Below are 115343 nucleotides of genomic sequence, written 5' to 3' on the forward strand. Positions count from 1 at the left end.
GCCATCAGCTTTAGATAATAGACCGCTCACTTTTGATGAGTTTGAAGAGAAAACGAATCAAGTTATTTACGTTTCAGCAACGCCAGGACCGTATGAATTAGAGCAGTCGCCAGAAGTAATAGAACAAATTATTCGTCCAACAGGGCTTTTAGATCCGCCAATTGATATACGACCAATTGAAGGGCAAATTGACGATTTATTAGGAGAAATTCAAGATCGCATTGCAAAAAATGAACGTGTATTAATTACGACTTTAACGAAGAAGATGTCAGAGGATTTAACAGACTACTTAAAAGATGTAGGAATTAAGGTGAATTACCTGCATTCTGAAGTGAAAACGTTAGAACGTATTGAAATTATACGAGATCTTCGCCTTGGTAAGTTTGATGTTCTCGTTGGTATTAACTTATTGCGAGAAGGATTAGATATTCCAGAAGTATCCCTTGTAGCGATTTTAGATGCTGATAAGGAAGGATTCTTGCGTTCAGAACGTTCATTAATTCAAACAATTGGCCGTGCAGCACGTAATGAAAACGGCCGCGTTATTATGTACGCAGATCGTATAACGAGATCGATGGGAATTGCGATTGAAGAAACGAAGCGTCGTCGTAGTATACAAGAAGCTTACAATGAAGAGCATGGTATTACGCCGAAAACGATTCAAAAAGGTGTGCGTGATGTAATCCGTGCAACGACAGCTGCTGAAGAGCCGGAAACATATGAAGCAACGCCAGCTAAGAAGATGACGAAAAAAGAGCGTGAAAAGACAATTGCGAAGATGGAAGCAGAAATGAAAGAAGCAGCAAAAGCGTTAGACTTCGAGCGTGCAGCTGAATTAAGAGATTTACTATTAGAATTAAAAGCGGAAGGGTGAAAAGAGTGAGTAAGAGCAAGGATTTTATTGTTGTAAAAGGTGCTAGAGCACATAACTTAAAAAATATTGATGTAACCATTCCGAGAAATCAGCTTGTCGTTGTAACGGGATTGTCTGGTTCGGGGAAATCATCATTAGCATTTGATACGATTTATGCAGAAGGGCAGCGCAGATACGTAGAATCGTTATCTGCGTATGCACGCCAATTTTTAGGGCAAATGGATAAACCGGATGTAGATACGATTGAAGGATTGTCACCAGCAATTTCAATTGATCAAAAAACGACGAGTCGTAATCCGCGTTCAACTGTTGGAACGGTAACGGAGATTTATGATTATTTACGTTTATTATTTGCGCGAATTGGTACACCGATTTGTCCGAATCATGGCATTGAAATTACGTCACAAACAGTAGAGCAGATGGTAGACCGTGTACTTGAATATCCTGAACGTACGAAATTACAAGTGCTAGCTCCTATCGTTTCTGGTCGTAAAGGTGCACATGTGAAAGTGCTTGAAGATATTAAGAAGCAAGGATATGTTCGTGTACGTGTTGATGGTGAAATGCTTGATGTGTCTGAAGATATTGCGTTAGATAAAAATAAGAAGCATTCCATTGAAGTTGTAATAGACCGTATTGTTGTAAAAGAAGGGATCGCAAGCCGTCTTGCAGATTCTCTTGAAAGTGCATTAAAGCTTGGCGGGGGACGAGTGCTAATCGATGTTATGGGAGAAGAGGAACTTCTATTTAGTGAACATCATGCTTGTCCGCATTGTGGTTTTTCAATTGGAGAATTAGAACCGCGTATGTTCTCATTCAATAGTCCTTTCGGGGCATGTCCTTCTTGTGATGGGCTTGGTTCAAAGTTAGAGGTAGATTTAGAACTTGTTATTCCGAACTGGGATTTATCATTAAATGAACATGCGATTGCGCCTTGGGAGCCGACAAGTTCACAATATTACCCACAACTTTTACAATCTGTATGTAATCATTACGGCGTTGATATGGATGTGCCTGTGAAAGATATACCGAAAGATTTGTTTGATAAAGTGTTGTACGGAAGCGGAGAAGAGAAAGTTTATTTCCGTTATGTGAATGAATTTGGTCAAGTAAAGGAAAATGAGATTTTATTTGAAGGTGTTATTCCAAATATTGAACGTCGTTATCGTGAAACGAGTTCGGATTACGTTCGTGAGCAAATGGAAAAGTATATGGCAGAGCAAGCTTGTCCGAAGTGTAAAGGTGGACGTTTAAAGCCTGAGAGTTTAGCTGTTTTCGTTGGCGGAAAAACGATTGCTGATGTAACGAAATATTCTGTTCAAGAAGTACAGGAATTCTTCTCAAGTGTGGAGCTAACAGAGAAACAACAAAAAATTGCTCATTTAATTTTAAGAGAAATTCAGGAGCGCGTTGGGTTCTTAGTGAACGTCGGTTTAGATTATTTAACGTTAAGTCGTGCCGCAGGAACTTTATCAGGTGGTGAGGCGCAACGTATTCGTTTAGCAACGCAAATTGGTTCTCGTCTTACTGGCGTACTTTACATTCTTGATGAGCCTTCTATCGGTTTGCATCAGCGCGATAACGATCGTCTTATTCGTACATTGCAAGAAATGCGTGATTTAGGTAATACGTTAATTGTTGTTGAGCATGATGAAGATACGATGATGGCAGCTGATTATTTACTTGATATCGGGCCTGGCGCAGGTATTCACGGTGGACAAGTCGTATCAGCAGGTACACCAGCTGAAGTGATGCAAGACGAGAATTCGCTAACCGGTAAGTATTTAAGCGGTAAAGAGTTTATTCCAGTTCCACTTGAAAGACGTAAAGGTGACGGACGAAAAGTGGAAATCGTCGGTGCAAAGGAGAATAACTTAAAGAACGCGAAAATGTCATTCCCGCTTGGTACGTTTGTAGCGGTAACGGGTGTATCTGGTTCTGGTAAAAGTACGATGATTAATGAAGTACTATATAAATCGTTAGCGCAAAAGTTATATAAAGCGAAAGCGAAGCCGGGTACTCATAAAGAAATTAAAGGTCTTGAGCATTTAGATAAAGTAATCGATATTGATCAATCGCCAATTGGACGTACACCACGTTCTAACCCAGCGACTTATACAGGTGTGTTTGATGATATTCGTGATGTGTTTGCTCAAACGAATGAAGCGAAAGTACGCGGATATCAAAAAGGACGTTTCAGCTTTAATGTAAAAGGTGGACGTTGTGAAGCGTGCCGTGGTGATGGAATTATAAAAATCGAAATGCACTTCTTACCAGACGTATATGTGCCGTGTGAAGTTTGTCATGGTAAACGTTACAACCGTGAAACGTTAGAAGTGAAATATAAAGATAAAAATATTTCTGAAGTGTTGGGGATGACGATTGAAGACGGAGTAGAGTTCTTCGCTAATATCCCAAAAATTAAGCGTAAACTTCAAACGCTTGTAGATGTTGGACTTGGTTATATGAAATTAGGGCAACCAGCTACGACGTTATCTGGTGGTGAAGCACAGCGTGTGAAATTAGCTTCTGAATTGCATCGTCGTTCTACAGGACGTACACTATACATTTTAGACGAGCCAACGACTGGTTTACATGCTCATGATATTGCACGTCTTCTAGAAGTGTTGCAACGTCTTGTTGAGAGTGGTGAGACGGTTCTTGTAATTGAACATAATTTAGATGTGATAAAAACAGCGGATTATATCGTTGACCTTGGACCGGAGGGCGGAGACAAAGGTGGACAAATCGTTGCTTCCGGAACGCCAGAGCAAGTAGTGAAAGAAGAGCGCTCGTATACGGGTAAGTATTTAAAAGAGATTTTAAATCGTGATAAAGCAAGAATGAAAGAGAAGATAAAAGAAGTAGAACTATCACAATAAGGTATTATGAAAAACCGAGTGGCAATGACACTCGGTTTTTCGTTCATAGGGGGAGAACATGGAGTTTATAGATGTTTTAAGAAAGAAAAATATGAAGGTGAGAGAGTTTCAAAGTTGAGGTGTATGTTTTCGCAAGCGCTGGGAGGATAACTTTGAAAATCATGTAAGTGATGAGGAAAAAGAAGTGTTTAGAGGGAGAAGAAGCGGAAAACGCGTTTCATAATGAAGTGAAAAAGGAGTGCTACATCTTCTATCAACACTGTGATGATGTACTACTAATAAAAGATGCAAGTTTATTAAGTATGGATGATATGTATAAAGGCGATATTTACATTGTAGATAGAGAGTTCACTTGGACTTTTGTAAAAACGCATGAACATAGATGGTGTGGGCCTTATTTCGCAAAGAAGTGCTAGTAGGTATACAAGCATGAAGAGTAGAATAAGTTGATATAAGTGTCCGTATCATACTTGCGTTTATTGTCTATTAGCGTATGATGAAAGATATATGTTTAAAAGGATGTGTAAGAAAATGAGATGGATTGTATCACTTCTTGTAAATAGCGTTGTGTTAATCGCTGTATCGGGACTTTTAAAAGGGATTGCACCAGACGCGTTTTACGTAGCAAATATACAAACTGCAATTATTGCGAGTATTATTTTGGCTGTTTTAAATGTGTTCGTAAAACCGTTTTTAATTTTAATTACGCTACCAATTACTGTTGTAACTTTCGGTTTCTTCTTAATTGTTATTAATGCGATTACGTTAAAAATAGCAGATTCATTATTAGGAGACGCATTTAATATATCAGGTTTCGGTGTAGCGATCGTTGCGGCAATTTGTATTTCAATTTTTAATATGATTATTGAAAAGGCAATTGTGGAACCTTTATATGAAAAAAAGAGAAAATGACAAAAAGAAAAACATTTCATGATATGTATGAAATGTTTTTTTCTATTTATTAGAAACCGTATTTCTTGTTTCCAGAAAAAAATGGTACAATATCCGATAGAATGGAATTTTACATCAAATGAGACTGAACCCGCAGCGGAGTGGAGGTTTATACATATGCCGAAAGTAAGGACAAAAGATTTAATTGAACAATTTCAATTGGAGTTAATAAGTGGTGAAGAAGGAATTCATCGTCCGATTGATACAAGTGATTTATCAAGACCTGGAATTGAAATGGCAGGATTTTTTACATATTATCCAGCTGATCGCGTGCAGCTTCTTGGAAAGACGGAGCTGACGTTCTTTGACACGTTAACGTCAGAGCAAAAACAAGAGAGAATGAAAGCGCTTTGTACTGAGGAGACGCCATGTATTATTGTAACTCGTAATCAAGATGTACCAGATGAGTTGCTGCAAGCATCGCGTGAATCGGGCATGCCTTTATTACGCTCTTCTCAAACGACAACGAGATTATCAAGTCGTTTAACAAATTATTTAGAAGGTAAGTTAGCACCAACAACAGCTGTTCATGGTGTGTTAGTAGATATTTACGGCGTTGGTGTTTTAATTACAGGACAAAGTGGTGTCGGTAAAAGTGAGACAGCTCTTGAGCTTGTAAAACGTGGTCATCGCCTTGTTGCGGATGATAGTGTAGAAATTCGCCAAGAAGATGAAGACATGTTAGTCGGAAGCTCACCAGATTTAATTGAGCATTTATTAGAAATTCGTGGTCTAGGCATTATTAACGTTATGACGTTATTCGGTGCAGGCGCAGTGCGAAATTATAAGCGTATTACACTTGTTATTAATCTTGAAATTTGGGATCAAAAGAAAAATTATGATCGCTTAGGTCTTGATGAAGAGAAGATGAAGATTATTGATACAGAACTTACGAAGATTACACTTCCAGTTCGTCCTGGTCGAAACTTAGCTGTTATTATTGAAGTGGCAGCGATGAACTTCCGTTTAAAACGTATGGGAGTCAATGCAGCACAGCAGTTCTCAGAACGATTAATGAGTGCGATTGAGTTAGGAAATCAGGAGTAAACATTGGAGAGGGAGGTCATACATATGCTGTTAGGTTCTGTACCACAGCTTGACCGCGTAGCTATCCAACTTGGACCGTTTCCTGTTTATTGGTACGGGATTATTATCGGTACAGGTGTGCTATTAGGTCTTTGGCTAGCAACTCGCGAAGGAGAAAGGCTAGGTATTCCCAAAGATACATTTGTTGACCTTGTATTAATTGCAGTACCGATCGCTATTCTATTTGCGAGAATGTACTATGTTATTTTTGAATGGGAATATTACGCGCAAAACCCGAGTCAAATTATTAATATTCGTCAAGGTGGCTTGGCGATTCATGGTGGCTTAATCGGGGCTGTTATTACAGGGATTCTTTTTGCGAAACGTCGCGGAGTTTCATTCTGGAAGTTGGCGGATATTGCTGCACCAAGTATTTTACTAGGACAAGCAATTGGCCGATGGGGAAACTTTATGAACCAAGAGGCACATGGTGATGAGGTAACGAGACAGTTTTTAGAAGGCCTTCATTTACCGGATTTCATTATTAATCAAATGTATATTGATGGTGTTTACTATCACCCGACGTTTTTATATGAATCATTATGGAATTTTGCAGGTGTCATTTTATTACTCGCATTACGAAAAGTGAACTTGCGCCGTGGGGAATTATTCTTCACATATTTAATTTGGTATTCAATAGGACGCTTCTTCGTAGAAGGTTTACGTACAGATAGTTTAATGCTAGGGCCACTTCGTATTGCACAAGTAATGTCAATTGGACTTGTTGTTATTTCTATTATTTTCATTATTGTGAGACGAAAAATGGGGCAAGCTGATAAAAGATATTTAGAAAATTAGAGAAAAGTAGCATCTTATTATAAGATGCTGCTTCTTTCATATTCAGGAAAGAGAAAGGACTAAGGCAATGAAAATAAATACAGTGTTATTTGATTTAGATGGAACGTTAATTAATACAAATGAATTTATTATTTCTTCTTTTTTACATACTTTACATACATATTATCCAAATCAATATAAGCGTGAGGATGTATTGCCATTTATCGGTCCATCTTTACATGACACTTTCAGCAAGATTGATGAAAGTAAGGTTGAAGAGTTAATTACGAGCTATCGTCAATTTAACCATGATCATCATGATGAATTAGTAGAAGAATATGAAACTGTATATGAAACAGTTCAAGAGTTGAAGAAGCAAGGTTATAAAGTTGGTATTGTTACAACGAAAGCACGACAAACTGTTGAGATGGGATTAAAGTTATCGAAGCTTGATGAGTTTTTTGATGTTGTTGTGACAATTGATGATGTCGAGCATGTGAGACCACATCCAGAGCCACTTCAAAAAGCGCTTCAGTTATTAGATGCGAAACCGGAAGAAGCATTGATGGTTGGGGATAATCATCATGATATTGTTGGCGGACAAAATGCGGGTACGAAAACAGCTGCGGTTTCATGGACATTGAAAGGTAGAGCGTATTTAGAGGCTTACAAGCCAGACTTTATGCTAGATAAAATGAGTGATTTATTGCCGATTTTGTCCGACATGAATCGTTCGTAAAGATAAGTAGAGGAGCGAGTGAAGTGCGACGGACAACGCGCTATCCTGTTTCAGGAGAAAATTCATTATGGAACGTGTATAAAACAGTGTCTTTTTGGAAGGTAATGAAAAACTTTATGATTATCCAAATTGCACGTTATACACCTTTTTTATCGGTCAAGAATTGGTTATACCGCACCTTTTTGCGGATGAAAGTAGGAAAGAAAACATCGTTTGCGCTTATGGTAATGCCGGATATTATGTTCCCGGAAAAGATAACTGTGGGAGATAATTCGATTATTGGCTATAACACGACGCTTTTAGCGCACGAATATTTAATTCGCGAATATCGACTTGGGGAAATCGTTATTGGAAACGAAGTGATGATCGGGGCAAATACGACTATATTACCAGGTGTGAAAATTGGGGATGGCGCGATTGTTTCAGCTGGCACACTTGTTCATAAAGATGTGCCAGGCGGTGCTTTCGTGGGTGGGAATCCAATGCGTGTTATTTATACGAAAGAGCAAATGGAGGCTAGAGAAGGTTCATACTAGAAATGTAACATTTCTCTTCTTTTTTAATGAATAAAAAGGAAATAATTGAGTATAATATACTGTTTTGTTTTTTACGGAATCGTTTATACTTATAGATAGAAGAATGTGTGAACGAAGAAAACAAAAAACTGGAGGATATATGGGGAAAAATCAAAGAATATATAAGGAGAACGGACAAGTTATCTCTTTTAATCAATTAGCGGACTTCTTTTATAAAAAAGGGATGAGGGCTTACAAAGGACAAAAATTGCAAGATGCAATTAAATATTTTCGAAGAGCGGCACAAAGCGAGAAGGAGCCGTTTATTTTATGTCAATTAGCAACAGTATTATCTGAGGCTGGTGAATATCAAGAGTCGAATCAAACCTTCTTTAAGCTTGTTAGATCTAATCCAGAACTTGAACAGTGTTATTATTTTATTGCAAATAATTATGCGTATATGGGTCTATTTCAGCAGGCGAAGAAGTATGCGGATCGCTATTTAGAAGTTGCAGAAGAGAAGGAATTTGTTGAAGATACATTAGAATTACTTGAAATTATGGAAGAAGAAGCGATGGGTGCGGAAGAGATTGAGGATGAAGATGATTTAATTGTTATGCAGGAAGAAGCCAATCGTTATATTCGTAACGGACAATTGGAAGAAGCAATTGCTACATTAGAAATTGTTACGAAAGACTATCCGGAATTTTGGTCGGGGCATAATAATTTAGCTATTGCGCATTTTCAATCTGGTAATGTAGATAAGGCGCTGAAATTAACGGAAATGATTTTAGAGAAAAATCCTGGTAATATACATGCGCTTTGTAATACACTTATTTTTCTATATTCAATTGGAGAGCATAAACAAGTAGAGGTGTTAGCTGCTCAGTTAGTTTCGGTATATCCGATTTCGTTTGAACATCGTTTGAAACTTGGGACGACACTTGCAACAATTGGTCATTTCGAGCCTGCATATAAATGGTTCAAATTATTAAAGCGTCAAGGATACGAAGGAGACGTTAGTTTCTATTATTGGTTTGCATATTCTGCGTATATGGTGAAAGATCAGCAAGTAGCTGAAAAAATGTGGCAACATGTTGTAGAATTGCACCCTGATAAAAAGGGAAAAGAACCGTGGAATGCATTGAATTTAGCGGATGAAGGACAAAATGTGTTATTTGAAGAATTACGAAAATCATTCCAGCAAAGTGCGACGCTAGAGGAACAAATGCTAGCTTTATATTTAATGAATGAATTATCAACGCCGGAGAAGGTTGGATTCTTCTTTGATGTAACGCAGGCGAAGAATGGTGTTCCAATCGTATCGCAACTTGCAAAGTATTTCTTTTTACTGAATAGCCATAAGAGTATTCCAGCTGATTTACAGCAATTTGAACAGTGCGCGCGAATCGCGGATGCTTTATACAATTATACGAAAAAAGATGATGAATTAATCGAAGAGTGTTTACAATTTTGGTTTTGTACGTTTATACGTTTATATACATCTGGGGCAGTTTTTACAAATGTATACGGCTGGTCAGCTGCGGTTGAATATATCGTACGCAGTGAACAAGGAAATAAGATGACACAGTCGGAGCTCGGAGATGTGTATAATGTATCTGTAGCGACTGTTCGAAAGTATGTGCAAGCTGTTAAGCGTACGCACACATAGATAAGCAAATCATTGGGAAAAAAATGATGCGAACAGTATAATGAGGGTAACTTAATTGTGTAGGAATGGATAGGAGTGAATAGTGTGTCAGAAGAAAAAATTTATGATGTCATTATTATTGGTGCAGGACCAGCTGGTATGACAGCTGCAGTATATACATCTCGTGCGAATTTAAGCACATTAATGCTTGAGCGTGGTATTCCAGGCGGGCAAATGGCAAATACAGAAGATGTAGAAAACTACCCAGGTTATGAGTCTATTTTAGGACCAGACTTATCAAATAAAATGTTCGAGCATGCGAAGAAATTTGGTGCTGAATATGCATACGGTGATGTGAAAGAAGTCATCGATGGTAAAGAATACAAAACAATTATTGCTGGTAAAAAAGAATATAAAGCACGTGCAATTATCGTTGCAAGTGGTGCAGAGTATAAAAAAATTGGTGTACCAGGTGAAACAGAACTTGGCGGCCGCGGTGTATCATATTGTGCGGTATGTGATGGCGCATTCTTTAAAGGGAAAGAACTTGTAGTTATTGGCGGCGGAGATTCTGCTGTTGAAGAGGGTGTGTTCTTAACACGCTTCGCATCAAAAGTAACGATCGTTCACCGTCGTGACACGCTTCGCGCACAGAAAATTTTACAAGATCGTGCTTTCCAAAACGAAAAAGTAGACTTTATTTGGAACCACACGATAAAAGAAATTAACGAAGCAAATGGTAAAGTAGGAAGTGTAACACTTGTAGATGTAAACAGTGGAGAAGAGAAAGAAGTCAAAACTGACGGCGTATTCGTATACATCGGTATGTTACCACTATCAAAACCATTTGTTGAACTAGGTATTACAAATGAAAATGGTTACCTTGAAACAAACGAGCGTATGGAAACGAAAGTTCCTGGTATTTTCGCAGCTGGTGATGTTCGTGAAAAAATGCTACGTCAAATTGTAACTGCAACAGGTGATGGTAGTATTGCAGCACAAAGTGCACAACATTACGTAGAAGAATTATTAGAAGAACTAAAAACTGTATCAGAAAAATAAGGGATAATATACCTTTTGAGAAGAAAGCTACCGATAGGAGCTTTCTTCTTTTTTTGTGTGAAAATGTCAAAGTTTTGTCAAAAAATATTGGGATTATAAGCTTTCTTATTGATATACTGGACTTTACGGAAAAAATCACTATAAGAAATGAGGAATTTATTCAGTATGGAATGGCGTAATATATATCGTGGATTTTGTATGGGCGTTAGTGATTTAATTCCTGGTGTGAGCGGCGGTACAATCGCTGTTGTGTTAGGGATTTATGAACAATTGCTTGCGGCAATTAGCGGATTCTTTAGTCGTGAATGGAAAAAACATTTAGGATTTTTAATTCCACTTGCAGCTGGTGTGGCAGCAGCATTTTTAACGTTAAGTCACATTATTAAATATTTACTTGCAAATCATTATGAACCGACTCAATTTTTCTTCCTCGGTTTAATTATTAGTATATTACCGATGTTAATGAGAGAAGCTGATGCAAAGTCGTCGTTTAAAGGTAAGCACATTGTTTTATTAATCGTTGCAGCAATTCTTGTTGCCATCACAGCTTTCTTTAAACCAGATAAGACAGCAGATCCAATTACGACGTTAACAATTTTAAATGCAATTGGTTTATTTTTCGCAGGATGGATGGCTAGTATGGCGATGTTACTTCCTGGAATTAGCGGATCGTTTATTTTATTAATTATTGGTGTATATCCGACAGCAATTAATGCTTTAACTACACTCAACTTACCTTTAATTGCAGTTATTGGTGCTGGCGTTATGGTAGGGTTCGTTGTAAGTAGTAAAGGAATTAGTTTCTTATTAGATCGATATAAAAGTATGACATTTGCGGCAATTATTGGACTAGTTATCGGTTCGATTGTAATTGTGTTCCCTGGTATTCCAACTGGAGGATTTTCAATTATAAGTTCAATTATTACCTTTATTTTAGGATTTGCGATTGTTACTTATTTCGGTAAGAAATAAGGGCTGGAGTCCCCTTGGCGATAAAAGTCGTTAAGGGGATTTTTCATGCTATATATTGAAAGTCCAGGCATTTACATTGCTTGTTATAAAAAGCTTTTTTAAAATTGTTGAGTAGCAGTGTTTAGCGAAAGGGGGACTGGCTCCTTCGTTGTAGCAAACTGTTTTTGATAGTATAATGAAATGAGTATGCAGTGAGAAATTTGCTGCAAGTAGCTGAGGTGAAGAAACATGCAAAGAGTGACAAACTGTGTGTTAATTAGAGATAATGAAGTACTCTTACTCCAAAAACCTCGCCGGAATTGGTGGGTTGCACCAGGCGGGAAAATGGAGCGTGGTGAGACTGTAAGAGATTCCGTTGTTCGCGAGTATCGTGAAGAAACAGGTATTTATTTAAAGAACCCAGCGTTAAAGGGGGTCTTCACCTTTGTCATCCAAGAAGGTGATAAAGTTGTTTCTGAATGGATGATGTTCTCCTTTTTAGCGACAGATTTTGCAGGAGAAAACAAACTAGAGAGCGAAGAAGGCATCATTGGTTGGCATACATTTGATAAAATTGATGATTTAGCAATGGCACCAGGAGATTATCACATTATTGATTATTTAATTAAAGGAAATGGCATAATCTACGGTACATTTGTATATACCCCAGATTTTGAGTTGCTTTCATATCGATTAGATCCGAGTTAAACCGTCAAGGAGAGGATACGATGACAGAGAATAATGATATAAAAATGGTAATTATTACAGGAATGTCTGGAGCTGGAAAGACAGTAGCTTTACAAAGTTTTGAAGATTTAGGATATTTCTGTGTAGATAATTTACCACCGATGTTATTGCCAAAGTTTATTGAGCTTATGGCGGATTCAAAAGGAAAAATGAATAAAGTAGCACTTGGTATTGATTTACGTGGCCGAGAGTTTTTCGAACATTTATGGGAAGCGCTTGATGATTTATCAGAACGTACATGGATTATTCCTCATATTTTATTCTTAGATGCGAAAGATAGCACACTTGTAACTCGTTATAAAGAAACGAGACGCTCGCATCCACTTGCACCAACTGGTCTGCCGTTAAAGGGAATCGAAGCAGAGCGTAATTTATTAACAGATATGAAGGCACGCGCGAATATTGTGCTTGATACATCTGATTTAAAACCGAAAGAATTACGTGAAAAAATTGTTCACCTATTTTCAACTGAAACTGAGCAAGCATTTCGTGTAAATGTTATGTCATTTGGGTTTAAGTACGGTATTCCAATTGATGCAGATTTAGTATTTGATGTTCGTTTTTTACCAAATCCATATTACATTCCACATATGAAGCCATTAACAGGACTAGATGAGGAAGTTTCATCGTATGTGCTGAAATTTAATGAGACGCATAAGTTTTTAGAGAAATTGACTGATCTTATCACTTTCATGCTGCCTCATTATAAAAGAGAAGGCAAGAGTCAACTTGTAATTGCAATTGGATGTACAGGTGGACAGCATCGTTCTGTTACGCTTACAGAATACCTTGGGAAACATTTGAAACCAGAGTATAGTGTTCATGTATCTCATCGTGATGTGGAGAAGAGAAAGGGCCATTAAGGGATGAAAAAAGAGAGAAAACCTAAAATTGTCATCATGGGAGGCGGAACTGGACTTTCTGTTTTATTACGAGGATTAAAACAATATCCGGTTGATATTACAGCAGTTGTTACAATCGCTGATGATGGTGGCAGTTCAGGTAGATTACGTGATGAGCTAGAAATTCCACCCCCAGGTGACATTCGTAACGTACTTGTTGCGTTATCAGATGTAGAGCCACTGGTGGAAGCTTTATTCCAGCATCGTTTCACAACGGGAGATGGGCTGAAAGGTCATGCGTTAGGAAATTTATTATTGGCAGGTATGACCTCGATTACAGGAGACTTCTTCCATGCTATTACAGAAACGAGTAAAGTTTTAAATGTTAGAGGGCGTGTATTACCAGCAGCGAATCAAAGTGCAGTACTACATGCGGAACTAGAAGACGGAGAAATTGTAACAGGTGAATCAAAGATTCCTTATTTCGGAAAGAAAATTAACCGTGTCTTTTTAACTCCAGAAGATGTAGAGCCGTTACATGAAACGTTGACTGAAATTAAACGAGCTGATTTACTTGTTTTCGGTCCAGGAAGTTTGTATACGAGTATATTACCGAATTTAGTTGTTAACAAAATTGGGGACGCTGTTCTTGCTGCAAAAGCAAAGAAGGTATATGTGTGTAATGTTATGACGCAAGCTGGTGAAACGATGGGATATACTGCGTTTGATCATGTGCAGGCGTTACATGATCATTTAGGTGAACCATTTATCGATACTGCAATTGTAAATAACCGTGATATTCCTTGTGAATTACGTCAGTTATATGAGGAAGAAATGTCAGCACCAGTTGTAGTAGATGAAGAGCGTTTTACTGAAAATAATATTAATGTGATTCAAGATCAATTAGCGAAGTATGATGACCGTGTTGTAAGACACGATACATTAAAACTAGCTTCTATTTTATATTCACTGTTGTAGATGTGCGTTGCCTCGTTTGAGGTAACGCTCCTCATTTCATATAGGACAAGATTTTTGTTCCACAATAATCGTATAAGGAGGTGTTGACTGTGTCATTTGCATCAGAAACAAAGAAAGAGTTGACGAATCTGGAGATGAAGGAATGCTGTGAGAAAGCAGAATTATCAGCGTTACTTCGCATGAACGGATCGCTTTCTTTTTCAAACCGTCGTCTATCAATCGATATTCAAACGGAAAATGCGGCAATTGCAAGAAGGATTTATACGCTTTTGAAAAAAGGATATGACGTGACGGTAGAATTACTTGTTCGTAAAAAAATGCGATTGAAGAAAAACAATGTATATATCGTAAGGCTTGTTGAGAAGTCACGCGAAATATTAGCTGATCTTCATATCGTTCGAGACGACTTTTCATTTATTCGAAATATATCACAAGAATTAATTGAGAAGAAATGTTGTAAACGATCGTATTTACGCGGTGCATTTTTAGCAGGTGGTTCAGTAAATAACCCAGAAACATCATCTTATCATTTAGAGATCTTTTCGTTATATAAGGAACATAATGATGCTATATGTGAACTGATGAACGGATTTGATTTAAATAGTAAGACGTTGGAAAGAAGAAAAGGGTACATTACGTATTTGAAAGAAGCAGAAAAGATTACAGAGTTTTTAAATATTATAGGTGCTCATAATGCACTTTTAAGATTTGAAGACATTCGAATCGTACGTGATATGCGTAATTCTGTAAATCGCTTAGTGAACTGCGAAACAGCTAATTTAAATAAAACAATTGGTGCAGCGCTAAGGCAGATTGAAAATATCCGTTATATTGATGAGACAGTTGGTCTTGATATATTGCCGGATAAATTACGAGAAATTGCGCAATTACGAAGAGATTATCAAGATGTAACATTGAAAGAGTTAGGTGAGATGGTATCCGGGGGGAAAATTAGTAAATCGGGTATTAATCATCGTTTGCGTAAAATTGATGATATTGCAGAGAAATTACGCGCGGGGGAAACGGTAGCAAAAAAATAAGAGGTTAAAGGGGAAATGGAGCTGTGGTTCAAAAAAGAGTTCAGGTTTCATTAAAAAACGGTTTACAAGCACGTCCGGCTGCGTTGTTTGTACAAGAGGCCAATCGCTTTCATGCAGATATTTTCATCGAAAAAGATGGGAAGACAGTAAATGCAAAGAGCATAATGGGGATTATGAGCTTAGCAATTGGAACTGGTAGCATGATAACAATTACAACAGAAGGTTCAGATGCAGAAGAGGCTTTAGAGGCATTAGCTGCATATGTACAATAAGAAGCTATCGCGCATGTGCGATAGCTTTTTTGTTGTTTGGGGCTTGTTGGTGGGGGTATGTGGGATGTGTGTTCTTGTCGAGAATTGTCGGTAAGTCGATAAGTTGTGTCGAAACGTCGATATATTAAAATAATCGCCGATATAATTGGAGTTACGGTCGATATATTTGAAAAATCGCCGATATATTTAGAGGGATACTGAGTGGGGTATGTTCGTGCGGAGATTTAACTATAAAAAAGCGCCCTGTAATAGGCGCTTTTTTATGTATCCAGCTCCAGCGACTCTAAATAAGCCGCTTCCGCTTTAAATATCTATTAACGATTTGTAAAGATCTTATCGATTAAACCGTATTCTAAAGCTTTTTCTGCTGTCATGAAGTTGTCGCGGTCTGTGTCGCGTTGTAGCACTTCAAGTGGTTGACCTGTGCGGTCAGCAAGAATTTGGTTTAGTTTTTCACGTAAGAATAGAATACGTTTAGCAGCGATTTCGATTTCAGTCGCTTGACCTTGTGCACCACCAAGTGGTTGGTGAATCATTACTTCACTGTTTGGAAGTGCATAACGTTTTCCTTTTTCACCTGCTGCAAGTAAGAATGCACCCATAGATGCAGCCATACCGATACAGATTGTTGATACTTGCGGTTTAATAAACTGCATTGTATCGTAAATTGCCATACCTGCTGTGATAGAACCACCAGGGCTGTTGATGTAGATGTGAATATCTTTTTCTGGATCTTGAGATTCCAAGAATAAAAGCTGGGAAACGATTGAGTTAGCTACGTTGTCATCAATTGCGCTACCAAGCATAATGATGCGGTCTTTTAATAGTCGAGAGTAAATATCGTAAGCGCGTTCTCCACGATTTGTTTGTTCAATTACTGTAGGAATTAAATTCATCTGTTATTTCCTCCTTATAAAGCTTTCTTAGTCTTATAATACAATTATGGTCAATAAAGGTCAAACGAAACCACTTTAAATCAAAAAAATATGTAGTTGTACCATGAAATATTCGCTATGTTTTTGAAATTCCCTGCTTATGTATCTTCAACATCATAACCGAATTACATAAATTTAAACGTTATAAAAACTGTAGAAAAAAAGAAAAGAACGCCTTTTGACTGAAGCGTTCTTTCGATATCTATTCTTTTAAAAGATAGGTTACTTTATTTAAAATCTTTTCGATTTGTTTCGCGTTTTTACTATACATTTCGCTCGCTGATTTCGACTTTGTTTCTAAGGAAAATAGTTCAAGATCAGCATGACATTTTTTTAATGATGCTAATAATAAAGGTTTGTTTTGAGGAGAAGGCATTTGTAGTTTGTCATTATAAATGTCGATAGTCAGTTGTCCGTATGAATCAACTTGACCGAGAAAGACATTTTCGATAACAACACCGAGCTTTTCTAGTTCAGCATGTAGCCAAGCGCGGTTATGTCCACTTGCGGATAGCGGTTCATCTAAGACATTGCCATCCATAATAACAGTTTGTGGTTCTTTTTCGTTTGCTACTTTTAAACCGATGTCTTTTGCTGTGAGTGGTTGGCGATCTTTCTTTAATAATACATTTAATTCTCCGCTCGGTTCTAGTACAGCAAATTCAACATCAGCTACGCTGAAAGCATCTTTTCCACGGAGAAGTTCCAGTAATTCGTCACTTGTATATTTTTCTTTCTTTAAGTTGTCTTCGAGTATCTTTCCGTCTTTTATTAATACGGTAGATTTCCCTTCAAAGAAGTCCCGAGCTGTTTTGTTCTTTAAAGAGAGGATTCCTGTTAAAAAAGGTACCACAGCGAAAATGAGTATCGCAAAGACGCCGTGGAAAAATTTTGAATCGAGCCCTGTAGATACTTGGGCAGCGATGTCACCGATTGTCATTCCGGCTATGTATTCAAAAAAGGAGAGCTGAGAGATTTGTCTTTTCCCTAACCATTTCGTAATAGCGAATAAAATAATTAATATGAATACAGAGCGAAGAATGACAAGTGTCCATTCCGGCAGGTGAGACATAGTCATTTCCTCCAGTCTACTTAAAACCCTTTATATTGAGGTTCTTCACGTTCTAATACTGAAACTCTATTCTGTAAATCAGCGATGATGCTGTCCATTTCTAACATACATTCATGAAATACACGTTTTGATTCTTCATCTTGTGAATTTAAAGAAAGGGAGCTTAAACTTGCTTGAGCCCCCCTTACACTAGCAAGGCAGGTTTTAACACTAGCAATAACTGTCATACAAACACCTTATCCTTTCGGTTTGAATAGCAATGCTCCGATGAAGCCGAAAATAATAGCTGCGGATACACCGGCGCTTGTTACTTTAAACATGCCGGTAATAACGCCAACGATGCCATGTTTTGCGGCTTCTTCCATTGCGCCGTGAACGAGGGCATTACCAAAGCTTGTAATAGGTACGGTTGCCCCAGCTCCAGCGAAGTCAATTAATGGTTCATACAAATTGAATCCATCTAATATAGCTCCAGCAACAACGAGTGTTGCCATTGTATGAGCGGGTGTTAGTTTGCCGACATCAAACATAAGTTGGCCAATTACACATATGAGTCCGCCAATGACGAAAGCCCAGAAAAAAATCATTGCGTTGCACCTCCGAATTCAATTGAAACGGCGTGAGCGATGCACGGAATCGTTTCTTCTTGTTGGAATGTAAGTGGAGATAGTAAAGCGCCTGTCGCAACGACAAGTATTTTTTTGAACTCTCCTCTTTTCATTCTGTTTAATAAATGACCGTACACGACTGTTGCGGAACATCCTGGTCCACTAGCCCCAGCTATGACAGGTTGCCCTTCTCTATAAATGAGCAGCCCGCAATCTTGAAACTGTTCGCTCGTTACTTTCGTTCCGTGTTTATGTAATAAGTCATAAGCAATTTCGCGGCCGACATGTCCGAGGTCACCGGTTACGATTAAATCGTAGTAAGAGGCGTCGATTTGGCGTTCGCGTAGGTGGGCCTCAATTGTATCGACGGCGGCTGGAGCCATTGCGCCTCCCATATTAAACGGATCTGTTAATCCCATATCAACCACTTTTCCGATTGTGGCTGATGTTACCCTAGGGCCGTTTCCAGTATCACTTAAAATAGCGGCTCCTGCTCCAGTTACTGTCCACTGTGCAGTAGGTGGCTTTTGTCCGCCGTATTCGGTAGGATAGCGGAATTGTTTTTCTACAGCTGTATTATGACTGGATGCACCAGTTAATAAATATTTTGCGCCTTTTGCATTTACGATACTCGCCCCAAGTGCTAAACCTTCCATAGAAGTAGAACAAGCGCCGAATAGTCCGAGATAAGGAGTACCCAGTGTACGGCAAGCAAAGCTTGTAGGGGTAATTTGATTAATTAAATCTCCTGCGAGTACAAATTGGATATCGTCTTTACGAAGTTCTGCTTTTTCAGTGGCGCGGCTACAAGCTTCTTCGAACAAAATTTTATGTGCTTTTTCATAGGAATCTTGTCCGAGCCATAAATCTTCATGAAGGATATCGAAGTCTTCGGGGATTTTTCCTTTTGCTTCAAACGGCCCGCCGACGACTCCTGTCGAAATAATAACTGGTTTGTTTTCAAATACCCACGTTCGGTGTCCTTGTAACATTTATAGCCCTCCCCATTGAACGAGAATCGTTTTAATAAGTGCGATGACGAAAGCTGAAAATACACCAAATAAAATAACGGAGCCGGCTAATTTAAACATGTTACCGCCAACGCCAAGGACAAACCCTTCCGTCCGGTGCTCGATACATGCGGCGACAACAGAGTTACCAAATCCAGTGACAGGTACAGCTGTCCCAGCACCTGCAAATTGACCGAGACGATCATATACGCCGAATCCAGTTAGTAACATCGAGATGAAAATAAGAGTTGCTACTGTTGGATTCCCTGCTGAGCGTTCAGTGAAATCGAAATACGTAATATAAAAAGTAGAAATGAGTTGCCCAATTAGGCAAATGAAACCACCAACGAAAAAGGCTTTTATACAGTTTTTTAAGACAGGACGCTTCGGTTCGCGTTCTTGCTCGAATTTTTTATATTCCTGTTGCACAGGGGTTAAGTTTTTATCTTTACTAGACATTGCAAACCTTCCTTTTCTTTTAAAAAGCGTTAAGTGTTAGACTCCATTTTTTTACCAATGAATTTTAATTGTTTATTAATTTCATCTTTAGATACTTTCTTTTCCTTAATTTTTCTTTCAAGCTTTTCAAGTAACACAAAGATTTTTTTATCTGTACTTACACGAACATCGAAAGTGGGGTGCTCATCACTTAGCTGCTTTTGGAGCTTCTTACGGAGAGGTTTTAATCCAAATCTTTCGTGATGCTCAGGTGTAACTGCTATGTAGAGATCTAAATTTGAATTTACTGCTGTACTTTTTATAATTTCATCCATAGTGAGAGCTCTTTTCTTGGCTCCTTGTGATATAGATTGATTAAAGGATTCCATACTCGTTTTTGTTAACTTTGGACCTTTCTCTTTCTCCGTTCGTTTTGCTTCTTCTTTCACTTTTTTATCTAAAGGACTATTATCACATCCGGTAAAAGAGCTAAATAGAAGGGCAAATAATACGGTTATGAGTCCGAGTTTTTGCATATTTATCATTCCATTTCTATTGCAATATGTAATGTGATAGAAAAAGGATGACTGCATATCATCCTTTTTCTATTTCACAGCAAGACTGATTCGTTATTGCTGTGAGTATTGTGGTTCTTCTTGTTGGACTTCTTCAACGCGTGGGTTTAAAGAATCGATAATCGTTTGTGTTTGCTGTGCAGCTGTTTGGAAAAGTTGCTTAGCTTGTTGATTATCCGTATCAAGAGCGAATCCCTCTAAGCTAGCTTGTGCACTTTTTAATCCAGAAACAGTTTGTTTTAATTTCGTAATTACAGTCATTGAATGAAGCCCCCTTTGGAATATCAATTCAAAGATTATAATTTGTGAGTTGGGGTGAATTTATGATTGGAAAATTTAGGGGTGGGTGCTTTGTTAATATACTCATAACTAAGCGTCATAAAGGATTACGGGGATATTTTTATTGATTTAGATGGATTTTATTGCTATTATTATGAGAAGAAAATGAAGTGTTTTCTATTATCATGCGCCCATAGCTCAGTCGGATAGAGCGGTGGTTTCCGGTACCACGTCTGCCGGGGGTTCGAATCCCTCTGGGCGCGTCAAAAAGTCCTAACTTACGTTTTGTAGGTTAGGACTTTTTTTATTTCCCTCTTGTTATATCTAATAATAAGATTTACTATTAGTACTTGGTTATAAAATGATTCCGTTATTATTTTCTTTCAATATTATTCAAATTTCGGTTGTAAGTTGTAAATCTCATTAATACATATAAATTAATAATATTTTGGAATGGGTGTCTGTGATAGCATTCTCCTTTTACCAAACTTATTGTACAATAGAAACAAGGGGGAGATTAGTTTGAAGGCAAGTCTTTTACAAGAACAAAGCTTACGTTTGGCAATGACACAAGAGTTAAGGCAAGCGATTACAATGCTCCAGTATAATGTACAAGAATTATCGGAGTTTTTGTATGAGCAATCGTTAGAGAATCCCCTTATTGAGTTAGGTGGTTTTGAGAGGGAGAAGAAAAAGAGCTCTAACAACAGTAAAAGTACCAGCAAACAAGTCGAGAATCAGATGGAAATCTACAGTGTGGATTCTACAACGATTCAGCAACATTTATTAAATCAAATACAGTATTATAAAATAGAGGAAGAAGAGCGAAAAGTAGCTTCTTTCATTATTATGAACATGGATGGAAATGGGTATTTACAAGAAACGAATGAAGAGTTAGCAAATCTTCTTTCCGTACCACTTCATGTAGTCGACCGCTCTGTAGAGCTTGTCCAATCACTGGAGCCAGCAGGGGTAGGAGCGCGTAATATTCAGGAATGTCTAACCTTGCAATTGAAGCGCTTACAAAGGCGGAATGGATTAGCAGAAGAGGTTGTAGAAGACCATTTCGCTTATTTCGTGAAGAAAGATTGGCGAAAGCTCGTTCAAGTGTTGAAGTGTAGTAATGAGGAATTGCAATCGGCGGTGAACTGTATTACGTCATTACAGCCGAAACCAGGTCTTGCGTTTTCTTCTGATAAACCACTTTATATTGTGCCTGATATGGCGGTGAAAAAAGATGGTGATCGTCTCGTTTTACAAATGAATGAGAGAAATATGCCGAGAATTGAAATTCATTCTGAATATAGTGCGCTTCTTAATAATAGTGAAAGTGAAGTAGCATCTTACGTTTCAGAAAAGTATCAGCATGTGCAGTGGATTATGCGTAGTTTGAAACAGAGAAAACAAACGCTTTTGCAAGTAATGACCATTATTATGGAAAAACAACGTGATTTCTTCTGGAAAGGTCCGGAGTATTTAAAGCCACTTGCTTTAAAAGAAGTAGCTGAAGAGTTAAGTGTGCATGAATCGACAATTAGTCGCGCAACGCGAAATAAATATGTGCAAACACCACACGGTTTATTTGAGATGAAATCGTTCTTTAGTAATGCCGTTTCGACTACTGAAGATGAAGCAGTCTCTACAAAGCGTGTAAAACAATTTATTCAAACGCTTGTTGAGGCAGAGAATAAGAAAAAGCCACTTTCAGATCAAAAGATTTCAAAATTGTTAGAAGAAGAGCATGAAATCGTTATTTCTCGAAGAACAGTGGCGAAGTATAGAGAGCAAATGCACATCCCAGCGTCGTCATTACGAAAAACGATCGGATAGGTGAAGAAGATGAAAGTTGTACTGTATACAAAAAATGATTGTGGCCTTTGCGTGAAGGCGAAACAAGTTTTACAGGAAGTACAATGTGAATATTCTTTTCAAATTGAGGAAATAGATATATATGAAGATAATGACCTTTTAGAAAAATATCATCTAATGATTCCGGTTGTAGAAATAGACGGAAAACAAGTAGAATATGGTAACATTCACAAAGGTGTCATAATAAACTATATAAAGAATGCAGTTAAGAGTTGAATAAGTTTCTATCTCCTGTTACAATAATACACGTAGCAGGGATTATTTTTTTAACCTATGTGGGACACAAAATGTCACTACGGGACGTAAAGTGACCATGAGGGAAAATGAACCGATGTAGTGAGGAGAAAAGATATGCGCTCATGGATTCAGAACACAAAAAAATTATTACCTGATCTGCTACCTGTTATGCAAACGAGAATGCAAATTCTTCAATACATTAGGCTTATGCAGCCGATTGGAAGAAGAAATTTATCAGCAAGTCTCGGTATGACAGAACGAGTATTGCGAAGTGAAGTTCAAGTTTTGAAAGAACAAAACTTAGTTCACGTCGCTTCTTCTGGAATGACTTTGACAGAAGAAGGAACAGCTTTAGTTCTTGCTTTGGAAGACTTTATGAAAGAAATTTCCGGGTTAAAGGTTTTAGAAAAGCAACTTAAGGAAACATTAGACTTGGATGAAGTTTTCGTTGTCCCTGGTGATAGTGATGAATCACCTTGGGTCAAACTGGAGATGGGCCGTGCTTGTGTGACTTGTATAAAAGACCGTCTGACAGCGAATAATATCGTTGCTGTGGCTGGAGGAACTACGCTAGCTGCTGTTGCGGACATGATGCAGCTTGATTGCAAAGATTTACATATGCTATTTGTCCCAGCACGTGGTGGAATTGGAGAAGGCGTCGAGTTAGAAGCCAATACCATTTGTGCCAAAATGGCGCAAAATACGATGAGTAATTATCGCTTATTGTATGTTCCAGACCATGTTAGCAGCGAAGCATATGCGTCTATTGTGACAGAGCCTTCCGTGAAAGAAGTTCTTGAGTTGATTCGATCTTCCAATATCGTCATTCATGGAATAGGTGATGCGTTAACAATGGCACGTCGCAGAAATACTTCAGAAGCAGATTGGTTAAAGATTCAGGCAAGCGAAGCAGTTGGCGAAGCTTTCGGTTACTACTTTAATGAACAAGGAAATGTTGTTCATAAAGTAAGAACAGTTGGTATGCAACTAGAGGATTTACAAAATGTATCTCACGTTGTTGCAGTCGCTGGAGGTTCTTCAAAGGCAAAGGCAATACAGGCTGTAATTAAACAAGGGCACACTTCAATTCTAATTACAGATGAAGGTGCAGCAAAACAGTTAACAAAGGGTATTACCCTTTAATATAATCCCCCAAGGAGGAAATTCAAATGACTAAAATTGGTATTAATGGATTTGGACGTATCGGACGTAACGTATTCCGCGCAGCACTTAACAACCCAGAGGTAGAAGTAGTAGCAATCAACGACTTAACAGATGCTAAAACTTTAGCTCACCTTTTAAAATATGACACAGTTCACGGAACTTTAAACGCAGAAGTATCTGCTAACGAAAGCAGCATCGTTGTTAACGGTAAAGAAATTAAAGTTATCGCTGAGCGTGACCCAGCACAATTACCATGGAGCGACTACGGAGTAGAAATCGTAGTAGAATCTACTGGCCGTTTCACTAAAAAAGCAGACGCTGAAAAACACTTAGGTGGATCAGTTAAAAAAGTTATCATCTCAGCTCCAGCTTCTGACGAAGATATCACTGTAGTTATGGGTGTTAACCACGAACAATACGATGCAGCTAGCCACAACGTAGTATCTAACGCTTCTTGTACTACAAACTGCTTAGCTCCATTCGCTAAAGTATTAAACGAAAAATTCGGCGTAAAACGCGGAATGATGACAACAATTCACTCTTACACTAACGACCAACAAATCTTAGACTTACCACACAAAGATTTACGTCGTGCTCGTGCAGCAGCTGAAAACATGATCCCAACATCTACTGGTGCAGCTAAAGCAGTAGCATTAGTATTACCAGAACTTAAAGGTAAATTAAACGGTGGCGCTGTACGTGTTCCAACTGCTAACGTTTCTCTAGTTGACCTAGTTGTTGAACTTGACAAAGAAGTAACAGTTGAAGAAGTAAATGCAGCATTCAAAGCAGCAGCTGAAGGCGAATTAAAAGGTATCCTTGGATACAGCGAAGAGCCATTAGTATCTATCGACTATAACGGATGTACAGCTTCTTCTACAATCGATGCATTATCTACAATGGTAATGGAAGGTAACATGGTTAAAGTACTTTCTTGGTACGATAACGAAACTGGTTACTCTAACCGCGTAGTAGACCTAGCAGCTTACATGACTTCAAAAGGTCTTTAATTCTTAATTATATAAGTTATCAATGACAAAACGAGGGAGAGGGTTTGTTCCCTCTCTCTCTTCTTTCGTTTTAAAAGCAAATGTGTTAAGCTTTTGAGTGGGTTTTGTCAATCCTAACTAGTAGTCGGAGGGAAATCCAATGAACAAAAAATCAATTCGTGACGTAGATTTAAAAGGTAAGCGTGTATTTTGCCGCGTTGACTTCAACGTACCTATGAAAGAAGGCAAAATTACAGATGAAACTCGTATCCGTGCAGCTCTTCCTACAATTCAATATTTAGTAGAGCAAGGTGCGAAAGTTATTTTAGCAAGCCACTTAGGCCGTCCAAAAGGTCAAGTAGTAGAAGAATTACGTCTTACTCCAGTAGCAGCACGTTTAGGCGAGCTTCTTGGTAAAGATGTTAAAAAAGCAGACGAAGCATTCGGACCAGTTGCACAAGAAATGGTTGCAGCAATGAACGAAGGCGACGTATTAGTTCTTGAAAACGTACGTTTCTATGCGGGCGAAGAAAAGAACGATGCAGAACTTGCGAAAGAATTTGCAGCTCTTGCTGACATCTTCGTAAACGATGCATTCGGTGCAGCTCACCGTGCTCACGCTTCTACAGCAGGTATCGCGGACTACCTATCAGCAGTATCTGGTTTACTAATGGAAAAAGAGTTAGATGTTCTTGGAAAAGCACTTTCTAACCCAGATCGTCCATTCACAGCTATCATCGGTGGGGCGAAAGTAAAAGATAAAATCGGTGTAATTCGTCATCTATTAGACAAAGTAGATAACTTAATCATCGGTGGCGGACTTGCTTACACATTCGTTAAAGCTTTAGGTCATGAAATTGGTCTATCTCTATGTGAAGACGACAAGATCGAACTAGCAAAAGAATTTATGCAACTTGCAAAAGAAAAAGGCGTAAACTTCTACATGCCAGTTGATGTTGTAATCACTGAGGAATTCTCTGAAACTGCAACAACTAAAATCGTTGGTATCGACTCTATCCCTTCTAACTGGGAAGGCGTGGACATCGGTCCTAAAACACGTGAAATTTATGCAGATGTAATTAAAAACTCTAAGCTTGTTGTATGGAATGGACCAATGGGTGTATTCGAAATGACTCCATTCTCACAAGGTACAAAAGCAGTAGGACAAGCATTAGCAGATGCAGAAGGTACATACTCTGTTATCGGCGGTGGTGACTCTGCAGCAGCTGTTGAAAAATTCGGTATGGCTGATAAAATGAGCCACATTTCTACTGGCGGCGGTGCGTCATTAGAATTCATGGAAGGTAAAGAGCTTCCAGGTGTAGTTTGTCTTAACGACAAATAAGTAGCAGCCAAAGAAAAAGGACGGTGCAAAGCATGCGTAAACCAATTATCGCAGGTAACTGGAAAATGAATAAAACTCTATCTGAAGCAGTTAGCTTCGTAGAGGAAGTTAAAGGTCAAATCCCAGCAGCTTCAGCTGTTGATGCAGTAGTTTGCTCTCCAGCTCTATTCTTAGAGCGCCTTGTAGCAGCGACTGAAGGAACTGATTTACAAGTAGGTGCACAAAACATGCACTTCGAAAAAAATGGTGCATTCACTGGTGAAATTAGCCCAGTAGCACTTAGCGACTTAAAAGTAGGCTACGTAGTACTTGGCCACTCTGAGCGTCGTGAAATGTTTGCTGAAACAGATGAGTCAGTAAACAAAAAGACTATCGCAGCATTTGAACATGGTTTAACACCAATCGTATGTTGTGGTGAGACTTTAGAAGAGCGCGAAAGCGGAAAAACATTTGATCTAGTAGCAGGTCAAGTGACAAAAGCACTTGCAGGTTTAACTGAAGAGCAAGTTAAAGCAACTGTTATCGCTTATGAGCCAATCTGGGCTATCGGTACAGGTAAATCTTCTTCTTCTGCAGATGCAAACGAAGTATGTGCGCACATCCGTAAAGTTGTTGCAGAAGCTGTTTCTCCAGCTGCTGCAGAAGCTGTTCGTATTCAATACGGCGGTAGCGTAAAACCAGAAAACATTAAAGAGTACATGGCACAATCTGACATCGACGGCGCTTTAGTTGGCGGTGCTAGCTTAGAGCCTGCTTCGTTCTTAGGTCTTCTGGAGGCGGTAAAATGAGAAAGCCAACAGCTCTAATTATTCTTGACGGTTTCGGACTTCGTGAAGAAACTTACGGGAATGCTGTAGCACAAGCTAAGAAACCTAATTTTGATGGTTACTGGAACAAATTCCCTCACACAACGCTTACAGCTTGTGGCGAGGCAGTAGGTCTTCCAGAAGGTCAAATGGGTAACTCTGAGGTTGGTCACTTAAATATCGGTGCTGGCCGCATTGTATATCAAAGCTTAACACGCGTAAACGTTGCAATTCGTGAAGGTGAGTTCGATAAGAACGAAACGTTCCAAAGTGCAATTAAAAGCGTAAAAGAAAAAGGTACTGCACTTCATTTATTCGGTTTACTTTCTGACGGTGGTGTGCACAGTCACATGAACCACATGTTTGCTCTTCTTCGCTTAGCAGCTAAAGAAGGCGTTGAGAAAGTATACATTCATGCATTCTTAGATGGCCGCGATGTTGGACCAAAAACAGCACAAAGCTATATCGATGCAACAAATGAAGTAATTAAAGAAACAGGAGTAGGACAATTCGCGACTATCTCTGGTCGTTATTACTCCATGGACCGTGACAAGCGTTGGGATCGCGTAGAAAAATGTTACCGTGCTATGGTGAATGGTGAAGGACCTACTTATAAATCAGCAGAAGAGTGTGTAGAAGACTCTTATGCAAATGGTATCTACGATGAATTCGTATTGCCGTCTGTAATTGTTAACGAAGATAACACGCCAGTTGCAACAATCAATGATGATGATGCAGTTATCTTCTATAACTTCCGTCCAGACCGTGCAATTCAAATTGCTCGTGTATTTACAAACGAAGACTTCCGTGAGTTCGATCGTGGTGAAAAAGTACCTCACATTCCAGAATTCGTATGTATGACACACTTTAGTGAAACAGTAGATGGTTACGTGGCATTCAAGCCAATGAACCTTGATAACACTTTAGGTGAAGTTGTTGCGCAAGCGGGATTAAAGCAACTTCGCATCGCGGAAACTGAAAAGTATCCGCACGTTACATTCTTCTTTAGCGGTGGTCGTGAGGCTGAATTCCCAGGAGAAGAGCGTATCTTAATTAACTCACCGAAGGTTGCAACGTATGACTTGAAACCTGAAATGAGCATTTACGAAGTAACGGACGCTTTAGTAAATGAAATCGAAAATGATAAACATGATGTTATCATTCTTAACTTTGCGAACTGTGATATGGTTGGCCATTCTGGGATGATGGAACCAACAATTAAAGCAGTAGAAGCAACTGACGAATGTTTAGGAAAAGTTGTAGAAGCGATTCTTGCAAAAGATGGTGTAGCACTTATTACTGCTGACCATGGTAATGCTGACGAAGAATTAACTTCTGACGGAGAGCCAATGACAGCTCATACAACTAACCCGGTTCCTTTCATTGTTACTAAGAACGACGTAGAATTACGTGAAGGTGGTATCTTAGGTGATATCGCTCCAACTATGCTTACACTTCTTGGTGTTGAGCAACCGAAAGAAATGACAGGTAAAACAATTATTAAATAATTTGCTTATATAAAAAGGAGAGAATTTATTATGTCAACAATTATTGATGTTTATGCTCGCGAAGTCCTTGACTCTCGTGGTAACCCAACTGTAGAAGTAGAAGTTTACACAGAAAGCGGCGCTTTCGGACGCGCTATCGTACCAAGTGGTGCATCTACTGGTGAACACGAAGCAGTAGAATTACGTGACGGTGACAAATCTCGTTACCTTGGTAAAGGTGTTGTTAACGCAGTAAACAACGTTAACGAAATTATCGCTCCAGAAATCGTTGGTTTCGACGTAACTGACCAAGCTGGTATCGACCGTGCTATGATCGAATTAGATGGCACTCCAAACAAAGGTAAACTAGGCGCTAACGCTATCCTTGGTGTATCTATGGCAGTAGCTCACGCAGCAGCTGACTTCGTAGGTCTTCCATTATACCGTTACCTTGGTGGATTCAATGCAAAACAATTACCAACTCCAATGATGAACATCATCAACGGTGGTTCTCACGCTGATAACAACGTAGACTTCCAAGAGTTCATGATCTTACCAGTTGGTGCTCCAACATTCAAAGAATCAATCCGTATGGGTGCTGAAGTATTCCATGCACTTAAAGCTGTATTACATGACAAAGGTCTTAACACTGCAGTAGGTGACGAAGGTGGATTCGCTCCAAACCTTGGTTCTAACCGTGAAGCATTAGAAGTAATCATCGAAGCTATCGAAAAAGCTGGTTACAAAGCTGGCGAGAACGTATTCTTAGGAATGGACGTTGCTTCTTCTGAGTTCTACAACAAAGAAACTGGTAAATATGACCTTGCAGGCGAAGGCCGTACTGGCTTAACTTCTGCAGAAATGGTTGATTTCTACGAAGAGCTTTGCAAAGACTTCCCAATCATCTCTATCGAAGATGGTTTAGACGAAAACGACTGGGATGGTCACAAATTATTAACTGAGCGTCTTGGAAGCAAAGTACAATTAGTTGGTGACGATTTATTCGTAACTAACACTCAAAAACTTGCTGAAGGTATCGAAAAAGGTATCTCTAACTCAATCTTAATTAAAGTTAACCAAATCGGTACTTTAACTGAGACTTTCGAAGCTATCGAAATGGCTAAACGTGCTGGTTACACAGCAGTTGTATCTCACCGTTCTGGTGAAACTGAAGATGCTACAATCGCTGACATCGCAGTTGCAACTAACGCTGGCCAAATCAAAACTGGTTCTATGAGCCGTACTGACCGTATTGCTAAGTACAACCAATTATTACGCATCGAAGACGAACTAGGCGAAATCGCTGTTTACGATGGTATCAAATCTTTCTACAACATCAAACGATAATTGTAGAAAATAACGACAGACCGTGAGAAATCACGGTCTGTTTTTTTATGCTAAAATTGTTCCCCCGTCATAAGTGACATGAAATGTTTAAAGAAACTGTTATAATCAAAATCAATTGCAATTTGATGACCCGGCCAATCAATAAATGGCTTTTGGTTCACTAAAGAACGAAATTCCCCTATGCTTGCTCCTTGTGCAGAGGATTCTGTCATGACAACGATAGGGGATTTGTGATACGTAAACATAGAGTTATCAAGTAAAGCGAGTATTGGCATTGTGTCATGGAAGGGGCTACCCTTTAAATGTGGTAGAGCATTTTTATAATAGCCGTAGTAATAATGATCGAATAACGGTTTGACGAGTGGGGCTTTTCCTTTTGCTTCAATATATTCAGCCATTTCTGGTGTAATGATGGAATATTGGGTGACGTTTAATGGATAGATGTACATGTTAGGTGAGGATTGAAGGACTATATTAGCGGCAGTAGGGTCACCATAAAAGTTTGCTTCAGAAATAGGGGTGACATTACCAGGATGTAAAAAGGCACCGCCCATTACGTAGTAAGATTTAATTTGTTTCATTAACTGTTTGCACATGATAAATAAAATTGCTAGAGAGGTAAGTCTTCCTAAACTTACAATAATTAATTCATCTTTATACTGTTCAATAAGAGGAATCACTTCAAAGAAATTCTCCATTTCTCCGTTAGTCACATTCCCATTTGGAATAATTGGCCCAAGTCCTTGTTTCCCGTGTACATCTGTAAAAAAAGCAGGCGGGGCACCAGTAAGAGGGCGTTCTGAACCACCGAATATCTTAATATTTCTATTCCTTGTTTCATTCTTAAGAAAATGAGCATTTTGTACGGCCATCTCTTTTGGAACATTGCCGTAATCAGCAACAATACCGATGATTTCTATTTCATCGATAAAGAATGCTAGGAGGAGAGCCATCGTATCATCAATGCCAGGATCACAAAAAATAAGAACTTTTTTGGGCATATGTTCACCACCTATCTTGTTTATATATATGTAAGCTTAAGGATAAAAAGATTATTTTATTGAAATAACAACCTTTAAAATTCAGAAAATAAAAACTTCTTATATTAGGTCAAGGTTTTTGACTTAATTTTCTTTTAGAAATGTAGTCATATCAAGGTTGTAAGCGTATAACATAGGCGTTTTTTGATGTCAAGTTGATAAATTGCAGCTTTTTACAATTTATACTATGATAAAGATATTAACAGAAGATCGTATAAACAAGAGGGATGATGAACATGAAATTTACAAAGATTCTTGTCCAAATTGCTGCTCTTTACGTTTTTTATATGGTTGGAACTTGGGTACAAGAAATGTTAAATATTCCGATTCCAGGAAGTTTGATTGGAATGTTCCTCTTACTTGTTTTACTTAGCCTAAAAGTTCTTCCAGTGAAATGGTTCGATTTAGGAGCAGAAACACTCGTTGCTATTATGCCGTTTTTATTAATTCCGCCAACGCTTGGCCTAATGAATTACGGTGCTTTTTTTATGAGTAAAGGAATTTCTCTTTTCATTACAGTTGTAGCGAGTACATTTTTAATCATTATTGTCGCAGGACATACAGGACAATATCTTGCGAATAGAAAGGAAAGAGAGTCGCGATGAGTCAAATATTAATCGGGATCGGTTGGGTTCTTTTTACGGTGCTATTATATCAATTATCTAAAAAAATCTATAAATTATTTCCAACACCATTCACCATTCCAATGCTTGTAGCAACAGGATTAATGGCTTTCCTATTTATCGTGCTTGATATACCATATCAACATTATATGGAAAGTGGTGGCGGCTGGATTGCAAAGCTACTTGGACCCGGTGTTGTAGCATTTGCAATTCCTCTTTATAAACAACGTCACGTTCTGCAAAAGTATGTTGTACCGATTGCCGGTGGTGTATTAGTAGGTACAACAGTTGCCATTGCAAGTGACTTTGCTATTGCGTCACTTATGGGAACAGATAAAAGCTTAATTTTATCTTCTTTACCAAAATCGGTGACAATGCCAGTTGCGATGAGTGTTTCGGAGCAAGTTGGTGGTGTACCGTCATTAACAGCAGCTTTCGTTGTTATTGCAGGTATTACGGGAACAATTACCGGCCCGCTTTTATTAAAATGGAGCCGCGTTACAAACTCAGTTGGTAAAGGTATCGGATTTGGATGTGCTTCTCATATTATGGGCGTGATGAGAGCGATGAAAAATAATGAACATGAAGGTGTTATTGGATCGGTAACAATGACATTAACAGCCATTTTAACATGTTTGCTCGGACCGTTATTTGCAATGATGTTTATGTAAGGGAAGAAAAGCGAGAGCGCCTCTATAGCTCTCGCTTTTCTATAGAATTTATGCTACAGTTACAATAACTGAATCTTTGTAGGAGGTACGCCAAGTGCATACGTTATTATCCGTTTTACTTATTATTGTATCGATTTTAATGATTGTTATGGTACTTATGCAGTCTAGTAATAGCTCAGGCCTTTCAGGTGCAATTTCAGGCGGTGCAGAGCAATTATTTGGTAAGCAAAAAGCACGTGGAATTGAAGCGGTATTAAACCGTATTACAATTGTTTTAGCTGTATTGTTCTTCGCATTAACAATTGGTGTTACGTACTTAAACTTATAGAATTGAAAGAAGAAGCGTTAGTAGGATGTACTAATGGTTCTTCTTTTTTTGTTTTGCCATTTGAAAGATGTTTCTAATTAGATTATAGAAATATAAATATGGTACACTAGATATAGAAAGAATACGACTAGATTACAGAAGAGAAAGAGGAGAAGTACATGATGAAATTAGCATCTCCGAAACCATTTACATTTGAGGGTGGAGACCGCGCTGTTTTATTACTACATGGATTCACAGGAAACTCAGCTGATGTACGTATGTTAGGGCGTTTCTTAGAAAAGAAAGGCTACACTTGTCATGCGCCAATTTATAAAGGGCACGGAGTACCGCCAGAAGAGCTTGTTCATACAGGTCCTGAAGATTGGTGGCAAGATGTAACGGAGGCATATCAGCTTTTAAAAGATAAAGGATTTGAGAAAATTGCTGTCGTTGGATTGTCACTTGGCGGAGTATTTTCACTAAAATTAGGTTATACAGTACCGGTTTTAGGTGTAGTACCAATGTGTGCACCAATGTATATTAAGAGTGAAGAAACGATGTACCAAGGTATATTGGCATATGCCCGCGAATATAAAAAGCGTGAGCAAAAATCACCAGAGCAAATCGAACAAGAAATGTTGGAATTCCAAAAGACACCGATGAATACATTAAAAGCATTACAACAATTAATTGCTGACGTACGTAACAATGTGGACATGATTTATGCACCAACATTTGTTGTACAAGCGCGTCATGATGAAATGATTAATACAGATAGTGCGAACATTATTTATAACGGTGTAGAATCAACGTTAAAAGACATTAAATGGTATGAAGACTCTACGCATGTCATTACACTTGATAAGCAGCGTGACGAGCTACATGAGGATGTATATAACTTCTTGGAGCAACTAGATTGGTAAGATCTAGTTGCCTCTTTTTTTCATAAGGAATTTTTTGTGAAAACTGTAAAAATCATAAGGGGAGTATTGAAGTTTCGCTTTATACATCCCCTATCTTTCGGATACACTAAATAATATAAGGTTTTAAAGGAGGTATTTTTGCTTGGAAGAAATCATACAAGAACATATTGATAAGTTATTATTATTTATGAGAGAAGAAGCGTATAAACCGCTAACGATACAAGAGTTAGAAGAGGCATTTGGGATTGAAGGTTCTGAGGGCTTTAAAGATTTTGTAAAGGCGCTTGTAACGATGGAAGAAAAGGGACTCGTTATTCGTACTCGTAGCAACCGTTACGGTCTTCCTGAAAAGATGAATTTAATACGTGGTAAGTTAATTGGACATGCGCGTGGTTTTGCATTTGTTGTACCAGACGAGAAGAAAACAGGAGACGATGATCTTTTCATCCCGCCTACAGAATTAAACGGTGCACTTCACGGCGATACAGTATTAGCACGCCTTAGTTCCCAATCGAGTGGTTCGCGTCAAGAAGGTTCCATTGTACGCATCTTAGAACGCGGAACAAAAGAGTTAGTTGGTACATATACAGAATCGAAAAACTTTGGGTTTGTTATACCTGACAATAAACGCTGGACAAGTGATATTTTTGTATTGAAAAGCGCATCAATGGGCGCTGTAGAAGGTCATAAAGTAGTTGTGAAAATTACGAGCTATCCAGAGAATCGTTTAAGTGCAGAAGGTGAAGTTATTCAAATTCTAGGTCATAAAAATGATCCAGGAGTAGATATTTTATCTGTTATCCATAAACATCATTTGCCTTTAGCATTCCCTGAAGAAGTGATGGAGCACGCAAACAGTGTACCAGAAACGATTTCAGAAGAAGATTTAAAAGATCGCCGTGACCTGCGTGACCAAATGATCGTAACGATTGACGGTGCAGACGCGAAAGATTTAGATGACGCTGTTACAGTAACGAAACTTGAGAACGGTAACTACAAGCTTGGTGTTCACATTGCGGACGTAAGTCATTACGTTCAAGAAGGTTCTCCGATTGATGTAGAAGCAGCGGAAAGAGCGACGAGTGTATATCTTGTTGACCGTGTAATTCCGATGATTCCGCATCGTCTATCTAACGGTATTTGTTCATTAAATCCGAAAGTAGACCGTCTGACGTTATCTTGTGAAATGGAAATCAATAATTTAGGTGACGTTGTTAAACACGAGATTTTCCAAAGTGTAATTAAAACGACAGAGCGTATGACGTATGCTGACGTAAGAAGCATTTTAGAAGATGAGGACGAAGAATTAATTAAACGCTATGAGCCGCTCGTACCGATGTTTAAAGAGATGGGCCAATTGGCACAAATTTTACGTGAAAAACGTATGCGCCGCGGGGCAATCGACTTTGACTTTAAAGAAGCGAAAGTATTAGTAGATGAAGAAGGAAAACCGACAGACGTTGTTATGCGTGATCGTTCTGTATCAGAGAAGTTAATTGAAGAATTTATGCTTGTTGCAAACGAAACAGTAGCAGAGCATTTCCACTGGATGAACGTACCATTTATGTACCGTGTCCATGAAGATCCGAAAGAAGATAAGTTAGAGCGCTTCTTCGAGTTTGTAACGAACTTCGGATATGCAGTAAAAGGACGTGCAAATGAAGTACACCCTCGTGCGCTACAACAAATTCTTGAAATGGTTCAAGGGCAGCCTGAAGAAGTAGTCATTTCAACAGTTATGCTTCGTTCTATGAAGCAAGCGCGTTACGATGCAGAAAGTTTAGGTCACTTTGGTTTATCAACTGAGTTCTACACACATTTCACATCACCAATTCGTCGTTACCCAGATACGATTGTTCATCGATTAATTCGTGAATACATCATTAACGGTAAAGTCGACAATGAAACACAAGCAAAATGGCGTGAAAAATTACCTGAGATTGCAGAGCACTCTTCTAATATGGAGCGTCGTGCAGTTGAAGCAGAACGTGAAACAGACGAGCTGAAAAAAGCAGAATATATGCTTGATAAGATCGGCGAAGAGTATGACGGTATGATTAGCTCTGTAACAAACTTCGGTTTATTCGTAGAGCTTCCAAATACAATTGAAGGTCTTGTACACGTTAGCTACTTAACGGATGATTACTATCGTTATGATGAGCAGCATTTCGCAATGATCGGAGAACGTACAGGTAACGTATTCCGCATCGGTGACGAAATTACAATTCGCGTTATTAACGTAAACAAAGACGAGCGAGCAATCGACTTTGAAATCGTTGGCATGAAAGGTACGCCTCGTCGTAAGTTCAAAGATCGTCCAGTCGTGATTGAACAGCCAAGAACAGGCAGAAAGAAACGCGGCGGACGTAGCGAACGCAGTAATGAGCGCGGCGGAGAACGTGGCACAGGTAGAAAATTTGACCGTGGTGGCAAAGGTAAAGGAAGAGGATCTGCATCCGCGTCCGCTAGCCAACCAGGGAAAAAAGATGGTAACGGCAAGAAGAAAAAAGCATTCTTCGAAAACGTACCAGGATTCAAGAAGAAGAAGAAAAAGCGTAAGTAAGAAAAGGATGGCTTCGCTTTGATAAAAAGCGGGGCTTTTTCTTTTTTCTTAGTGGCTGGAGAACGAGCCACTTTCGCTTTTTATGGAATCCAGCTACAGTGGCTAGAATCTGTTGGCCATTTCACTCCCTCGGACGAAGCAAAAAGCGCTTCTCTGTCGGGAGTTCCAATGTCCAAAGATTCTAAGCGAGCCACTTTCGCTTTTTGTTTACATTTGTTACAATAGTAAAAATAGAGGAGGGACGTTATATGCCAAAAGGTTCAGGTAAGGTTATTGCACAAAATAAAAAAGCTTTTCATGATTATTTCATCGAAGAAACATACGAAGCAGGGCTTGTCCTTCAAGGAACGGAAATTAAGTCAATTCGCGCTGGACGAGTGAACTTGAAAGATGCGTTTGCACGTGTACATAATGGTGAAGTATGGGTTCATAATATGCATATTAGTACGTACGAACAAGGAAATCGTTTCAACCACGATCCGCTTCGTACGAGAAAGTTACTTCTGCATAAAAAAGAAATTGATAAATTAGCAGGAGCTGCAAAAGAAACGGGTTACGCACTAGTTCCACTTAGAATCTATTTGAAAAATGGATTTGCGAAAATGGCACTTGGTTTAGCAAAAGGTAAGAAACAATATGATAAGCGTCACGATTTAAAAGAGAAAGAAGCAAAACGTGAAATTGCACGCGCGTTCCGTGATCGTCAAAAGATGTAATACAGATATTTACATTTGTAAAACGGCGCGCGTATGTTATAATAACTTATGTAAGGTTGTTGCACATTGAAAAACAGCTCTTAGTAGCTATCACGAAATTTTCTTCGTATGCTCCATTTTTATCATGGGGACGTTACGGATTCGACAGGGATAGTTCGAGCTTAGGTTGCGAGTCGAGGGGATCGGCCTCGTTAAAACGTCAAAGCCTATAATTGGCAAACAAAACAATCTTTCTTTAGCTGCTTAATTGCACTAAAGGTTCCTCCCTCCATCGTCCATGTGGTAGGGTAAGGGACTCAAACTAAGTGGACTACGCCGGAGTTCGCCGTCTGAGGACAAAGGAAGAGAACAACCAGACTAGCAACTTGGAAGCCTGTCGATAGGCTGAAGAGTTCGCGAAATGCTAATATATCGACTACACTCGTAGAAGCTTAAGTGCCGATATTTTTGGACGTGGGTTCGACTCCCACCGTCTCCACCAATACATATTTGGTGGTTTTTTATTTTGTATGATATGAACCATAATCTTGCCAGGTTGGTGAGGTTATGGTTCTTTTTGTTTGTGGTAAACTAATGCTTCCAAAAAATAAAAGGAGTAGCTCTTATTTAATAAGAGCTACTCCTTTTATTTTTTTTTGATAATCATCTGTTATTTTATACCTAATTTCTCTTTTGTTTTTGCAGGTAAATCTGATTTCTGTACTTCTTCATAAGATTTAACTTCTGTGTTTGGTATATCTGTTTTCTTTTCATCCTCTTGTTTAATGTAAAGGCGTAAAAATGCATTTTCTTTAAGTTTTTTATCATTTTCTCTCTTTTGGCTACTAAATGTAACTGTTTTTTCATTTCCGTTTTCATCGTAAGTAGGTAAAGTATAAAGGCGTTGATTATCTTCCATTTTACCCTCACCTTGGATTTGAACGTAGTATTCCTTTGAACCCATTTTGATTGGGGAAGATAAATCACAACCAACCGCAAAGCTAGCGAATAGTGCAAAAGTAGCGCATGAAGCAAGTAATTTTTTCATATGAAAACTCCTCTATAAGTTATTTGTGTGTTTAAATTGGACTAACTAGTTATTAGTTTACAAGGAATAAATGTTTGCAAACATCGATGTATCTAACTGGAAACTTACATTTTTGTAAGGAACCCTTATTTTGAAATCTATCTATATAAAAAGTGATTTTTAGTCATCTTGAATGATTTTAAAGTTAAAGTAGTAATGAAGAAATATTACATGAAAAGTTGTTGAGCGATTTTAATAACAGCAGCAACACCAGTTAGTAAAACAAAACCGCCTAAGCAAGAAACAGTAATGATTTGGTTGAATAATAAGTTTTGGTTTTCTTTCATGAGAATTCGCTCCTTTAATTAATTTAGTAATGTATGATTGCAATGAAAGTAAAAGTGTATATTACATGAAAAGTTGTTGAGCGATTTTAGTAATAGCCGCAACACCAGTTAGTAAAACGAAGCCGCCTAAGCAAGAAACAGTAACAATTTGGTTGAATAATAAGTTTTGGTTTTCTTTCATGAGAATTCGCTCCTTTAAAAGTGTTTTTATTGTTGATTGATTATCTACTTTTAGTTTATATGAAATGTAAGATTGGAAACATCGAAGTAACTAACGATTGGCTTACAGTATTGTAAGGAATCTTACAGAAGTATGAAAAAAGGCTATTCTATTGAAAGAATAGCCGAGGCCTGAGATAGATGCTTTTATGGAGTTCTATCATCTAACTTCATGTTTTTTATAAATTGTTTCGTTTCTGGATTCATAAGGAGAAGTAAGCGGAATGATGTCCCACCGTAATAGACACATTTCTTGATTTTAGTGACTATTTTTTGTTTTTGTGTAGGAGAAAGAAGATCGATATCATTTTCTTCTAACAAATAGATAACTTCTAGCATGTTTTTTTCTGCTTTTTGGGCGATATGATTAGATTTAAACTTTATATACATAAAATTAATGGTTGCACCAACTGTATAAGGTAATAAGGCTAATTGAGCTTTCTTTTCTAAATTCGTTTCTCCGCCATTTAGTACAGAAATATCTTGAATAAAAATAACTAGTAATAATAGCGTTGTAGCAATCAGTGAATTGGATATAAAAAAAGCATTTTCTGTACGACTTAGCTGATAAGGAGGGCGTATCCATACAATTCCCATTTGAACAATAATGCCAATGAAAATTGTTAAAATGATGGAAAAGTTATTTAAAAGGTCAAAATGAGTTAAATTGCCTATTGTTGATAATAAACCAGTACTTATTATCGCTCCAGTGATAACAGAAGAGAGTATTAATAGTATTGTCATTAATATATTTGTCCATTGTAGTGCAAGATAAAGGCTGGTTACTGTCACTGCACTTAGAAGTAAAATCATATGCATCACATTAGAGACTAGGTCTGAAATAGACGGTGAGATGGATGCATTAATTTGTAATAAGCTATTGAAGCTCGATGCAGCGATAAGTAAGCTATACAATATTTTTGTATAGCACTTGTAAATATATCTTCGATAAGGTAAATCTTTATTGGAGTCAAAGAGAGAAAAGAAGGTTAGCTCTTTCACTTTTTGATGCTCTTGTTTCATTTCGAAGTAAATATTTTTAGCGAAATATAGATAGAGTGACATGCTTATAAGCCAGCCGATATTAAAGAGCCCTACTCCGTAAGATGTCTTAAGATTAAAGAGTACGGAAATAATTTTGGTTCCTAAATACATATAAATAGCGATACGAATAAATGTATTTGTTTTTTTTCTTAAGTTATAGGTTAGAAACTTTTCAATTTGTTTGCTGAAGAAAAAATATAGAAAATTTCTCAGTAGTTGTTTCACATGTTGCAATAACATAGCTCCTTTCATTTATTCAACTCAGGTGTTGAAAATTAAAAATAGAATCAAGTACATATATTAGCATAGTAGATGGATGATGGATATAGGATATAAAAAAGCTGATGACAGCATGTCACCAGCTTTTTTATTATCTTTCTTTCGGAAGTACAATACCTTTGTACAATTGAACTGTAATTAAGTAGTAAATAGTATAGATCACCGCAAAAATTACGAGTGGAACCCAAATGCGGAAGTATGGATCAATCAAAATGAAAGAGAACATATTCATACCAACAATTACATGGGAGATACCAATGGTAGCTGGGAATAAGAATACTAACAATAACTCTTTATAGATTGATCTTGCTAATAGCTCACGACGAACTCCTATTTTACGTAACATTTGATAGCGCTTTGTATCTTTCGTTGCACCAGATAGGATTTTGAACATTAAGCAACTTGCCATCATAGCTAAGAAAGCAATTCCTAAGAAAAAGCCCATAAAGACTGTACCACTTGTGAAAGTGTACATAATTTCGTAAAAGCTAAATTTACTATTTAATTGATCTTTAGTTATATGTTTATATTTTGCTAATTGTAATTGATCAAGTTCTTTCCATTCTTTCTTATACGCTGCGAAATCATTTGTTTTTCCAATTATAACATTTTGTTCCTTTGTTGTTATTTGATTGTACATTTTTTGGTCTACAATTTTTATATGTTGTTGTTTGTATAAGTATTCAGGTTGTATTTCTTTGAATGCATTCTTCCATTCTTCAGAAAGAGCAAGACCACCAATTGTATCATTTGCACCTTTCTTTACAATTGCTCCGACTGGAAGTTCATTTGCAGTTCGTTCTACTTGACCGACTTTCTTTTGCCCGAAACCATTTTGAACAAGAGGGCGATTTTTTTCTAAGTCTTCTTTCAAGTAATAAACGAATTTTTGATCTACTTTGTAGCGATAGTTCGCTTTTTCTTCAAATTTGATCTTGTTTAATATTTTTTTCTCATCTGCTGTTGGATTATGAACTGATACGTCGTATAGGCTAGCAATATCAGTAGTTAGGCTAATATTGTTTTTAAAAGCCATTCCGCCAGCAATTGCTCCAACTGCAAGTGCAATTAACATTGCTACAGTTGCTAATACCTTTGTTAAATCATTTACGCGGAAGCTTAATTGAGAAAAAGTAAATGAGTTTAATCCTTTTTCATTTAATGGTTTAATTTTTTTCAGTAATCTAATAGTTAGCGGTAATAAAGAGATGAAAATAAGATATGTTCCTAATGTCGTTGCTACTGTAGCGATAGGAAATCCAGCTAATGATAAAGCCTTTATATTTATTAATGCTGCATATCCAATTGCTAATGAACCAGCACCAATTACTGCTACAAAGAATGTTTTAATCCCTTTTACGGAAGGCTTGTCTATTTTCATCTCAGAATGAACGAGTTGTAATATTGTAATGCGAGATAGTTTCGCTATATTCATAATGGCAGCTAAGAAAAACAGGATGAAGAAAAATATTACTGTTACACGAATAGATGGAATATAAAGAGCGTGGTATCCATCGGAAGCAAATTCTAATTCTTTCATAAGAAGTTGTCCAATTCCTTTAGAAAGTCCGATACCGATTCCAATCCCAATAATAAGTGAAGTGATCCCGATAGCTAAAGTTTCCATAAACATGAGTAGCGTAATTTTATATTTTTTCGCACCTAACATCATATACATACCGAACTCTTTTTGTCTTAATGACAGTAAAAATGAATTGGCATATAGGATATAGAAAAACGTGATAGTTGCCAATAAAAATGAACCAACTTGGAAGATGATCCCAATAGAGCTAATCATCGAATTTGCTTTAATAAATGAATCATTCATTGCTAGTGTTTGGAACATGTAAAAGATTGAAATGGACATAACAAGCCCAATTAATAAGACAATGTAGTCTCTTATTTTACTTTTTAGTCCTGACATGGAAAGTTTGAGTAACATGTTGTAAATTCCTTTCTTATGCTTTTTGTGTACCCAAATCAGCAAGTACATTTAAAATTTCTTTATAAAACATTTCACGGTTTGTTGTACGATGTAGTTCCTTATACAGCTCTCCATCCTGAATGAACAAAATACGCTGGCAGTAACTTGCGCTAAATGGATCGTGGGTAACCATCATAATTGAAACATTTTGCTCTTCATTAAGACTTTTCATTGCATCTAAAAGGCTAGTTGCATTTTTAGAATCAAGTGCTCCTGTTGGTTCATCTCCTAAAATAATCGCTGGTTCATGAACGAGTGCACGTGCAGCAGCAGAACGTTGCTTTTGTCCACCAGATACTTCTGAAGGATACTTTTGAAGTAATGATGAAATCCCTAACATCTCTGCTACTTTCGTTACTTTTGGCCCAATCTTTCGAGAAGGAACACCTTGCAAGGAAAGTGGCAATGCAATATTTTCATAGATTGATAAATTTTCTAAAAGGTTAAAGTCTTGAAAAATAAATCCTAATTTTTTGGAGCGGAAATCAGAGAGTGCGCCTTGCTTCATTTTTGTAATATCAGTTCCAGCAATTTCAACTTTTCCGTCCGTTGCATTATCTAATGTAGAAATTACATTTAGTAATGTTGTTTTTCCAGATCCAGATGGTCCCATGATACCGACAAATTCACCTTCTCGGATTGAAAATGATACACCTTTTAAGGCATATGATTGATTTCACCTTTTTTACCATATACTTTCTGAACATTTTTTACGTCTACAACAGGTCTTTGCATTTTTATAGCCTCCTATATGTTATTTCTTACTATTATTTTTTTCGGATAGGCACTAAGTTCCAATAAGTTAAGCAGCGCCAAATCCATTCTATAGGTCCAAAACTAAAATATTTTAGCCAAACGTTGCTAAGCACGATTTGGAGAATCCATGTTAGGAAACACACACTCACCATAGCGAATGCTGATGAAAATACGTTTAGGAATAGTGGTAAAATAAACATCCCCATAATAGTCTGGCCCAAATAATTACTCATTCCCATTCTTCCGTAAGCTTGTAATGGTTTTAACACAGTGCTCCCTATCGTACTCTTCAGTAGAGCTACAAGGATTAAAGTGTAAAGTAATGCCAGAAGAGGTTGTAAAATAATTTTTAGGATAAAATATGCTTTTGCACTAGGTGTTAGAAACTGTATAGCTACTCCAACGATACAAATGCTACTAAGAATCATAATGAGTGCTGTATGAAGCTTAGGACTCTTCTTTAATTTCTTTAGAGCATCAATCTGCATTAATGAGAAACCTTCTATAAAGTATATTAAAGGTGCAAATAATGAGAGAATGAGTTGAAGAATATTGAGTAAAGGTGGCATGTTGGGATGCCCGCCTAGTAAATAATCATAGGATAATGTATTAACGACAATTCCCATTACATGTAAACTTAAAGAAATTCCTAACAACCATTTACCTGGTAATTTATGAAGAGCCAATAATAACAGGCCAATGATTGCATACGAACGTAGTATATCTCCGCCCCAAACATTAGCATGTAATAAACCGATGAGGACTAGTACAACCATGCGGCGTATATATACCAAATATGGTTGACCTTTTGTTTTTGCTCGGGTGAGGAATAGAGATACCCCTGCACCAAATAACAAAGAGAAAATTGCGTAAAATTTGGCATCAACAAGAATGTCAATCCACTTGGCACCAGGTAATCCTTTATTGGAGACACCTGCTTCGGTAAAAAACATATTTATATTCACTAAGAAAATGCCAATTAAGGCAAAACCTCGTATGACATCTAAATCAACAATTCGATTTTTTTGAGGTAAGCTTTGTTTTATTACATTCATAATCTACCTATCCTTTCTATAATGATTTTTAGTGCATGTATTAAATTTGCGATGACAGCAGATTAATGTCGAAGTGTTGCTTGGTTAACTATTGTTAGTGTACAAGTGATTAAATGTTGCAAACATCGATGTATCTAACTGGAATCTTACATTTTTGTAAGGAACCTTCATGTAGATGTTTTTTTGCATACATGAAAAGACCCTAAAGAATTACTGGTAAGTAGTAGTTCTTTAGAGTCCTTTTGATGAGTAATAAGTTAACTTGAAAACTAAATGAATTGAATGAAAAAACAAATAAAACTGAAAATGGAATAAAAAGAAAAATTTGTTATAATAGCGAATGTTGTATATTTTGGAGGTGAAGAACTTGGGTGCTTATTTATTCCCAATTAAAACGGCGATTATTACATTTCCAATCGCTGGTTTTATTTTATTAATTCCTTTTTTAATTTGGCAGTATCGCAAACATGGGTATATTAATTATTTACGTATGCTTGTTTTGTACTCTTTATTATTATTTTCAATGGCGGCCTATTATTTAATTATTTTACCGTTTCCGGCAACGTTTGATACGTGTAGCATGCAACGTCCAGGAACACAGCATTATCAAATAACGCCTTTTACTTCAATTATGGACATCTTGAGAGAAACAAAGGTGAATTTTGCGAACCCGATGTCATACATTGGTATCTTGAAAGAGCGTGCATTTTTACAGGTAGCATTTAATTTTCTTTTATTGTTACCATTAGGCGTTTATTTACGATATTATTTCCGTCGTAATCTGTTACAAACTGTTATTATTACATTCTTTGTTTCCTTATTCTTCGAAGTTACACAATTAACTGGGTTATATGGACTATATAATTGTCCATATCGTTTATTTGATGTTGATGATTTATTCTTAAATACGCTTGGTGGATTTGCTGGATATATGATTGCACCAATATTTACTTATTTCCTACCAGATGTACATGCGATGGATGAAAAAGTTGATTTTGAAAATAAACCAGTTCGTATGACACGACGTTTCCTTGCTCTTTGGATGGATTGGTTTGTTATTGGGATTGTGACTTCTTTAATATTCAATGTGAAAGTTTCCATAGCATTTATATTTAACCCTGCTGAAAAATTGGACGAGCTTTTACTTGGCTTCGTTTGGATATTCGTTTATTTTATTGTTGTTCCTTATTTCACAAATGGGAAAACAATTGGGAAATGGATTCTTCATTTTAGAGTAAAAGGGCAAGGAGAGAGAATTACTTTCATTGAATTATGTAAACGCTATGGCCTGTTATATTACGGGATTGGTGGTATCAATTATATTTTAATTGCTTCTAGAATATTGAATGAGCAATTAGAGATAATTTTCCTTTTATTATTCTTTATTTTCAATGGTTTAATTTTATTGCATTTTGTATTGCATATTTTCAAACGAGATAAGCGTTTATTCTATGAGAAAATGAGTAAAACGTATAATGTGATAACTTTTAAAAAGAACAAATAAATAAAAAAGCATCTGTTGAGATGCTTTTTTATTTATTCACGATATTATTATAGGATTTTACTGTCAGTATATAGTAAGCAAAATAAATCAATGTATAGGCAACTATGGTAGTTAAAACTGGAATGAAAATATCTATGCCAAGTGTATTAGAAAGTGCCTTTAAAACGACAATACTATGCAAGCTACCGACAGTAAGTGGCAAAATGAATATAAAGGCAATTTGTTTTGCAATCGATTTAAAAATGGTTTGCTTACTTACACCTAATTTACGTAAAATGATATATTTGTCTTGATCTATAGTTGCTTCTGTTAATTGTTTAAAGTAAATGATGCTTCCAGTTGCAGCTAAAAAGACGAGTCCTAAAAATACACCAGCGAAGATGACTAATCCTGTGGCTTCCACAGCACTTTTATAAGCACCGTATTTGGATATTAAATTGATATCTTTAAGGAGTATTTGAATTGCTTTCGTTAACTTTTCTGTATTTTTGTCATCGGATACTTTATATGCTTGTAGCATATAAGGTTTTTGTTGTTTGCTCATATCATAAAAAATTTGGTCGGGCACGACGATAGTGAATTCGTGTAATGAATCATTTAGGATGTTGTCTTGAATTTTTCCTACAAATTGCAATGAATAATCATTATTTGAAAGATGCAGGTCTACTTTGCCGTTTTTATATTCAGTTTGAAACGTATGACTTTTATTTGCATCGAGAGCAACCACTTCTGTATTTTGAAGGGATACTTTTATATCCTTATTAGTCTTATCGGCTAGCATATTGAATGTACTCTCAGATAATAAATTTAACTCATTAGGATTTTTTTCAAAATTAATTGGCATGAGACCATTCACCTGTAAATCCGCTTTTACTTTTATTAAAGGAATAGTAATCTTCTCTTTTATTGTATGATTAGAATTTTTTATTGTATTTTCAATTTGTTGATCTACTTGTGAATCTGTTTTTACATACATAAAACTAAACGGTTCTGTTTTATCAATCATTACTTTATTTTTATAATACATACTATAAGAAGCACCGATTCCACACAGTGTGACTGTGCTTAATAGCGCAATGGCAGTTAGTGTTTTTGCGTTTGCTTGAATGCGTGCTAATAGTTGAGATACACTAACCACATTAATCCCACGGTAATAGCGTGTTTTATTCTTCTGTAAGCCAAGTAATAAAAAAACGGTAAAAGAACGAAATATGAAATATGTACCGATTATAGAACCACCTAAAATAATACACATATTCCGTATCTTATGGTCCAGCCATAGAGAAGAGAAAATAGGTTGAAGTGCGAACCAGTAAGAAGAGATAACTAAAATAATTCCTAATAAAGCGGTCCATATGGATCCTTTTGGAATGAGCTCGCCTTGTCTTTCAGCTTGAAGTAATTCAATCAATTTGAACTTGTAAATGATGCTATAACCGTGAAAAGATGTTATTAAAATAATAATGGTAAATACAAGCGTGGTATGTATTATTGCTTCTAAAGAAAAAGAAAATGAAATAGTGGTTGATAATTGCATTACTTTTAAAAGTAACATGGAAAATACCTTTGAGAGTAAAGCCCCGATGCTCATTCCTATAATGAGTGCAATAATTCCTATGATGAGATTTTCATAAAATAACATGGTACCAATTTGCCGTTTTGGAACACCTAGTAAGGAATATAGTGCAATTTCCTTTTTTCTTTTCTTTGTGAAAAATGAGTTTGAATACCAGATGAATATTGCTACAAAAATGATTAGAATAACAGAAGAAGCTTGAAAAACATCTGCAATTCCTTTGGCTGTATTTGTTTGTTCTACGATATAATCGTTATATTGTAAGGATACAAAAATGAAATAAATGACAATACTAAGTATCATAGATGCAAAGTATAGTACATAATTTTTAAGATTTCTTTGTAAGTTTTTTTTGATGATACTAAATGGTGTCATGCCCGCTACCTCCAAGAGCAGAAAGAATATGTAATAGTTTTTGGGAGAATTCTTCTTGTGGCATCTCGCCCTTTACAAGTTCTGTGAAGAGTTTTCCATCTTTAATAAAGAGGATGCGTTTGCAATAACTTGCTACAAAGGGATCATGCGTAACCATCAAAATGGTGGCAAGTTGTTTTTTATTTAACGCTTGTAGGCTGTGTAGTAAATCAGCTGCTGATTTAGAGTCTAGTGCACCTGTAGGTTCATCAGCTAAAATTAATTTCGGTTTTCCTATAATAGCTCTCGCTGCCGCAGTACGCTGTTGTTGTCCACCAGAAATTTGATACGGATATTTATTTAGCAGTTCTTGAATGCCAAACATTGTTGCAACTTCATCTACGCGTGCATCAATTTCTTGTGCATTTATATTTCTTAAAGCAAGTGGTAAAAGTATATTATCCTTTATCGTTAATGTATCAAGTAAATTGTAGTCCTGAAAAATAAAGCCTAATGTGTCAATACGAAATGCAGTAAGTTGTTCATCTTTCATTTTTATAACATCTTTTCCATCAACAATAATTTCTCCAGTGGTTGGTATATCAATTGTCGATAATATATTTAATAAAGTAGATTTTCCAGATCCAGATGGACCCATTATGCCAACGAATTCACCTTCAAAAATTGTTAGATCAATATCATGGAGGGCAGTAAATATGTTACCTCTATTACTAAAGACCTTCCTTACGTGTTTTGCCTGTAATACGGGGTTCAATATGGATCCTCCTCTATTGTATGATAAGCTTATTGTATGGTAATTTTATACCCTAAACCATAGGACAACCTTACAAATTATAATTCAAACCTTACAAACTTGTAAGGTTAAAATAGTGCTAGGAGGCAAACTTTTTATGAAAGTTTTATTAGTTGAAGATGAACCAACCATTCGTGAAACGGTTGCCGATGAGTTAGAGAAATGGGGATTTAAAGTATGGACGAGTACAAACTTTGAACATATTTTAAACGATTTTTTGGCGCAATCTCCGCAACTTGTTTTACTTGATATTAATCTTCCTTATTTTGATGGATTTTATTGGTGTAGAAAAATTCGTGAAGTATCGAAAGTACCAATTATTTTCTTGTCATCTCGTGATAACCCTATGGATATGGTAATGGCTATGAATATGGGGGGAGATGATTTTATGCAGAAACCATTTTATACAGATGTTTTAGTTGCTAAAATTCAGGCTCTCATGAGACGTACATATTCTTATACACAAGCTGAAACTAATGTTGTTGAATATGAAGGTGTCGTATTAAATTTACAGAGCGGGGAAGTAACCTATCATAATCAAATATTGGAATTAACAAAAAATGAGTTTAAAATTTTACAGATATTAATGCAGAATATAGGATCGATTGTAAGTCGAGATAATATTATGCGTAAACTTTGGGAAAATGAAAGTTTTGTTGATGATAATACATTAACAGTAAACGTCGCTCGTGTAAGGAAGAAGCTTGCTGAACTTGGAAAAGAGGAATTTATCCATACGAAGAAAGGGCAAGGTTACATTATTACATGAGTATTTTTCGTTACATAAAAGAACGCCGGTATTTTATGCTTCTTTACTTTTTGATTATGTTATTTATTTCTACCATGATTTATTTAAGTGAGGGATTAAGTAATACAAAAGCAAACCTTATATATATCAATGTTGTAAGTGCAATTTTTATTCTTATCTATCTTATAATCGGGTATTTTTATCATAAAAGATTTTATAAAGAACTTCATATTGCTCTTCATTTAGAGCAGGATACAGTTATTGCAATTCCAAATCCACACACATATGAACAGGAAATGTATACAGATATATTAAAAAAACTGTATTTAGAGCAACAAGAGAAAATGTACGTATTGCATGAGGAAAAGAAAGAATATCATGATTTTATTATGTCTTGGATTCATGAAGTTAAGATACCGATTGCTGCTAGTCAACTATTGATGCGTAGCAACAAACCAGCGGATATTTTAATTGATAAATTAGAAGATGAGTTAGGAAAAATAGATCACTTTGTTGAACAAGCTTTGTATTATTCACGGCTTGATTCCTTCTCAAAAGATTATTTCATTCAAGAAGTTTCTCTAGAGGCGATTACGGGTGCTAGTATGAAGAAATATGCTAAGACATTTATTTCAAAACGCATTCAATTTGAACGCACAAACTTGCAACTTTTAGTAGAGAGTGATACAAAATGGTTATCTTTTATTGTCGATCAGATTGTGGCAAATGCATTGAAGTATACTGATTCGCATGGAGAAATTAAGTTTATTGGGGAAGAAGACAAAGCAGAAAAGCGACTCATTATTCAAGATAATGGAATTGGTATTAAGCTTGAAGATATTGGGCGTGTATTTGAGCGTGGTTTTACAGGAGCGAACGGGAGAGTCCATACGAAGTCAACGGGATTAGGGTTATATTTAGCGAAACGTTTATCTCATAAATTAGGGCATGATATTTCTATCGAATCGAAGGAGAATGAATATACAAAAGTGACTATACATTTCCCTAAAGGAAATCAATATCATACAATCGCGAAAACATAACAAAAGCACTTATTCTATGGATAAGTGCTTTTGTTATATTTTCTTTTATCCTATTATCTGCCGAGATGCCTGTAAAAGTCCGATTGAGATGAATTGAAAATTCATTTTATTCAAATCTTAATATGTTTTGTGTTTCTATCTATACCTATTGTAAGATTATATAGAGTTCTCCTAATAAGCTGTTTTAATGGATTTTTTAGGGGTTTAATATTTATAAATCTTAAATAATTTTTATGTAACTAAGTTATATTGAAGTAGAGGTGAACCATCGGTGAGGCAGGTGTTAGTAATTAAAAATGAACGGTCTTTAGCAAAGAAAATCGTAAGCGGTTTAACGGAAGAAGGCCATTTCATTTTAAAACTTCACAATGAAAACGAAGGTTTAAATATAGCATATGAACAAGATTGGGATATTATTATATTAGATTGGGATTCATTAAGTATATCTGGACCAGAAATTTGCAGGAAAATACGACTTGTTAAAATGACACCCATCATTATTGTGACCGACAATATTTCTAGCAAGGATTGCGTAGCAGGGTTACAAGCTGGAGCTGATGATTATATAAGAAAACCATTTGCGAAAGAAGAATTAGTAGCAAGGGTGCAAGCTATTTTAAGGAGAAGTAACTGTAACCAGCAAAATGAGATAACCTTTTATCAGTTTAAAGATCTCTTTGTTGATGCATCTAGCAATGTTGTGAAAAAAGGTGGTAAAAATCTCTCGCTTACGAAGCGTGAGTACGATTTACTTGTATTTTTAATCAAGAATAAAAATACAATATTGAGCCGTGAAATGCTTTTGAACCAAGTTTGGGGACATAACGTAGTCGTAAATCCAAATGTAGTAGACTTATATATTGGGTATGTAAGAAAAAAGTTAAAGTGTGAGAAGAAAAATAGATATATTCAAACAATACATGGCAGAGGCTATTCAATGGTTGAATGATAAAAATAAGATCATAAAGTAGTTTCTGTGAAATATGAAAAGACAGAAACTATAAAAAGAAGATTGCTATCAGGAAATAGTCATTTTTTTGCAGTAAAAACCATGTTTTATAAGGTGTGGGGGATGGATCTGCTGCGCATTAGTTGAGACCGTATCAAATTTATTTTTAATTTTATTAACTCACACCATTCACAAGATTTTCACATAATTAATGACTATACTTATTTACAGGATATTCAAATGAAAATGATTATCAATATTGATTTAGGTGAATAGCAGTTATTATCTAATTCAATCTTTGGAAGTCATCATTTTCGAAATAAATTACATAATAAGGAGTATACGTATGAAAAAAACTATGCTTTTAAAATTAGTAAGTATTCTAGCAATTTTCACTTTAATGTTAGTAGCTTGCTCAGATTCAAGTAAAGAAACTTCGAAGGCTACTAAAGATAATGGTAGTGATAAGCCAAAAACGGTTGAAATCACTGATGCGCATGGAAAAGTTACTGTTCCTGTAAATCCAAAGAATGTAGTTGCTTTAGATAATAGAACGTTTGAAACTTTAGCTGATTGGGGAATTAAATTAGCGGCTGCTCCAAAGGATATCATGCCTGCTGATTCAGCATATAAAAAGGATGAAAAAGTTCAAAATATTGGGAATCACCGTGAACCAAATCTTGAAATTATTGCCGCTGCAAACCCTGACCTTGTAATTGTTGGTCAAAGATTTGCTAGCCATTACGAAGAAATCAAAAAATTAGTACCAAATGCAGCAGTTATTGATCTTAATGTTGATGTTTCTGAGAAGGCTACTAAGCCTGGAGAAAACTTATTAAAAGGACTTAAAGATTCTACTGTTACTTTAGGAAAAATCTTTGATAAAGAGAAAGAAGCTAAAAAATTAGTAGCTGATTTTGATAAATCTATTGAAAATGCAAAATCTGCTTATAACGGAAAAGATAAAGTTATGAGTGTTATCGTTACTGGTGGTAATATCGGTTTTGCTGCGCCGCACTCTGGCCGTGTTTGGGGACCAATGTATGAAATTTTCGGTTGGACTCCAGCATTAGAAGTTTCTAATTCTACTGCAGGTCATAAAGGTGACGACGTTTCTGTTGAAGCTATTGCACAAACAAATCCTGATTGGCTGTTCGTATTAGATCGTGATGCTGCAACATCTGATGCAGCTAAGTCAGCTCCTGCTCAGGATGTTATTTCTAAATCACCAGCTCTTCAAAACACAACTGCTGTTTCTAAAAAACAAGTTATTTATGCACCAGCAGATACTTACACAAATGAATCAATTCAAACTTATATAGAGTTATTTGGAAATCTTGCAAAAACTTTAGCTAAGTAGTGTAAAGGAGTACGAAGCAGTGTCAAAAAATATAATTTCTAGGGTTGAGAATATTTCTCAACCCCAGTTTTATAATCACAATAAATTATGGACAAAATCTTTTATAATAGCGATTATAGTTGTTATAATTTTAGGGATTATATCACTGTTTACTGGCGTTTATGATATACGTGGACAAGAGGACGGAATGGAGATGTTTTTCATCACTCGTGTTCCGAGAACAGTTGCATTAATGCTTACTGGAGCTGCAATGGCGATGGCAGGGCTCGTCATGCAACTTATTACACAAAATCGATTTGTTGAACCTACTACAACGGGGACTATTGAATGGTCAGGCTTAGGCCTGCTTTTTGTGTATTTACTATTTCCTGCCCCAACTTTAGTTCAAAGAATGACTGGTGCAATCATTTTTTCTTTTATAGGAACTATGATTTTCTTTCTATTTTTAAGAAGAGTTAAGCTCCGTTCGTCTTTAATTGTCCCGATTATTGGATTGATGCTTGGAGCAGTTATTTCTGCAGTGTCTACTTTTTTAGGACTCCTTTTTCAAATGACGCAAAGTATTGAAACTTGGTTTGTAGGTTCATTTGCTAACATTCAGGTGGGAAGATACGAATATTTATGGCTGATTGTTATCGTTACTTTGCTTATTTTTATGTATGCGAATAGATTGACTTTAGCTGGACTAGGAGAAGATGTTGCAACAAGCCTTGGAGTTAATTACAACCGAATTGTTCTTTTTGGAACGGCCCTTATTTCTTTTGCCGTTGGAATTGTTGCAGCTGTTATTGGAAATTTACCTTTCTTAGGGTTAATTGTTCCAAATATTGTTTCCATGTTTAGAGGTGATGATCTTAGAAGTAATTTACCTTGGGTGTGTCTGATCGGAATGGGGACAATAACTGCCTGTGATATCATTTCTCGAACAATTATAAAACCTTTTGAATTACCTGTTTCTTTAATACTTGCATCAGTAGGAGCAGTCGTGTTTATTACTATTTTATTGAGAAAAAGAAAACCAAGGAGGCTACGATGATCACATTAGATTATAGAAATAAAGAAAATGTCGAAGTCGATTCTAGCCTTCATAATGAAAGTAGATCAGCTAGCGCTTTTCGTTCTAAGAAGGAAGCAAGACGTTATTGGATTGTACTGATAACATTGATTGCTTTAGGCCTCCTTTCTTCATATGGACTTTTAGTGTATAACAATCCAGTTCCGATAGATTCACCTTCTTTTATCCCAGTTGTTAAGAGAAGGATTGTAGCTATTGTTGCAATGATTATTGCAGCTGTTTGCCATAGCTTGTCGACAGTTGCTTTCCAATCCATTACGAATAATAAGATTATTACTCCTTCGCTTTTAGGTTTCGAATCACTTTATTCAGCAATTCACACGAGCACAATATTCTTCTTTGGTGCTAGTGCATTGATCAATTTTAATGGAATTGGATCATTTTTATTTCAAGTCGTTGTTATGGTCCTCATGAGTTTGATACTTTATGGATGGCTACTTTCCGGTAAATACGGGAATTTACAACTTATGCTTTTAGTCGGGATTATCATTGGCACTGGACTAAATTCTATGTCAACTTTCATGAGAAAACTACTTGCGCCTTCAGAGTTTGATATTTTGCAAGCGAAATTATTTGGCTCTGTTAATCATGCAGATCCTGCCTATTTTCCTATTGTAATTCCGATGATCATAATTGTAGCAGTATTAATTTTTGCTCATTCTAAGAATTTGAATGTTTTGTCGCTAGGAAAGGATGTTGCTACTTCTTTTGGAGTTAAATATCAACCTAGTGTAATTTATACGCTTGTATTAGTAGCTATTTTAATGTCTATTTCAACAGCTCTAATTGGGCCACTTACTTTCTATGGATTTTTAGTAGCAACTTTGAGTTATCAGGCGGCATCGACGTATGATCACAGATATATTTTCCCAATGGCTTTTGCAATCGGATTTTTAATAATGACGAGCGCATACTTTTTAATGTATCATGTATTCCATGCTCAAGGTGTAGTTTCAGTTATTATTGAATTATTTGGTGGAATTATATTCTTAACTATAGTTTTAAGGAAGAGGGCTTTATGATAAAAATTGATAATGTTAAAAAGTTCTATACGGATAAGGTAAAAATAGGACCTTTAGATATTGAAATACCAAAAGCAGGCTTTACTTCTTTAATCGGACCAAATGGCGCTGGAAAGTCAACGACACTTTTGATGATAGGAAGACTTTTAGATATGGATGAAGGTCAAATCCAAGTAGCAAATATGGATGTTTCTGAATCCAAATCAAAAGACTTAGCAAAAGTTTTGACTATATTGCGACAAGAAAATCATTTTGTAACGAGGCTTACTGTTAGACAATTAGTTGGATTTGGGCGCTTTCCTTATTCAAAGGGAAGATTAACGAAAGAGGATGAAGTTATTATTTCTAAATATATCGACTTCCTAGATTTAACGAATTTAGAGAATAGATATTTAGATGAGCTTTCTGGTGGACAAAGACAAAGGGCATATGTAGCGATGGTATTGTGCCAAGAGACTGAATATGTACTTTTGGACGAGCCGCTAAATAACCTTGATGTTGCTCGTTCTGTTCAAATGATGGAGCATTTGAGACGTGCGGCTAATGAATTTGGAAGAACAATTTTGACTGTTATGCATGACATAAATTTTGCAGCTAAATACTCTGATAAAATTTGTGCGATGAAAGATGGACAAATTGCTGCTTTTGGAACAGTAGAAGAAGTTATGGACTCAACACTTTTGACAGATATTTTTGAAACAAGAATAGAAATTATTAATGGTCCTTATGGGCCGATCGCTGTTTATTAGTTATAAAATGTATACTGTAGCTGCTGTCTATATTTTGTAGGCAGCAGTTTTTTTATCTGAAGAATTAACAAATTTTTTATCAGCGCTTCAAAAACTAACGAAGGTAATTGAAGAGCTGTAGTGGTTGTTACATGTAAAAAGAAGCATAAGCTGACCGTTTTGGTCAGCTTATGCTTCTTCATGTTCTAAATATCAAATATAGATTTTTAATCAAACAAATTAAAAACTAAATTGTGGTTTCATATCACCTGTATAAGGTTCATGTTCAACAAATACAGTGATGTCTTTCCCTGCTTGGTCTTTACCAGTTCTTTTATAAGTAAATTTCTTATTATTTAGTTCAGTAAGTTCAAGAGCCGCACCATATTTATTATTTCCAAGTGAAACATGAGCTCTTATTTTATTTTCGTGCAACACATCGAAGTAGCCATAGTCACCGCGGCTTTGGCCTGTTTCGCTATTGAAGAACTCATATTTATTAGACTTGTCATCGAATTTTGCTAGACTTATAAAATTCGAATTAAACTGTGTCACATCATTACCAGCTTCATCTAATACTTTTGTTCCGTGCCAAAGGGTTCCGCCTAAAATCTTATCTCCATCAACGTTTTTAACGATATCGCCTGTAGTTGTGTTCAGCTGCTTGTCCGGATCAGTGAAAGAAAGCTCTTTTTCTTTATATGGAACATGTTCAACGAAAACTTCTACATCTTTACCGTTAGCATCTTTCCCCATTCGTTTATAAGTAAATATATTCTTATTTAGCTTTGTCATATCAACAACAGCTTGATATTTCATTGATTCTGAAATTAATATTCTCTTCTTCCCATCATTTGTGATAAAGAAAGTTCCTTTATCGCCACGACTTGCACCTGTTTTAGCATCAAAAAATTCATATCTTCCAGACTTTGCATCATATTTTGCAAGACCAATGAAGTTTGCATTTTCTTTTGTTAAGTCATTTTTATCTTTATCTAATACTCGTGTACCTTGCCAATTTGTGTCGCTAAGAATGTTAGCCATTTTTTGGCCTTTCGTTAACTTGTTTTCCTTTTTTGTTTCTTTAGCAGCTTGTTCTTGTTTCGGCTTACTATGATTTTCTTCGGCTTTAGTACCAACGCACCCTGTTAGTGCGATTGTGAGTCCGAGCAATATAGATGATAGTGCTTTCGTTTTTTTATTCATTTTTATCGTCTCCTCATTTTATAAATGTAAGTTGTACGGTTTGTGATTATAGTAATAGTTACTATGTTTATTATGTTAATATTCGAGTATAAACTGCCTCTAAATAAAACATTAAAAAAAGATAAACTAATTCCTAAAAAATTTTCATATTTATAAAAAAATCTTTTACATGAGGTGAATGTAAATCTCTCATTTTGAAAACGACGTAATTAAATGGGCGGATTCATATTATGCTTACAGTGCGATTTTAGATGTGATGCTATACTGTGTATAGGATTTTATGTGTGTATGTTGTGTCGTTTTTTGTCGGTAAGTCGATATTCTATGTCGAATCGTCGATATAATGAAAAAATCGTTGATATATTGTGAGTTATCGTCGATATATTTGAAAAATCGTCGATATATTTTGGGGAGGGCTAAAGATGATTGTGAAAGAACGGCAAATGCCGATTTATTTACGGCAATTAGAAGCGTTATTTAGGCGATTACCAGCTCATCATCCGAAACGAGATATGATTGTAGAAAGTTTAGCGAAGCATAAGGCTGGTTATAAAGGTGAACAAGCTATTAATTATCCGCTAAGTTTTCTCTCGGAGGAAAAATATCGTATTTTGCACGATATAAGGTTGTTTGATCAAAATTACCATTTTCAAATTGATACGATTATCATTTCAGCATATTTTCTTCTTTTCCTCGAAATAAAAAATATAGCAGGTACGTTACTATTTGATTCAAAGTTTAATCAACTTATTAGAATATCAGAGGGAAATTCAGAAGGCTTTCCAGATCCAATTCTACAAGTGAAAAGACAAGAGGAACAGCTTAGGAAATGGTTAAGTCTAAATGGATTTTCTCGTTTTCCAATTGAATCACTTGTTGTGATTAGTAACCCCCGAACTATTATTAAAGCTTCAGATGATAATCTCCTTAATACAATTATCCACAGTGCAAATTTACCTAATAAAATCAAATGGTTTGAGAGTAAATATAAGAAAAAAGCTATAAAAAATGTAGATATTCTTATTCGTCAAATAGTAGCCAACCATGCTCCATTACGGCAAAATATTCTTGAACAATTTAAAATTAAAAAAGAAGAGTTGTTACACGGTGTACAATGTGAGGTATGTTCTGTACTACCAATGTTTAAATTGAAAAAAGGCTGGTATTGTTCGAACTGTAAAGCTATCTCTAAAGTGGCGCATGAATTTGCTTTAAAAGATTACGTACTTCTTATTGGTGACACTTGTACAAATATGCAGTTGAAGAAATTTCTTAACGTTCAATCGAGTGCGACTGTCAAAAGACTCCTCCAAACAATGAACATCCCACACACCGGCACCAACAAAGGACGAACCTATGATTTAACCCACCTCCAATTATAATTTTGCTATAATAAATAAGTACTTATACGAAGGGGAGTTTAATGAGAAAATGAAATTTAATATCGATCATTTTATCGCGAGTGTTTTACAGTGGATATTAAATATAGCACTAATTATATTATCCATTGTCTTATCTATTTTTTTAATTAACGAGACGATTACTTTTATTCAATACATATTTTCAGCGAAGAAGTATACGTCATATAAATTAGTTGAAAGTATCATCGTCTATTTCTTATACTTTGAGTTCATTGCATTAATCATTAAGTATTTTAAATCGAATTATCATTTCCCGTTACGTTATTTCATTTATATCGGAATCACGGCGTTAATTCGATTGATTATTGTGTCTCATGAGGAACCGATGGAGACGTTATTATACGCAGGAGCGATTCTTGTTTTAGTTATTGCTTTATACATATCAAATATGAGAGATTTGAGAAAAGAGTAGTAGTGCAGACATAAGTTTGCACTACTTTTTTACATCTTGACCTTCAAGTTACTTAAAGGTTTACAATAAAATTAGGGCGTTTGAAATTGAAAAAAATTGAGAAATTAAGTGAAGAGGTTTCTTTTATTTGGAGGTTATAGAAATGAATCAGGAATTGAAATTGCGTCCATTAGAGCGAGAAGATTTAAAGTTTGTACATGAACTTAATAATAATGCACATATTATGTCGTATTGGTTTGAAGAACCGTATGAGGCATTTGTGGAGCTACAAGACTTATACGATAAACATATACATGATCAAAGTGAACGCCGATTTATCGTTGAAAAAGACAATGAAATGGTTGGATTAGTCGAATTAGTGGAAATCGATTATATTCACCGTAGAACAGAATTTCAAATTATTATTGATCCAAATTATCAAGGATATGGTTATGCAGCGGAAGCGACGCGTTTAGCGATGGATTATGCTTTTTCTGTATTAAATATGCATAAACTCTATTTAGTTGTTGATAAAGAGAATGAAAAAGCTGTACATGTTTATAAAAAGGTTGGATTTATGGTGGAAGGTGAACTGTTAGACGAGTTTTTCGTTGACGGTAACTATCATAATGCGATAAGAATGTGTATGTTCCAAAAGGCATACTTTGGCACAAAATAACCATTTGGAAGAGCTATAGTAGGGAACTCGTTAATTGGAATGAAACACTCATCATGAAATAGAAACATACGATATGGAAGAAAAATAATAAGTGAGTTGAATCATGATGAATCATTATTTTTATAGTGGTAGACAAGTGGGAGCAGCTATTACGCTCGCTGGGGCGCAGGAGACCATTCATGCTATGAATCAAGCGATTCAAATGCAGCAACAAGCATATTTGGCACAAATGATGCAAGGACAGTATATGCCATACTCACAATTTCCGATGCAAAGTGTGAATTATGATGTGTATCCAGCTAGTTTCTTTTCCATTCCATATGGTGGGACTTATTTCTTATGAAAGAAAGCGACTGATAAGAGTCGCTTTCTTTTTTATATTCCGCCTAGCTGCATTCCAAGGAATGCGAAGAGGATACCAACTATGTAAGTAGCGCTTAAATATAAAAGGAATGTGCTAAAGCTTTTACGATTGAGAAGCTGAACAGATTCTAGTTTAAACGTCGAGAATGTCGTGAAGGCACCCATAAATCCAGTACCTAATAATAATTGCCAACCTGTAGTGACTCCGCTGCCAATTATATATCCGAGTAAAAAGGCTCCTGTTATATTAATGAGAAATGTAGCAATTGGAAAGGAAGTTTTATTTCTTTTTTTAAACCAATTGCTAATTGTAAATCGCGTAATCGCACCGAAAAATCCCCCTGTTGCGACTAATAAAGCTTCCATCATAAGTGATCACCTTCCGTAAGATGTTTCTTAAGTAAGAAATTACCTAGTGTATAGCCAAGTCCAGACATAATGAGGCCACCAAGTATGCTGCATGATACATATAAGAAGGCTATGCTCCACTCAGAACGATTGATCAATTGAATAGTTTCTACACTAAATGTTGAAAACGTCGTAAAAGAACCAATGAATCCTGTCCCGATGCCTGTGATTATATCTGAAGATAAGATGTTGAGCTTAGCGATATACGTAGTCAGCCACGCTAATAAGAAGCAGCCGACTAAGTTAATCAGTAATGTAGCTAGTGGAAATGTATAATGCCAAGATTCATGAATAGTAAGACCTAAATAATAACGAGAAAGGGCCCCTAATATACCGGCAATGCCGACGATAATATAAATCAATTTTCTCACCTCTTTGAATAGCTTGCTCAAAAAAATAGACTCCTACCAGTAGTGATACTGGTAGGAGTCATTAGCTAAGCAGCGTTTATGGCGAACTCCATCGCCTATGATTATTACATATAGTGTACTAAACATTGCGCTTGATTTCCAGTGAAGGAGTTAGGGGATTTTGTATTTTTGATAATGTAAGAGCAAGAGTTATTGTTTATAAACTAAATATAGTGATATAAGGTTTTTGATATGATAAAATATTTCTTATGTCTGTCATTCAGTTTTAGTTAACTGAAAATAAAGATAATTAAGTTATGTGTTTTAGAAAAGGGGCGTTTATTTGAAGAAATTATTAAAAATAGCACTTATATGTATTTTAGTAGCATTGGGAGTTGTAGGTGTTTTTTTAGGGTATATGACACTTACTAAAGAACAGCCTGCGGATATTGTAAGTTTGAAGGTGGAAAATAATAAAGAGCGCGTATTAGCGACAGGAAATGAATTTAAAGTTACAACATTTAATATTGGATATGGTGGATTAGATAAGGAGCAAGATTTCTTTATGGATGGGGGAAAGGGATCTGGTTCAAGTAGTAAAGAGCAAACGGAAGTTAACCTAAAGAATATGCTTTCGTTTTTACAAAATGAGAATAGTGATTTTGCGCTACTACAAGAAGTTGATATAAAATCACTTCGATCATTTGATGTGAATGAACATGAATTTTTGAAAAAAGGATTGCCTGATTATGTTTCGTCATTTGGCAAGAACTACGATACGAAATGGGTTCCAGTGCCAATAACAAATCCAATGGGATATGCGGAGGCTGGATTAAGTACGTTTTCTAAATACACTGTTCAAGAAGCGAAGAGATTCCAGCTTCCTGGAATGGAGCCTTGGCCGAAGCGTTTATTTGATTTAGATCGGGCGATTGTTGAACATACAATCCCTGTTAATAATGGAAAGCATGTTAGACTTGTAAACTTACATTTGTCTGCGTACGATGAAGGCGGGAAAATTAGAAAACAGCAAGTAGAGTTTTTAAAAGAATATATGAACAAGCATTATAAAAATGGTGATTACGTAATAATGGGCGGAGATTGGAATCAATTAGTTTCTGATGTTCAATTAAGTGATCCGAAGTTTGTGAAGGAGCGTCCTGAGTGGTTAGTAGAGTTACCGAAGGACTTTACTGATGGTGGCTTTAAATGGGCTGTAGACCCGTCTGTTATGACAGTGAGAGACGATGTGAAGAAATATGTAGAAGGTGAAAACTTCGTCACGATTATTGATGGCTTTATCGTTTCACCGAATGTTGAGATTGTAAATGTGCAAGGAAAAGATTTAAAGTTTGAAAATAGTGATCATAACCCAGTGAGTGCGGTATTTAAGCTGAAGTAATTAAGTGCAGAAGGTGGGACTATATATGGAATGGTTAAAGAAAACTTGTTTTTCTAACCTTGAGAAAGAATCACAGAAAAATCATTTATTGCTGTTTATTACGATTTGTAGTTTCTTCCTTGGAATCATCGCAATTGGGTATTACGGATATATTTTTACAGAGAGAGCAATCGCGTTTTGGGTTTGTGGCATTTCTGTCGTTGTATTTGGAACACTTCTTACTTTTATAAAAAGCATGGAAACGACGTATAAATATATCATGACATTTATGTTGCTTATGATGTCTTTCATTATGGTACAAGCTTTTAATGAAAGCCCAGCTGTATTTCAAATGGTCTATTTTACACTAGCAGTTTCACTTATTTATTTAAGTGAACGTCTCGTTGTAATTCTAGGCGGAGTGGCAGTTGTAATCACATTTATTCTTTGTAGTTATTGGCCAGAGAAATTTTTTGCTTATACAGCTGCATCTGAAGCTGCAAACTTCGCAAGTTTGTTAGCGATTGTTACGATTGCAATGTGGGGCGTCACGAAGATTGGCTCTAACTTGCTGGCTCGTTTAAGTGATGAGAAGCAAGAAGTAATGAGAAAAGCTCAGGAATTAGAAGAAACGCAAAGACTTATTGAGGAAACGGTTGTGAAACTAGATCGTAATTTCAATTATTTAAGACAAAATATGAATACATCGATGGAGTCGATGAGTGAAATCAATTTTGCTTTTGAAGAGGTAGCAGTTGGCACTCAATCACAATCAGAGATGATGTATCGTTCGGTAGAAGTATTGAATGATATGGAGGGAAATATTGAACAAATCATTTCTCAAGTAAGAAATGCATCGATTCGTATTGATGAAAGCTTAGAAATTTCAAAGGGTAGTGTACATACTTTAAGAAACTTTGAAGTAAATATGAAAAGTTTAAATGATGTTGTTTCACAATCAGGAGTTATATTTAGAGATTTAATGATGCAGTCGAAGCAAATTAATGAGATTGTAGATGTAATAACGAATATTTCAAGTCAGACGAGTTTACTAGCTTTAAATGCAAATATTGAAGCTGCAAGAGCAGGTGAGCATGGGAAAGGATTTGCGATTGTAGCGAATGAAGTATTAAAGCTTGCAGAAGAATCGAATCGTTCTGCGGGAAGAATTCAAGGGATTTTGAAGGATTTTAGTAATCAAGCAAGTAAGGTAGAAGTGCAAGTAGAGAAATCAGAAAGAGTACAAGAAGAATGTAATGAAATGCTAGTAAGTGTTTTAACAAATGTAACGGATTTAGGGAAATTTATTGATGAAATTAATGATGTAATGAGAGAAATCGTCGGTCATCAAGAAAGTTTCCAAGTTAAAACGACGAATATCGTAAAGGATGTTACACATGCTTCCAATGTAATCCAGCAAACTTCTGCGGCTACAGAAGAAGTGTTAGCAAGTGTGGAAGAAGAAAAACATCGAAATGATACATCTGTGAAGACATTACATACTGTTAGCGAGCAAGTGAAATTGTTAGAAGATATTTTAGAAAAGTAATATCACTTAAAAAGGGCACAACGTTTGTGCCCTTTTTTCATTTAAACGAAGACTTGCTCGGATTTTAATTGCTTTTCTGCTCGTTTTCTGCCAAGCTTAAGAAGATGAAATTCAGCTAATAGCGGAATTAAAATACTTCAAAGAAAGAATTAAATAGGTGACGTATATGATCGAAGTTAAGACTTCTGAACTTAGTGATGGAGAATTTAATAGAGGTGTATTTGCAACTCGTGATATTAAAAAAGGTGAGTTGATACACGCAGCGCCAGTTATCTCTTATCCGAATGAACAGCATGAACACATTGAGAAAACATTACTTGCTGACTACGCATTTGAGTATGGGATTAATCATACAGCAATCCTTTTAGGATACGGCATGTTATTCAATCATTCATATACACCGAATGCGACGTATGATATTGTCTTTGAGAATCATACATTTAACTTCTATGCTTATAAAGATATAAAAGCAGGAGAAGAAATCTTAATCAATTATAATGGTGAAGTGGATAACGATGAACTGTTATGGTTTGATAAAGAAAAAGAAGAGAACGAAAAGTAATTTAAAATAAGTAATGAAAAAGATGCCTTTACCTATGTAAAAGCATCTTTTTTGTTGATGAAAATAAAGTAAAGATTACAAAAAAATACCACTTTATTTTCGTGTGGTATAGTAAGATACTGAAGGGTAGTGTTTTGAAAAAGTAATATATTTTACAAATTGTTGTCTTTCTGATGACATGTCAAGTTTAGTAGCCCATTTGGGTTGCTTTATTATGCAATATATATTTTAATATGAGTGGCACCTCTTATAAATTAAGAGGTTAATAGGTGTCTCGAATTGATTTTGGGTACACTGTATCCACCACTTTAAGTTCGTTCATGTATGTGGGGATATTATGGGCCCGTATAACGGGATAAAAAGAATATAGAAATAGAGGAATCGTAAAATGAATATGCAAGAGGTTTATGAATATTTAAGTACGGTATTGCCTGAAGGTCATGTGAAACAAGATGAAATGTTAAAGAATCATACGCATATTAAAGTTGGTGGAAAAGCAGATGTGTTCGTTGCGCCGACAAATTATGATGAAATTCAAGAAGTTATTAAATATGCGAACAAATATAATATTCCAGTTACGTTTTTAGGAAATGGATCGAATGTTATTATTAAAGATGGTGGAATTCGCGGGATTACAGTAAGTTTAATTCATATTACAGGTGTTACTGTAACAGGAACGACGATTGTAGCACAGTGCGGTGCAGCAATTATTGATGTATCACGTATTGCATTAGAACATAACTTAACAGGGCTTGAGTTTGCTTGTGGTATTCCAGGTTCAGTTGGCGGAGCATTATATATGAATGCAGGTGCATACGGCGGTGAAATTTCGTATGTATTAACAGAAGCTGTCGTAATGACAGGTGATGGAGAGCTACGTACTTTGACGAAAGAAGCATTTGAATTTGGATATCGTAAGAGTGTATTTGCGAACAACCATTACATTATTCTTGAAGCGAGATTTGAACTTGAAGAAGGTGTACATGAAGAAATTAAAGCAAAAATGGATGATTTAACGTTTAAACGTGAGTCAAAACAGCCTCTAGAATATCCTTCATGTGGTAGTGTATTTAAACGCCCACCAAATAACTTTGCTGGTAAATTGATTCAAGACTCAGGGTTACAAGGTAAGCGAATTGGTGGAGTGGAAGTTTCTCTAAAACATGCTGGATTTATGGTGAATGTTGATAACGGAACAGCACAAGATTACATCGATTTAATTCACTTCGTACAAAAAACAGTTGAAGAGAAATTTGGCGTGAAGTTAGAGCGTGAAGTAAGGATTATTGGAGAAGATAAAGAATAACATATACGTATGAAACTGCGAATTATTTTAAAATAATATTTGGGTATTGTTGACAATTTGTTTTCAATTCAATATAATGGCTAATAATTTAACAAATAACATACGTTGAAAGAGCCCAGTAGCAGTTTGTCACTGTTAATGAGAGAGCTAGGGGATGCTGGAACCTAGCACAAACAAATTTGCGAATTACACTCTGGAGTATCTTAGGTAATGCTAAGCGGATTGGCAATCGATATTATTGCTAAGAGTGGTATGAGTAGCTATGCTATTTATACAAACTGGGTGGTAACACGGTGAATCATCGTCCCTATGTCATAGACATAGGGATTTTTTGTTTTTAAAAAATAAAGGGGATGACAAAAGATGAACATTATTGATGAATTAGAATGGCGCGGTGCCATTAATCAACAGACTGACGAAGAAGGGTTACGTAAGCTAGTAGAAGAGAAAAAGATTTCGCTATACTGCGGAGTTGATCCGACTGGTGATAGTATGCATATCGGACATTTGATTCCGTTTATGATGATGAAAAGATTCCAGTTAGCTGGCCATCATCCAGTTATTTTAATTGGCGGAGCAACAGGAACAATTGGTGATCCGAGTGGGCGTCAATCAGAGCGCCAACTTCAAACGTTAGAAGTAGTTCAACATAATGTGGATGCGTTAACAGCGCAAATGAAAAAGCTATTTGATTTTGGCGGAAATAGCGAAGTGAAGATGGTAAATAACTACGACTGGACACATGAAATAAATATTATTGAATTTTTACGTGATTACGGGAAAAACTTTAGCATTAATAGCATGTTAGCAAAGGACATCGTAGCAAGTCGTTTAGATACAGGAATTTCTTTCACAGAATTTACGTACCAAATTTTGCAAGCGATGGACTTCCATCATTTATACACGAAAGAAGATGTTCAACTGCAAATTGGCGGTAGTGACCAATGGGGAAATATTACGAGTGGCTTAGATTTAATTCGTAAGTTAGAAGGGCACGAAGCAAAAGTATTTGGATTGACGATTCCGTTATTATTGAAATCAGATGGTACGAAGTTTGGTAAATCAGCAGGTGGTGCAGTTTGGCTTGATCCTGAAAAAACAACACCATTTGAATTTTACCAGTTCTGGGTGAATACAGATGACCGCGATGTCGTTAAATACTTGAAATACTTTACATTCTTAACGAAAGAGCGCATCGATGAATTGGCAGTGAAGGTAGAAACAGAGCCTCATAAACGTGAAGCGCAAAAAGTATTAGCGGAAGAAATGACGAAATTCGTTCATGGAGAAGAAGCATTCCTACAAGCTGTGAAAATTACAGCAGCGTTATTTAGCGGAGATATTAAATCGTTAACAGCCGATGAAATTGAACAAGGTTTTAAAGAAATGCCAACATTCCAGTCTTCAAAAGAGACGAAAAACATCGTAGAATGGCTAGTTGATTTAGGAATTGAACCATCTAGACGACAAGCGCGTGAAGATATTAATAACGGAGCTATTTCTATGAATGGCGAAAAAGTAACGGATGTAGATACGGATGTTACGGTAGAGAATTCCTTTGATGGACGATTTATTATTATTCGTAAAGGGAAGAAGAACTACAGCCTTGTGAAGTTAGGATAATGAAGAAGGTTTAAAAATTATATCGGCGATTTTTTGAATATATCGACCGTAACTCGAAACATATCGGCGATTTTCGAAATATATCAGCGATTTCTCCGATATATCGATTTACCGACAAAAAGCGACAATAAGAGCTGTTCCGAACGGGACAGCTTTCATTATAAAGAGTCAGTATATTTAGATAAATTTAAAGGGTATATAATTTTTTTGCCGAATAAATAAGTTAGAGAAAATTACGGATAAAGTGAAACTTTAATCAGTGGGGGTTTTCCTCATCCCCACTGATTATTAGTTGAACCAATCGGACTTTTATGGGCAGTTGATCCCCCACCTAACTGCTTTGCTTTCGCTGAATTTTGAGGTGGGGGTCTTACTGCCCATTAAAGTGGGATAAAAATAGCCCGAACCATGCAGGGCATGATTCGGGCTTATATTCAGATTAGTAAGCTAAGCTGAATAGACCTTTAATGTGTGATAAGTAACGAACGTTACTTGCTTCTTTCATTAATGATGCTGGTAAGCCTTTAAGTGGAGTATTGCTTGCTCCGATTGTAGCAACAGCATCTTTACGTCCTAGACTAGCAAGTGTTCCAGAGTTTACAGGTGCGAACTCTTCGAATGCTTTGCCTTCTAGTGCTGCGTATAAGTTGTATCCAATTAGCTCACCCATTTGCCAAGCGATTTGTGCAGTTGGTGGGTATGGACGTCCGTCTGGAGCGAAGACAACAGCGCTGTCTCCAGCAACGAATACGTTTTTGTGAGAAGTAGATTGTAGGTATGCATCAACTGTTGCACGACCACGGTTTACTTCAAGACCTGATTCACCGATTAGTGGGTTACCTTGAACGCCGCCCGTCCAAACGAATGTGTTAGCAACAAGTTTTTGACCGTCTTTTAAGTCGATTTCATTGCCAGCAACGTTTGTTACAGGAAGACCAGTTAAGAATGTAACGCCGCGTGCTTCTAGGCTAGTAGTTGCACGTTCGATTAAGTGGTCTGGTAATACTGGAAGGATTTTTGGACCTGCTTCAACAAGAAGAAGTTTAACTTCTTTTGGATTTACGCCGTGGCTTTTTGCAAGTTTAGGCATAATGTCAGCAAGCTCACCAACTAGCTCAACGCCAGTTAATCCGCCACCACCGATTACGATTGTAGCATCAGCTTCGTTTTTCGTTTTCGCGTATTCACGAATACGATCTTCAACGTGTTTGTAGATTTTGTTTGCATCAGCAGCAGATTTTAATACCATGCTGTTTTCTTCTAGTCCTGGAATACCGAAGTAAGCAGTTTTACTTCCTAAAGCAACTACAAGTGCATCGTAAGATAAAGTAGTGCCGCCAGCTAGTTTGATTTCTTTGCTATCAACTGAGAATGACTCAACTGTTGCGATTTTTAGATCGATATCTTTACCTTTGAAAAGCTTTGTAAGTGGCATTGCAACTGCTTGCTCAGACACGTTACCAGCTGCAAGGCGGTGTAGTTCAGTGATGATTTGGTGTGTTGGGTATTGGTTAATCACTGTAACTTGTGCTTCTGATTTGCTGTAATATTTACGTACGTTTAAAGCGGCAAGAAGACCGCCATAACCAGCGCCTAAGATGACAATTTGTTTTGACATAGTATGATATCCCCCGTCTTTACTAATTGTTGTTATAAGTTAACTTATTTATTGTTACGTTCTGCACTAATTTGAAGATATGCGTTCACAAAGCGGAACATTTTTTGTGCTTGTGGATCTTTTAGTAATTTTAAAAGACCGAATAGGCCGATAACTTCGTTGCTTTCGTCAGCACGATCTTTCGCTTCGATTGCAGTAGCAGCCATGCTTTTCACTGTATCTTTTACAGGTTCTACAAGCTCTGTGATTGCACCAACAGTGTCGCTTTTTAATACTTCATCAGTAGCAACAGTTTGAGCGAAGTCATAAGACTTAGTTAAAATGTTAACAAGCTCAGTTAATTTTGGAAGCTGTTCTACTAGTGTTGTTAATGATTCTTGTACCTCAGGTTTTAACAACTGATCAAGTACATCAAGTTGTCCTTGGCTAGCAGAAATTTGTACAGTTTCTTGTTCTGGCTTTGTTTGAGTCATAGTTTCTGGCATCTCCAATTCTCCTTTACGATAGCAATACTCTTATTTTTGATAAGTAAGATAGTAAACGGTTACGAAACTTTATACAAAGTTTCACAAAACACAATAAAATGCCTTTAAATTTATGGCAGCAATTAAGCTGCAAACATAAATCTAAAACCATAACGTCTTACTTATTATTTATGAACTGTCCGATATATGGCTTGTCCGCATAATGGAAAAGCTCCGTTACCGGAAAGTGTATATAATATATATCCTATATTATATACTATATACACCTATGTTAACATAAAAATGATTCCTAATTATTTCATATCGAGCGTATAACGTAGTACTGACAAGGTATGAAAGCGTATAAAATATTTTGTTTCAGTTAGAAATGTACATATATAATAAGAAAAAAAGGAAAAAATGAACAAATTCATGTTCGTTTTTTCCTTTTTCCTATTATTCACCTTCCGCAATTAGCATCGATGTCTTACCTTCTTTTTCAAGATGGCATTCGCCCCAAGAACAAAGAGAATCAAGAATGGATTCTAAAGACCAACCGTAATCAGTAAGAGAATATTCTACTTTTGGCGGGACTTGGTTGTATACTTTTCTTTGAATAACGCCGTCGTCTTCTAATTCACGTAATTGTTGTGTTAACATTTTTTGTGTAATACCAGGCATTGAGCGTTTTAATTCACTCGTTCTCTTTGTACCTTTCGTTAAGTGACAAAGGATAACAACTTTCCATTTGCCGCCGATAACTTCTAAAGTTGCCTCTACAGGAATATTGTATTGCTTCATATGAAACCCTCCCATTGTGAGTAAAATAAGTTAAATCATACAAATGTTACTTTTTAGTACCTATAGCACTTTAAAGTACGTACTTTTTATCATGTTAAATATGTTTCATAATAGCACATGTAAGAGGCAAATGAGTAGTACGGTACTGAAAAGTGACTATGTTACTTTTTGGTGCCTATCGTACTTTAAAGTGCGTTCTTCAAAAAAAGAATGAAACCATTCATAATAGCATTTGTAGAGATTAAATATATTTTTTAGAAGATAAAAGGGCCTTTTTATCGCACTATTATGATTGGATTTCTTGTAATAAGGAGGAATTCAATTGAGTTCATATACAGTACCATCTTCGGAAGTTCAGACGAATCGAAGAAGTATGTTTGCTTTATTAGCACTAGCAATTAGTGCGTTCGGGATTGGTACGACCGAGTTTATTAGTGTCGGTTTATTACCATCTATTTCAAAAGATTTAAATGTTTCTGTTACAACAGCTGGTTTAACTGTTTCCCTATATGCGTTAGGAGCGGCAGTAGGGGCTCCTGTTTTAACAGCGCTAACGGCTAGTATGTCGAGAAAGACATTATTAATGTGGATTATGGTTATTTTCATTATTGGTAATGGGATCGCGGCAGTAGCAACAAGTTTCACTATATTAATTATCGCAAGGGTTGTATCTGCGTTTGCACATGGTGTGTTTATGTCGATAGGATCTACAATTGCGGCCGCAATCGTCCCAGAGAATAAACGTGCTAGCGCCATTGCGATTATGTTTACTGGATTAACAGTTGCGACTATTACAGGTGTACCAATTGGAACGTTTATCGGTCAACAATTTGGCTGGAGAGCGTCATTTATGGCGATTGTCGTAATTGGAATTATTGCTTTTATCGCAAACAGTATACTCGTCCCATCTAATTTAAAAAATGGTGTACCTGTATCGTTTCGTGATCAATTCAAATTAATTAAAAATGGAAGACTGTTACTTGTTTTCATTATTACTGCACTTGGATACGGCGGTACATTCGTAACATTTACGTATTTATCACCCCTATTACAAGAAGTAACAGGATTTGAAGCGAGTACCGTTACGATCATTTTATTAGTGTATGGAATTGCAATTGCGATAGGGAATATGGTTGGCGGAAAATTATCGAATCATAATCCGATTCGAGCGCTATTTTACATGTTCTTAATTCAAGCGATTATATTATTTGTTTTAACATTTACAGCGCCATTTAAAGTAGCTGGATTAATCACAATTATTTTCATGGGACTATTCGCATTTATGAATGTTCCGGGGCTACAAGTATATGTAGTTATATTGGCAGAGCGCTTTGTTCCGAGTGCGGTTGATGTTGCTTCAGCAATTAATATTGCCGCATTTAACGGAGGAATCGCTTTAGGTTCTTATATAGGTGGCCTTGTAACGAATTCGTTAGGATTAATCCATACTGCTTGGGTAGGCGGTCTTATGGTAGTAGCCGCTGTGATTTTAACAGCGTGGAGCATGACATTAGAAAAAAGAGATCAAGTAAAATAAAAGGAGAGAAAATAAAATGAAAAACTTACAAAGTAAAGCAGTATTAAATAACGGTGTAGAAATGCCTTGGTTCGGTTTAGGTGTATTTAAAGTAGAAGAAGGACCAGAACTTGTAGAAGCTGTAAAATCAGCGATTAAAGCAGGATACCGCAGCATCGATACAGCTGCAATTTACGGAAATGAAAAAGCTGTAGGTGAAGGAATCCGTGCAGGTATCGAAGCAACTGGTATTTCAAGAGAAGATTTATTCATCACTTCAAAAGTGTGGAACGCAGACCAAGGATATGAAACAACAATCGCTGCATACGAAGAGAGTCTAAAAAAATTAGGACTAGATTATTTAGATTTATATCTTGTTCACTGGCCTTCAGAAGGAAAATATAAAGATACGTGGAGAGCGTTAGAAACACTTTATAAAGAAAAGCGCGTACGTGCAATTGGTGTAAGTAACTTCCAAATCCATCACTTACAAGATGTAATGAAAGATGCAGAAATTAAACCAATGATTAACCAAGTAGAATACCACCCTCGTTTAACACAAAAAGAACTACAAGCTTTCTGTAAAGAACAAGGTATTCAAATGGAAGCATGGTCACCATTAATGCAAGGTCAATTATTAGATAACGAAACATTACAAGAGATTGCTGAGAAACACGGCAAAACAACAGCGCAAGTTATTTTACGTTGGGATCTTCAAAATGGAGTAATTACAATTCCAAAATCAACGAAAGAACACCGTATCATTGCAAATGCTGATGTATTTAACTTTGAATTAACGAAAGAAGATATGGAAAAAATCGATGCGTTAAACCAAAATCACCGCGTTGGTCCAGATCCTGATAACTTCGATTTCTAAGATTAGGGTAAGAAAGAAGAGTGCGTAAAAGCACTCTTTTTTTTTTGCATAAAAATAGTTTCTAAATAAATACTACTTAGTATCAAGTTTGTTATAAGGGGCTGTAAACATGAATATAAAGCAATCGTTCAAACTTTTAGTTATGTTTTTAAGTGTTTTATTTGTGTTATTCCCGCTTCAAAAAGCATTCGCAGAAGTCATGGACCATACAAAGTATCAAATGGATTGGAGTTACAGTAAGTCTAAGAAGAAACCAATCCGAACAGAGCTTATTAAAACGGCAGATGGCAAAATTGCTTTTTGCTTAAATGTAGATTTAAAATCTCCAAGCGGTCAAGATTTACCGGAAATGGGGAAAGTGGATATTAACGTATACCGTGTATTATTAAATGGATATCCACAAAAGAGCCCGCAAGAATTAGGTGTTTCTGATTGGAGAGAAGCTCATTATGCAACGCAGCTTGCAGTATGGAATGCGTTAAAACAAATCGATATTAATGATTTAGATTTCCGCAATAAAAATGTAGAAAAGGTAACGAAAGATATCGTTGCAAAAGCAAGTGCTAGTGAAGAGTTACAAGAAATTACAATGAGTGTAACTCCTACAGAAGAACAAGAAGCAGTATTGAAAAATGATTTCTTTGAAACAGGCTTATATACAGTAGAAACAAATGCAAAAAGTGGAACGTATAAAGTGCAAGCAACAGGTGCACCAGCGGGAGCGAAATTTGTAAATGAAAAAGGCGAAGCAAAAACGGAATTTAATGTAGGAGAAAAGTTCCGCATTTTAGTTCCGAAACAAACACCAGCTGGTGGATTTAGCTTTAAAGTAATCGGGAAATTAACGAAGCTACAAGGCATTGCGCATAAAGGTACACCAACAATTCAAAATGCAGTTGTATTACTTGAGCGCAGTGAAGAAGAAACAAGTCCGGAGTTATCAGTGAGTTGGAAAAAAGGAAATGGTCATGATAATAATAAACCACATACTCCAAACGAACCGCATAAACCAAATCAATATAAAAGGTAAGATAAAAAGCATTGGTTAACACCAATGCTTTTTATCTATGAAACATGAAATTATATTAAGATAATTATTAACCAAATAAAACATTGTTTTTATGTTGTGAAAGATATTCAAATATAATAAAATCCGAACGTTAAGATTAACTGATTAAATTCACAAAATTGTAACATTATTCTAATTGAAAAGGCTATCAAACAAAGTAGAAAGCATGTACAATTCAGTTGGAAAAACTACCTATAGATGGTCATATATGAAGAAAATGTAAGATTCTATTGCTATTTTTATTTTTAGATGTATAGATGACAATACTATAATGATATCTTTTGCTATTCTCTTTTTATGTACGAATAGAACTCATCACAAATAGAGAGAAGTGAGGAGGACATATTACATAAAAATTTTACAAAGTAAGAAAGCGAATACATGGAGGGAAATGCGGTAGTAATAGATACAGGTGCGCGAGGTATTCGTCTATTTATTACATGTTTTTATAAAAATAATAGGATTTTTCATTAAATAAATATATAGGATGGTTTTTCTAAATAAAGGAACAGGGGACACAGATTATGTCGAAGAAGAAAAAGAGTAGGGTATTAGTAGCTGGTATTTGTTTAGCTACGTTGTTAACGCCATATGGACTTGAATTACCTAAGGTGTATGCAGAGATGGCAGTTGAAGACAAGGAGAAACAGCAAGAAGAGCGAGTGTACCAATTGCTGCCAAAAGGTGATGTAGAAGGGATGCGTGAGTTGCATCAGCGGGGAATGAGTTTTTCTCCTTATGAACCAACGGGCATTTATGTAAAGCCAGATGAAGAAGTAGTTATTCAAGTAGAAGGGACTCAACAGATTAAAGCTTATATTGGTACATATTCTTATGAAAAGGAAGAACCTAAACAATTCAATTTACATCCTGGTGAGAATAAAATTTCTTCTTCAAATGGGGGACTATTATACTTTTACAATTATCACAACACAGGAGAAGTAGTCGCTAAAGTGAAAAAAGGTGGTACACCAAATCCTTTATTTATTTTAGGAAAGCATACGACAAAAGATTGGAAGCGTATGTTGGCAGAAAACCCTGATCCATATGCAATAGAAATGAAGGGAGAAAATAGTTTATTAACTATGCATCCTGAAACTGTGGCGGAACATTTGAAGCAAGAAGATCCAGCTGCGCTATTAAAGAAGCACGATGAAATAATTAATATAGAACATAAGATATCAGGTTTATCAAAAGATGGTGCGGGTGTTGCGAATCAAGGTAAACATTCCATTCATTTTGTTGAAGACTGGTATACAGACGATTATATGTATGCGACTTATTATCGAACAGCTTATAGTAAAGGCAATTTAGGGTCAGTACTAAATCTAGAAGAGTTAACTAATGATGGATGGGGGCCTTGGCATGAAGTTGGACATCAACATCAACAAGAAACTTGGTTATGGGATGGACTTGGAGAAGTAACCGTTAATATTTATTCTTTGGCAGTTCAAACTACATTCGGGCATAAAACAAGGTTAGAGCAAGAGGGGCGCTATGAAGCTGCATTTGCTTATTTAGGTAAACCGGATGCACAAGAAAAGATGAATGAATTTGAGAAATTAGTTATGTTTTGGCAGTTGCATTTAGCCTATGGGGATCAATTCTATCCGAATTTACATCAAATGTATCGTTTGTTACATGATACGGAACGGCCTAAATCGGATGAAGAGAAAAAGCAGATGTTTATTTATATGACGTCAAAAGTGGCAGGACAAAATTTAATTCCTTTCTTTGATAAATGGGGATTAAGTGCAAATGATGCTACAAGAGAAAAAATTGCAAAATTAAATTTACCAAAATTAGAAAAAGAAATTTGGTTATCTACAGATAGTAATCCAATTCGTGAAAAACAAATTGAGTTATACGAAGCTCCATATGGCGAGCCAAATAATGAAAAAATACAAAATATAGTAATCGGTACTACATATGATGAGGAAAAAGCAAAGGAACTTGTACAGAATTTAGGAGAAGGTGTAAAGACAACAGGTGTGATTATGCAAGATAAGCCTGAAGTTGGAGAAAAAACTGTAAAAGTAGAAATTGTAGATGGAAAAGGAAATAAGAATTTCATTCCAGTTGTAGTGAATGTTGGATATGGGGATAGCCTACTTGTATATGGATTGAACTATACCTGGGGGGGAGACTTGAAGTCAACTGTAACTCTACATCATGGTACGAAAACATTTAGTGCAACAGATACAAAAAATTTAATTCACGATTACTTTAAAGATGAAAAGTATTTTGAGTTCACGCTGTACGATAAAGAAGGAAGAGAGAAGAAAAATGTAGCGGTAAAAGGCTTGGAGAATACAGAAGCTTTTGCCAAGGAATTAAATGGGCTAGCATTTGAATATGGTGATGTGGTGAAAGTATATCATGCAGAGTCTTCACGTTTACATTGGTATCAAAAAGGTTTATATGTGGGAGAAGGGAAAAATAAAGAAATAAAAGAATTATTCTTCAAAATTACTGAAAATGGATTTGAAAGAGTAAAATCATTGCAAGAAGTAACAGCAAAGCCACAAACAGTAGTAGTCGGAACAGAAGTAGAAAAGCTAGAAGCGAAAAACTTTGTTGAAGTGAAAGACGGAGAAGTAATTGGCTTTGTAGAAGAACCAACTACATCAAAAGTCGGAAAACAAAAAGTAAAAGTAGAAACGAAAGATCGTTTTGGAAATAAGCAAGTAACAGAAGTAACATTAGACGTGGTTTATGGAGATAGTATTGCATATGCAGGATATGGAGATGATATTGCTTCAATCGTAACTTTAAAGCACGAAGAGAATAAATTCCATGCAACTGATATGGATAGCGAGATTCATGAGTATTTTAATAAAGAGCTATACATGGGGATCACGTTATACGATGGAGCAGGAAAAGAGAAAAAACATGTAACGGCAGAAGGGCAAGAAACTTCAAAGAACTTTGCGAAGCAAGTGAATGGCATGCATTTCGAGTATGGAGATGTAGTGAAAGTATTTCATGCGGAACCAGATCGTTTGAAATGGTATCAAAATAACAATCTTACTGGTCAAGGTGAGAAAAAAGGGACAAAAGAACTATTCTTCAAAGTGACAGAAAAAGGCTTTGAGAAAATGGATATGTTGCAAGAAGTAATAACAGTACCACAAAAAGTAGTAATTGGAACAGCTGTTGAAAAATTAAATGCAAAAAACTTTGTTCAAGTGAAAGATGGAGAAGTAATTGGCTTTGTAGAAAAACCAACTACATCAAAAGTCGGAAAACAAACAGTAAAAGTAGAAACGAAAGATCGTTTTGGAAATAAGCAAGTAACAGAAGTGCCAGTAGAAGTGGTTTATGGAGATAGTATCGCATATGTGGGATATAACAATGACATTGCTTCAATCGTAACTTTAAAGCATGATGATAAGAAATTCCATGCGACTGATATGGATAGTCAAATCCATAAATATTTTAATAAAGAGCTATACATGGGAATGACGTTATACGATGGAGAAGGAAAAGAGAAAAAACATGTAACGGCAGAAGGGCAAGAAACTTCAAAGAACTTTGCGAAGCAAGTGAATGGTATGCAGTTCGAGTATGGAGATGTAGTGAAAGTATTCCACGCAGAACCAGACCGTTTGAAATGGTATCAAAATAACAATCTTACTGGTCAAGGTGAGAAAAAAGGGGCAAAAGAACTATTCTTCAAAGTGAGAGAAACAGGCTTTGAGAGAATGGATATGTTGCAAGAAGTAACAGCGAAACCGCAACAAGTAGTAGTCGGAACAGCTGTTGAAAAGTTAGATCCAAAAGCTTTTGTTGAAGTGAAAGATGGAGAAGTAATTGGCTTTGTAGAGAAACCAAATACAACAAAAATCGGTGAACAAAAAGTAAAAGTAGAAACGAAAGATCGTTTTGGAAATAAGAAAGTGACAGAAGTTCCTGTGGAAGTGATTTACGGAGATAGCATTATGTTCTTCGGTACATGGCACGACGGAACGAATATTAAATCGATTGTTACATTAAATCATGAAGAAAAGAAATTCAGTACAACAGATTCAGAAGGTCCAATGCATACTTCATTTAAAGATGAAAAGTATATGGCGATGGCTGTATATGATAAAGATGGGCAAGAGAAAAAAGAAATAACAGTAAAAGCATCTGAAAATACAAAAGAATTTGCAGCGCAATTCAATGGTATGGCTTTTGAATATGGTGATATAGTAAAAATTTATCAAAAAGAATTTGATCGTTTTAAAGTGTATAAAAAGAATGAATTCATTGATGCGAAGTATGGTGTTAACGAAGTGTTCTTTAAAGTGACAACGCAAGGTTTTGAACAAATGGGAGCGCAGCAAGAAGTAAAAGCGTTGCCACAAAAAGTGGTAATCGGAACAAACAGTGAAACATTAGATGCGAAGAAGTTTGTTGAAGTAAAAGGTGGAGAAGTAGTCGGTTTTGTAGAAAAACTGGATACGGCAAAAATCGGTGAACAAAAAGTAAAAGTAGAAACGAAAGATCGCTTTGGAAATAAGAAAGTGACAGAAGTTCCTGTAGAAGTTACATATGGAGATAGTATAGTATATCAAGGTGTGTCCAATGTAACGCGTTCGATTGTTACGTTAAATCATGATGAAAAGAAATTACATGCAACATTTACAAATGATACAATTCATTATCGTTTTGTAAATGAACAGTATATAGGTCTTACGATTTATGATGGAAATGGAAACGAGAAAAAACATGTAACAGCAGAAGGGCAAGAAACTTCAAAGAATTTTGCTGAGCAAGTAAACGGTACGCCATTCCAGTATGGGGATACGATAAAAGTGTATCATGCAGAATCTGATCGTTTAAGTTGGTATAAAACTGGTGAGTTACTTGGAAAAGGAGATGCGAAGAAATTTAAAGAGATTTCCTTCAAGATTACTCCAAATGGTTTAGAACAAGTACAATAATAAAAAGCTCGTAAAACACTATGTTTTACGAGCTTTTCTTTATTATTCAGCTTCAGAAACAACTGTGAAGCGTTCGTTTACGTGTTTTGGATTTTCGATTTCATCAAGTGCTGCTACTGCGAAGTCTTCGTAACTTACGTAGCTATCACCTTTTGCGTTCACAAGAAGATTGTCTTTGCCAGCTGTATAAGAACCAGTGCGTTTTCCTAATGCGAATAGTGCAGAAGGGCTGATGAATGTCCAAGTAATATCGTTAGTTTGTTGCAGAATTTCTAAGTTTTTACCTTGGTTTTGAGCTGTTGCAAGGTATTCTTTCGGGAAACCTGGCGTTTCAAATACACGTGTTGTTTTCTCTTCGTCTACAAATAAGCTTCCAGCGCCGCCAACTACAAGTAATTTTGTATTTGGTGCACCTTTCATAGCTTCAATAAGTACGTTTCCTGCATCTACGTGAAGGTGTTCTTCGCCTGCTGGAGCGCCGAATGCATTGACAACTACATCGAATGCCTCTAGGTCGTTAGATGTAAGAGAGAATACATCTTTCTCTAAAACTTTTACATTGTCTTCTGTAATTTTTGCAGCGTTTCTTACGATTGCAGTTACTTCATGTCCGCGATCCAATGCTTCTTTTAAAATACGACTTCCTGCTTTACCAGTTGCTCCGATAATTCCGATTTTCATAATAAATCCCTCCAAAGTGTTTTGTTAAAGTGTATATCTGAAAGTGAATGAATGTATTGTAATTAGTTTTGTTACAACCTGTTGTAATCATTATAGTTACAGGTTGGTATTTTTGTCAATGGGTTGTTTAGGAATTTGTTTTTTGTTTTAGTATGTACATTTGCTAAAAAGAGGAGTCATGAAACCTCTAATATTTGGAAATCGAAAATTGTCGAAAAATTTTGATTTTTAAATATTTTTTAAATATAATTCGTTTTATGGAGAAAAGGAGGGGTTAATTGTATGAATATTTTGGAACAATTCGTTTCATCGACGAATACAATTCTTTGGTCGTATATTCTTATTGCAATGTTAATTGGTTTAGGTCTTTATTTTTCTATTAAATTGAAATTCGTACAAATTACTCATTTAGGGGAAATGATTCGATTAATGAGTGATGGATTAACTGGAAAGACGCGTAAAAAAGGTAGTGTATCTTCTTTCCAAGCATTTTGTATGAGTTCAGCAGCCCGTATTGGTATCGGTAACTTAGCTGGGGTAGCTTTAGCGATTTCTATGGGAGGACCTGGAGCAGTATTTTGGATGTGGGTTATTGCGATTATTGGGGCGTCTTCAAGTTTTGTAGAAAGTACGCTTGCCCAAATTTATAAAGTAAAAGACGGCAGTGGCTTCCGTGGTGGTCCTGCTTATTATATGGAAAAAGGTTTAAATAAACGTTGGATGGGAATTTGGTTTTCTATCCTTATTACAGTTAGTTACGGTTTAATTTTCAACTCAGTACAAGCAAATACAGTTACATTAGCGTTTAAAAATGCATTTGGTTTAGAACGTTATATTGTTGGGATTGTATTAGCTGTATTAGTTGCAGTTATTATTTTTGGTGGTGTAAAAAGTATCGCACGTATGTCGGAAATGATTGTTCCGCCAATGGCGCTTATTTATATTGCGGTAGCTATTTTCGTGGTCATTAAAAACTTCTATTTAATACCAGATGTGTTTACAGAAATCTTTAAAGGTGCATTCGGTTTAGATTCAGCTGTAGGTGGCGGTATCGGTGCTGCGATGAAATATGGTATTCAGCGCGGATTATTTGCGAACGAAGCAGGTATGGGTAGTGCGCCGAACGCGGCAGCAACAGCTGATGTAACGCATCCAGCAAAACAAGGTTTTATTCAAACAATTGGCGTATTAGTAGATACATTCTTAGTATGTACATCAACAGCATTTATCGTACTATGTTCTGGTGCATATAAAGCAACGAATTTAGAAGGTATTGAACTAACACAAAATGCATTAAGTTCACAAATTGGCCCATGGGCAAGTAGCTTCTTAGCGATTATTATTTTCTTATTTGCGTTTAGTTCACTTTTAGGAAACTACTATTATGGTGAAACGAATATTGAATTCATTAAACAAAGTAAAACTTGGTTAACAATTTACCGTATTGCGGTAGTGGGAATGGTATTATTCGGTTCTGTTGCGACGCTTCAAGTTGTTTGGAATATGGCAGACTTATTTATGGGTCTAATGGTAATCACAAACTTAATTGCGATTACACTTCTTGGCCGATTTGCGTATGCGGCATTGGCAGACTATGTAAGGCAAAAGAAACAAGGAAAAGATCCAGTCTTCCGTGCAGATTCTATTTCTGGTTTAACGAATACAGAGTGTTGGGATAAGTCAGCGGTAACGGATAAAGAAAAAGCAGTGTAAATGAAAAGGCGAGCATCGAGTTGAATTCGATGCTCGCCTTTTTTGTTGTAGTAAAGGATGAAAAGGGTGAGAGGTAATTGTTAATATAATTTTTGTTTGTTCATTTCTCATATTATTTGTAGGGAACGTACTGTCTTAAAGGTATGGCTGGTCGCATAGGATGAGTGATTTAGTATTGGATAAATGTGCGTACTAGTTATAATTTTGCGTAAAAAAACACATGTGTTAAGTAAGTTAACCTACTTATGTTAGAAAACCTAACATAAAGTTCTTGATTACTAAGAGTTTTTAGAATATAATTTTCTTATTGTTAGGAAGAGGGGGCAATGCAATTATGGATTTTTTAGCTAAGGTAATTGGGGATATAAATAATGTCCTTTGGTCATATATCATTATTGCGATGTTAATTGGGTTAGGACTTTACTTTTCATTTCGTGTGAAATTTGTCCAAGTTCGTTACTTCGGTGAAATGATTCGATTGCTTGGGGATGGGGCGAGTTCGAAAACGAGGAAAGCACAAAAAGAGAAGAGTGGTGTATCATCATTCCAGGCTTTTTGTATGAGTACAGCTTCTCGTGTAGGTACTGGTAACTTAGCTGGTGTAGCTATTGCAATTTCAGCAGGTGGTCCAGGAGCAGTATTTTGGATGTGGTTAATCGCGGTAATTGGGGGTGCTTCTGCATTTGTCGAGAGCACATTAGCGCAAATTTATAAAGTGAAAGATGGGAATACGTTCCGTGGTGGCCCAGCGTATTATATGGAAAAGGGTTTAAATAAGCGCTGGCTTGGAGCTATTTTCTCTGTATTAATAACAGTAAGTTTCGGATTAATTTTTAACGCTGTACAATCTAATACTGTAGCAGCTGCTTTTGATGGGGCATTCAAAACAGATAGTAGATTAGTAGGTCTTGTAATGGCTGGTTTACTTGCAGTTATTATTTTTGGCGGAGTAAAGCGAATTGCACGCGCGGTTGAAATGATTGTTCCAGTAATGGCGATTATTTATGTAGCAGTAGCATTATTCGTTGTTGTAACAAACATTACGGCAATTCCGTATGTATTTAAAGAAATTTTCTTACATGCTTTCGGAATTAAAGAAGTAGTAGGCGGGGGATTAGGTGCTGCGATTTTATTAGGGGTAAAACGCGGATTATTCTCAAATGAAGCAGGTATGGGTAGTGCGCCGAACGCGGCTGCGACTGCAAACGTAACGCACCCAGTTAAACAAGGTTTCATTCAAACTTTAGGGGTATTTACAGATACATTATTAATTTGTAGTTGTACAGCATTTATCATTCTTTTATCAGATGTGCATAATGCAGCTGATTTAAATGGTATTCAATTAACGCAACAAGCGTTAAGTCAACATATCGGTCCATGGGCTTCTATATTTGTAGCAGTTGCAATCTTCTTGTTTGCATTTAGTTCATTAGTAGGTAACTACTACTATGGTGAAACGAATATTGAATTCTTAAATGGAAGTAAAGTGCTATTAACAGCTTACCGCATTGCTGTACTTGGTATGGTTATGTTAGGTTCTGTAGCAACAATTCAAATCGTTTGGGATTTAGCAGATTTATTCATGGGTATTATGGCTGTTATTAACTTAGTGGCAATCGTATTCCTTTCTAAGTACGCTTTTGCGGCATTATCAGATTATGTAAAGCAAAAGAAACAAGGAAAAGATCCAGTCTTCTATGCGAATTCAATTCCAGGTTTGAAAAATACAGAGTGCTGGGAAGAGCAAGTAGCAGATAAAGAAAAAGCGGTATAATGAGGTGAGCATCAAGTGAAACTTGATGCTCATTTTTTGTTTTATCCAGATATTTGTCGGTAGTAAAAGACGAACATTAATGAGTGTTTTATAATAAAATGTAATTTTTTAAAGAAAAGTGCGGATATGAGTTGTGATTTATGTTAGAATGGAAAATGCCTTTGAAACAAGAGGTTTTATGATTTTTCCTATCTGATTGAAGATTTTGGAGGGGAAATGGAAAGTTCGGGTTATTTCTTGTTTTAGTGGTCAGACGTTCAACGTTAATGAAGAGTTAAATGGAGGATTTTATTAATGAAGTTTGTTATGTTTCTTGTAGGATTACTCGTTGTATTTGTACTCGGTTTTCTTATAAGCTCCGATCGAAAGAAGATTAAGTATAAACCAATCGCAATTATGCTTATTATTCAGCTAGCATTATCTTATTTCTTATTAAATACACAAGTTGGTTATATTTTAGTAAAAGGAATTTCAGATGGATTTGGCGCGCTTCTTGGATATGCAGAAGCTGGAATCGTTTTCGTATTTGGTGGCCTTGTTAATAAAGGAGAGGTTTCATTCTTCTTAACAGCGTTATTACCAATCGTATTCTTTGCCGTTTTAATTGGAATTCTGCAACACTTTAAAATTTTACCGATATTTATTCGTGCTATTGGTACGTTGTTAAGTAAAGTAAATGGTCTAGGAAAATTAGAATCATATAACGCAGTAGCAGCTGCCATTGTTGGGCAAGCGGAAGTATTTATTACAGTAAAAGATCAATTAAGTAAAATCCCAAAACACCGTTTATATACATTATGTGCATCTTCTATGTCGACAGTATCGATGTCAATCGTCGGTTCTTACATGAAAATGATCGAACCAAAATATGTAGTAACAGCACTTGTATTAAATTTATTTAGTGGTTTCATTATTATTCATATTATTAACCCGTACGATATTACAGAAGAAGAAGATACACTGAAATTAGAAAATAAGAAAAAACAGTCATTCTTTGAAATGCTAAGCGAATATATTATGCTTGGTTTCACAATCGCGATTACGGTAGCAGCGATGTTACTTGGTTTCGTAGCATTAATTACAGCAATCAATAGCTTGTTTGATTCTATGTTCGGTATTACATTCCAAGCTATTTTAGGATACATTTTCTCACCATTAGCATTCGTAATAGGTATTCCGCAAGCAGAGATGGTAACAGCGGGACAAATTATGGCAACGAAATTAGTATCAAACGAATTTGTTGCGATGCTTGATCTTGGAAAAGTAGCTGGTGATTTATCGGCTCGTACAGTTGGTATTCTTTCTGTATTCCTTGTATCATTTGCGAACTTCTCATCAATCGGAATTATCGCAGGTGCAACGAAAGGTATCGATGAAAATCAATCAAATGTTGTATCATCATTCGGTCTACGCCTTGTGTACGGTGCGACATTAGTAAGTATTTTATCAGCGATTATCGTTGGTGTTATGTTATAAAAAAGATGGTCCTAGCTCATAGCTAGGGCTATTTTTTTATGGTAAATTTGCATAGAAAAACCAATTAATTAGGAATATATTAACATATAAAAATCTTTTTAAATTTATATTGCTTTTCAGTTAGATAACGCTTACAATTTGATTTGTAGGTGGTATCAATTTCAGACTTTCAAGTATGGTAGGAGAGAAGAGGCTACCTTTAATAAATTGCAATTTATGTAAACGCTTACTGATTTTAGATAACAGTTGAATAGTATTTAGAGGTTTTAAATTTTTTAACATCAATGGTCAGACGTCATTCGTTATACGTTATACGTTATACGACCAATAACTCGTGGGAGAAGTGGAGGATTCACATATGAAAATAGTAATGTTTCTAGTCGGTTTACTTGTAGTATTTGTACTAGGGTTCCTTATCAGTTCAGATCGCAAGAAAATTAAATATAAACCAATTGCACTTATGCTTGTCATTCAATTGGTACTTGCATATTTCTTACTGAATACAAAAGTCGGATTTGTATTAGTAAAAGGGATTGCAGATGGGTTTGGCGCTATTTTAAAATTTGCGGAAGCAGGGGTTAATTTCGTATTTGGTGGTCTAGCAAATGATGGACAAGCACCATTCTTCTTAACGGTATTATTACCAATCATTTTCTTAGCAGTATTAATTGGGATCTTACAACATATTAAAATTTTACCGATTATCATTCGTGCAGTCGGTTTCCTATTAAGTAAAGTGAACGGTTTAGGAAAACTAGAATCATATAATGCAGTAGCAGCTGCGATTGTTGGTCAAGGGGAAGTATTCATTACAGTAAAAGATCAATTAAGCAAATTACCGAAAAATCGTTTATACACACTTTGTGCATCTTCCATGTCTACAGTATCGATGTCAATTGTCGGTTCTTATATGAAAATGATTGATCCAAAATATGTAGTAACGGCACTTGTATTAAACTTATTTAGTGGATTCATTATCGTTCATATTATTAATCCATATGACGTGAAAGAAGAAGACGACATTTTAGAATTACAAGAAGATAAAAAGCAAACATTCTTTGAAATGTTAGGCGAATATATTATGCTTGGTTTCTCTATCGCTGTAACAGTAGCGGCGATGTTAATTGGTTTCGTAGCATTAATTACAGCAATTAATGGTGTGTTCGATTCAATTTTCGGAATCACATTCCAAAGCATTTTAGGATACATTTTCTCACCATTAGCATTCGTAATGGGTATCCCAACATCAGAGATGCTAACAGCAGGACAAATTATGGCAACGAAATTAGTAACGAACGAATTCGTTGCAATGCTTGACCTTGGAAAAGTAGCTGGTGATTTATCAGCTCGTACAGTAGGTATTTTATCTATCTTCCTTGTATCATTTGCGAACTTCTCATCAATCGGAATTATCGCAGGTGCAACGAAGAGTATCGATGGCAAACAAGCAAACGTTGTATCATCATTCGGATTAAAACTTGTATACGGTGCAACGTTAGTAAGTATATTATCAGCGGTTATCGTTGGGGTTATGCTTTAATAAATAGTAAAGAGGTCGTTTATCTCTCGCCTAGAGGGATGAACGGCTTTTTTATTTTGGTATGATAAATAGTGTGGAGAGGGGGAATTAGGGTGAAAGAACAGAATAGTTTAAAGGAATTTGATGAGGTTATAGATAACATTAATCGTTTAACTGGAGAAGATGCTAGAGCGTTTTTGAAATTGATACATGGATATTTGAGCATAGTAGAAGAAGGAGATGGAACTTTTACTCATAGTGACTTTGTTGAAAAGGTTTCTGGGCTCTATAAAAAGGATGTGGCGAGGGTTATTCAACTTAGAGAAGAAATAAAAAAATCACCTTAATCCATTCATTAAGGTGATTGAAATACTACTCAGCTGGAGGCGTAAATGTACGTTTCTCTAATTCAGCATCTAGCATAAATAATGCGTTTGAATCGCTTGTAATACGTTTTAATTTTTGGATGATGCTATCGAATGAAGCTTCTTCTTCTACTTGCTCATCGACGAACCATTTTAAGAATGTAATTGTTGCGTGTTCACGCTCATCCCAGGCGATATCAGATAGGTTGTAAATACGTTTCGTTACTTCACGCTCGTGCTCAAGTGCCACTTCAAAAGCGTTCAGTACAGAGTCATATTCGTTATTTGGATTATCAAATCCAGTAATAATAGCGCGCTCACCGCGGTCATTAATGTAGTTGTAAAGCTTCATTGCGTGGAAACGTTCTTCTTCAGCTTGTACAAGGAAAAAGTTAGCGAATCCATCATAGCTCTCCGCCGTACAGTAAGCAGCCATTGCCATATAAGCGTGGGCAGAGTAAAATTCAAAGTTCATTTGATCGTTTAGTGCGTCGTGCAATTTTTTTGATAACATAAAATCCCCCTTAGTATTGTGACAAGAATATTATACCATAATTGATAATATTCTCATTTAGATGTCTCGAACCTTTTCGAAAGCTTTGTGACGTGTGCGTCCATAATGTCTTGTAAGTCCAAATCATATTTTTGCGAAAGAATAATAAGATTAGATAGTACATCACCAAGTTCTTCTTTTAGTTCTTGTTTTAGCTCTTCTTCTGTTTTCACGTTTTCATCAGGACGATCCCGACCGATTTCGATTGCGCGAACAACGCGTGAAACTTCCCCAACTTCCTCTGTTAAGAAATTTAACCGAATAAAGGCATTATACTGTGACCAGCTTCGTTTTTCGTAAAATTCCTCAACCCATCTTTCAAATGCGACAATATCCATTTCTTTCTCATCCCCTCAATATGTTGTACAATGTTCATTGTATCATAACAATATATAGTTTTGGGGTGTAAGGATGAGAAAGATTTGTGTGTTTGCAGGTTCCAATTTAGGGGAGAGACCAGAGTTCAAAGAGCAGGCAATTGAATTAGGTAAAATGTTTGTTGAGAATGATTATGAGCTTGTATACGGTGGTTCTTGCGTCGGATTAATGGGAGAAGTAGCAAACGAAGTTCTTCGCTTAGGTGGTCGTGTAACAGGTGTTATGCCGCGCGGTCTATTCCGAGGAGAGATCGTTCATACAGGGTTAACAGAATTAATTGAAGTAGAAACGATGCATGAACGTAAAGCGAAAATGGCAGAGCTTGCGGATGCTTTTATTGCACTACCAGGCGGATATGGAACGTTTGAAGAGCTATTTGAAGCAGTATGTTGGTCACAAATTGGTATACATAATAAGCCAGTTGGTTTATTGAACATAAAAGATTTTTATGGACCAATTCTGCAAATGGTTGAACGTGCAGCAGAAGAAGGATTCATGAATCCATCAAATAAAGAGTTAATCGTTTCAGCTGAGACAGCCGATAAATTAATTCATGAAATACAGAATTACGAGCGTCCTGTTTTAGGAACGAAGTGGAAGCAATTATTATAATACAATTGTATAGAGATTTTTGGAAACACATGTCATTTTATCTTCAAAAGACATGTGTTTTTAATTTGGTTAAATATGTTAATGTTAAGGTGTAATGTTTTGGGAAAAGGAGAAATAGATGGAAGAATTCGTGTTTTTAAGGCCGGTTTTTAAATGTATTTTAGCAGCATCTATTCTTGTTATGCTAATTGTTTCAATACAGAAGAAAGAACTGATTAATGCGTTTTCGCTTTGGTTTATTTCGATATTGTGTGTTGGTGTTTCGGCGATCACGTTGTTTATGTCTGGGTTTATTGTTGATGAGTATAATTTAGGTGGAGATTCGGTGTCGTTTGATATGTTTATTGGGATAGTTTGTATTAGCGGTTTGAATTTCATTATTTATTATAGGTGGAAATAAAAAGGAGGCATTCCGTATTACTTTGGAATGCCTTTATCATTTTGATTACTTTGTTTTTTATACAAGTACCAGCCACCCCAGCCGCCACCAATTGCTACTACAACGAGGAAAGCGTAGTCTTTCACCTCGATACGTATGTTGAAAATATTAGCTATAAGTAAGACAATCCCAACTGTTATTAATGCAAAAAATGCTCTAATTAAGTAGTCTTTCAACTGAACCACTCCCGCCATTTAAGTAGTAAATGATGAATATGGAAAAGCTTTTTTTGAATCTATGTTACTATATTTTAACATAAAAGAGATTGTAATATATTGATGAAAGTAGGGGATAGGGAGGTGCTAATATTGTCGTGATTTGTCGGTAAGTCGATATCCTATGTCGAATCGTCGATATAATGAAAAAATCGTTGATATATTTGAAAAATCGTCGATATATAGAGAAAATCGTTGATATAAATTTCATGTACCAGCACGCGCGACCATTCCATAGAAAAAAGCGACTCTGAACGAGCCGCTTCCGCTTTTAAGTAATATCCAGCTCCAGCAGCTAGAATCTCCGGTCATTTCGCTCTCTTGCTCGAAGCAAAAAGCGCTTCAAGCAAGAGAGCTTGAAGTGCCCTGCGATTCTGAGCAAGCCGCTTCCGCTTTAAAGTCTATTACTGATTCAAGAACGCACGTAGCATCCAAGCGTGTTTTTCTAGTTCTGTGTAGATGCCTAGTAGTAGGTCAGATGTCATTTCGTCGTCAGAGTTTTGAGCGATTTCCATGCCTTTTTTCAGTTCGACTAGCATCATTTCGTAGTCTTTCATGATTGCTTCGACCATCCCTTCTGCAGTTTCTCCGTATGCTGCTTCTTGAATAGAAGATATTTCTAGGTACTCTTTCATTGTTGCTACTGGTTTGCCACCAATTGCTAAAATACGTTCTGCAATTTCATCGATGTGAGTAGCTGATTCTGTGTAAAGTTCTTCGAATTTCTCATGTAATGTGAAGAATTGAGGTCCTTTTACGTACCAATGGAAGTTGTGTAGTTTTGTGAATAAAACGCTCCAGTCTGCTACTTGTTTGTTTAATACTTCGATTACTTGTTTGTTCATTATGATCAATCTCCTTTTGAGTTGTTATGTGATATCAATTACTAATTTATAATTATTATAATCTAGTAATTCGTATAAATCAACCCTTTTGCTGGAATTAATTTGAACAAATTATGAACTGTGTAAATAAAAATCCCTATTACTGTAGAGTAATAGGGATTTTGTTTGATATATAGCTCTTGTTCTGAACGAGCCGCTTCACCGTTTAGTTGTTATACAGCTTTTTTATTCTCTTCTACATCCTGTCCATCCCAGCACTCTGTATTTTGTAAGCCAGGGATAGAGCTTGCAACGAAAACAGGATCTTTTCCTTGTTTCTTTTGCTTCATATAGTCTACTAATGCTGCGTAGGCGAATTTGCTTAGGAATGAGATGGCAATTAAGTTTGTCAATACCATTAGTCCCATGAATAAATCAGCTAAGCTCCAAACTGTTTGAAGGGCAGCGATTGATCCGAAGAATACCATTCCGACAACTGCAACGCGATAAATCATTAACCAAGTTTTGCTTTCTTTAATAAATGCGATGTTTGTTTCACCATAATAGTAGTTTCCTAGTAAAGAACTGAACGCGAATAGGAAAATAATAATTGCTAAGAAAGTGCTTGCCCATGGTCCGATTTGTGAACTTAATGCATTTTGTGTTAATTCAATACCCTGTAAATTTGTTCCTTTGTAAAGTCCAGAGCATAATACGATAAATGCTGTTGATGTACATACTAAGAATGTGTCTACGAAAACACCTAACGCTTGAACAAGTCCTTGTTTGACAGGGTGAGATACATCTGATGTTGCGGCTGCGTTAGGGGAGCTACCCATACCTGCTTCTGTTGCGAATAGACCGCGCTGAATTCCGAATTTAATTGCTGCTCCAATACCACCAGCGATGGCTTGGTCTAAACCGAATGCGCCATTAAATATTTCCATAAAAATGCTTGGTAACATAGTAAAGTTGTTAATAACAACAAAAATAGCCACACCAATATAAATGATTGCCATTGGAGGAACAATCATTTCCGTAATACGTGAAATGCTCTTAATACCACCGAAAATAATAACTGCAACTAATAAAGCTAATAGAGCTCCTACGATCGTTCGCTCTAGTCCAAAAGCATTTTCAAATGCTATTGTTACTGTGTTTGCTTGTACAGAGTTGAAAATTAATCCGTACGCAACTGTAATAAGAAGTGAGAACCAAACACCCATCCAGCGTTTGTTTAATCCTTTTTCCATATAATATGCTGGGCCACCACGGAATCTGCTTCCATCTTTTACTTTATAAATTTGCGCGAGCGTACATTCTACGAAACTAGTAGCTGCTCCAAGGATAGCGATAAACCACATCCAAAATACTGCGCCAGGTCCGCCCATTGAGATAGCTAATGCTACACCAGCTAAGTTTCCGATACCGATACGTGCAGCTGCACTTAAGCAAAATGCTTGGAACGGGGAGATGCTATCTTTCTTTTTTTCTTTTCGATTAAATCCTTTACTAATTAAACCGACCATCTCACCGAAATGAGTAATTTGGACAAATTTTAATTTAAAAGAGAAATAAAGACCGAAGCCGATTAGCATTGCAATAAGAATATATGACCATAAAATATTATTCGTTACCTCAAGGAATCTGCTAAAGATATCAACCATATAATACACTTCCTTTTTTCCGTAATAAGAAAATTATATGCAAAAAATATACGAGAATCAATTTTTCTAAAAAATCATGTTACTTAAATCTATTTTGTGTTATGATTATGTTACATGATAATATTTTTAGAATTATTTACATTTTAAAAAACTAAATGTAAAGCGAGAAAGAGGGGATGATTTGAAAGAAGAATCTTTATGGAAAGTAAGCCTTGAGAGTTTGAAAATGAGAAGTAATATATGTTTTATCATTACATCTTTTAGTATCTTTTTAGGAGCCACTTATTATTACAATAAAAGATTTCCAAATCACAGGTATCCTGAATGGTTAGAATTTCTAAAATGGATTGGATGAACAAAAGATAGAAAAACAGAAAATTTAAATAAAATTCGAGGAGGAGCTAAAGATGAATATTAGAGAAAGTGAACTTCCGGGTATTGGCTATAAATTTCAAATCGTTACGAAAGGTAATGAAAAGATGGTAATTGTTATTCATGATGACGGACGTAGAGAAATGTATCATTTTGATTCAGACCATGAAGAAAGTATCTCAAGTATTTCATTACGCGACTCAGAGGCAAGACAAATTGCAGCAATATTAGGTGGAATGGTGTATAAACCTAGAGCATTAGAAAATGTTGAAATGGTCTTTGAAGGTTTAGCGATTGAGTGGTTTAAAGTAGAGAATGCTGCGCCAGCAATCGGAAAAACAATCGGCGATCTGGAAATAAGAAAAACATATAGCGTAACGATTATTGCAGTTATGAAAAAGAATATGAAAAAGCTATTTAATCCAGGACCAGACACGGTAATTGAAGAAGGCGATATGCTTGTAGTTTCAGGCGAGAGAGAAGAAATTAAAAAAATTATTAATGAGTTACTTTCGAATAGGGGGACTGACTAGATGGATACGTTAATTTTTGAAGTTGGTACAGCGTTAGTATTAGTTGCAATTGCGGCAGTAATTGCTGGAAAGTTTAAATTCTCAGTCATTCCGTTTCTAATTGTTCTTGGGATGCTAGTGGGACCACATGCGCCGACAATAGGTGTGATCGATTTCAAATTTATTGAAAGTGCAAATGTAATTTCGTTTCTTGGACGGATTGGCGTTCTGTTTCTTCTGTTCTATCTAGGACTAGAGTTTTCAATGAAAAAACTAATTAAATCTGGACGTTCTATTGCGATTGGTGGAACGATCTATATTTTAATTAACTTTTCACTTGGGTTATTATACGGATTTATAATGGGATTCCCTTTACTAGAAATCTTAATTATTGCGGGGATTATTACGATTTCTTCTAGTGCTATCGTTGCAAAGGTGTTAGTGGATTTAAGAAGAACTGGTAATAATGAGACCGAATTAATTTTAGGAATTATCATGTTCGAAGATATATTCCTGGCTGTATATTTATCAGTCGTTTCTGGATTAGTTCTAGGGGATCACGCTTCATTCTTAGGTGCCCTTACTTCAATCGGAATTGCTTTAGGATATATGCTTCTATTCTTTATTGTAGCTAGAAAGGCGACGCCGTTATTAAATAAATTGCTCAATATTAGTTCAGATGAAATTTTCATTATTGTAGTATTTGCTTCATTATTCTTTATTGCAGGATTCTCGGAAACAATTCACGTTGCTGAAGCAATTGGAGCACTTCTTTTAGGGTTAGTTTTCTCTGAGACAGAGCATAGTGACAGAATTGAACATCTCGTTGTTCCATTTAGAGACTTTTTCGGAGCTATTTTCTTCTTCAGTTTCGGATTAAGCATTGATCCGTTCTCACTGGGCGGAGCGATATGGTTAACGTTAGGTGCTGTCCTTCTTACAATCATCGGAAACTTTATAGCAGGGATGATTGCTGGGAGACAAGCTGGATTATCTCATAAAGCATCAACAAATATTGGATTAACAATCGTTTCAAGAGGAGAATTCTCCATCATTATGGCCAATATTGGTATCGCGGGTGGTTTAATGTCAGTCTTGAAGCCATTTTCAGCACTATACGTGCTTATACTATCTATCTTAGGTCCACTTCTGACGAAAGAGTCAAAGAATGTATATAAATTTTTAAATAAAGTCTTTAAGTGGGATACGAAGACTAACTAAATTAAAAAAATGAAAGTAAAAGATATGTATGAAAAATTGATTGCGGAAAAGGAATCTATGTCGATATAGATTCCTTTTTGATTGGCATTTTTTCAAGGATGAAAGAATACGTTTAATATTTACCATATTGTGGCATACATATAGAAAAAGGATGCTTGGAAAGGGGAATAAAGAGAAATGGAACTCCAGTTTCAAAATGTATATCAACAGGTGGAGAATTGGTATGTGTTGGATTCGGAGCTTCCTTGGGATGTCAAAAGGCTTAGAGACGATTTATTTTCACTGATTGAAGTATGTAAAACACCGGTTATTTTTTGTGATACGTGTGATGCGAATCATGTCCTTTTATCATTAGGAGAAGAAGAAGAGGAATTTTTATTCCCGGTAGGTGGTTTTTATCATAAAGAAAAACAATTAATTTTTGTTTGTATGTGGGAAGAGTATGAGCAAGTCCTTAAAACACTACTGCATGAATTTCGTCATGCAATGCAGCATAAGAGCGAAGTATTATATGTGGGAAGTGAATTGTACGAAGATAGATGGATTGAGAAAGATGCGAGAAAGTTCGCGGAGAGGAAGTTAGATGAATATAAAAATAGAAAGTTAATGTAAAGCATAGTGGAGAAATGACGCTGTGCTTTCTTTGTTTCTTACTAAAAATAAGTAATTGACTTTTATAAAGTTTAGTTCTAAACTAATGGTATGAAACGAGCGAGGTGATGAAATGAAAACAGAAGATAGACTAGGTTTACTCCTATGGTTTCGTTTATCACGTTTTTATAACAAAAGTATTCGTGAGACGAATCAGCATTTGAAAGAATGGAATGTATCTGCCGCTCAGTTTGATGTACTAGCTCAAGTTGGAGGGCATGATCGTTTAACGCAGCAAGAGCTTGGAAATAAGCTATTTGTTACGAAGGGAAATATTACGCAGCTTTTAAATAAAATGGAGCAGCTCGAGTGGATTCGTCGTGAACAAGAAGGTACTACAAAATATATTTCATTAACAGAAAAGGGAAGAGCTTTATATGAAGAAATCGTCCCGCCTCAAGAAACATTCCAAGCGGAGCAGTTTCAAAATTTAAATGTAGAAGAACAACATCAATTATTACAATTACTAAAAAAGTTACAGTGAGAAAAATTTTAAAATAAATCTTGAATTCGAGATAATATGAGGTGAACGGTATGTTTAGAAAAGTTGATCATAAAAATATGGGAAGAGCAAATCACGGTTGGTTAAATACACATTTTCATTTTTCCTTTGCCAATTACTATAATCCTAATAACATGAACTTTGGTGCATTACGTGTAATTAATGATGACTTAGTAGCACCGCAAACTGGTTTTGATATGCATCCACACCGCGATATGGAAATCATTTCGTACGTTGTAGACGGTGCTTTAACACATGAAGATAGCATGGGGAACCGCGGAACAATTGAGCGTGGACATGTTCAATATATGAGTGCTGGCACAGGTGTATTTCATAGTGAGCATAATTTAGGAAATGAAACATTACGTTTATTACAAATTTGGATTTTACCAGACCGTGAGGATCATAAGCCAAACTATGGTGAGTTTAAATTTGATTGGAGCAAGCGTGAAAATGAATGGTTTCATATGGTATCTCAAGTAGAAGGCGGGGCACCAATTCAAATTCATCAAGATGCGAATTTATATTCTTTATCGTTAGAAGCAGGAAAAGAAATTCATTTTCCAGTGAAAGAAGGCCGTCAATTGTATGTTGTACAAATTGAAGGTAGTAGTGTAATCAATGGTGAGACACTTGTTATGCGTGATGCAGCAGAAGCGATTGAAGAAGATATTCATATTGAAGCGAAAGAGCAATCACACTATTTAGCAATTGAATTGAAAAAGCAATAAAATGTTTATAAAAAAGAGGACGTCCGATGGGATATCCTCTTTTTTTGAGTGGAATTGTCAGAAAAAACTTTCTCAAATTTTAGGTAAAGGTATCCGCTTGAAAACCAAGAACTGTATAAAAGTGTCAAAAATCTTTAGGGAATGGGGAATGTTATAGTGAAAAAGCAAGTCATTTCATCAGCATTAGCGTTAACTGTTATCGCCGGGGGATTTGGAACATTTGGAGCAACGACAACGAAAGCGGAAGAACAAAAAATTCAATACCATCAAGAATTTAAAACGCCTGCATACATAGGTGAAGAATGGAAAGCACCGGAAGGACTAGATAAAAAAGAAACGGTCTTTCAATATTTAGAGAGTAAGAAAGATATGTTCAAATTAGCAGGAAATATTGATAAACACTTTAATGTCGTTGGGGAAGAAAAAGATGCTGAATCCGGTACAACACACGTGAAGCTAGTTGAGAAACATAATAACATTCCTGTGTACGGTTCAGATCAAACAGTTACACTAGATAAAGAGAATAATGTAAAAGCATTCTTCGGACAAGTTATTCCGAATTTAGAGGATAAAAATATTCCTGCATTTGCAAAGATTAGTGCGGAGCAAGCAGAAACAATTGCAAAGGCAGATATTGAAAAAGAAGTTGGTAAAGTAAAGAATTATGACGGTGTGAAAAAAGATTTATATGTGTATGAAAAAGATGGGAATTACTATCTTGCATACTTAGTGAAAGCGTCGATTTCAAAGCCAGCTCCAGGGTATTGGCATTACTTTGTTGATGCAACGAATGGAAATGTGATTGAGAAATATAACGCTGTAGATCACATTACAGGATTTGGTTACGGAGTACTAGGAGCTAGACAATCATTTGAAATTGCTCAAGATGAGAAAACAGGACAATTCAACTTGTTTGATGGTAAACGAGGACAAGGTATCCATACGTTTGATGCAGAAAATATGGATGAAAACTTGTTTAATTTATTCTCACAATGGCTTGGATATACAGGAGAAGAAGTTGAAAGTAAATCTAAGTTCTTCGAAGATAAAGCTGCAGTTGATGCGCATGTAAACGCAGGAAAAGTATATGATTACTACAAAAAGACATTTAATCGTAACTCTTTCGATGATAAAGGCGCGAAGCTTATTTCGACTGTTCACGTTGGAGAAAGCTGGAATAACGCAGCTTGGAATGGTGTACAAATGATGTATGGTGATGGCGATGGAAAAACATTCATTCCATTATCTGCTGGACTAGATGTTATCGGTCACGAATTAACGCATGCTGTAACGGAACATACAGCAAATCTTGTTTATAAAAATGAGTCAGGTGCGTTAAATGAATCGTTATCTGATATTATGGGTGTCATGGTTGAGAAGAAGAGCTGGGATTTAGGTGCTGACATTTATACACCTGGAAAACCTGGTGATGCACTTCGTTCTCTAAAAGATCCAGCGTCTATTCCAAATCCATTAAAACCAGGTGAAGGTTACCCAGATCATTATAATAAACGCTACACTGGAACAGCTGATAACGGCGGCGTTCATATTAACAGTAGTATTAACAATAAAGCTGCATACTTAGTATCTGAAGGCGGGGAGCATTACGGCGTGAAAGTAACAGGAGTAGGCCGTGAAGCGACAGAAAAAATTTATTACCGTGCTCTTACGAAATATTTAACTGCAAACTCTGACTTTAAGATGATGCGCCAAGCAGCACTTCAGTCAGCTGAAGATTTATATGGTAAAAACTCTAAAGCTGTACAAGCTGTAACGAAAGCTTATGATGCAGTAGGCGTAAAATAATAAGAGAAAAAGACCTGACTAGGATGTCAGGTCTTTCTGTATTTAGTCGCGAATACCTAATGCGATTTTCGCCATACGTGACATACGTTCTTTAGACCAGGGCGGATTCCATACGACATTTACTTCTATTTCATTGACTTCAGGTACGTTCGTTGATAATACTTTTTTTACGTCTGATACAATTTGCCCAGCCATTGGACAACCGATAGAAGTCATAGTCATCGTAATGACAGCATTATTATTTTCATCTGCTGTAACGTCATAAACTAATCCAAGATTAATAATATCAACACCGAGTTCAGGGTCAATAACAGCTTCTAAGTTTGCATATAGCTTTTCTTCAAATGCTTGTTGTGACATGTGTAGCACCCCCTACATATTAATGATATCGATTCTCATTATAACGGATATATGTATAAAGTGCAGGAAATGAGCTCAAAAAAATATTCCTCTTGGAAGAGGAATATCTTTGGAATGGCTATTCAGTTTTAAAATGTGATACGAGTTGATCTAATTCTTCAACTGTTTGTTTCATTTGTTTAGCTGTTTGTGTCATCTCATTCATCGTAACGACTTTTTTCTCAGCAGATTGTGCTGTTGCCGCTGTTTCACTAGATACTTCAGTCGAAATAGAAGCGATGTTATTCAGTGAAGCGTTCATTTCTTCAGCACTTGCAGCCATTTCTTCAGCAGTTGCTGAGATGTCTTGCATTTGAGTAGATACTTTGTTTACTTGTTCTACAATTGTTGTGAAGGAATTTCCAGCTTCACGAATGACATGAATGCCTTCAGATGCTTCCGAACGGCCTTGTGACATCATAGAGCTCGCAGTTTCAGTGTCTTGTTGAATTTGATGTAGTAATTGGTTAATATCTGTTGCAGCAGTTTTAGATTGTTCAGCAAGTTTTCTAACTTCGTCAGCTACGACAGCGAAGCCTTTTCCTTGTTCGCCAGCACGAGCTGCTTCGATAGATGCATTTAAAGCAAGTAAGTTTGTTTGTTCCGCGATATTAGAAATAGATTGTACAGCTGTATCAATATACTTCGTGTGGGTGATTAGACGTTCGACCACTTCTGACGTAGCATTTACAGCGTCGTGTATCGTTGTCATTTGTGAAACAGATTTTTGAATAACAGTATTTCCATCGTTAGCTTGTTCAGATGTAGCTACAGCAAGTTCAGTTACAGATGTGGCAGATTCAGCAATGCGCTGAACACTTACTGCCATATCGTCCATTGCAGTTGAGCTTTCTTCCATGCTAGCGGCTTGTGATTGAATACTCTCATTTAAGTTGGACATTGTGCTTTGAACTTTTATCGTTGCCTCGCGTGATATATTCGTCTTTTCTAGCATGTTTTCAGAAGCGTTTTGTACTTCTACAGATGTTTTTTGAACACGATTAATGATATGTTGTAGGTTTTCTAACATTTTATTAAATGATGTTGCGATCGTACCAATTTCATCATTACTGTTTACTTGTAGGCGGGCTGTTAAGTCACCTTCTTGAGATGATAATTCTTTTAGTTTACTATCAATTTGTTGAATTGGTTTTACAAGTTTACCAGAGAACCACCATGCAAGAGTAATAGCTACGATAATGCAAATAATAAGTGATAAGAAGACAACATATTCAATTTGTAGTGAAGATTGATCAATTTTTTTAATAGATTGATCACGTAATTTAGCCTGTTCATTACTGTAATTTGTGAAGTCACCAATTACTTTATATACAGTATTATTTTCTGCATAAGCTACTTGTAGTGCCTCTTCCCACTTTTGTTCTTTTGCAAGAGGGAAAACTTTCTCTTCAATGAATTTTCTCCAAGTGGATCCTGATTCCATTGTATTTTTTACAGATTCAGAAAGGTTAGGATTTGAAAGAAGTTGCTCTTTCTTATCTTCAAGAAGTTTACTCATCGAGTTAAATTTGTCTAATTCGACCTGATCATGTTGTAATAAATAACCTCTTAAAGCAGAGAGCTGTACTTGATAAGCATCTCCGCGCTCTTTTAATTGTGTTGCAAGAGGAGAGATTTCTTTTTGTAATGCTTCAGTTTGACGAGATTGATCCATGGTAAAAAATAAAATAAAATAAAAGCTAAGGCGATGCCAAATAAAGCGCAAATCGTTCCCATCATAAACATTAGTTTTTTTCGAATGCTAATAAAATTCATATGATAAAAAGCCTCCTTTGTGAAATCTTAGTATTAGAATTAATAAATTTAAAAAATTGAAAGAAAGCTTTACTCCAGATGGAACAAAGCTTTCTTCTTTCCTTTAGGAATTATAGCAGACGGAATGGGAGATAGAAAGAAATATTTTAAAGTGAAAAAGAGAGACTGTAAATCTCTCTTTTTAAAACCTTGGAGCTCATAGAAGTATAAATGAAAATTTTGCTTTAAACGTTTGTCTTGAAATGAGAAACGAGAACTTCAAGTTCTTGCACAGTCGTTTTCATTTCAGATGCTTTTTTAGCGACGACACTCATTTTGTTTACTTGGTCACCAGCTGAAGTTGCTGTTTGTGATGTTTCGGCGGCAACCTCATTTGAAATAGAAGCGATGTTATTTAAAGCTGCGTTCATTTCTTCAGAACTTGCGGCCATTTCTTCAGCAGTTGCAGACACCTCCTGCATTTGTGTAGAAACTTTGTTAATGTGGTTAACAATTTCTGAGAATGAAGATCCAGCAGTACGAATGACTGTAATGCCTTCAGAAGCCTCTGATTGACCTTGCGTCATCATTTCATTTGCTATTTTTGTATCTGCTTGAATTTGATGAAGTAAATGGTTAATATCAGTTGCTGCTAGCTGAGATTGTTCAGCAAGTTTTCGAACTTCATCGGCAACAACAGCGAAGCCTTTTCCATGTTCACCAGCACGTGCGGCTTCAATAGAAGCATTTAAAGCGAGTAAATTCGTTTGTTCTGCGATATTAGAAATGGATTGAAGAGCAGTATCAATATGATTTGTATGTGTAATGAGTCGCTCTACTACTTGCGATGTAGCGTTAACAGCTTCGTTAATGGTATGCATTTGTGTAATAGATTTCTCAATGACTTTATTCCCACTATCTGCTTTTTCTGATGTTGTAACAGCTAGGCTAGCAACAGAAGAGGCGGATTCTGCAATACGCTGAACACTCGTTGCCATATCGTCCATTGCAGTTGAACTTTCTTCGATGCTGGAAACTTGTGAACGAATATTATGCTCAAGAGCATTCATAGTCTCTTCAGTCTTGGCGGTATTTTCCATAGAAGCAGTTGTTTCGATAAACACATTTTCAGATGCTTCTTTTACACTTGTTGATGTTTGTTGCACTTGTTTTATTATACGTTGTAAATTAGCGAGCATTTGATTAAAGGAATTGGCGATATCACCGATTTCATCTTTACTCGTTACATGCAATCTAGCAGTTAAATCACCATCTTGCGAAGCTAATTCTTTTAATTTCTCATCAATTTGTCGTATCGGTTTAACGAGCTTACCAGAGAACCACCATGCTAATAAAATAGATGTTATTGTACATGTAATAAGTGAGAAGAAAATAATATATTGAATAAGAGATGAAGAAGATTCTACGTCAGCAATTAATGCGTCACGTTTATCATTTTCTTCATTTGCATATTTCGTAAAACGACTTAAAAGGTCGTTTACGTAATCAGTTTGAGCTAAAGCGATTTTAGATGCTTCGTCCCATTTTCCTTCGCGAGCGAGAGGGAGGACTTCATTATCTATGACGCTTCGCCATTTTCCGCCCATTAAAATGGCTTCTTTCATTCCTTCCGAAAGTTTTTTATCACTGGTTACTTTTTCTCTCGTATCAGCTAGTTTTTTTCCTTCTCGGTTGAATTTATCCAATCCTTTTTGATCATGTGACAGTAAATATTCTTGTAAACCAGCAACTTGTGCTTGGAACCAATCGCCACGTTCTTTTAAAATGGTTGCTCTTTTGGAAACATCATTTTTTAACGTTTCAATTTCGCTCGCTTGGCTCATAGCGAATGAAAGAATAACAATAAGAGCAATGCTAAATAAAGAAGAAATGCTTAAGAGTGTGAACAGTAGTTTTTTTCGAATACTAACATATTTCATCGTTACCCCTGCCTTTTAAAAACTGTTTATTATAATTTATAAATATTTAGAGCAGAATTAATAAAAACATCATTATGAAGTTATTAATCTGTTCAATAAAAATTATAGCAGATAATGGAATATGGCAGATTCATATGAGTAAATGTTCTTAAAATGTATACATTTGCATATCAAAAAATTCATAAATAAAAATAAGAAATGCTATTGTAATTTGAAATAACATCATGTATACTTCTAATTAGTTGATAACGATTATCAGTATCAACTAAAGACATTACTCTTCGTTATGTTGGTCATACCCCTTTTTGACGACGTAAGTCAGAGACGAAATGTTGAAATATCTTGTGTCCTATTCTACAGAATTATGGTAATCTCCAACCTCAACTTATATGCGTGAGCATGCAAAAAGGATCCTATCCGTGAAGGGATCCTTTTTTGCATGATGTCGCAATTAATGTATAGAGACCCGGTACACGCTCTTCCATTCCTTCCGGTGCAGTAGAAGGGAAGACCCATCTTTGATGAGGCCCGTGTTCTTCAACTAGTTTTTCAATTTTAAAATGTTCTTCTGCAAGTGTTGTAACAATTTCTCCTAGCGTCCAGCGGCGGATGGTTGTTTTAGGTAACGATTCTTTCTGCGCTTCTGTAAGAAGGATGCTATAAGCAACATCCTCTTCAATTAATTCTTTATCAAAATAATTTCCATTGGCCTGAAATGATGGGTGGTCGACTCCTAATAATTTAGTATAAACAGGGTGATAGTCACGAAGGATCAGCATTCCATCTTCTTTAAGTAAAGTAGCAATTTTTTGAAAGAGCGGTTTTAAATCTAAAAAATAATGGAGTACACCGAGTTCCAGCAATACGATATCAAATGATTCGGAGAGCTGCACATGTAATACATCAGAAACGACATATTCGATAGAGACACCGGCTGCGTCCGCAAGTTCATTTGCATATTTTGCATTACTTGCTGAAATATCAACAACTGTTACGTCAGCTCCTAAAAGAGCGAGAGCAACAGCTTTATTTCCTTTTGACCCGAGTAAATTAATAATACGTTTTCCTTTCGGAGATTGTATGTAAGGTAAATAGTGATCTACCTCACGCATAGGGTCTTCTATGATTTTTTTCGCATAATCAGCTGGTGCCCCGTGACGATTCGTCCAAGCTTCATAAGCAGCTGCATTCCAGCTTTTTTCATTACGTGTGCTTAGTTGTTTTTGATTCAATTATATCACTCCTTTTGTGAACGTATAGGTATTCGGCAGGGGGATGGAATTTCCTTTTCTTTCTAGATAAAAGTTTGATTTTTCTGTAATTAAGTCGTACAATACTTGTTATACGTAAAAGCGTTGAAAAGGAAAAGTAGGATGAACACATTCTTTCCAGAGAGCTTCGGTAGCTGAGAAGAAGCAAGAATATTCATTTGAACAATGGCCTTTGAGCTTCGTCCTGAACTTATCAAATGATAATAGTAGGCGGCGACGAGAGTTGGTACTCGTTATCAAAACCACAGTATAAGAGCATATAGCTCCGTACTTGTTAAGGCTAATTATGTGAGTAATTGGCGAAATAAGGTGGTACCGCGACTGTTTATACAGCCCCGCCCTTATCTTTTTTTAGATAAGGGCGGGGCTTTTTATATTTTAAAGGAGGAATGTAAGATGAGTATTTTTATTGGAGGCGCTTGGCCGTATGCAAATGGTTCGTTACATCTTGGACATATTGCGAGTTTGTTACCTGGAGATATTTTAGCACGTTATTATCGGGCAAAAGGTGAGAATGTTTTGTATGTTTCGGGAAGTGATTGTAATGGAACACCAATTGCAATTCGGGCAAAACAAGAAGGTGTGACGGCGAAGGAAATTGCTGATCAGTATCATGAAGAGTTTCAGCGATGTTTCCGTAGCCTTGGTTTTACGTATGATTGCTATACACGTACAGATAGTGAGCACCATCATGAAACGGTTCAAAATGTTTTTTTACGTTTATTAGAAGAGGGACATATTTATAAAAAAACAGTGGAACAAGCATATTGCGAAACGTGTACACAATTTTTACCTGATCGTTATGTGGAAGGGATATGTCCGCATTGCCATGAAGCAGCAAGAGGAGATCAATGCGATGCGTGTTCAGCTATTTTAGATCCACTCGATTTGTTAGAAAAGAAATGTAAGTTATGTGGTAGTACACCATCCGTACAGGAAACAGAGCATTTCTATTTTGCATTGCATACATTTCAGGAGCAAATCAAAACGGCTGTAGAAAACGCCAAACAAACAGGAACATGGCGCGACAATGCGATTCAACTAACAGAGAGATATGTAAAGGAAGGATTACTAGATAGGGCTGTATCACGTGATTTACCAATTGGGGTACCAATTCCAGTAGAAGGGTATGAAGATAAGAAAATTTACGTATGGATTGAAGCAGTGACAGGCTATTATTCAGCGAGTAAACATTGGGCTGAAAAAACAGGGGAAGATGATCAAGAGTTTTGGGATAGCGAAGCGAAAACATATTATGTACACGGAAAGGATAATATTCCGTTTCATTCCGTCATTTGGCCAGCGGTATTGCTTGGAATAGGAGAAGGGGCAATTCCTCGTCATATCGTTTCAAATGAATATTTAACAGTGGAAAAAAGAAAATTATCTACAAGTAAAAACTGGGCGGTATGGGTGCCTGACATATTAGAACGCTATGATCCAGATTCTATTCGTTACTTTTTAACCGTCAACGCACCAGAAAATCGTGATACTGACTTTTCATGGCGGGAATTTATTTACAGTCATAATAGTGAATTGTTAGGGGCATACGGAAACTTTGTAAACCGGACATTAAAATTTATTGAAAAATATTATGGTGGTATCGTGCCGAAGGGAAGTATTGATGTAGAGCTGAAAGATAAAGTAGAAGGATTATATAAACATGTAGGAGAGGCGATTGAGCAAACTAAATTTAAGGTAGCGCTAGAATCAATATTTGATGCAGTACGTTTTGCAAATAAATACTTTGATGAGAGGCAGCCTTGGAAACAAAGGAAGGATGATCCAGTTTTATGCGAAGAAACGATTTATAACTGTGTGTATCTCATCGCTAATTTCGCAAATCTCCTTGAACCGTTTTTACCATTTTCAAGTGAAAGAATTAGAAACACATTATCGATTGTGAACCGAAATTGGGAGCCTCAACATACGTTGCCAAGTAGAATTGATAGCGTGCAACCACTATTTGAACGGATTGATGTGAAACAAATTGAGCGTGAGTTAGAAAAGCTATATGGAGCGGTAAAGTGAGATAGAGAAAAAGACCTTTCAAGTAAATGAAAGGTCTTTTGTTATGCAGTAGGATTCTCTTTCTTATCCTTTAAGAAGAAAAGCATGGCAAGGATTACGAGAATAATAGCTGCAATATCATATGTTATTTTGAATGTGGTATTAAAGTTTAAGTACTCCACCAAAGGGGTTTTGACTGCTCCAGAATATATGCAAATAGGAATGACGAGCACATCGTAAAATTTCTTTTCTTTCATATATCTTATTAGGAAGAAGATACACATAATGGCAAAAAAGGCTACGCTTAAAATAGTCATTTATACCTCCAAATAGATTTGAAATTATACCACATTGTAACTTTATTTCCATTTATAAGCAAGTTAATATTTTTAAGCACTATACACGCGATTACGTTTTTTTTCTTTCCTAGCTGTAAGAAGTTGAGGAGTGAAAATCCCAAGTAATATAACGATAATCCCAATCCACTGCATGAACGTTACGACTTCATGTACAAGTGTAATAGAAGCAATAATGGCTGTTGGTAATTCAGCTGCACCTAGTATTGTACCAAGTCCTGTTCCTACTTTCGGTACGCCAATCGAAAAACAAATGACAGGTACGACAACGCCGAATAATCCGAGGAAGAAAGCATATTTCCATAGGCCAGCTTGCAGGGCACCATCTGTTAAAAAGGTTGGCGGGAAGAATAGGCATACGATAAGCGTAGCGCTTGTTGTCATAAGAAAGCTTTTCGTATAAGGCGGAACTTCTGTAGCAACACGCCCACTGGCGAAAACATAGAATGAAAAAGAGACAGCGGCTAATAGACCAAAGATCATACCTTTCGTGGAAAAGTTTTGTCCGAGACCTTCAAAGACACCGCCTGCAAACAATGTTCCAGCAAATAAAATAATGATAGATATAACTTTCTCACGGCTTGGAAATGTTCGGTTTGCAATTGCTTCAATAACGACACCAATCCATGTGAACTGGAAAAGTAGGACGACAGCGATAGATGCTGGTAGTTCTTCTACAGAAATAGCGTAGAAGATACCGGTCATACTCATCGTTGTGCCAACTGTTAGTAAGGAAAAGAATTGCTTTTTTGTTACTTTATGACGTGAAACGAAAAGAACGAGCAGAAGAAGACCAATCCATCCGAAGACATATTGTCCTCCTAATAGTTGATGTGCTGAAAATCCATTAATGAATCCGAGTTTGAAAATAGTTGAAAGTACGCCGTAGCTACAAGCTCCGAATAAAACGAGTAATGAATACTTAAATTTCTCCATGAAAATCCTCCTTTTACATAATAAAAAACGCCCGCTATCCAAATAAGGATAACGGGCGAACGAAACAGAGTCATATACTCTACAAAATTCCGCCACTCATACGAAGTATGAATTTGGGATATGAAATTGTAGTAGGTTTTTACATTGCTTTTGGGAATACAATAGAACATTTTACACCTTGAGGCGTGTTTTGTATACCATAAGGAAATTGATGTTTATCTAGTATTTGTTTTACAATGTATAACCCAAGACCACTACCTTGTACTAAGCCGTGTTTGTCAGGGTTTGCGCGATAGAATGGCTCAAATAAATGAGCAAGTTTATCCTCATCTATTTGTGAACCTGTATTTAATACTTCTAATGCGTAACCGTTTGGCTTTTCATAAAGCTTTATATATACATGCTGATGGTCAATTGTATAATGAATTGCATTTGAAATAATGTTAAAAATGGCAGTTTGAATAAATTTAGGATCAGCTAAAACTTGTACATCTTGTTTAATGTTAGATTGAACATTTAACTGCTTTACAGATACGAAATAATCTACTTTCTTCATAACATCCTCAATAATATTAGTTAATGAGATAACTTTTAAATCAGGTTTAAATTGAGGGTTTTGTATTTTGGATAATTCCGACATTTTTTCCGTTAATATGTTAATGTCTTGCATCATTTCATAGGAACGTTTTAAATATTTATCTCTATCTTTATAAGCTCCAATTCCGTGAATCATGCCATCTAGTTGTCCCATAACGGCTGCGATTGGTGTTTTTAATTCATGGGAAACCATAGACATAAATTCTTTACGAGATTGTTCTAATTGTTGTTCCTTTTTGAGTTCATTTCTTAAATCTTGATTGCTTGCATGTAAATTCTTCACTATATTTGGTACTTGTGAAGCAGCTACTTGTAAATTAAAATCTGTTTGATCCGTATTTTTGTTGAGTAGCTTTTTATCTGAGAAATCAAGATTCATAATATCTTTTAAAGCATCACTCATATATTGAAAAGGTTTAGCAATTAGTTTTGCATAAATTAAAGATCCGAGCAGAGAGAGTGCAAGCATTGTTGCGCCAATATGTGGAGCTAATTGTTGCAGTACATCTGTTAATTTTGGATTATCTTGTGCATCATTTGCTTTACTTGCTGCATTTTGTTTATGTAAGGCATCATTAGTAGCGACTTGCTTTTCCATTTCTGTAGATGGAGCAGAAGCGCTATTTTCCCCCGAAATATTTTGAGCATGTTCTTTTGCTTTTGCAGTTTGGCTAGGCTGCAAAAGGTGATTGATAGCTGTAGAGAGAGAATTATAATCTATAATAGCAGATTGGAAATTAAACATGTCCCCCTGTGATACAGCTTTATTTTGATTCGTTTTACTTTGATCGTTTTGTTTATCTGAATCCGCTTGTTCTGTAGTATGCGTTCCATTTTCTTTCGCAAAACGTTCTTTATCGTAGTTTGAAGCTAAGAAGTAAATAACTTGATAAAGACAAAGTGATAAAAGAATACAAAATAATAAGGTTTTGATGAAAATATTTTTGGTGATGTTGTCTTTGCTACGATTCGATTTTGTAGCCAATGCCTTTCACCGTTTTAATATAAGGAATTCCTAATTTTTTTCGTAAGTTTTTAATATGTGTATCTATAACTCTTACATCACCATAATGTTCATAGCCCCATACCTTATTCAACAAATCACTTCTTGATAATACTTTTCCTCGATTTTGCAGTAAAGTATAAATAATTTCAAATTCTTTTGTTGTCAATTCAATTTGATTACCATGAACATAAGCGGCGTATGCTGTAGAATTTAACATCAATTCATGGAATTGTAGTATAGTCGCAGCTTCGGCTTCCTTCGTTGCTGCCCTTCTTAATACAGCTTCTACACGTTTAATAAATACGGTGTAATGGAACGGTTTCGTAATATAGTCATCAATACCTAATTCAAATCCTTTAATTTCACTTTCTTCATTATGTAAGCCTGTTAACATAATGATTGGTACATCAGATTGTCCTCGCATAATTTTACAAATACTATAGCCATCTATATCTGGTAACATCACATCAAGGAGGACAAGATCGTATGAATTTTTTTGGAAAAGAAGTATACCTTCTGTTCCAGCACCAACGACATCAACAGTAAAGTTTTGTGCCATTAGAAATTCACGAATTAGTTCTTGTATATCTGGGTTGTCTTCAATCACCAGTATATGCGTCATAGTAACACCTCCTAAATAACGCTTTTTACTGCAATATTCGAATTCATCATTTTTTCGATGACTCAGATTGTTTATACATATAATAAGCCCCCGCCATAAAATAATCATGAAAGTAGCAAGGGGAGTTGTTTAGTGAAACTGAATATTTAAGAATTACAGTAATTCTATTATAGTATGTATTATAAAATTTATAAAATATTATAACTGTATAATTTTAATATCCATGTTTATCAATGTTTGGATGTTACCTAACACAATCTATTCCTATTATATATGTAAATACAGTTGTTTTGCTACTGTAAATGAAGAAATAAAATAAGCCAAGACATAAAATTCTTGGCTACACGTAAATCGCGCTTTGAGGTTATTTTACAGTGACAGTAGCTTGCTGGGGAATACGCTCAAATAACCAGTGTATATCATTGTTATACATACGAATACAACCTAGTGTTGTCCACTTACCAATTGCCTGATTATTGTTCGTACCATGAATCGCATAAGTTGTTCCGTAAGTTCCTGCCATGTTTAGTCCGAGCCAACGGTCACCAAGCGGATTACGTGGATCGCCGCCTTTAATTTTGCCTGTGTAATAAGGACGATTTTTAATTTTATTTACGATTTGGAAAGTACCTTTAGGTGTAGGAGTAGCTGCTTTTCCAGTAGCGACAGTAAAACTCTTTATGAATTTTCCGTTTTGATAATAATCCATTTTATTTAACTGTGTGTTTACAATCAGTTGATCTTTCGTTGTAGCTGCCTCAGCATTTGTGAATGGAATAGTTAAAAATCCTAATGATAATAGTGCGCCTAATAATAGTTTTTTCATTATATTCTCCTTTTTACTATTGTAATAGTCTTACATACAATGAATTTGCAATCCTCGTAATACTTTATTTACATTTTCATCTAATGTTTCAAAGAAAGTAGTAATTTTGGCATTGTGTTTGTTGTTTTTATCAATAAGTAATCTTTCATTTAATAAAAGTTCGCCATGTAGTCCAAAACTTTGAACTTGAATATTTAATTCATCTTCCGTTTCAGAAATAATTGGTAAGAAGTAGTGAAAAGCTTTCGTTGGAATGATGTAGCTTTTGCCAATCATGCTTTCTTGATTTGAATTAATCCATTTTTTCGTAACAATCTTAATGTTCTTTTTTGAAACGATAAAAGACAGTGTTGTAGACTTTGTTAAACTTACGTCAAATTCATTTGTTTCACATATGTGTAAATTAAAAACGGTTTCATTTTGGTGAGATTCAACATTTGTATTAATAAAATCGTGCATCTTATAAGCTTCCATTTCGTATTCACCCTTTTTTCAATTTCGAAAAGCGATTAATATTTATTCAAATTAATGTTTAGTCATATATTAGTTAAATTTTTAAACAAATTCCGATATAATCTTACAATACGTATATGAAGCTAATATGAAGTTCGTATGAGTTTGTAGTGGTTTTTTATTAAGAACAAAATATAACGATTTTTAAGTGTTAAAAAATGCATATTAAGGCCTTGGTTTCTCACGTTATATACTTGTTAAGTTGTCTGAAAATGAAAGTAAATAAAGAACGTAAAAGTTTAGTGAGAGCCTTACAAAAATGTAATAAAAATGTAAGCTATTGTGATAGTTATTTCGACAATTTTTTTATACAATATTAGTAAGAAGTTGCACGTGATCGAAAGGAGAGATGACATGGAATGGATTCATGAATTATTTCAGCAATACGGGTACTATGTTGTACTTGTTGGTTTGCTGTTAGAATATATTGCACTTCCGTTTCCGGGAGAGCCAACGTTAGCATATGCGGGATTTTTAGCACATAAGGGTGATTTAAGTTTACCGATTTTAATTATCCTATCCTTCATTGGGACAAGTGTAGGAATGACGATCCAATACTTTTTAGGAAATAAATTAGGAATGCCCTTTGTTCAAAAGTATGGGAAATACGTATTTTTAACACAAAGAAAAATCGACTTAACAAGAATGTGGTTTGATAAGTATGGATACTTCTTGATTTTTATCGGTTTCTTTATTCCTGGTGTACGTCACTTTACAGGATACTTTGCGGGAATTATTAACTTACCGTTCCGCCGTTTTGCAATTACAATTTACTCAGGTGCTCTATTTTGGGTATCATTCTTCTTAATCGGTGGTTACTGGCTAGGTGGCAATTTACATGATATTTTTGGAGCGCTAGAAGGTCATATCGGTAAAATTATTTTTGGAGTGATTGCGATTGTAGCAATTACGTTAGGAGTTCGTTTCCGTAAACAGTTAAAACGAGCATTATTACAAAACGCAAGTTAATATGGAATCCATTCTATGTCAGAATTTAGGAAGGCAGTGCAGATGCACTGCCTTTTTTATTTTAATAAGTTTTTGTTTACCTGTTTAAAAATTTATAGATTATCTTGTCAATTATTAACGTCAAAATGACAATTATAATTGACAATAATAAGGATATTATTTACAATTTTATTTAAATAAATGAAAAAGAGGGAAGACATGAAGCTTCAAAATCGAGTGAGGGAATTGCGAGCAAAGCATCGTTTATCACAAGGGGATTTGGGGAAAGCGATTGGATCATCGCGGCAAACGATTAGTTTAATTGAGCGCGGGGATTATGCACCATCTATCGTATTGTCGTTAAAAATCGCACAAATTTTCAATGTACCGGTGGAGGAAATATTTACGTTAGTGGAGGGGGAAGATGATGGTGAAGGGTAAAGTAAAGGGGAAAATGTTGGCTATACTGAAGCTGTTAGCAGGAGTGATATGTGGCGGGTTCATAGGGTATGTAGTAGGGGATAGTGCAACAGAGGGAACTAGTAAAATATCCCCTGTTATTAGCATTGGCATGATGAGTTTATTTGGCGTAATAGCTATATATTATATTTGGAAGCGTACAAGAGTACTCGCACAAACGAAAGATGAAGAAGAAAATGTTAAGGGACGAAGGTTAGGGATAGTGCTTATTTATTTTCGAGTAATGGAAATTATTATTCCATCATGGTTTGTTTGCTCAGTTATTGCGTTTTATAGAACGTATACAAAAGAAGGGAGCTTGCTCTTTGTTAGTGTAAGTATTGTGGTATCTACAGTGTGCTTTATTACTATAACTTGGTTAGGGTCTGTAATGAGGAAAAGGTATAACGCTTTATATCCAGAACAGAGTGTTACGTATTCTCAGTCAATGGAAATGTGGGCAAAGAATGCAGATGAAGGACAAAAACAAATTGTTCATGAGGCGGGATATAAGGCATATCAATATACAAATATGACACTTGCCTGTGCATGGTTAGTGGCAATTGCTTATGTACTTTTAGATGGGAAAGATTATTTTATGGTCATTATGATTTCGTTCGTTTGGGTTTTACATGTTGGAACATATATGTACGAAATGCATAGAAAAATGATTTATTAAGGGGAGAAAAAGGTGGATATTTTAAGAAGGCCAGCTGGTACTATGACGGCGGCGTTAGTTTTGTCCATTTTATACGGAGTAATCCGAACTGGGAAATTAGAAGTAATTTTGAACCTATGGGAAATAGTTGGAATTTCATTGTTAGTATTAGCCATTCATGAGCTAGGGCATGTAGTATTCGGTGTAATAGGTGGTTTGAATTTTAAATTTATGACAGTAGGACCCATTACTGTTCAAAAAGAGAAGGGGAAAGTACGCATTCGAGAAAATAAATTATGGGCGTACTTTGGAGGCGTTGCAACACTAGTACCGCCTTCTATAGAGACACCGAACCTTTCGAAAAAGTGGGCATGGCTTACTTTAGGTGGACCGATTACGAGTTTATTATTTGGTATTACTTCAGGTTACATATATATGGTGAGTTATTATCAATATCTTTTATATTTTTCCTTTTTCCATTTTGCAATCTTTGCAGTTACAATTGTGCCGATAAAAGGAACGCTTATGAGTGATGGGATGCAATTTCTTATTTTAATTAAAGATGATGAAAGAGCTAGAAATCATTTATATGAGATTCAAATATCGAGTGAGTTATTTAGTTATAAAAGACCGAGAGATTGGGATGAAAGATTGGTAGAACTGAGTGAGGAAAAAATAAAAGAGAATAAAGGGATAAGAGAGATAATGAGTAGACTTATGCTCGTCTTTTTGGCTCGTGCGGATCAAGAGGGAATGGAAAGAGCTGTACCGTATATAAAACAAATTGTTCAACTACCTGTAACGAAAGAAAATAAGTTTTTCGTTAGTAGTTTTCATAGTTGGTACCTTTTATATAAAGCCCTTTATCAGATTCATAGTCTTTCTTTGCAAGAAGCAAAGGAACATGCAAAAGCTATCACCAAAATGGATTTAAACGGATATTACCGTACACAAGGAATTATTAAATATTTAGAGGGCGATATGGAAGCTTCCAACGTTTATATGAGGAAAGCGGATAAAGAATTGAAGAGCGCCGAGAAGAGTGAAATGGGATATTTACAATTAGAGAGAGAATGGTTTGAGCAGCTGAAAGAGAGGGTATCTTACGATGGGTGAGGTATCCTCTTTTTTCTATGTCGTCTTATGCCGTTCCATAAAAAGTGTGGGGCGAGTAAAATAAGATAAGAAGAGCAAAGCTTGGAGGAATTCTAGATGGAAATTTTAACGATTATTTTAATCGTCTTGCTCATTTATGTTGTTTTTAAAGTGGCATATGTAGCATTAAAAATACTCGCGATCTTATTAATTATCTTTTTAATCGTAGAGTTCGGCAGTAAATTGCTTGGGGGATAGGGTATGTTGAGCGTCTTTAGTGTCGAAAGATGTCGGTAAGTCGATATCCTGTGTCGAATCGTCGATATAATGAAAAAATCGCTGATATAAGTGGAGAAATCGTCGATATATTTGAAAAATCGCTGATATAATCTGGTTGGTACTGGATGGGGTATATGGAAAAGAAGTTGCCGTGAGGGTAACTTCTTTTTATTGTAGTGGCGGGGTATAGAGTATAAATAGATTGCCGAAAATTGTCGGTAAGTCGATATCCTGTGTCGAACCGTCGATATAATGAAAAAATCGCTGATATAAGTGGAGAAATCGTCGATATATTTGAAAAATCGCTGATATAATCTGGTAAATACCAATCAGGGTCTGCAAACCAACATAAAAAAAGCTGGAAGAATCTCTTCCAGCTTACGAGTTACTTTCAATTTGGCGACCGTTTTCTTCTTCGTTGTCTTGTAATAGGTTGAATACATCTGCTAGACAGAAGGCAATGAACCAAGTCCATAGACCGTGGAAGAAAGCTGAGCTTAATTGAAGTGGTAATGTATAGTTAGTCATTGAGTAGGAAATACATCCGCCGACAATTCCGATCATTGTTAATAACATTGTTTTTTGCGCATTTTCTTCTGGATTAAAGAGGAAGAAAATGTATCCACCTAAAATTGAAGCGCTTACAAGTGTTTCGATTCCATTAAAAATGATATTCTCTCCAAGCTGAGTGTTTGTCCAGAAGCAGATTGTTCCGCCGATAATAGCAAACAGGACAGCTATTGTATATCGTATATATTGATTCATATGTTCATCTCCTTATGTAATAAGATGATTTGGAAGTCAAAAAGGTAGGTATAGTATATTGAAGTGAGTTTTAATTGTACGTATCTTTTTATAAAAAGATCATTGAAGAGTAACTAAGATGATCGGTTATTTAAACCGTTACGTGTATGGTGTCTGAAATATACCTGACTGCTCGTTTCTTTTTGTTTGTAAAATATGAGAAACTTCCAAGTCTATATACTCTTTTTTTGTGAGTCTGTTTTCATTATAACATATTTAGAGACATAATAATAGAATTATCTGATTTTGTAATAAGTGTAAAAAATAAAAAACGCAAGGAAATACCATTAACGGTGCGGTTTAGTAGAAGAAGGAGTTTCATTTATTTTGATGAAATATGTAATCAAGGTGAGATCTAAGAAGGCTTAAATACGATAAAAAGTGTTTTATGGCATGCATGTAATGTAAGGGAGGAGAGTTAACTTGGAGTTCACAACAGAAAGATTAATAATTAGACCTTTTAAAAGTACTGATTTACAGGATGTATTTGCTATTTATAATAGTGAGGATACATGTAAGTTCCTATTACATAATAAGTGGACTCATGAAGACATGCAGGAAAGATTTAATAAGAAGCTAGCAAACAATGCACTTACTAAAGACTCAATATTAAGTTTGGCGGTTATATACAAAACTAAGGTAGTTGGTGATTTATCCGTATGGTACACAAATATGAGAGACACTGTTGAGATTGGTTATAGTTTTTCAAATGAAGTAGCTGGGAGAGGTTTGGCAACAGAAGCAGTAAGTCGTTTGGTATTTAAATTATTTCATGAATGTAATGTACACCGTATACAAGCTAATCTTGATGCACGAAATACAGCTTCACAAAAATTGTGTGAACGAATAGGCATGAGAAAGGAAGCACATTTCATACAAGATTTCTGGAATAAAGATGAATGGACAGACAGTATTGTATATGGAATGCTATCCTCCGATTTGTAGTAATAAACGTAGTGATTGTATTATGCTAAAAGGTGCGTGAGTTGAATAACAAAGGGCATCACATATAATATGTGATGCCCTTTCATGTATTGACCTTTTTTATATGCGTTTGAAACGGCCGACAATTTCAACTGTTTCAGTAATGTTCATAAATGCTTTATTATCCACTTGACGGATAATGCGTTTCATTTCGCCTAACTCATAGCGAGTCACGACAGTGTAAATCATTTTTTTCTTATGGTTTGTATAGCCGCCGACAGCATCTACCATTGTCACGCCACGTATGCCGTGATGTAGTAGGGCGCTTTTTATTTCCTCGCCTTTTTCTGTAATTGTCATTATCGTTAATTTAATATGTTTCGTATGCACAGCATCGATCACTTTGCTGACTACAAATCGACTAATTAACGTATAAAGTGTAATATCCCATCCGAAAATAAATCCTGCTACAACAAGTAAGATTAAGTTGAATACAAATATGATTGCTCCAATTGAAACATCTCGATATTTCGCTACAATCAATCCAACAACATCAAAACCACCTGTTGAAGAAGCAAATCGGAATATGATTCCTGAGGCTGCTCCGCAGATTACACCGCCGAATACAGAAGATAGTAAAATATCGTCTGAAACTTGGTGTACAGGGATAATGTTCATCGCTAACGATGATACAGCTACAAAGTACGCTGTTAAAAAGGTTGTCTTCTTGCCTAAGTAAAAGTGACTTAAAATAAGAAGAGGAATGTTTAGTAAAAAGATAAGTGCACCGATATTGTAGTGCATTAAATAACCGATAATCATCCCTACTCCAGCGAATCCACCGCTAATCATGTTATGCGGGATAAAGAACATATTCATAGAAATTGCATACAAAATAGAAGCTACGAAAATAACAACCAACTGTATGATAAATTCTAAGTGAAATGTTTTAGCTGCTGGGAAGGATAAAAAGGCGGTGTCGGGAACGTAATCGGCGTCTCCTAGTTGACCCATAGTATGTTTCATCTCCATATTCATTTTTGATTACAAGAAGAGAATAAAGGTTTTTTCAAAAACTGGCAATAGTTTTATTATAATGCAAAAATTTTATAAATTTCTAATAAATCAAGCCTATTCATTGATGTGTGTGAATATACTAAAGAAAGCGAATACAATGTTTCTTAATTATTATTTTCTTGAGAAAATATGCAAAATACTTTTTTTGACGATAAAAGGAAATAGAGAATGTTTGCCGAATGTGCTAAAATGACCTTATTAAGGATGTGAAGCGATGGAATTTTTATTGCAGGATGCAATTCTATATATATCGTTTGTAACGACAGCACTTTGTTTGTTAGAAGTTTTCTTCCTTGCTAACGTTTCTCGCTTTGTGCGTCAGCAAGCATCGAGCGGTAGACAAAGAGCATTTGCGTTAGTTGATACATGTGAAGATAGTGCGGGGAATGTACCGCTATTTTCTATTTTTTATAAATATGGAATGATTCGTTCTGTACGCAGACAAGAATCAAGTGAAGAGAATGACGAGGTCGGTCCGTATACACCAATGTTTCGCTAAATAATTACGAAACATTGGAGGAATGAACATGTTAAAATCATACCGAGCTGTGCTCGTTAGTTTATCATTATTACTTGTTTTTGTTTTATCTGGTTGCAGTAATGCAGCTCCAATTGATGCACATAGTACGGGAATTTGGGATCATTATTTTGTCTATCCAATCTCGTTTATGATTCAATTTGTTGCTCATCATATACCGGGAGCTAGCTTCGGGATTGCTATCATTATTATGACGCTCGTTATTCGTTCAGCGATGATTCCATTAGCTGTTTCGCAATATCGTAGCCAAGCGAAAATGAAGAAAATGCAACCTGAATTGCAGAAGCTAAAGAAGAAATACGGTGATGTAAGTAAAGATCTTGAAAAACAAAAACAGTATCAAAAAGAAATGTCAGAACTAATGAAATCAGGCGGTTGGAATCCACTTGCTGGTTGCTGGCCTCTATTAATACAAATGCCGATTTTTTCTGCTTTGTATTATGCGATTAGCCGAACAGAAGAGATTCGCACATCTTCGTTTTTATGGGTGAACTTAGGACATGCAGATCCTTATCATATATTACCGATTATTGCAGCGTTAACGACATTTATTCAGATGAAAGTTTTCCAATCTAATATTACACCTGGAGAACAAGTACAGATGCTAAAAATGCAGCAAATTATGATGCCCGCAATGATTTTATTTATGGGATTTGCGGCACCATCAGGACTTGTGTTGTACTGGATAACAGGTAACTTATTTACAATGACACAAACAATCGTATTAAGAAAAATAATGGAACGTGAAGAATTACAATTACAAAAAGCTTAGAAAAACACCGCTCGGGATGAGCGGTGTTTTTTTTGTTAAGTCGTTAAGGAAATGTTAAGAAACCAACATTACTATAGGCGTTGTATACGAAAGTGTACATGCATTAGAAATATGAAGGAGGAAATTTCCTATGAAGAAGAAAACAGTTGGGTATTTAGCGATTGCAGGTGCTTTATCATTCGGAATCATTGGGGGAGTCGGCATCCCGGCATTCGCGGCAACGAATACTCCAGCAGTGGATCAGTCTGCAAAAACGGCGAAAAAAGATTTAGATGACGCTACAAAACAAAAAGTAAAAACGATTATGAATGATACAAAGAAACAGTTGGAGGAGTTAGGTGTAAAGCTTCCAGAGAAAGAAAAACGTAAAGAAATGTTTGCGGGATTAGATGATCAAACGAAAGAAAAAGCGAAATCAATTTTAGAGCAAGAAAAGTCTGGAAAATTAACAAGAGAACAAGCAAAAGAAGAATTGACAAAACTAGGAGTGAAGTTGCCGGAAAAGGGTAAACAGAAAGAAATGTTTGCGGGATTAGATGATCAAACGAAAGAAAAAGCGAAATCAATTTTAGAGCAAGAGAAATCCGGAAAATTAACACGTGAACAAGCGCAAGAAGAATTAACGAAATTAGGCGTGAAAATGCCGGAGAAGGGTAAGCGTAAAGATATGCTTGCTAACTTAGATGAACAGGCGAAAGAAAAAGTGAAGTCAATTTTTGAACAAGTTAAGTCCGGCAAATTAACGCATGAGCAAGCAAAAGAAGAATTAACGAAGTTAGGTGTGAAACTCCCAGAGAAAGA

114 protein-coding genes, 1 tRNA gene, 1 other RNA gene, 2 pseudogenes, 1 riboswitch and 2 other annotated features (2 of these 121 cut by a window edge) are annotated in these 115343 nt (G+C 36.0%); of the genes and pseudogenes, 76 read left to right on the forward strand and 42 right to left on the reverse strand.

Annotated elements, in window-relative coordinates; genetic code table 11:
- The 16 genes and pseudogenes from uvrB to QCI47_RS01765 all read left to right on the forward strand — a co-directional run.
- A protein-coding gene (gene uvrB / locus QCI47_RS01690) for an excinuclease ABC subunit B (protein WP_000441046.1) crosses the window boundary here: on the forward strand, positions 1–874 show its 3' portion. 1103 nt of this gene lie to the left of the window's left edge; only the last 874 of its 1977 coding nucleotides appear in the window; its start codon lies off the left edge, out of view; the stop codon is at positions 872–874.
- A gap of 5 nt (positions 875–879) precedes the next feature.
- On the forward strand, positions 880–3756 hold the full coding sequence (uvrA, locus tag QCI47_RS01695; RefSeq protein ID WP_000045569.1) for an excinuclease ABC subunit UvrA: 2877 nt from the start codon (positions 880–882) through the stop codon (positions 3754–3756).
- A gap of 58 nt (positions 3757–3814) precedes the next feature.
- Positions 3815–4172, forward strand: a pseudogene (locus tag QCI47_RS01700) (DUF4275 family protein).
- Positions 4173–4287: 115 nt separating this feature from the next.
- On the forward strand, positions 4288–4668 hold the full coding sequence (locus tag QCI47_RS01705; RefSeq protein ID WP_001267308.1) for a phage holin family protein: 381 nt from the start codon (positions 4288–4290) through the stop codon (positions 4666–4668).
- Positions 4669–4824: 156 nt separating this feature from the next.
- Positions 4825–5754: an HPr(Ser) kinase/phosphatase gene (gene hprK, locus QCI47_RS01710; RefSeq protein ID WP_001127250.1), complete on the forward strand. Its 930-nt coding sequence runs from the start codon at positions 4825–4827 to the stop codon at positions 5752–5754.
- A 24-nt stretch (positions 5755–5778) separates the two neighbouring features.
- Positions 5779–6591 carry a prolipoprotein diacylglyceryl transferase gene (lgt, locus tag QCI47_RS01715; RefSeq protein WP_071742121.1) on the forward strand — a complete coding sequence of 271 codons (813 nt, stop codon included), beginning with the start codon at positions 5779–5781 and terminating at the stop codon, positions 6589–6591.
- Between the two features lie 67 nt (positions 6592–6658).
- Positions 6659–7309, forward strand: coding sequence for a pyrophosphatase PpaX (gene ppaX, locus QCI47_RS01720; protein ID WP_353811680.1), 651 nt, complete (start codon positions 6659–6661; stop codon positions 7307–7309).
- A gap of 23 nt (positions 7310–7332) precedes the next feature.
- Positions 7333–7845, forward strand: a complete 513-nt coding sequence (locus tag QCI47_RS01725) for an acyltransferase (protein ID WP_071742122.1) — start codon at positions 7333–7335, stop codon at positions 7843–7845.
- A 139-nt stretch (positions 7846–7984) separates the two neighbouring features.
- Complete coding sequence (locus QCI47_RS01730) at positions 7985–9496, forward strand: tetratricopeptide repeat protein (protein WP_000517738.1); 1512 nt, start codon at positions 7985–7987, stop codon at positions 9494–9496.
- Positions 9497–9580: 84 nt separating this feature from the next.
- On the forward strand, positions 9581–10537 hold the full coding sequence (gene trxB / locus QCI47_RS01735; protein WP_001288072.1) for a thioredoxin-disulfide reductase: 957 nt from the start codon (positions 9581–9583) through the stop codon (positions 10535–10537).
- A 165-nt stretch (positions 10538–10702) separates the two neighbouring features.
- The gene (locus QCI47_RS01740; protein WP_353811681.1) at positions 10703–11509 is read left to right on the forward strand and encodes a DUF368 domain-containing protein; all 807 of its coding nucleotides are present in this window, start codon (positions 10703–10705) and stop codon (positions 11507–11509) included.
- A gap of 228 nt (positions 11510–11737) precedes the next feature.
- A complete protein-coding gene (locus QCI47_RS01745) occupies positions 11738–12196 on the forward strand; it encodes an NUDIX hydrolase (RefSeq protein ID WP_001190080.1) in 459 nt (152 codons plus the stop codon).
- A 20-nt stretch (positions 12197–12216) separates the two neighbouring features.
- Entirely contained in the window at positions 12217–13098 is an 882-nt protein-coding gene (gene rapZ, locus QCI47_RS01750; protein ID WP_000138457.1) for an RNase adapter RapZ, read from the forward strand.
- Between the two features lie 3 nt (positions 13099–13101).
- Entirely contained in the window at positions 13102–14055 is a 954-nt protein-coding gene (locus tag QCI47_RS01755; protein WP_000712175.1) for a gluconeogenesis factor YvcK family protein, read from the forward strand.
- A gap of 89 nt (positions 14056–14144) precedes the next feature.
- Positions 14145–15095, forward strand: a complete 951-nt coding sequence (gene whiA, locus QCI47_RS01760) for a DNA-binding protein WhiA (RefSeq protein WP_000006561.1) — start codon at positions 14145–14147, stop codon at positions 15093–15095.
- Between the two features lie 23 nt (positions 15096–15118).
- Positions 15119–15367: an HPr family phosphocarrier protein gene (locus tag QCI47_RS01765; RefSeq protein WP_000250307.1), complete on the forward strand. Its 249-nt coding sequence runs from the start codon at positions 15119–15121 to the stop codon at positions 15365–15367.
- 314 nt (positions 15368–15681) lie between these two features.
- On the opposite strand, the gene clpP is transcribed toward QCI47_RS01765, so the two are convergent.
- The 8 genes from clpP to QCI47_RS01805 all read right to left on the reverse strand — a co-directional run bounded on the left by clpP (position 15682) and on the right by QCI47_RS01805 (position 20266).
- A complete protein-coding gene (clpP, locus tag QCI47_RS01770) occupies positions 15682–16263 on the reverse strand; it encodes an ATP-dependent Clp endopeptidase proteolytic subunit ClpP (protein WP_001049162.1) in 582 nt (193 codons plus the stop codon).
- A 241-nt stretch (positions 16264–16504) separates the two neighbouring features.
- Complete coding sequence (locus QCI47_RS01775) at positions 16505–17374, reverse strand: DUF421 domain-containing protein (RefSeq protein ID WP_000018909.1); 870 nt, start codon at positions 17372–17374, stop codon at positions 16505–16507.
- Positions 17375–17394: 20 nt separating this feature from the next.
- On the reverse strand, positions 17395–17601 hold the full coding sequence (locus QCI47_RS01780; RefSeq protein WP_000215908.1) for a DUF1657 domain-containing protein: 207 nt from the start codon (positions 17599–17601) through the stop codon (positions 17395–17397).
- Between the two features lie 9 nt (positions 17602–17610).
- Positions 17611–17961 (reverse strand): stage V sporulation protein AE, encoded by a 351-nt coding sequence (gene spoVAE, locus QCI47_RS01785; protein WP_000575919.1) that lies wholly within the window; start codon positions 17959–17961, stop codon positions 17611–17613.
- Entirely contained in the window at positions 17958–18974 is a 1017-nt protein-coding gene (gene spoVAD, locus QCI47_RS01790; protein WP_000938956.1) for a stage V sporulation protein AD, read from the reverse strand. Before spoVAD ends, spoVAE begins: the two co-directional genes overlap by 4 nt.
- Entirely contained in the window at positions 18975–19451 is a 477-nt protein-coding gene (spoVAC, locus tag QCI47_RS01795; protein WP_000095407.1) for a stage V sporulation protein AC, read from the reverse strand.
- 29 nt (positions 19452–19480) lie between these two features.
- Positions 19481–19966 (reverse strand): YhcN/YlaJ family sporulation lipoprotein, encoded by a 486-nt coding sequence (locus QCI47_RS01800; protein WP_076868054.1) that lies wholly within the window; start codon positions 19964–19966, stop codon positions 19481–19483.
- A gap of 93 nt (positions 19967–20059) precedes the next feature.
- A complete protein-coding gene (locus QCI47_RS01805; RefSeq protein WP_000216166.1) occupies positions 20060–20266 on the reverse strand; it encodes a DUF1657 domain-containing protein in 207 nt (68 codons plus the stop codon).
- Positions 20267–20471: 205 nt separating this feature from the next.
- On the opposite strand from QCI47_RS01805, the gene QCI47_RS01810 reads away from it, so the two are divergent.
- The 9 genes from QCI47_RS01810 to eno all read left to right on the forward strand — a co-directional run bounded on the left by QCI47_RS01810 (position 20472) and on the right by eno (position 29528).
- Positions 20472–20547 (forward strand) — tRNA-Arg (locus QCI47_RS01810).
- Positions 20548–20806: 259 nt separating this feature from the next.
- On the forward strand, positions 20807–22114 hold the full coding sequence (rpoN, locus tag QCI47_RS01815; RefSeq protein WP_000647974.1) for an RNA polymerase factor sigma-54: 1308 nt from the start codon (positions 20807–20809) through the stop codon (positions 22112–22114).
- Positions 22115–22123: 9 nt separating this feature from the next.
- Positions 22124–22369, forward strand: coding sequence for a glutaredoxin family protein (locus QCI47_RS01820; RefSeq protein ID WP_000869738.1), 246 nt, complete (start codon positions 22124–22126; stop codon positions 22367–22369).
- A 135-nt stretch (positions 22370–22504) separates the two neighbouring features.
- Positions 22505–23533 (forward strand): gapA transcriptional regulator CggR, encoded by a 1029-nt coding sequence (cggR, locus tag QCI47_RS01825; protein ID WP_001258187.1) that lies wholly within the window; start codon positions 22505–22507, stop codon positions 23531–23533.
- 26 nt (positions 23534–23559) lie between these two features.
- Entirely contained in the window at positions 23560–24564 is a 1005-nt protein-coding gene (gene gap, locus QCI47_RS01830) for a type I glyceraldehyde-3-phosphate dehydrogenase (RefSeq protein WP_000161231.1), read from the forward strand.
- Positions 24565–24703: 139 nt separating this feature from the next.
- Complete coding sequence (locus QCI47_RS01835) at positions 24704–25888, forward strand: phosphoglycerate kinase (RefSeq protein ID WP_309422157.1); 1185 nt, start codon at positions 24704–24706, stop codon at positions 25886–25888.
- 32 nt (positions 25889–25920) lie between these two features.
- Positions 25921–26676, forward strand: coding sequence for a triose-phosphate isomerase (gene tpiA / locus QCI47_RS01840; RefSeq protein ID WP_001231036.1), 756 nt, complete (start codon positions 25921–25923; stop codon positions 26674–26676).
- The gene (gene gpmI, locus QCI47_RS01845; RefSeq protein ID WP_001231150.1) at positions 26673–28202 is read left to right on the forward strand and encodes a 2,3-bisphosphoglycerate-independent phosphoglycerate mutase; all 1530 of its coding nucleotides are present in this window, start codon (positions 26673–26675) and stop codon (positions 28200–28202) included. Before tpiA ends, gpmI begins: the two co-directional genes overlap by 4 nt.
- Positions 28203–28232: 30 nt before the next feature.
- Positions 28233–29528 (forward strand): phosphopyruvate hydratase, encoded by a 1296-nt coding sequence (gene eno, locus QCI47_RS01850; protein WP_000103957.1) that lies wholly within the window; start codon positions 28233–28235, stop codon positions 29526–29528.
- A gap of 50 nt (positions 29529–29578) precedes the next feature.
- Here eno and QCI47_RS01855 read toward each other — a convergent pair whose 3' ends face one another.
- Entirely contained in the window at positions 29579–30529 is a 951-nt protein-coding gene (locus QCI47_RS01855) for a nucleoside hydrolase (protein ID WP_001125027.1), read from the reverse strand.
- A gap of 275 nt (positions 30530–30804) precedes the next feature.
- Between QCI47_RS01855 and QCI47_RS01860 the strand changes: the two genes are divergently transcribed.
- The 7 genes from QCI47_RS01860 to ssrA all read left to right on the forward strand — a co-directional run bounded on the left by QCI47_RS01860 (position 30805) and on the right by ssrA (position 36852).
- Positions 30805–31173, forward strand: a complete 369-nt coding sequence (locus QCI47_RS01860; protein ID WP_000673222.1) for a CidA/LrgA family holin-like protein — start codon at positions 30805–30807, stop codon at positions 31171–31173.
- Positions 31170–31862: an LrgB family protein gene (locus QCI47_RS01865; protein WP_000078304.1), complete on the forward strand. Its 693-nt coding sequence runs from the start codon at positions 31170–31172 to the stop codon at positions 31860–31862. The genes QCI47_RS01860 and QCI47_RS01865 overlap by 4 nt, the downstream gene beginning before the upstream one ends.
- Before the next feature lie 94 nt (positions 31863–31956).
- Positions 31957–32190, forward strand: coding sequence for a preprotein translocase subunit SecG (secG, locus tag QCI47_RS01870; RefSeq protein ID WP_000557262.1), 234 nt, complete (start codon positions 31957–31959; stop codon positions 32188–32190).
- Between the two features lie 161 nt (positions 32191–32351).
- Positions 32352–33092 (forward strand): carboxylesterase, encoded by a 741-nt coding sequence (estA, locus tag QCI47_RS01875; protein WP_000761976.1) that lies wholly within the window; start codon positions 32352–32354, stop codon positions 33090–33092.
- A gap of 142 nt (positions 33093–33234) precedes the next feature.
- Complete coding sequence (rnr, locus tag QCI47_RS01880; protein WP_048557391.1) at positions 33235–35655, forward strand: ribonuclease R; 2421 nt, start codon at positions 33235–33237, stop codon at positions 35653–35655.
- Between the two features lie 248 nt (positions 35656–35903).
- Positions 35904–36371 carry an SsrA-binding protein gene (gene smpB, locus QCI47_RS01885; RefSeq protein WP_001123902.1) on the forward strand — a complete coding sequence of 156 codons (468 nt, stop codon included), beginning with the start codon at positions 35904–35906 and terminating at the stop codon, positions 36369–36371.
- A 126-nt stretch (positions 36372–36497) separates the two neighbouring features.
- Positions 36498–36852: a transfer-messenger RNA gene (ssrA, locus tag QCI47_RS01890) on the forward strand.
- Positions 36853–37020: 168 nt separating this feature from the next.
- On the opposite strand, the gene QCI47_RS01895 is transcribed toward ssrA, so the two are convergent.
- The 7 genes and pseudogenes from QCI47_RS01895 to QCI47_RS01925 all read right to left on the reverse strand — a co-directional run bounded on the left by QCI47_RS01895 (position 37021) and on the right by QCI47_RS01925 (position 43061).
- The gene (locus tag QCI47_RS01895; protein ID WP_000734548.1) at positions 37021–37398 is read right to left on the reverse strand and encodes a YxeA family protein; all 378 of its coding nucleotides are present in this window, start codon (positions 37396–37398) and stop codon (positions 37021–37023) included.
- A gap of 206 nt (positions 37399–37604) precedes the next feature.
- A complete protein-coding gene (locus tag QCI47_RS01900) occupies positions 37605–37724 on the reverse strand; it encodes a DUF4027 family protein (RefSeq protein WP_000662467.1) in 120 nt (39 codons plus the stop codon).
- Positions 37725–37785: 61 nt separating this feature from the next.
- Entirely contained in the window at positions 37786–37905 is a 120-nt protein-coding gene (locus QCI47_RS01905) for a DUF4027 family protein (protein ID WP_000662470.1), read from the reverse strand.
- A gap of 185 nt (positions 37906–38090) precedes the next feature.
- Positions 38091–39239: an AcrB/AcrD/AcrF family protein gene (locus tag QCI47_RS01910; RefSeq protein ID WP_353811682.1), complete on the reverse strand. Its 1149-nt coding sequence runs from the start codon at positions 39237–39239 to the stop codon at positions 38091–38093.
- Between the two features lie 118 nt (positions 39240–39357).
- On the reverse strand, positions 39358–41208 hold the full coding sequence (locus tag QCI47_RS01915) for an FtsX-like permease family protein (RefSeq protein WP_309422159.1): 1851 nt from the start codon (positions 41206–41208) through the stop codon (positions 39358–39360).
- A gap of 16 nt (positions 41209–41224) precedes the next feature.
- Positions 41225–41985, reverse strand: a pseudogene (locus QCI47_RS01920) (ABC transporter ATP-binding protein).
- Between the two features lie 32 nt (positions 41986–42017).
- Complete coding sequence (locus tag QCI47_RS01925; protein WP_309422160.1) at positions 42018–43061, reverse strand: DUF418 domain-containing protein; 1044 nt, start codon at positions 43059–43061, stop codon at positions 42018–42020.
- Between the two features lie 367 nt (positions 43062–43428).
- Here QCI47_RS01925 and QCI47_RS01930 point away from each other — a divergent pair, with 367 nt between their 5' ends.
- Positions 43429–44565, forward strand: coding sequence for a VanZ family protein (locus QCI47_RS01930; RefSeq protein WP_309422162.1), 1137 nt, complete (start codon positions 43429–43431; stop codon positions 44563–44565).
- Between the two features lie 28 nt (positions 44566–44593).
- Here the strand turns inward: QCI47_RS01930 and QCI47_RS01935 are convergent, their stop codons facing one another.
- On the reverse strand, positions 44594–46516 hold the full coding sequence (locus tag QCI47_RS01935; RefSeq protein WP_309422163.1) for an ABC transporter permease: 1923 nt from the start codon (positions 46514–46516) through the stop codon (positions 44594–44596).
- On the reverse strand, positions 46503–47270 hold the full coding sequence (locus QCI47_RS01940; RefSeq protein ID WP_309422164.1) for an ABC transporter ATP-binding protein: 768 nt from the start codon (positions 47268–47270) through the stop codon (positions 46503–46505). Before QCI47_RS01940 ends, QCI47_RS01935 begins: the two co-directional genes overlap by 14 nt.
- A gap of 136 nt (positions 47271–47406) precedes the next feature.
- Between QCI47_RS01940 and QCI47_RS01945 the strand changes: the two genes are divergently transcribed.
- The 7 genes from QCI47_RS01945 to QCI47_RS01975 all read left to right on the forward strand — a co-directional run bounded on the left by QCI47_RS01945 (position 47407) and on the right by QCI47_RS01975 (position 54255).
- Positions 47407–48078 (forward strand): response regulator transcription factor, encoded by a 672-nt coding sequence (locus QCI47_RS01945; protein ID WP_095843251.1) that lies wholly within the window; start codon positions 47407–47409, stop codon positions 48076–48078.
- On the forward strand, positions 48075–49100 hold the full coding sequence (locus QCI47_RS01950) for a sensor histidine kinase (RefSeq protein WP_229143373.1): 1026 nt from the start codon (positions 48075–48077) through the stop codon (positions 49098–49100). Before QCI47_RS01945 ends, QCI47_RS01950 begins: the two co-directional genes overlap by 4 nt.
- 271 nt (positions 49101–49371) lie before the next feature.
- Positions 49372–50049 (forward strand): response regulator transcription factor, encoded by a 678-nt coding sequence (locus QCI47_RS01955; protein ID WP_074541097.1) that lies wholly within the window; start codon positions 49372–49374, stop codon positions 50047–50049.
- A gap of 346 nt (positions 50050–50395) precedes the next feature.
- Positions 50396–51409 (forward strand): siderophore ABC transporter substrate-binding protein, encoded by a 1014-nt coding sequence (locus QCI47_RS01960; protein WP_353811683.1) that lies wholly within the window; start codon positions 50396–50398, stop codon positions 51407–51409.
- A 19-nt stretch (positions 51410–51428) separates the two neighbouring features.
- On the forward strand, positions 51429–52445 hold the full coding sequence (locus tag QCI47_RS01965; protein ID WP_000041830.1) for an ABC transporter permease: 1017 nt from the start codon (positions 51429–51431) through the stop codon (positions 52443–52445).
- Positions 52442–53506, forward strand: coding sequence for an iron chelate uptake ABC transporter family permease subunit (locus QCI47_RS01970; RefSeq protein ID WP_000631129.1), 1065 nt, complete (start codon positions 52442–52444; stop codon positions 53504–53506). Before QCI47_RS01965 ends, QCI47_RS01970 begins: the two co-directional genes overlap by 4 nt.
- A complete protein-coding gene (locus tag QCI47_RS01975) occupies positions 53503–54255 on the forward strand; it encodes an iron ABC transporter ATP-binding protein (protein WP_000590069.1) in 753 nt (250 codons plus the stop codon). The genes QCI47_RS01970 and QCI47_RS01975 overlap by 4 nt, the downstream gene beginning before the upstream one ends.
- Positions 54256–54474: 219 nt before the next feature.
- On the opposite strand, the gene QCI47_RS01980 is transcribed toward QCI47_RS01975, so the two are convergent.
- Positions 54475–55440 carry a DUF4822 domain-containing protein gene (locus QCI47_RS01980; protein ID WP_071742126.1) on the reverse strand — a complete coding sequence of 322 codons (966 nt, stop codon included), beginning with the start codon at positions 55438–55440 and terminating at the stop codon, positions 54475–54477.
- A 422-nt stretch (positions 55441–55862) separates the two neighbouring features.
- On the opposite strand from QCI47_RS01980, the gene QCI47_RS01985 reads away from it, so the two are divergent.
- The 4 genes from QCI47_RS01985 (at position 55863) to QCI47_RS02000 (ending at position 58274) form a co-directional block, all read left to right on the forward strand.
- The gene (locus QCI47_RS01985) at positions 55863–56822 is read left to right on the forward strand and encodes a nuclease-related domain-containing protein (protein ID WP_000635753.1); all 960 of its coding nucleotides are present in this window, start codon (positions 55863–55865) and stop codon (positions 56820–56822) included.
- A 49-nt stretch (positions 56823–56871) separates the two neighbouring features.
- A complete protein-coding gene (gene psiE / locus QCI47_RS01990) occupies positions 56872–57273 on the forward strand; it encodes a phosphate-starvation-inducible protein PsiE (protein ID WP_000671174.1) in 402 nt (133 codons plus the stop codon).
- Between the two features lie 142 nt (positions 57274–57415).
- The gene (speG, locus tag QCI47_RS01995) at positions 57416–57931 is read left to right on the forward strand and encodes a spermidine N1-acetyltransferase (RefSeq protein WP_001071088.1); all 516 of its coding nucleotides are present in this window, start codon (positions 57416–57418) and stop codon (positions 57929–57931) included.
- A 103-nt stretch (positions 57932–58034) separates the two neighbouring features.
- Complete coding sequence (locus tag QCI47_RS02000; RefSeq protein ID WP_033671843.1) at positions 58035–58274, forward strand: DUF3947 family protein; 240 nt, start codon at positions 58035–58037, stop codon at positions 58272–58274.
- A gap of 32 nt (positions 58275–58306) precedes the next feature.
- On the opposite strand, the gene crcB (QCI47_RS02005) is transcribed toward QCI47_RS02000, so the two are convergent.
- Together crcB (QCI47_RS02005) and crcB (QCI47_RS02010) are read right to left on the reverse strand one after the other, a co-directional pair.
- Positions 58307–58663 carry a fluoride efflux transporter CrcB gene (gene crcB / locus QCI47_RS02005; protein ID WP_076868884.1) on the reverse strand — a complete coding sequence of 119 codons (357 nt, stop codon included), beginning with the start codon at positions 58661–58663 and terminating at the stop codon, positions 58307–58309.
- Entirely contained in the window at positions 58660–59064 is a 405-nt protein-coding gene (crcB, locus tag QCI47_RS02010; protein WP_175879552.1) for a fluoride efflux transporter CrcB, read from the reverse strand. Before crcB (QCI47_RS02010) ends, crcB (QCI47_RS02005) begins: the two co-directional genes overlap by 4 nt.
- A gap of 54 nt (positions 59065–59118) precedes the next feature.
- A riboswitch (Fluoride riboswitch) is annotated at positions 59119–59178 on the reverse strand.
- A gap of 217 nt (positions 59179–59395) precedes the next feature.
- Here crcB (QCI47_RS02010) and QCI47_RS02015 point away from each other — a divergent pair.
- The 5 genes from QCI47_RS02015 to tyrS all read left to right on the forward strand — a co-directional run bounded on the left by QCI47_RS02015 (position 59396) and on the right by tyrS (position 65473).
- Positions 59396–60454 carry an endonuclease/exonuclease/phosphatase family protein gene (locus QCI47_RS02015; protein ID WP_000734834.1) on the forward strand — a complete coding sequence of 353 codons (1059 nt, stop codon included), beginning with the start codon at positions 59396–59398 and terminating at the stop codon, positions 60452–60454.
- Positions 60455–60479: 25 nt separating this feature from the next.
- Positions 60480–61982, forward strand: a complete 1503-nt coding sequence (locus QCI47_RS02020) for a DUF4077 domain-containing protein (protein WP_076868883.1) — start codon at positions 60480–60482, stop codon at positions 61980–61982.
- A 166-nt stretch (positions 61983–62148) separates the two neighbouring features.
- Positions 62149–62544 carry an SET domain-containing protein gene (locus tag QCI47_RS02025; RefSeq protein ID WP_000573649.1) on the forward strand — a complete coding sequence of 132 codons (396 nt, stop codon included), beginning with the start codon at positions 62149–62151 and terminating at the stop codon, positions 62542–62544.
- A gap of 388 nt (positions 62545–62932) precedes the next feature.
- A complete protein-coding gene (gene murB / locus QCI47_RS02030) occupies positions 62933–63850 on the forward strand; it encodes a UDP-N-acetylmuramate dehydrogenase (RefSeq protein WP_001057091.1) in 918 nt (305 codons plus the stop codon).
- 96 nt (positions 63851–63946) lie between these two features.
- Positions 63947–64162, forward strand: a binding site (T-box leader).
- Between the two features lie 51 nt (positions 64163–64213).
- Positions 64214–65473: a tyrosine--tRNA ligase gene (gene tyrS / locus QCI47_RS02035; protein ID WP_074541091.1), complete on the forward strand. Its 1260-nt coding sequence runs from the start codon at positions 64214–64216 to the stop codon at positions 65471–65473.
- 439 nt (positions 65474–65912) lie between these two features.
- On the opposite strand, the gene QCI47_RS02040 is transcribed toward tyrS, so the two are convergent.
- The 3 genes from QCI47_RS02040 to QCI47_RS02050 all read right to left on the reverse strand — a co-directional run bounded on the left by QCI47_RS02040 (position 65913) and on the right by QCI47_RS02050 (position 68356).
- Complete coding sequence (locus QCI47_RS02040; RefSeq protein ID WP_000043204.1) at positions 65913–67091, reverse strand: NAD(P)/FAD-dependent oxidoreductase; 1179 nt, start codon at positions 67089–67091, stop codon at positions 65913–65915.
- Between the two features lie 44 nt (positions 67092–67135).
- Positions 67136–67576 (reverse strand): DUF1641 domain-containing protein, encoded by a 441-nt coding sequence (locus QCI47_RS02045; protein ID WP_001115309.1) that lies wholly within the window; start codon positions 67574–67576, stop codon positions 67136–67138.
- Between the two features lie 435 nt (positions 67577–68011).
- Positions 68012–68356 carry a winged helix-turn-helix transcriptional regulator gene (locus QCI47_RS02050; protein ID WP_000816344.1) on the reverse strand — a complete coding sequence of 115 codons (345 nt, stop codon included), beginning with the start codon at positions 68354–68356 and terminating at the stop codon, positions 68012–68014.
- 373 nt (positions 68357–68729) lie between these two features.
- Between QCI47_RS02050 and QCI47_RS02055 the strand changes: the two genes are divergently transcribed.
- From QCI47_RS02055 to QCI47_RS02070, 4 genes are all read left to right on the forward strand, one after another.
- A complete protein-coding gene (locus QCI47_RS02055) occupies positions 68730–69893 on the forward strand; it encodes an MFS transporter (protein ID WP_163262942.1) in 1164 nt (387 codons plus the stop codon).
- A gap of 16 nt (positions 69894–69909) precedes the next feature.
- Entirely contained in the window at positions 69910–70749 is an 840-nt protein-coding gene (locus tag QCI47_RS02060; RefSeq protein ID WP_000793541.1) for an aldo/keto reductase, read from the forward strand.
- A gap of 109 nt (positions 70750–70858) precedes the next feature.
- Positions 70859–71779 carry a thioester domain-containing protein gene (locus tag QCI47_RS02065; RefSeq protein ID WP_001022550.1) on the forward strand — a complete coding sequence of 307 codons (921 nt, stop codon included), beginning with the start codon at positions 70859–70861 and terminating at the stop codon, positions 71777–71779.
- A 563-nt stretch (positions 71780–72342) separates the two neighbouring features.
- A complete protein-coding gene (locus QCI47_RS02070) occupies positions 72343–76746 on the forward strand; it encodes a putative mucin/carbohydrate-binding domain-containing protein (protein WP_309422168.1) in 4404 nt (1467 codons plus the stop codon).
- A 42-nt stretch (positions 76747–76788) separates the two neighbouring features.
- Here QCI47_RS02070 and QCI47_RS02075 read toward each other — a convergent pair whose 3' ends face one another.
- Positions 76789–77427, reverse strand: coding sequence for an NAD(P)-dependent oxidoreductase (locus QCI47_RS02075; RefSeq protein WP_061131787.1), 639 nt, complete (start codon positions 77425–77427; stop codon positions 76789–76791).
- Positions 77428–77709: 282 nt separating this feature from the next.
- On the opposite strand from QCI47_RS02075, the gene QCI47_RS02080 reads away from it, so the two are divergent.
- The 5 genes from QCI47_RS02080 (at position 77710) to QCI47_RS02100 (ending at position 84256) form a co-directional block, all read left to right on the forward strand.
- On the forward strand, positions 77710–79140 hold the full coding sequence (locus tag QCI47_RS02080) for an alanine/glycine:cation symporter family protein (RefSeq protein ID WP_061131786.1): 1431 nt from the start codon (positions 77710–77712) through the stop codon (positions 79138–79140).
- Positions 79141–79474: 334 nt separating this feature from the next.
- A complete protein-coding gene (locus tag QCI47_RS02085; protein ID WP_000346385.1) occupies positions 79475–80914 on the forward strand; it encodes an alanine/glycine:cation symporter family protein in 1440 nt (479 codons plus the stop codon).
- Between the two features lie 294 nt (positions 80915–81208).
- Positions 81209–82390, forward strand: a complete 1182-nt coding sequence (locus QCI47_RS02090; protein WP_309422169.1) for a NupC/NupG family nucleoside CNT transporter — start codon at positions 81209–81211, stop codon at positions 82388–82390.
- Positions 82391–82748: 358 nt separating this feature from the next.
- Complete coding sequence (locus QCI47_RS02095; RefSeq protein WP_000706846.1) at positions 82749–83930, forward strand: NupC/NupG family nucleoside CNT transporter; 1182 nt, start codon at positions 82749–82751, stop codon at positions 83928–83930.
- A gap of 92 nt (positions 83931–84022) precedes the next feature.
- On the forward strand, positions 84023–84256 hold the full coding sequence (locus QCI47_RS02100) for a hypothetical protein (RefSeq protein WP_000664136.1): 234 nt from the start codon (positions 84023–84025) through the stop codon (positions 84254–84256).
- 25 nt (positions 84257–84281) lie between these two features.
- Here QCI47_RS02100 and QCI47_RS02105 read toward each other — a convergent pair whose 3' ends face one another.
- Both QCI47_RS02105 and QCI47_RS02110 read right to left on the reverse strand, forming a co-directional pair.
- On the reverse strand, positions 84282–84788 hold the full coding sequence (locus QCI47_RS02105) for a ferritin (protein WP_000949389.1): 507 nt from the start codon (positions 84786–84788) through the stop codon (positions 84282–84284).
- A gap of 53 nt (positions 84789–84841) precedes the next feature.
- Entirely contained in the window at positions 84842–85165 is a 324-nt protein-coding gene (locus tag QCI47_RS02110; RefSeq protein ID WP_000355737.1) for a MazG nucleotide pyrophosphohydrolase domain-containing protein, read from the reverse strand.
- A gap of 73 nt (positions 85166–85238) precedes the next feature.
- Here QCI47_RS02110 and QCI47_RS02115 point away from each other — a divergent pair, with 73 nt between their 5' ends.
- Together QCI47_RS02115 and QCI47_RS02120 are read left to right on the forward strand one after the other, a co-directional pair.
- Positions 85239–85817, forward strand: a complete 579-nt coding sequence (locus QCI47_RS02115; protein WP_001225737.1) for an LOG family protein — start codon at positions 85239–85241, stop codon at positions 85815–85817.
- A 118-nt stretch (positions 85818–85935) separates the two neighbouring features.
- Positions 85936–86217, forward strand: a complete 282-nt coding sequence (locus QCI47_RS02120) for a hypothetical protein (protein ID WP_309422171.1) — start codon at positions 85936–85938, stop codon at positions 86215–86217.
- 17 nt (positions 86218–86234) lie between these two features.
- Here QCI47_RS02120 and QCI47_RS02125 read toward each other — a convergent pair whose 3' ends face one another.
- The 3 genes from QCI47_RS02125 to QCI47_RS02135 form a co-directional block, all read right to left on the reverse strand.
- A complete protein-coding gene (locus QCI47_RS02125; RefSeq protein ID WP_000656322.1) occupies positions 86235–86432 on the reverse strand; it encodes a hypothetical protein in 198 nt (65 codons plus the stop codon).
- A 443-nt stretch (positions 86433–86875) separates the two neighbouring features.
- Positions 86876–87316, reverse strand: coding sequence for a Dps family protein (locus QCI47_RS02130; RefSeq protein ID WP_001041890.1), 441 nt, complete (start codon positions 87314–87316; stop codon positions 86876–86878).
- 212 nt (positions 87317–87528) lie between these two features.
- Positions 87529–88962 carry an alanine/glycine:cation symporter family protein gene (locus QCI47_RS02135; RefSeq protein ID WP_000227570.1) on the reverse strand — a complete coding sequence of 478 codons (1434 nt, stop codon included), beginning with the start codon at positions 88960–88962 and terminating at the stop codon, positions 87529–87531.
- Positions 88963–89369: 407 nt separating this feature from the next.
- On the opposite strand from QCI47_RS02135, the gene QCI47_RS02140 reads away from it, so the two are divergent.
- From QCI47_RS02140 to nprB, 6 genes are all read left to right on the forward strand, one after another.
- Positions 89370–89867 (forward strand): cation:proton antiporter regulatory subunit, encoded by a 498-nt coding sequence (locus QCI47_RS02140; protein WP_001026068.1) that lies wholly within the window; start codon positions 89370–89372, stop codon positions 89865–89867.
- Positions 89868–91067 carry a cation:proton antiporter gene (locus QCI47_RS02145; RefSeq protein ID WP_000380208.1) on the forward strand — a complete coding sequence of 400 codons (1200 nt, stop codon included), beginning with the start codon at positions 89868–89870 and terminating at the stop codon, positions 91065–91067.
- 177 nt (positions 91068–91244) lie between these two features.
- Positions 91245–91679 (forward strand): DUF3920 family protein, encoded by a 435-nt coding sequence (locus QCI47_RS02150; RefSeq protein WP_000422825.1) that lies wholly within the window; start codon positions 91245–91247, stop codon positions 91677–91679.
- Positions 91680–91791: 112 nt separating this feature from the next.
- The gene (locus tag QCI47_RS02155; RefSeq protein WP_000845457.1) at positions 91792–92202 is read left to right on the forward strand and encodes a MarR family winged helix-turn-helix transcriptional regulator; all 411 of its coding nucleotides are present in this window, start codon (positions 91792–91794) and stop codon (positions 92200–92202) included.
- 50 nt (positions 92203–92252) lie between these two features.
- A complete protein-coding gene (locus QCI47_RS02160) occupies positions 92253–92951 on the forward strand; it encodes a pirin family protein (protein ID WP_061185440.1) in 699 nt (232 codons plus the stop codon).
- Positions 92952–93107: 156 nt separating this feature from the next.
- On the forward strand, positions 93108–94757 hold the full coding sequence (gene nprB, locus QCI47_RS02165; protein WP_061131781.1) for a neutral protease NprB: 1650 nt from the start codon (positions 93108–93110) through the stop codon (positions 94755–94757).
- 42 nt (positions 94758–94799) lie between these two features.
- Here nprB and QCI47_RS02170 read toward each other — a convergent pair whose 3' ends face one another.
- The 4 genes from QCI47_RS02170 to QCI47_RS02185 form a co-directional block, all read right to left on the reverse strand.
- Positions 94800–95117: a metal-sulfur cluster assembly factor gene (locus tag QCI47_RS02170; RefSeq protein WP_000082521.1), complete on the reverse strand. Its 318-nt coding sequence runs from the start codon at positions 95115–95117 to the stop codon at positions 94800–94802.
- 118 nt (positions 95118–95235) lie between these two features.
- The gene (locus tag QCI47_RS02175; RefSeq protein WP_483299108.1) at positions 95236–96675 is read right to left on the reverse strand and encodes a methyl-accepting chemotaxis protein; all 1440 of its coding nucleotides are present in this window, start codon (positions 96673–96675) and stop codon (positions 95236–95238) included.
- 481 nt (positions 96676–97156) lie between these two features.
- Complete coding sequence (locus QCI47_RS02180) at positions 97157–98851, reverse strand: methyl-accepting chemotaxis protein (RefSeq protein ID WP_309422174.1); 1695 nt, start codon at positions 98849–98851, stop codon at positions 97157–97159.
- A gap of 413 nt (positions 98852–99264) precedes the next feature.
- Complete coding sequence (locus tag QCI47_RS02185; RefSeq protein ID WP_309422176.1) at positions 99265–100083, reverse strand: class I SAM-dependent methyltransferase; 819 nt, start codon at positions 100081–100083, stop codon at positions 99265–99267.
- Positions 100084–100197: 114 nt separating this feature from the next.
- Positions 100198–100468, forward strand: a binding site (T-box leader).
- 50 nt (positions 100469–100518) lie between these two features.
- Here QCI47_RS02185 and metG point away from each other — a divergent pair.
- Positions 100519–102153, forward strand: coding sequence for a methionine--tRNA ligase (gene metG / locus QCI47_RS02190; protein ID WP_242277737.1), 1635 nt, complete (start codon positions 100519–100521; stop codon positions 102151–102153).
- Positions 102154–102194: 41 nt separating this feature from the next.
- Here the strand turns inward: metG and QCI47_RS02195 are convergent, their stop codons facing one another.
- From QCI47_RS02195 to QCI47_RS02220, 6 genes are all read right to left on the reverse strand, one after another.
- Positions 102195–102449, reverse strand: coding sequence for a hypothetical protein (locus QCI47_RS02195; protein WP_076873546.1), 255 nt, complete (start codon positions 102447–102449; stop codon positions 102195–102197).
- 72 nt (positions 102450–102521) lie between these two features.
- A complete protein-coding gene (locus QCI47_RS02200) occupies positions 102522–103424 on the reverse strand; it encodes an EamA family transporter (RefSeq protein WP_000410516.1) in 903 nt (300 codons plus the stop codon).
- 139 nt (positions 103425–103563) lie between these two features.
- Complete coding sequence (locus QCI47_RS02205; RefSeq protein ID WP_242231284.1) at positions 103564–105006, reverse strand: sensor histidine kinase; 1443 nt, start codon at positions 105004–105006, stop codon at positions 103564–103566.
- Positions 104984–105649, reverse strand: a complete 666-nt coding sequence (locus QCI47_RS02210; protein ID WP_000148833.1) for a response regulator transcription factor — start codon at positions 105647–105649, stop codon at positions 104984–104986. Before QCI47_RS02210 ends, QCI47_RS02205 begins: the two co-directional genes overlap by 23 nt.
- 364 nt (positions 105650–106013) lie before the next feature.
- Positions 106014–106475, reverse strand: a complete 462-nt coding sequence (locus tag QCI47_RS02215) for a L,D-transpeptidase (RefSeq protein ID WP_076873547.1) — start codon at positions 106473–106475, stop codon at positions 106014–106016.
- A gap of 30 nt (positions 106476–106505) precedes the next feature.
- Positions 106506–106949, reverse strand: a complete 444-nt coding sequence (locus QCI47_RS02220; protein WP_000388752.1) for a DUF3978 domain-containing protein — start codon at positions 106947–106949, stop codon at positions 106506–106508.
- A gap of 393 nt (positions 106950–107342) precedes the next feature.
- Here QCI47_RS02220 and QCI47_RS02225 point away from each other — a divergent pair, with 393 nt between their 5' ends.
- The 5 genes from QCI47_RS02225 to QCI47_RS02245 all read left to right on the forward strand — a co-directional run bounded on the left by QCI47_RS02225 (position 107343) and on the right by QCI47_RS02245 (position 110406).
- On the forward strand, positions 107343–107957 hold the full coding sequence (locus QCI47_RS02225) for a DedA family protein (RefSeq protein WP_000454757.1): 615 nt from the start codon (positions 107343–107345) through the stop codon (positions 107955–107957).
- Between the two features lie 198 nt (positions 107958–108155).
- Positions 108156–108377 carry a helix-turn-helix transcriptional regulator gene (locus tag QCI47_RS02230; protein WP_000776167.1) on the forward strand — a complete coding sequence of 74 codons (222 nt, stop codon included), beginning with the start codon at positions 108156–108158 and terminating at the stop codon, positions 108375–108377.
- Positions 108378–108390: 13 nt separating this feature from the next.
- Positions 108391–109074, forward strand: a complete 684-nt coding sequence (locus QCI47_RS02235) for a DUF3169 family protein (protein WP_429726339.1) — start codon at positions 108391–108393, stop codon at positions 109072–109074.
- Between the two features lie 42 nt (positions 109075–109116).
- On the forward strand, positions 109117–110169 hold the full coding sequence (locus tag QCI47_RS02240) for a zinc metalloprotease (protein WP_309422198.1): 1053 nt from the start codon (positions 109117–109119) through the stop codon (positions 110167–110169).
- Between the two features lie 96 nt (positions 110170–110265).
- Complete coding sequence (locus QCI47_RS02245) at positions 110266–110406, forward strand: DUF3985 family protein (RefSeq protein ID WP_000404784.1); 141 nt, start codon at positions 110266–110268, stop codon at positions 110404–110406.
- A gap of 399 nt (positions 110407–110805) precedes the next feature.
- On the opposite strand, the gene QCI47_RS02250 is transcribed toward QCI47_RS02245, so the two are convergent.
- Positions 110806–111192 carry a DUF3938 domain-containing protein gene (locus QCI47_RS02250; protein ID WP_001077770.1) on the reverse strand — a complete coding sequence of 129 codons (387 nt, stop codon included), beginning with the start codon at positions 111190–111192 and terminating at the stop codon, positions 110806–110808.
- Between the two features lie 462 nt (positions 111193–111654).
- Here QCI47_RS02250 and QCI47_RS02255 point away from each other — a divergent pair, with 462 nt between their 5' ends.
- Positions 111655–112176 (forward strand): GNAT family N-acetyltransferase, encoded by a 522-nt coding sequence (locus tag QCI47_RS02255; RefSeq protein WP_270691757.1) that lies wholly within the window; start codon positions 111655–111657, stop codon positions 112174–112176.
- Between the two features lie 99 nt (positions 112177–112275).
- On the opposite strand, the gene QCI47_RS02260 is transcribed toward QCI47_RS02255, so the two are convergent.
- On the reverse strand, positions 112276–113169 hold the full coding sequence (locus QCI47_RS02260) for a YitT family protein (protein WP_000530037.1): 894 nt from the start codon (positions 113167–113169) through the stop codon (positions 112276–112278).
- 277 nt (positions 113170–113446) lie between these two features.
- On the opposite strand from QCI47_RS02260, the gene QCI47_RS02265 reads away from it, so the two are divergent.
- The 3 genes from QCI47_RS02265 to QCI47_RS02275 form a co-directional block, all read left to right on the forward strand.
- Complete coding sequence (locus QCI47_RS02265; protein ID WP_000394930.1) at positions 113447–113731, forward strand: hypothetical protein; 285 nt, start codon at positions 113447–113449, stop codon at positions 113729–113731.
- 28 nt (positions 113732–113759) lie between these two features.
- Complete coding sequence (yidC, locus tag QCI47_RS02270; RefSeq protein ID WP_000920531.1) at positions 113760–114542, forward strand: membrane protein insertase YidC; 783 nt, start codon at positions 113760–113762, stop codon at positions 114540–114542.
- A gap of 130 nt (positions 114543–114672) precedes the next feature.
- Positions 114673–115343: the 5' portion of a hypothetical protein gene (locus tag QCI47_RS02275; RefSeq protein WP_309422180.1), read on the forward strand. 145 nt of this gene lie beyond the right edge of the window; only the first 671 of its 816 coding nucleotides appear in the window; its start codon is at positions 114673–114675; its stop codon lies beyond the right edge, outside the window.

This window comes from Bacillus cereus group sp. RP29 (assembly GCF_040459765.1).
Lineage (GTDB): Bacteria > Bacillota > Bacilli > Bacillales > Bacillaceae_G > Bacillus_A > Bacillus_A paranthracis.

What these genes read in the sequence shown, in the direction of transcription:
- QCI47_RS01705 (WP_001267308.1), top strand. Translation starts at nt 4,288, where the DNA reads ATGAGATGGATTGTATCACTTCTTGTAAATAGCGTTGTGTTAATCGCT.
- hprK (WP_001127250.1), top strand. Translation starts at nt 4,825, where the DNA reads ATGCCGAAAGTAAGGACAAAAGATTTAATTGAACAATTTCAATTGGAG.
- lgt (WP_071742121.1), top strand. Translation starts at nt 5,779, where the DNA reads ATGCTGTTAGGTTCTGTACCACAGCTTGACCGCGTAGCTATCCAACTT.
- ppaX (WP_353811680.1), top strand. Translation starts at nt 6,659, where the DNA reads ATGAAAATAAATACAGTGTTATTTGATTTAGATGGAACGTTAATTAAT.
- QCI47_RS01730 (WP_000517738.1), top strand. Translation starts at nt 7,985, where the DNA reads ATGGGGAAAAATCAAAGAATATATAAGGAGAACGGACAAGTTATCTCT.
- QCI47_RS01740 (WP_353811681.1), top strand. Translation starts at nt 10,703, where the DNA reads ATGGAATGGCGTAATATATATCGTGGATTTTGTATGGGCGTTAGTGAT.
- QCI47_RS01745 (WP_001190080.1), top strand. Translation starts at nt 11,738, where the DNA reads ATGCAAAGAGTGACAAACTGTGTGTTAATTAGAGATAATGAAGTACTC.
- rapZ (WP_000138457.1), top strand. Translation starts at nt 12,217, where the DNA reads ATGACAGAGAATAATGATATAAAAATGGTAATTATTACAGGAATGTCT.
- QCI47_RS01755 (WP_000712175.1), top strand. Translation starts at nt 13,102, where the DNA reads ATGAAAAAAGAGAGAAAACCTAAAATTGTCATCATGGGAGGCGGAACT.
- clpP (WP_001049162.1), bottom strand. Translation starts at nt 16,263, where the DNA reads ATGAATTTAATTCCTACAGTAATTGAACAAACAAATCGTGGAGAACGC.
- QCI47_RS01775 (WP_000018909.1), bottom strand. Translation starts at nt 17,374, where the DNA reads ATGTCTCACCTGCCGGAATGGACACTTGTCATTCTTCGCTCTGTATTC.
- QCI47_RS01780 (WP_000215908.1), bottom strand. Translation starts at nt 17,601, where the DNA reads ATGACAGTTATTGCTAGTGTTAAAACCTGCCTTGCTAGTGTAAGGGGG.
- spoVAE (WP_000575919.1), bottom strand. Translation starts at nt 17,961, where the DNA reads ATGATTTTTTTCTGGGCTTTCGTCATTGGCGGACTCATATGTGTAATT.
- spoVAD (WP_000938956.1), bottom strand. Translation starts at nt 18,974, where the DNA reads ATGTTACAAGGACACCGAACGTGGGTATTTGAAAACAAACCAGTTATT.
- spoVAC (WP_000095407.1), bottom strand. Translation starts at nt 19,451, where the DNA reads ATGTCTAGTAAAGATAAAAACTTAACCCCTGTGCAACAGGAATATAAA.
- QCI47_RS01800 (WP_076868054.1), bottom strand. Translation starts at nt 19,966, where the DNA reads ATGCAAAAACTCGGACTCATAACCGTATTATTTGCCCTTCTATTTAGC.
- QCI47_RS01805 (WP_000216166.1), bottom strand. Translation starts at nt 20,266, where the DNA reads ATGACTGTAATTACGAAATTAAAACAAACTGTTTCTGGATTAAAAAGT.
- QCI47_RS01820 (WP_000869738.1), top strand. Translation starts at nt 22,124, where the DNA reads ATGAAAGTTGTACTGTATACAAAAAATGATTGTGGCCTTTGCGTGAAG.
- cggR (WP_001258187.1), top strand. Translation starts at nt 22,505, where the DNA reads ATGCGCTCATGGATTCAGAACACAAAAAAATTATTACCTGATCTGCTA.
- gap (WP_000161231.1), top strand. Translation starts at nt 23,560, where the DNA reads ATGACTAAAATTGGTATTAATGGATTTGGACGTATCGGACGTAACGTA.
- QCI47_RS01835 (WP_309422157.1), top strand. Translation starts at nt 24,704, where the DNA reads ATGAACAAAAAATCAATTCGTGACGTAGATTTAAAAGGTAAGCGTGTA.
- tpiA (WP_001231036.1), top strand. Translation starts at nt 25,921, where the DNA reads ATGCGTAAACCAATTATCGCAGGTAACTGGAAAATGAATAAAACTCTA.
- gpmI (WP_001231150.1), top strand. Translation starts at nt 26,673, where the DNA reads ATGAGAAAGCCAACAGCTCTAATTATTCTTGACGGTTTCGGACTTCGT.
- eno (WP_000103957.1), top strand. Translation starts at nt 28,233, where the DNA reads ATGTCAACAATTATTGATGTTTATGCTCGCGAAGTCCTTGACTCTCGT.
- QCI47_RS01855 (WP_001125027.1), bottom strand. Translation starts at nt 30,529, where the DNA reads ATGCCCAAAAAAGTTCTTATTTTTTGTGATCCTGGCATTGATGATACG.
- QCI47_RS01860 (WP_000673222.1), top strand. Translation starts at nt 30,805, where the DNA reads ATGAAATTTACAAAGATTCTTGTCCAAATTGCTGCTCTTTACGTTTTT.
- QCI47_RS01865 (WP_000078304.1), top strand. Translation starts at nt 31,170, where the DNA reads ATGAGTCAAATATTAATCGGGATCGGTTGGGTTCTTTTTACGGTGCTA.
- estA (WP_000761976.1), top strand. Translation starts at nt 32,352, where the DNA reads ATGAAATTAGCATCTCCGAAACCATTTACATTTGAGGGTGGAGACCGC.
- smpB (WP_001123902.1), top strand. Translation starts at nt 35,904, where the DNA reads ATGCCAAAAGGTTCAGGTAAGGTTATTGCACAAAATAAAAAAGCTTTT.
- QCI47_RS01895 (WP_000734548.1), bottom strand. Translation starts at nt 37,398, where the DNA reads ATGAAAAAATTACTTGCTTCATGCGCTACTTTTGCACTATTCGCTAGC.
- QCI47_RS01900 (WP_000662467.1), bottom strand. Translation starts at nt 37,724, where the DNA reads ATGAAAGAAAACCAAAACTTATTATTCAACCAAATCATTACTGTTTCT.
- QCI47_RS01905 (WP_000662470.1), bottom strand. Translation starts at nt 37,905, where the DNA reads ATGAAAGAAAACCAAAACTTATTATTCAACCAAATTGTTACTGTTTCT.
- QCI47_RS01910 (WP_353811682.1), bottom strand. Translation starts at nt 39,239, where the DNA reads ATGAAAGGAGCTATGTTATTGCAACATGTGAAACAACTACTGAGAAAT.
- QCI47_RS01915 (WP_309422159.1), bottom strand. Translation starts at nt 41,208, where the DNA reads ATGTTACTCAAACTTTCCATGTCAGGACTAAAAAGTAAAATAAGAGAC.
- QCI47_RS01925 (WP_309422160.1), bottom strand. Translation starts at nt 43,061, where the DNA reads ATGAATGTAATAAAACAAAGCTTACCTCAAAAAAATCGAATTGTTGAT.
- QCI47_RS01935 (WP_309422163.1), bottom strand. Translation starts at nt 46,516, where the DNA reads ATGACACCATTTAGTATCATCAAAAAAAACTTACAAAGAAATCTTAAA.
- QCI47_RS01945 (WP_095843251.1), top strand. Translation starts at nt 47,407, where the DNA reads ATGAAAGTTTTATTAGTTGAAGATGAACCAACCATTCGTGAAACGGTT.
- QCI47_RS01950 (WP_229143373.1), top strand. Translation starts at nt 48,075, where the DNA reads ATGAGTATTTTTCGTTACATAAAAGAACGCCGGTATTTTATGCTTCTT.
- QCI47_RS01960 (WP_353811683.1), top strand. Translation starts at nt 50,396, where the DNA reads ATGAAAAAAACTATGCTTTTAAAATTAGTAAGTATTCTAGCAATTTTC.
- QCI47_RS01970 (WP_000631129.1), top strand. Translation starts at nt 52,442, where the DNA reads ATGATCACATTAGATTATAGAAATAAAGAAAATGTCGAAGTCGATTCT.
- QCI47_RS01975 (WP_000590069.1), top strand. Translation starts at nt 53,503, where the DNA reads ATGATAAAAATTGATAATGTTAAAAAGTTCTATACGGATAAGGTAAAA.
- QCI47_RS01980 (WP_071742126.1), bottom strand. Translation starts at nt 55,440, where the DNA reads ATGAATAAAAAAACGAAAGCACTATCATCTATATTGCTCGGACTCACA.
- QCI47_RS01985 (WP_000635753.1), top strand. Translation starts at nt 55,863, where the DNA reads ATGATTGTGAAAGAACGGCAAATGCCGATTTATTTACGGCAATTAGAA.
- psiE (WP_000671174.1), top strand. Translation starts at nt 56,872, where the DNA reads ATGAAATTTAATATCGATCATTTTATCGCGAGTGTTTTACAGTGGATA.
- speG (WP_001071088.1), top strand. Translation starts at nt 57,416, where the DNA reads ATGAATCAGGAATTGAAATTGCGTCCATTAGAGCGAGAAGATTTAAAG.
- QCI47_RS02000 (WP_033671843.1), top strand. Translation starts at nt 58,035, where the DNA reads ATGATGAATCATTATTTTTATAGTGGTAGACAAGTGGGAGCAGCTATT.
- crcB (WP_076868884.1), bottom strand. Translation starts at nt 58,663, where the DNA reads ATGATGGAAGCTTTATTAGTCGCAACAGGGGGATTTTTCGGTGCGATT.
- QCI47_RS02020 (WP_076868883.1), top strand. Translation starts at nt 60,480, where the DNA reads ATGGAATGGTTAAAGAAAACTTGTTTTTCTAACCTTGAGAAAGAATCA.
- QCI47_RS02025 (WP_000573649.1), top strand. Translation starts at nt 62,149, where the DNA reads ATGATCGAAGTTAAGACTTCTGAACTTAGTGATGGAGAATTTAATAGA.
- murB (WP_001057091.1), top strand. Translation starts at nt 62,933, where the DNA reads ATGAATATGCAAGAGGTTTATGAATATTTAAGTACGGTATTGCCTGAA.
- tyrS (WP_074541091.1), top strand. Translation starts at nt 64,214, where the DNA reads ATGAACATTATTGATGAATTAGAATGGCGCGGTGCCATTAATCAACAG.
- QCI47_RS02040 (WP_000043204.1), bottom strand. Translation starts at nt 67,091, where the DNA reads ATGTCAAAACAAATTGTCATCTTAGGCGCTGGTTATGGCGGTCTTCTT.
- QCI47_RS02045 (WP_001115309.1), bottom strand. Translation starts at nt 67,576, where the DNA reads ATGCCAGAAACTATGACTCAAACAAAGCCAGAACAAGAAACTGTACAA.
- QCI47_RS02050 (WP_000816344.1), bottom strand. Translation starts at nt 68,356, where the DNA reads ATGAAGCAATACAATATTCCTGTAGAGGCAACTTTAGAAGTTATCGGC.
- QCI47_RS02055 (WP_163262942.1), top strand. Translation starts at nt 68,730, where the DNA reads ATGTTTGCTTTATTAGCACTAGCAATTAGTGCGTTCGGGATTGGTACG.
- QCI47_RS02060 (WP_000793541.1), top strand. Translation starts at nt 69,910, where the DNA reads ATGAAAAACTTACAAAGTAAAGCAGTATTAAATAACGGTGTAGAAATG.
- QCI47_RS02065 (WP_001022550.1), top strand. Translation starts at nt 70,859, where the DNA reads ATGAATATAAAGCAATCGTTCAAACTTTTAGTTATGTTTTTAAGTGTT.
- QCI47_RS02070 (WP_309422168.1), top strand. Translation starts at nt 72,343, where the DNA reads ATGTCGAAGAAGAAAAAGAGTAGGGTATTAGTAGCTGGTATTTGTTTA.
- QCI47_RS02075 (WP_061131787.1), bottom strand. Translation starts at nt 77,427, where the DNA reads ATGAAAATCGGAATTATCGGAGCAACTGGTAAAGCAGGAAGTCGTATT.
- QCI47_RS02080 (WP_061131786.1), top strand. Translation starts at nt 77,710, where the DNA reads ATGAATATTTTGGAACAATTCGTTTCATCGACGAATACAATTCTTTGG.
- QCI47_RS02085 (WP_000346385.1), top strand. Translation starts at nt 79,475, where the DNA reads ATGGATTTTTTAGCTAAGGTAATTGGGGATATAAATAATGTCCTTTGG.
- QCI47_RS02090 (WP_309422169.1), top strand. Translation starts at nt 81,209, where the DNA reads ATGAAGTTTGTTATGTTTCTTGTAGGATTACTCGTTGTATTTGTACTC.
- QCI47_RS02095 (WP_000706846.1), top strand. Translation starts at nt 82,749, where the DNA reads ATGAAAATAGTAATGTTTCTAGTCGGTTTACTTGTAGTATTTGTACTA.
- QCI47_RS02105 (WP_000949389.1), bottom strand. Translation starts at nt 84,788, where the DNA reads ATGTTATCAAAAAAATTGCACGACGCACTAAACGATCAAATGAACTTT.
- QCI47_RS02110 (WP_000355737.1), bottom strand. Translation starts at nt 85,165, where the DNA reads ATGGATATTGTCGCATTTGAAAGATGGGTTGAGGAATTTTACGAAAAA.
- QCI47_RS02115 (WP_001225737.1), top strand. Translation starts at nt 85,239, where the DNA reads ATGAGAAAGATTTGTGTGTTTGCAGGTTCCAATTTAGGGGAGAGACCA.
- QCI47_RS02120 (WP_309422171.1), top strand. Translation starts at nt 85,936, where the DNA reads ATGGAAGAATTCGTGTTTTTAAGGCCGGTTTTTAAATGTATTTTAGCA.
- QCI47_RS02130 (WP_001041890.1), bottom strand. Translation starts at nt 87,316, where the DNA reads ATGAACAAACAAGTAATCGAAGTATTAAACAAACAAGTAGCAGACTGG.
- QCI47_RS02135 (WP_000227570.1), bottom strand. Translation starts at nt 88,962, where the DNA reads ATGGTTGATATCTTTAGCAGATTCCTTGAGGTAACGAATAATATTTTA.
- QCI47_RS02140 (WP_001026068.1), top strand. Translation starts at nt 89,370, where the DNA reads ATGAATATTAGAGAAAGTGAACTTCCGGGTATTGGCTATAAATTTCAA.
- QCI47_RS02145 (WP_000380208.1), top strand. Translation starts at nt 89,868, where the DNA reads ATGGATACGTTAATTTTTGAAGTTGGTACAGCGTTAGTATTAGTTGCA.
- QCI47_RS02150 (WP_000422825.1), top strand. Translation starts at nt 91,245, where the DNA reads ATGGAACTCCAGTTTCAAAATGTATATCAACAGGTGGAGAATTGGTAT.
- QCI47_RS02155 (WP_000845457.1), top strand. Translation starts at nt 91,792, where the DNA reads ATGAAAACAGAAGATAGACTAGGTTTACTCCTATGGTTTCGTTTATCA.
- QCI47_RS02160 (WP_061185440.1), top strand. Translation starts at nt 92,253, where the DNA reads ATGTTTAGAAAAGTTGATCATAAAAATATGGGAAGAGCAAATCACGGT.
- QCI47_RS02170 (WP_000082521.1), bottom strand. Translation starts at nt 95,117, where the DNA reads ATGTCACAACAAGCATTTGAAGAAAAGCTATATGCAAACTTAGAAGCT.
- QCI47_RS02175 (WP_483299108.1), bottom strand. Translation starts at nt 96,675, where the DNA reads ATGAGTAAACTTCTTGAAGATAAGAAAGAGCAACTTCTTTCAAATCCT.
- QCI47_RS02180 (WP_309422174.1), bottom strand. Translation starts at nt 98,851, where the DNA reads ATGAAATATGTTAGTATTCGAAAAAAACTACTGTTCACACTCTTAAGC.
- metG (WP_242277737.1), top strand. Translation starts at nt 100,519, where the DNA reads ATGAGTATTTTTATTGGAGGCGCTTGGCCGTATGCAAATGGTTCGTTA.
- QCI47_RS02195 (WP_076873546.1), bottom strand. Translation starts at nt 102,449, where the DNA reads ATGACTATTTTAAGCGTAGCCTTTTTTGCCATTATGTGTATCTTCTTC.
- QCI47_RS02200 (WP_000410516.1), bottom strand. Translation starts at nt 103,424, where the DNA reads ATGGAGAAATTTAAGTATTCATTACTCGTTTTATTCGGAGCTTGTAGC.
- QCI47_RS02210 (WP_000148833.1), bottom strand. Translation starts at nt 105,649, where the DNA reads ATGACGCATATACTGGTGATTGAAGACAACCCAGATATACAAGAACTA.
- QCI47_RS02215 (WP_076873547.1), bottom strand. Translation starts at nt 106,475, where the DNA reads ATGAAAAAACTATTATTAGGCGCACTATTATCATTAGGATTTTTAACT.
- QCI47_RS02220 (WP_000388752.1), bottom strand. Translation starts at nt 106,949, where the DNA reads ATGGAAGCTTATAAGATGCACGATTTTATTAATACAAATGTTGAATCT.
- QCI47_RS02225 (WP_000454757.1), top strand. Translation starts at nt 107,343, where the DNA reads ATGGAATGGATTCATGAATTATTTCAGCAATACGGGTACTATGTTGTA.
- QCI47_RS02230 (WP_000776167.1), top strand. Translation starts at nt 108,156, where the DNA reads ATGAAGCTTCAAAATCGAGTGAGGGAATTGCGAGCAAAGCATCGTTTA.
- QCI47_RS02235 (WP_429726339.1), top strand. Translation starts at nt 108,391, where the DNA reads ATGTTGGCTATACTGAAGCTGTTAGCAGGAGTGATATGTGGCGGGTTC.
- QCI47_RS02240 (WP_309422198.1), top strand. Translation starts at nt 109,117, where the DNA reads ATGACGGCGGCGTTAGTTTTGTCCATTTTATACGGAGTAATCCGAACT.
- QCI47_RS02245 (WP_000404784.1), top strand. Translation starts at nt 110,266, where the DNA reads ATGGAAATTTTAACGATTATTTTAATCGTCTTGCTCATTTATGTTGTT.
- QCI47_RS02250 (WP_001077770.1), bottom strand. Translation starts at nt 111,192, where the DNA reads ATGAATCAATATATACGATATACAATAGCTGTCCTGTTTGCTATTATC.
- QCI47_RS02260 (WP_000530037.1), bottom strand. Translation starts at nt 113,169, where the DNA reads ATGGGTCAACTAGGAGACGCCGATTACGTTCCCGACACCGCCTTTTTA.
- QCI47_RS02265 (WP_000394930.1), top strand. Translation starts at nt 113,447, where the DNA reads ATGGAATTTTTATTGCAGGATGCAATTCTATATATATCGTTTGTAACG.
- yidC (WP_000920531.1), top strand. Translation starts at nt 113,760, where the DNA reads ATGTTAAAATCATACCGAGCTGTGCTCGTTAGTTTATCATTATTACTT.